General features: G+C 73.2%; 89 protein-coding genes, 1 tRNA gene and 1 pseudogene. 50 read left to right on the forward strand and 41 right to left on the reverse strand.

Features of this window, described 5'->3' with window-relative positions; all coding sequences use genetic code 11:
- Positions 1-43: 43 nt before the first annotated feature.
- Together ACFC09_RS29585 and ACFC09_RS29590 are read right to left on the reverse strand one after the other, a co-directional pair.
- Positions 44-1300: an MFS transporter gene (locus ACFC09_RS29585; protein ID WP_376533393.1), complete on the reverse strand. Its 1257-nt coding sequence runs from the start codon at positions 1298-1300 to the stop codon at positions 44-46.
- A 198-nt stretch (positions 1301-1498) separates the two neighbouring features.
- Positions 1499-2500 carry a MerR family transcriptional regulator gene (locus ACFC09_RS29590; protein WP_376533394.1) on the reverse strand — a complete coding sequence of 334 codons (1002 nt, stop codon included), beginning with the start codon at positions 2498-2500 and terminating at the stop codon, positions 1499-1501.
- A gap of 99 nt (positions 2501-2599) precedes the next feature.
- Between ACFC09_RS29590 and ACFC09_RS29595 the strand changes: the two genes are divergently transcribed.
- A complete protein-coding gene (locus tag ACFC09_RS29595) occupies positions 2600-4117 on the forward strand; it encodes an alpha/beta fold hydrolase (RefSeq protein ID WP_376533395.1) in 1518 nt (505 codons plus the stop codon).
- Between the two features lie 211 nt (positions 4118-4328).
- Here ACFC09_RS29595 and ACFC09_RS29600 read toward each other — a convergent pair whose 3' ends face one another.
- A complete protein-coding gene (locus ACFC09_RS29600; protein WP_376533396.1) occupies positions 4329-5300 on the reverse strand; it encodes an alpha/beta hydrolase fold domain-containing protein in 972 nt (323 codons plus the stop codon).
- 378 nt (positions 5301-5678) lie between these two features.
- On the opposite strand from ACFC09_RS29600, the gene ACFC09_RS29605 reads away from it, so the two are divergent.
- The 4 genes from ACFC09_RS29605 to ACFC09_RS29620 all read left to right on the forward strand — a co-directional run bounded on the left by ACFC09_RS29605 (position 5679) and on the right by ACFC09_RS29620 (position 11827).
- Positions 5679-6614: an NAD(P)H-binding protein gene (locus ACFC09_RS29605; protein WP_376533397.1), complete on the forward strand. Its 936-nt coding sequence runs from the start codon at positions 5679-5681 to the stop codon at positions 6612-6614.
- Positions 6615-6881: 267 nt separating this feature from the next.
- On the forward strand, positions 6882-8699 hold the full coding sequence (locus ACFC09_RS29610; protein WP_376533398.1) for a PQQ-binding-like beta-propeller repeat protein: 1818 nt from the start codon (positions 6882-6884) through the stop codon (positions 8697-8699).
- A gap of 39 nt (positions 8700-8738) precedes the next feature.
- Positions 8739-10991 carry a WD40 repeat domain-containing protein gene (locus tag ACFC09_RS29615; RefSeq protein ID WP_376533399.1) on the forward strand — a complete coding sequence of 751 codons (2253 nt, stop codon included), beginning with the start codon at positions 8739-8741 and terminating at the stop codon, positions 10989-10991.
- 257 nt (positions 10992-11248) lie between these two features.
- A complete protein-coding gene (locus ACFC09_RS29620) occupies positions 11249-11827 on the forward strand; it encodes a type 1 glutamine amidotransferase domain-containing protein (RefSeq protein ID WP_376533400.1) in 579 nt (192 codons plus the stop codon).
- Between the two features lie 148 nt (positions 11828-11975).
- On the opposite strand, the gene ACFC09_RS29625 is transcribed toward ACFC09_RS29620, so the two are convergent.
- Positions 11976-13016 carry a helix-turn-helix transcriptional regulator gene (locus ACFC09_RS29625; protein ID WP_376533401.1) on the reverse strand — a complete coding sequence of 347 codons (1041 nt, stop codon included), beginning with the start codon at positions 13014-13016 and terminating at the stop codon, positions 11976-11978.
- A gap of 101 nt (positions 13017-13117) precedes the next feature.
- Here ACFC09_RS29625 and ACFC09_RS29630 point away from each other — a divergent pair, with 101 nt between their 5' ends.
- The 6 genes from ACFC09_RS29630 to ACFC09_RS29655 all read left to right on the forward strand — a co-directional run bounded on the left by ACFC09_RS29630 (position 13118) and on the right by ACFC09_RS29655 (position 20343).
- Entirely contained in the window at positions 13118-13696 is a 579-nt protein-coding gene (locus tag ACFC09_RS29630) for a DinB family protein (RefSeq protein WP_376533402.1), read from the forward strand.
- A 331-nt stretch (positions 13697-14027) separates the two neighbouring features.
- Positions 14028-15122: a winged helix DNA-binding domain-containing protein gene (locus ACFC09_RS29635; protein ID WP_376533403.1), complete on the forward strand. Its 1095-nt coding sequence runs from the start codon at positions 14028-14030 to the stop codon at positions 15120-15122.
- A 561-nt stretch (positions 15123-15683) separates the two neighbouring features.
- Entirely contained in the window at positions 15684-15926 is a 243-nt protein-coding gene (locus ACFC09_RS29640; protein ID WP_376533404.1) for a hypothetical protein, read from the forward strand.
- The gene (locus ACFC09_RS29645) at positions 15923-16828 is read left to right on the forward strand and encodes a hypothetical protein (RefSeq protein ID WP_376533405.1); all 906 of its coding nucleotides are present in this window, start codon (positions 15923-15925) and stop codon (positions 16826-16828) included. The genes ACFC09_RS29640 and ACFC09_RS29645 overlap by 4 nt, the downstream gene beginning before the upstream one ends.
- A gap of 238 nt (positions 16829-17066) precedes the next feature.
- Positions 17067-19358 (forward strand): FxSxx-COOH system tetratricopeptide repeat protein, encoded by a 2292-nt coding sequence (gene fxsT / locus ACFC09_RS29650; protein ID WP_376533406.1) that lies wholly within the window; start codon positions 17067-17069, stop codon positions 19356-19358.
- A gap of 235 nt (positions 19359-19593) precedes the next feature.
- Positions 19594-20343, forward strand: a complete 750-nt coding sequence (locus ACFC09_RS29655) for an SDR family oxidoreductase (protein WP_376533407.1) — start codon at positions 19594-19596, stop codon at positions 20341-20343.
- A gap of 43 nt (positions 20344-20386) precedes the next feature.
- Here the strand turns inward: ACFC09_RS29655 and cpt are convergent, their stop codons facing one another.
- From cpt to ACFC09_RS29670, 3 genes are all read right to left on the reverse strand, one after another.
- A complete protein-coding gene (gene cpt / locus ACFC09_RS29660) occupies positions 20387-20920 on the reverse strand; it encodes a chloramphenicol phosphotransferase CPT (RefSeq protein ID WP_376533408.1) in 534 nt (177 codons plus the stop codon).
- 80 nt (positions 20921-21000) lie between these two features.
- Positions 21001-21882 (reverse strand): NAD(P)H-binding protein, encoded by an 882-nt coding sequence (locus ACFC09_RS29665; RefSeq protein WP_376533409.1) that lies wholly within the window; start codon positions 21880-21882, stop codon positions 21001-21003.
- Positions 21879-22304: a nuclear transport factor 2 family protein gene (locus ACFC09_RS29670; protein WP_376533410.1), complete on the reverse strand. Its 426-nt coding sequence runs from the start codon at positions 22302-22304 to the stop codon at positions 21879-21881. The genes ACFC09_RS29665 and ACFC09_RS29670 overlap by 4 nt, the downstream gene beginning before the upstream one ends.
- 86 nt (positions 22305-22390) lie before the next feature.
- Here ACFC09_RS29670 and ACFC09_RS29675 point away from each other — a divergent pair, with 86 nt between their 5' ends.
- On the forward strand, positions 22391-22969 hold the full coding sequence (locus ACFC09_RS29675) for a TetR/AcrR family transcriptional regulator (RefSeq protein ID WP_376533411.1): 579 nt from the start codon (positions 22391-22393) through the stop codon (positions 22967-22969).
- A 51-nt stretch (positions 22970-23020) separates the two neighbouring features.
- Here ACFC09_RS29675 and ACFC09_RS29680 read toward each other — a convergent pair whose 3' ends face one another.
- The 10 genes from ACFC09_RS29680 to ACFC09_RS29725 form a co-directional block, all read right to left on the reverse strand.
- Positions 23021-23461 carry a cupin domain-containing protein gene (locus ACFC09_RS29680; RefSeq protein WP_376533412.1) on the reverse strand — a complete coding sequence of 147 codons (441 nt, stop codon included), beginning with the start codon at positions 23459-23461 and terminating at the stop codon, positions 23021-23023.
- The gene (locus ACFC09_RS29685) at positions 23458-24330 is read right to left on the reverse strand and encodes a cysteine hydrolase family protein (RefSeq protein ID WP_376533413.1); all 873 of its coding nucleotides are present in this window, start codon (positions 24328-24330) and stop codon (positions 23458-23460) included. Before ACFC09_RS29685 ends, ACFC09_RS29680 begins: the two co-directional genes overlap by 4 nt.
- Positions 24327-25976: an amidase gene (locus ACFC09_RS29690; RefSeq protein WP_376533414.1), complete on the reverse strand. Its 1650-nt coding sequence runs from the start codon at positions 25974-25976 to the stop codon at positions 24327-24329. The genes ACFC09_RS29685 and ACFC09_RS29690 overlap by 4 nt, the downstream gene beginning before the upstream one ends.
- A complete protein-coding gene (locus tag ACFC09_RS29695) occupies positions 25970-27046 on the reverse strand; it encodes an acetamidase/formamidase family protein (RefSeq protein ID WP_376533415.1) in 1077 nt (358 codons plus the stop codon). Before ACFC09_RS29695 ends, ACFC09_RS29690 begins: the two co-directional genes overlap by 7 nt.
- Positions 27043-28503 carry an amidohydrolase family protein gene (locus ACFC09_RS29700; protein WP_376533416.1) on the reverse strand — a complete coding sequence of 487 codons (1461 nt, stop codon included), beginning with the start codon at positions 28501-28503 and terminating at the stop codon, positions 27043-27045. Before ACFC09_RS29700 ends, ACFC09_RS29695 begins: the two co-directional genes overlap by 4 nt.
- Positions 28504-28595: 92 nt before the next feature.
- Positions 28596-29420 carry a creatininase family protein gene (locus ACFC09_RS29705; protein WP_376533417.1) on the reverse strand — a complete coding sequence of 275 codons (825 nt, stop codon included), beginning with the start codon at positions 29418-29420 and terminating at the stop codon, positions 28596-28598.
- Between the two features lie 37 nt (positions 29421-29457).
- A complete protein-coding gene (locus tag ACFC09_RS29710; protein ID WP_376533418.1) occupies positions 29458-30315 on the reverse strand; it encodes an ABC transporter permease in 858 nt (285 codons plus the stop codon).
- Positions 30312-31085: an ABC transporter ATP-binding protein gene (locus tag ACFC09_RS29715; protein ID WP_376533419.1), complete on the reverse strand. Its 774-nt coding sequence runs from the start codon at positions 31083-31085 to the stop codon at positions 30312-30314. Before ACFC09_RS29715 ends, ACFC09_RS29710 begins: the two co-directional genes overlap by 4 nt.
- 42 nt (positions 31086-31127) lie before the next feature.
- The gene (locus ACFC09_RS29720; RefSeq protein WP_376533420.1) at positions 31128-32186 is read right to left on the reverse strand and encodes an ABC transporter substrate-binding protein; all 1059 of its coding nucleotides are present in this window, start codon (positions 32184-32186) and stop codon (positions 31128-31130) included.
- A 74-nt stretch (positions 32187-32260) separates the two neighbouring features.
- Entirely contained in the window at positions 32261-32962 is a 702-nt protein-coding gene (locus tag ACFC09_RS29725; RefSeq protein ID WP_376533421.1) for a FadR/GntR family transcriptional regulator, read from the reverse strand.
- 304 nt (positions 32963-33266) lie between these two features.
- Here ACFC09_RS29725 and ACFC09_RS29730 point away from each other — a divergent pair, with 304 nt between their 5' ends.
- The 3 genes from ACFC09_RS29730 to ACFC09_RS29740 all read left to right on the forward strand — a co-directional run bounded on the left by ACFC09_RS29730 (position 33267) and on the right by ACFC09_RS29740 (position 35427).
- Complete coding sequence (locus ACFC09_RS29730) at positions 33267-34172, forward strand: sigma-70 family RNA polymerase sigma factor (RefSeq protein ID WP_376533422.1); 906 nt, start codon at positions 33267-33269, stop codon at positions 34170-34172.
- Between the two features lie 117 nt (positions 34173-34289).
- On the forward strand, positions 34290-34760 hold the full coding sequence (locus ACFC09_RS29735; protein WP_376533423.1) for a carboxymuconolactone decarboxylase family protein: 471 nt from the start codon (positions 34290-34292) through the stop codon (positions 34758-34760).
- Positions 34761-35079: 319 nt separating this feature from the next.
- On the forward strand, positions 35080-35427 hold the full coding sequence (locus tag ACFC09_RS29740; protein ID WP_376533424.1) for a DUF190 domain-containing protein: 348 nt from the start codon (positions 35080-35082) through the stop codon (positions 35425-35427).
- Positions 35428-35493: 66 nt separating this feature from the next.
- Here the strand turns inward: ACFC09_RS29740 and ACFC09_RS29745 are convergent, their stop codons facing one another.
- Positions 35494-35847 (reverse strand): DUF190 domain-containing protein, encoded by a 354-nt coding sequence (locus tag ACFC09_RS29745; RefSeq protein WP_376533477.1) that lies wholly within the window; start codon positions 35845-35847, stop codon positions 35494-35496.
- A gap of 356 nt (positions 35848-36203) precedes the next feature.
- On the opposite strand from ACFC09_RS29745, the gene ACFC09_RS29750 reads away from it, so the two are divergent.
- Positions 36204-36929: a class I SAM-dependent methyltransferase gene (locus ACFC09_RS29750; protein WP_376533425.1), complete on the forward strand. Its 726-nt coding sequence runs from the start codon at positions 36204-36206 to the stop codon at positions 36927-36929.
- Between the two features lie 192 nt (positions 36930-37121).
- Here ACFC09_RS29750 and ACFC09_RS29755 read toward each other — a convergent pair whose 3' ends face one another.
- The 4 genes from ACFC09_RS29755 to ACFC09_RS29770 form a co-directional block, all read right to left on the reverse strand.
- Positions 37122-37580, reverse strand: coding sequence for a hypothetical protein (locus ACFC09_RS29755; protein WP_376533426.1), 459 nt, complete (start codon positions 37578-37580; stop codon positions 37122-37124).
- A gap of 248 nt (positions 37581-37828) precedes the next feature.
- Entirely contained in the window at positions 37829-38593 is a 765-nt protein-coding gene (locus ACFC09_RS29760; protein ID WP_376533427.1) for a hypothetical protein, read from the reverse strand.
- Positions 38580-40172, reverse strand: coding sequence for a substrate-binding domain-containing protein (locus tag ACFC09_RS29765; RefSeq protein ID WP_376533428.1), 1593 nt, complete (start codon positions 40170-40172; stop codon positions 38580-38582). Before ACFC09_RS29765 ends, ACFC09_RS29760 begins: the two co-directional genes overlap by 14 nt.
- A 25-nt stretch (positions 40173-40197) precedes the next feature.
- Positions 40198-41466: a hypothetical protein gene (locus tag ACFC09_RS29770; RefSeq protein WP_376533429.1), complete on the reverse strand. Its 1269-nt coding sequence runs from the start codon at positions 41464-41466 to the stop codon at positions 40198-40200.
- A gap of 416 nt (positions 41467-41882) precedes the next feature.
- Between ACFC09_RS29770 and ACFC09_RS29775 the strand changes: the two genes are divergently transcribed.
- The 4 genes from ACFC09_RS29775 (at position 41883) to ACFC09_RS29790 (ending at position 47254) form a co-directional block, all read left to right on the forward strand.
- Positions 41883-42647, forward strand: a complete 765-nt coding sequence (locus ACFC09_RS29775; RefSeq protein ID WP_376533430.1) for a TetR/AcrR family transcriptional regulator — start codon at positions 41883-41885, stop codon at positions 42645-42647.
- On the forward strand, positions 42634-45108 hold the full coding sequence (locus tag ACFC09_RS29780; RefSeq protein WP_376533431.1) for a SpoIIE family protein phosphatase: 2475 nt from the start codon (positions 42634-42636) through the stop codon (positions 45106-45108). The genes ACFC09_RS29775 and ACFC09_RS29780 overlap by 14 nt, the downstream gene beginning before the upstream one ends.
- Positions 45109-45598: 490 nt before the next feature.
- Positions 45599-46405, forward strand: a complete 807-nt coding sequence (locus ACFC09_RS29785) for an SDR family NAD(P)-dependent oxidoreductase (protein WP_376533432.1) — start codon at positions 45599-45601, stop codon at positions 46403-46405.
- A gap of 36 nt (positions 46406-46441) precedes the next feature.
- Complete coding sequence (locus ACFC09_RS29790; RefSeq protein WP_376533433.1) at positions 46442-47254, forward strand: polysaccharide deacetylase family protein; 813 nt, start codon at positions 46442-46444, stop codon at positions 47252-47254.
- A 36-nt stretch (positions 47255-47290) separates the two neighbouring features.
- Here the strand turns inward: ACFC09_RS29790 and ACFC09_RS29795 are convergent, their stop codons facing one another.
- Positions 47291-48379, reverse strand: a complete 1089-nt coding sequence (locus ACFC09_RS29795; protein ID WP_376533478.1) for a galactosyldiacylglycerol synthase — start codon at positions 48377-48379, stop codon at positions 47291-47293.
- Positions 48380-48768: 389 nt separating this feature from the next.
- Between ACFC09_RS29795 and ACFC09_RS29800 the strand changes: the two genes are divergently transcribed.
- From ACFC09_RS29800 to ACFC09_RS29815, 4 genes are all read left to right on the forward strand, one after another.
- Positions 48769-49680 carry a DMT family transporter gene (locus ACFC09_RS29800; protein ID WP_376533434.1) on the forward strand — a complete coding sequence of 304 codons (912 nt, stop codon included), beginning with the start codon at positions 48769-48771 and terminating at the stop codon, positions 49678-49680.
- Positions 49681-50073: 393 nt separating this feature from the next.
- Complete coding sequence (locus ACFC09_RS29805) at positions 50074-51180, forward strand: Dyp-type peroxidase (RefSeq protein WP_376533435.1); 1107 nt, start codon at positions 50074-50076, stop codon at positions 51178-51180.
- 19 nt (positions 51181-51199) lie between these two features.
- A complete protein-coding gene (locus ACFC09_RS29810) occupies positions 51200-52006 on the forward strand; it encodes a family 1 encapsulin nanocompartment shell protein (protein ID WP_376533436.1) in 807 nt (268 codons plus the stop codon).
- Between the two features lie 25 nt (positions 52007-52031).
- On the forward strand, positions 52032-52982 hold the full coding sequence (locus ACFC09_RS29815; RefSeq protein WP_376533437.1) for a hypothetical protein: 951 nt from the start codon (positions 52032-52034) through the stop codon (positions 52980-52982).
- A 155-nt stretch (positions 52983-53137) separates the two neighbouring features.
- Here ACFC09_RS29815 and ACFC09_RS29820 read toward each other — a convergent pair whose 3' ends face one another.
- Positions 53138-53875: a DUF1275 family protein gene (locus ACFC09_RS29820; RefSeq protein ID WP_376533438.1), complete on the reverse strand. Its 738-nt coding sequence runs from the start codon at positions 53873-53875 to the stop codon at positions 53138-53140.
- A gap of 179 nt (positions 53876-54054) precedes the next feature.
- Between ACFC09_RS29820 and ACFC09_RS29825 the strand changes: the two genes are divergently transcribed.
- On the forward strand, positions 54055-54309 hold the full coding sequence (locus tag ACFC09_RS29825) for a DUF2180 family protein (protein WP_376533439.1): 255 nt from the start codon (positions 54055-54057) through the stop codon (positions 54307-54309).
- A 172-nt stretch (positions 54310-54481) separates the two neighbouring features.
- Positions 54482-54772 carry a hypothetical protein gene (locus ACFC09_RS29830; protein ID WP_376533440.1) on the forward strand — a complete coding sequence of 97 codons (291 nt, stop codon included), beginning with the start codon at positions 54482-54484 and terminating at the stop codon, positions 54770-54772.
- Positions 54773-54867: 95 nt separating this feature from the next.
- Here ACFC09_RS29830 and ACFC09_RS29835 read toward each other — a convergent pair whose 3' ends face one another.
- A complete protein-coding gene (locus ACFC09_RS29835; RefSeq protein WP_376533441.1) occupies positions 54868-55833 on the reverse strand; it encodes an NAD(P)H-dependent flavin oxidoreductase in 966 nt (321 codons plus the stop codon).
- Between the two features lie 278 nt (positions 55834-56111).
- On the opposite strand from ACFC09_RS29835, the gene ACFC09_RS29840 reads away from it, so the two are divergent.
- From ACFC09_RS29840 to ACFC09_RS29900, 13 genes are all read left to right on the forward strand, one after another.
- Positions 56112-56843 (forward strand): SDR family oxidoreductase, encoded by a 732-nt coding sequence (locus ACFC09_RS29840; RefSeq protein WP_376533442.1) that lies wholly within the window; start codon positions 56112-56114, stop codon positions 56841-56843.
- A gap of 486 nt (positions 56844-57329) precedes the next feature.
- On the forward strand, positions 57330-59495 hold the full coding sequence (locus ACFC09_RS29845; protein ID WP_376533443.1) for a glycoside hydrolase family 27 protein: 2166 nt from the start codon (positions 57330-57332) through the stop codon (positions 59493-59495).
- 117 nt (positions 59496-59612) lie between these two features.
- The gene (locus ACFC09_RS29850; protein ID WP_376533444.1) at positions 59613-60902 is read left to right on the forward strand and encodes an ABC transporter substrate-binding protein; all 1290 of its coding nucleotides are present in this window, start codon (positions 59613-59615) and stop codon (positions 60900-60902) included.
- 1 nt (position 60903) lies between these two features.
- Positions 60904-61842 (forward strand): carbohydrate ABC transporter permease, encoded by a 939-nt coding sequence (locus ACFC09_RS29855; RefSeq protein WP_376533445.1) that lies wholly within the window; start codon positions 60904-60906, stop codon positions 61840-61842.
- Positions 61842-62690, forward strand: a complete 849-nt coding sequence (locus ACFC09_RS29860; protein WP_376533446.1) for a carbohydrate ABC transporter permease — start codon at positions 61842-61844, stop codon at positions 62688-62690. The genes ACFC09_RS29855 and ACFC09_RS29860 overlap by 1 nt, the downstream gene beginning before the upstream one ends.
- Positions 62687-64786, forward strand: a complete 2100-nt coding sequence (locus ACFC09_RS29865) for an alpha-galactosidase (RefSeq protein WP_376533447.1) — start codon at positions 62687-62689, stop codon at positions 64784-64786. The genes ACFC09_RS29860 and ACFC09_RS29865 overlap by 4 nt, the downstream gene beginning before the upstream one ends.
- Before the next feature lie 77 nt (positions 64787-64863).
- Positions 64864-65637, forward strand: coding sequence for an SDR family NAD(P)-dependent oxidoreductase (locus ACFC09_RS29870; protein WP_376533448.1), 774 nt, complete (start codon positions 64864-64866; stop codon positions 65635-65637).
- Positions 65638-65677: 40 nt separating this feature from the next.
- Complete coding sequence (locus ACFC09_RS29875; protein WP_376533449.1) at positions 65678-66415, forward strand: FadR/GntR family transcriptional regulator; 738 nt, start codon at positions 65678-65680, stop codon at positions 66413-66415.
- Positions 66412-67557: a galactonate dehydratase gene (dgoD, locus tag ACFC09_RS29880; RefSeq protein ID WP_376533450.1), complete on the forward strand. Its 1146-nt coding sequence runs from the start codon at positions 66412-66414 to the stop codon at positions 67555-67557. Before ACFC09_RS29875 ends, dgoD begins: the two co-directional genes overlap by 4 nt.
- On the forward strand, positions 67554-68372 hold the full coding sequence (locus ACFC09_RS29885; RefSeq protein ID WP_376533479.1) for a hypothetical protein: 819 nt from the start codon (positions 67554-67556) through the stop codon (positions 68370-68372). The genes dgoD and ACFC09_RS29885 overlap by 4 nt, the downstream gene beginning before the upstream one ends.
- A gap of 59 nt (positions 68373-68431) precedes the next feature.
- Complete coding sequence (locus tag ACFC09_RS29890; protein WP_376533451.1) at positions 68432-69064, forward strand: bifunctional 4-hydroxy-2-oxoglutarate aldolase/2-dehydro-3-deoxy-phosphogluconate aldolase; 633 nt, start codon at positions 68432-68434, stop codon at positions 69062-69064.
- On the forward strand, positions 69061-69960 hold the full coding sequence (locus tag ACFC09_RS29895; protein ID WP_376533452.1) for an SMP-30/gluconolactonase/LRE family protein: 900 nt from the start codon (positions 69061-69063) through the stop codon (positions 69958-69960). The genes ACFC09_RS29890 and ACFC09_RS29895 overlap by 4 nt, the downstream gene beginning before the upstream one ends.
- On the forward strand, positions 69957-70976 hold the full coding sequence (locus ACFC09_RS29900) for a sugar kinase (protein WP_376533453.1): 1020 nt from the start codon (positions 69957-69959) through the stop codon (positions 70974-70976). The genes ACFC09_RS29895 and ACFC09_RS29900 overlap by 4 nt, the downstream gene beginning before the upstream one ends.
- A 508-nt stretch (positions 70977-71484) precedes the next feature.
- On the opposite strand, the gene ACFC09_RS29905 is transcribed toward ACFC09_RS29900, so the two are convergent.
- From ACFC09_RS29905 to ACFC09_RS29915, 3 genes are all read right to left on the reverse strand, one after another.
- A complete protein-coding gene (locus tag ACFC09_RS29905; protein WP_376533454.1) occupies positions 71485-73242 on the reverse strand; it encodes a glycosyl hydrolase family 28-related protein in 1758 nt (585 codons plus the stop codon).
- 779 nt (positions 73243-74021) lie between these two features.
- Entirely contained in the window at positions 74022-74201 is a 180-nt protein-coding gene (locus ACFC09_RS29910; protein WP_376533455.1) for a hypothetical protein, read from the reverse strand.
- A 363-nt stretch (positions 74202-74564) separates the two neighbouring features.
- Positions 74565-74867 (reverse strand): hypothetical protein, encoded by a 303-nt coding sequence (locus ACFC09_RS29915; protein ID WP_376533456.1) that lies wholly within the window; start codon positions 74865-74867, stop codon positions 74565-74567.
- Positions 74868-75319: 452 nt separating this feature from the next.
- Between ACFC09_RS29915 and ACFC09_RS29920 the strand changes: the two genes are divergently transcribed.
- Positions 75320-75613, forward strand: coding sequence for a hypothetical protein (locus ACFC09_RS29920; RefSeq protein WP_376533457.1), 294 nt, complete (start codon positions 75320-75322; stop codon positions 75611-75613).
- Between the two features lie 14 nt (positions 75614-75627).
- Here the strand turns inward: ACFC09_RS29920 and ACFC09_RS29925 are convergent, their stop codons facing one another.
- Positions 75628-75963: a DUF6343 family protein gene (locus tag ACFC09_RS29925; protein ID WP_376533458.1), complete on the reverse strand. Its 336-nt coding sequence runs from the start codon at positions 75961-75963 to the stop codon at positions 75628-75630.
- Positions 75964-76395: 432 nt separating this feature from the next.
- Between ACFC09_RS29925 and selA the strand changes: the two genes are divergently transcribed.
- Both selA and ACFC09_RS29935 read left to right on the forward strand, forming a co-directional pair.
- Positions 76396-77724 (forward strand): L-seryl-tRNA(Sec) selenium transferase, encoded by a 1329-nt coding sequence (gene selA / locus ACFC09_RS29930; RefSeq protein ID WP_376533480.1) that lies wholly within the window; start codon positions 76396-76398, stop codon positions 77722-77724.
- 73 nt (positions 77725-77797) lie between these two features.
- Positions 77798-79477: pseudogene (locus ACFC09_RS29935) on the forward strand (SelB C-terminal domain-containing protein); the annotation flags it as partial.
- Positions 79478-79511: 34 nt separating this feature from the next.
- Here the strand turns inward: ACFC09_RS29935 and ACFC09_RS29940 are convergent.
- Positions 79512-79605 (reverse strand) — tRNA-Sec (locus ACFC09_RS29940).
- A gap of 34 nt (positions 79606-79639) precedes the next feature.
- Here ACFC09_RS29940 and selD point away from each other — a divergent pair.
- Entirely contained in the window at positions 79640-80665 is a 1026-nt protein-coding gene (gene selD, locus ACFC09_RS29945; RefSeq protein WP_376533459.1) for a selenide, water dikinase SelD, read from the forward strand.
- Positions 80666-80830: 165 nt separating this feature from the next.
- On the opposite strand, the gene ACFC09_RS29950 is transcribed toward selD, so the two are convergent.
- The 10 genes from ACFC09_RS29950 to ACFC09_RS29995 all read right to left on the reverse strand — a co-directional run bounded on the left by ACFC09_RS29950 (position 80831) and on the right by ACFC09_RS29995 (position 92105).
- On the reverse strand, positions 80831-81343 hold the full coding sequence (locus ACFC09_RS29950; protein ID WP_376533460.1) for a DUF1707 domain-containing protein: 513 nt from the start codon (positions 81341-81343) through the stop codon (positions 80831-80833).
- A gap of 238 nt (positions 81344-81581) precedes the next feature.
- Positions 81582-82586: a hypothetical protein gene (locus ACFC09_RS29955; RefSeq protein ID WP_376533461.1), complete on the reverse strand. Its 1005-nt coding sequence runs from the start codon at positions 82584-82586 to the stop codon at positions 81582-81584.
- 30 nt (positions 82587-82616) lie between these two features.
- Positions 82617-83903 carry a TRAP transporter large permease subunit gene (locus tag ACFC09_RS29960; RefSeq protein ID WP_376533462.1) on the reverse strand — a complete coding sequence of 429 codons (1287 nt, stop codon included), beginning with the start codon at positions 83901-83903 and terminating at the stop codon, positions 82617-82619.
- A gap of 3 nt (positions 83904-83906) precedes the next feature.
- A complete protein-coding gene (locus ACFC09_RS29965) occupies positions 83907-84455 on the reverse strand; it encodes a hypothetical protein (protein WP_376533463.1) in 549 nt (182 codons plus the stop codon).
- Positions 84452-86584, reverse strand: a complete 2133-nt coding sequence (locus tag ACFC09_RS29970) for a hydantoinase/oxoprolinase family protein (RefSeq protein ID WP_376533464.1) — start codon at positions 86582-86584, stop codon at positions 84452-84454. Before ACFC09_RS29970 ends, ACFC09_RS29965 begins: the two co-directional genes overlap by 4 nt.
- Positions 86585-86687: 103 nt before the next feature.
- Complete coding sequence (locus ACFC09_RS29975; protein WP_376533481.1) at positions 86688-88286, reverse strand: FAD-dependent oxidoreductase; 1599 nt, start codon at positions 88284-88286, stop codon at positions 86688-86690.
- 77 nt (positions 88287-88363) lie between these two features.
- A complete protein-coding gene (locus ACFC09_RS29980; protein WP_376533465.1) occupies positions 88364-89458 on the reverse strand; it encodes a LacI family DNA-binding transcriptional regulator in 1095 nt (364 codons plus the stop codon).
- A 369-nt stretch (positions 89459-89827) separates the two neighbouring features.
- Positions 89828-90397 (reverse strand): TetR family transcriptional regulator C-terminal domain-containing protein, encoded by a 570-nt coding sequence (locus ACFC09_RS29985; protein ID WP_376533466.1) that lies wholly within the window; start codon positions 90395-90397, stop codon positions 89828-89830.
- A gap of 173 nt (positions 90398-90570) precedes the next feature.
- Positions 90571-91290 (reverse strand): hypothetical protein, encoded by a 720-nt coding sequence (locus ACFC09_RS29990; protein WP_376533467.1) that lies wholly within the window; start codon positions 91288-91290, stop codon positions 90571-90573.
- Complete coding sequence (locus ACFC09_RS29995; protein ID WP_376533468.1) at positions 91287-92105, reverse strand: alpha/beta fold hydrolase; 819 nt, start codon at positions 92103-92105, stop codon at positions 91287-91289. The genes ACFC09_RS29990 and ACFC09_RS29995 overlap by 4 nt, the downstream gene beginning before the upstream one ends.
- A gap of 391 nt (positions 92106-92496) precedes the next feature.
- Here ACFC09_RS29995 and fdh point away from each other — a divergent pair, with 391 nt between their 5' ends.
- The 6 genes from fdh to ACFC09_RS30025 all read left to right on the forward strand — a co-directional run bounded on the left by fdh (position 92497) and on the right by ACFC09_RS30025 (position 100646).
- The gene (gene fdh, locus ACFC09_RS30000; protein ID WP_376533469.1) at positions 92497-95796 is read left to right on the forward strand and encodes a formate dehydrogenase; all 3300 of its coding nucleotides are present in this window, start codon (positions 92497-92499) and stop codon (positions 95794-95796) included.
- A complete protein-coding gene (locus tag ACFC09_RS30005) occupies positions 95793-96815 on the forward strand; it encodes a 4Fe-4S dicluster domain-containing protein (protein ID WP_376533470.1) in 1023 nt (340 codons plus the stop codon). Before fdh ends, ACFC09_RS30005 begins: the two co-directional genes overlap by 4 nt.
- Positions 96812-97837, forward strand: a complete 1026-nt coding sequence (gene nrfD / locus ACFC09_RS30010) for an NrfD/PsrC family molybdoenzyme membrane anchor subunit (RefSeq protein WP_376533471.1) — start codon at positions 96812-96814, stop codon at positions 97835-97837. Before ACFC09_RS30005 ends, nrfD begins: the two co-directional genes overlap by 4 nt.
- A gap of 185 nt (positions 97838-98022) precedes the next feature.
- Positions 98023-99261 carry a PepSY-associated TM helix domain-containing protein gene (locus ACFC09_RS30015; protein ID WP_376533472.1) on the forward strand — a complete coding sequence of 413 codons (1239 nt, stop codon included), beginning with the start codon at positions 98023-98025 and terminating at the stop codon, positions 99259-99261.
- A gap of 139 nt (positions 99262-99400) precedes the next feature.
- A complete protein-coding gene (locus tag ACFC09_RS30020; RefSeq protein WP_376533473.1) occupies positions 99401-99916 on the forward strand; it encodes a DUF5134 domain-containing protein in 516 nt (171 codons plus the stop codon).
- Positions 99917-100043: 127 nt separating this feature from the next.
- On the forward strand, positions 100044-100646 hold the full coding sequence (locus ACFC09_RS30025) for a nitroreductase family protein (protein WP_376533474.1): 603 nt from the start codon (positions 100044-100046) through the stop codon (positions 100644-100646).
- A 108-nt stretch (positions 100647-100754) separates the two neighbouring features.
- On the opposite strand, the gene ACFC09_RS30030 is transcribed toward ACFC09_RS30025, so the two are convergent.
- A complete protein-coding gene (locus ACFC09_RS30030; RefSeq protein WP_376533475.1) occupies positions 100755-101747 on the reverse strand; it encodes a helix-turn-helix domain-containing protein in 993 nt (330 codons plus the stop codon).
- Positions 101748-101928: 181 nt separating this feature from the next.
- Between ACFC09_RS30030 and ACFC09_RS30035 the strand changes: the two genes are divergently transcribed.
- Positions 101929-106110 carry a hypothetical protein gene (locus ACFC09_RS30035; RefSeq protein WP_376533476.1) on the forward strand — a complete coding sequence of 1394 codons (4182 nt, stop codon included), beginning with the start codon at positions 101929-101931 and terminating at the stop codon, positions 106108-106110.
- Positions 106111-106244 lie beyond the last annotated feature (134 nt).

Consider the following 106244-nt stretch of genomic DNA (forward strand, 5'->3'; position numbering starts at 1 on the left):
GGGTTCACCCCGGCGGGCGCCGGTCCGCTGCGGCCCGGCCGCCTCACGCGGGCTGCGGCGACCGCCCGGCCGGGCGGCGTTCGCTGAACCAGTACAGGAGCGCCAGGACCGGCAGCGCCGCGCCGAACGCACTCACCGCGCCCCATCCTTCGGCGTGGTAGGCGATCGAGCCGAGCTGGGACCCGAGGGCGCCACCGAGGAAGAAGGTGGCGATGAAGACCGAGTTGAGGCGGGCCCGAGCGTGCGGGTCGAGCTGGTAGATGGTGTGCTGGCCGAGGATCATCGTGCTCTGCACGGCCATGTCGAGGAGCACCGCCGCCAGGGCGACGAACCAGATGCTGTGCTGCCCGAACCCCGCGACGGCGAAGGCCCCCGCGGCGAGGAGGAACGCGCCGCCGGTCAGCGGCCGGGCCAGCCCGCGGTCCGCCCAGCGCCCCGCGAGCGGGGCTATGCCCGCGCCGGCCGCGCCGACCAGCGCGAAGATGCCGACGCCGACGTCGGAGTAGTCGAAGGGCGCACTGGTGAGGACGAAGGACACCGTGGTCCAGAAGGCGCTGAACGCACCGAACATCGCCGCCTGGTACAGGCCGCGGCGCCGCAGCGCGGGGTGGGCGCGCACCAGGGAGGCGGTGGAGCGCAGCACCTGACGGTAGGGCGCCGAGATGGTGGGCGCCTGCGCGGGCAGCGCCACGCGCAGCGCCACCGCCAGCACCGCCATCAGAACCGCGGAACCGAGGTAGACGACGCGCCAGCCGGCCACGCCGGAGACCAGGCTGCTCAGCGTCCGGGACAGCAGGATGCCGGTGAGCAGACCGCTCATCACCCGGCCCACGACCCGGCCGCGCATGTGGTCGGGGGCCAGGCTCGCGGCGAACGGGACCAGGATCTGGGCGACGACGGACGTGGCGCCGCTGACCAGCGAGGCGACCAGCAGCATGGGGAAGCCGGTCGCGAGGCCCGCGGCCACGAGGGCGGCGGTGGTCACCACGAGCAGCACGGTGATCAGGTTGCGCTTCTCCAGCCGGTCGCCGAGCGGGACCAGGAACAGCATGCCGATGACATAGCCGATCTGGGTGAGGGTGATCAGCAGGCCCGCGGTGTCCGAACTGACGCCGAACACGCCGCGCAGCGACGAGAGCAGAGGCTGGGCGTAGTAGAGGTTGGCGACGGTCATGCCGGTGGAGACAGCGAGCAGGGCGACCAGCCAGCCGGGTACGCCGGAGGCGGCGGGAGCGCCGGGGGCGCCCGGAGTACCGGTGGGCGGGCGACGGGGAGTGCTCAGATCGGGTGGAGTGGACACAATGCCTTCCTCGGGGCGAGCCGGGGTCTGGGGGCGAGCAGCTTCGTCGATGCCCACAGCTTCACCAGCGCGTGACGGTGCTCTTTGCTTCCCCGTCCACGGCGATGAATTTGGATGACAGTCATCTCGTTCGGAGATTGCCGCGCGCGGGTGTCGCCGGACGCCTGCCGAGGGGCGCCCGGGGCGGAGCGGCGGGGGTCAGAGCCTCGTCGCGTTCTGCGCGGTCAGCGCCGCGAGCAGCCAGTCGTGCGCGGACCCGGGAGTCGGCTCCGGCCGGTGGCCCGGCGGGGTGAGCACCACGGCCGTCAGCTCCCAGTACCGGTCGATCCTCGGATCGGCCGCGAGCCGGCCCGCCAGCAGCCGACGGAAGTCAGGGGTGTCCCGGCGGCCGTAGGGACCCGTGTACGCGGCCACGAAACCGTCCAGTGCCTCGCCGGGACGCGGCGGCCGGCCCCGGCGCAGCTGCGCGCCCGCCAGCTCGTACGCCTCGGCCAGTCCGGCGTAGAGCCCGGCCAGCGCGCCGACGCTCGCGGACGTGTGCGCGGCGGGCCGAAACCGTTCGGTGCCGGTGCAGGGACCCGTCGTCAGGGCGTTCAGCCGGGCGAAGGCGAGGACCTGCTCCGGCGCGGGGTCCTCGGGCGGCGGCGGAACGGCCACGTCCAGGAACGCCGCGACCGACCGGGCCGGCATCCGCGCCGGCAGCCAGGCACGCCAGAACCGCACCATGGAGGCCGTGCTCGGCGGCACGGCCAGCGCACCGACCAGTCGCAGCCGCTCGGCCCGCACCCCGCGCGGCGACTCCTGCACCAGCCGCAGCGCCGCCTCCCGCCAGCGCAGGGCCGTCAGCTGGGAGCCGAGGTCGCGCAGCCGCCCGGCGACGGCGCTCTCCAGCGCGCCGCCCCCGCCGTCTCCCCCACCGGCCCCGTGCGTCCCGCCGACCCCGTCCACCTCATCCGTACCGTCGCGCGCGCACTCCTCGTCGAGGATGCGGCGGATCTGGGGGAGCGGCAGATCGAGGGTGCGCAGGGCGCGGATCAGCCGCAGCCGCTCCAGCGCACCCGGGCCGTAACGGCGGTGCCCGCCGGTGCTGCGGGCGGTCTCCGGCAGCAGGCCGCGGTCGGAGTAGAAGCGGACGGTCTTGACGGTGACGCCCGCGTGCCCGGCCAGTTCGCCGATGCTCCACAGGCCGTCGTACGACATGACAGTTGAATCTCCCTCCGGGGGAGTTCCTACGGTACCGGCGAGCGCGGGCCGGGTTACCGGGCCGGTCCGTGACGATCGCGTGCCGAGGAGAGGTTCATGACCGTATTCATCCTGGTGCCAGGTGTGTTCACCGGCGCACATGTGTGGGCGGAGACAGCCGCGCGACTGGCCGCGGCGGGCGCCGAGGCACACCCGCTCACCCTCACCGGGCCGGAGACCGCGGGTGGCGGCGCGGGCTCCCGTGCCGACCTGGAGACACATGTCGCGGACGTGGTCGCCGCGATCGACGCGGTGGACCCCGCGGCCGGCCAGGAGATCGTGCTGGTCGGCCACGACTACGGCGTCCATCCGGCGCTGGGCGCCGCCGACCTGCGAGCGCAGCGCGTCGCCCGGATCGTGTGCGTGGACGCGGCACCGCCGCGGGACGGCGTTCCGGCCCTGGCCGCGGTACCCGACCAGGAACTGCGGGCACGGCTGGCCGGCGGCGCGGCGGAGGAGGCCGACGCGGTGCCGGCCCCCGCGTCCCCCGCCGAGTGGCAGCGCTTCGGCAGCACCGCCGGGATCCCCGACGCCGCGCTGGCACGGCTCACCGCCCGAGCCGTGCCGCAGCCGCCGGGCACCCTGCTCCAGCCGCTGCGGCTGACCGGCGCGGCGGCCGCGGTGCCCACCACCGGGGTGCTGTGCACCGGGAACGGCGCCGGCATCGAACTGGTCCAGAGACTGGTGGACTTCGGTGACCCCGCCCTGGCCGCGCTCGTGGACCCTCGGGTGACCTTCTTCGAACTGGACACCGGGCACTGGCCGATGCTGTCCCGCCCCGCCGAGCTGGCCGAGGTGCTGCTTGGGGCCGCGGCGGGCGAGGGGCACCGGCTGACGCCCGCCGGCGCCGCACAACAACCCGCGCATCTACGGCCGTTCCTGCTGGAGGTGCCCGAACTCCCGCGGGAGCGCTCGCAGAACGTCGACCTGTACCTGCCGGACGCTCCCGGCCCACGGCCGGCGGTGGTCTTCGTGCACGGCGGCCCGCTGCCCGCCGGGGCCCGGCCCACCCCCAGGGACTGGCCGGTCCTCGTCGGCTACGCCCGCTGTGCCGCGGGGCAGGGCGCGATGGGCGTGACCCTCGACCACCGGCTGCACGACGTCGCCGACTACGAGCGCGCCGCCGCGGACGTGGCTGCCGCGGTGGAGCGGGTACGGGCCGATCCGCGGGTGGCCGCGGACCGGGTCGCGCTGTGGTTCTTCTCCGGCGGCGGACTGCTCATGGCGGACTGGCTGCGCACGTCCCCGGCATGGCTGCGCTGTGTTGCGGCCTGCTATCCGGTCCTGGCGCCGCTGCCGAACTGGGGGCTGCCCGGCCGCCGGTTCCGGCCGGCGGACGCGGTGGCGCACGCGGGCGCGCCGCCCGTCGTGCTCGTCCGGGCGGGCCGGGAGGCGCCCGAGATCGCCGTCACCGTCGAGGAGTTCCTGACCGCGGTCGGGCGGCACGGCGCGGACGTCGAGGTCGTCGACGTGCCGCACGGACGGCACGGTTTCGAGACCGTCGACGTGACCGAGGAGTCACGCGAGGCCGTCCGCCGGGCGATGCGCTCGGTGCTGGCCCGGCTGACGGCCTGAGCCCGCCGTCTCCCGGGCGGGGGCCAGACGGCCGGGCCGCTGTCTCCTTCGCTGTCGGGAGGGATCGCGGTGCCCTCCGCCCCCCGCAGGGGCCGTCGTTCCCTCCCGAGGACCGGCCGGGGCCGTCGGTTCGTCCGGCCGGCGTGGCCGCGCGCCCGGCGGCCCCGCGCGCCCGGCGGCCCCGGCCGGTCGTCGGCCGCCATCCACCTCGTCAACTGCCGTGCAGGGCCTCACGGAGGGTGCGCACGGCCAGGTGGCGGGTCACCCGCGCGGCATGGGTGTCGCGCAGACTGTCCAGCATCATGAAGTCGTGGACCATGCCGCCCACCCGGACCGCGGTGACGTCCACGCCCGCCTCGCGCAGCCGGCTCGCGAACTTCTCGCCCTCGTCCCGCAGGACGTCCGCCTCGTCGGTGATGACGAGAGTGGTGGGCAGGCCCCTGAGCTGGTCGAGCCCGGCCCTCAGCGGCGCCGCGTGCGGCTCGGTCCGCTGGTCGGGCGCGGAGTACTGGTCCCAGAACCACATCATGCCGTCGCGCGTGAGGTAGTAGCCCTCCGCGAACTGCCGGTAGGACGGGGTGTCGAAATCGGCGTCGGTGACCGGGTAGAGCAGGACCTGCGCCTTGATGTCGAGGTCGCCGCGCTCCTTGTTCATCAGCGTGAAGACCGCCGACATGCAGGCTCCGACGGAGTCGCCGGCCACCGCCACCCGGTCGGCGTCGAGGCTGTGTTCGGATCCGTGCTTGGCGAGCCACTGGCCGACCGCGTAGATCTGCTCGACCTGGGTGGGGTACTTCGCCTCGGGGGCGCGGTCGTAGACGGGGAAGACGCCCGCCGCCCCGGCCCCGACGGTGAGTTCCCGGAAGAGGCGGTCGTGCGTCAGGTCGTCGCCGAACACCCAGCCGGCGCCGTGGACGAAGAAGACCACGGGCAGCGGGCCGGTGGCCTCCCTGGGCCGGATGATCCGGGTGCGTACCCGTCCCCACCTGCCCGCGTCGACGGTCACCCACTCCTCGTCGACCTCCGGACGCCTGACGCCCTCGCCGCTCTGCAACCCCTGGAGGAGGTCCCGCCCCTTCTCCGGCGGCACCTCGTGGAGACGGGGGTGCGGGTCGGTGGCCTCGGCCAGAGCCCGCGCGGCGGGTTCGAGGTACGGAGTGATGGGCGGGCGGATGTCGGACATGATGCCTCCGGTTCGGGCCGGTCCCGGCTGGTACGTATGCCTGCTGCTGGTACGCGTGCCTGCTGGGCCTGTCGCCCCGAGCGCGCTGGCTCCACTCAAGGCGCAGCCGCCGGAGGCGGCAACCGGGTGGCCGCCCGCGCCCCGGCCGTCCCGGGAGGGGCGTCCGCCATCCGGGTGAGGCGTCCCCAGCGGCCTGCCCGGCGGTGCGACGGCCGGACTTCGCCGACTGCACCGGCCCTGGGCGGGGTGCCGCGTCCCGCGAGGACACCGCGGGCCGACCTGCCCGTCACGGACCGGCGTCCTAGATTGGGGAACGGAGTCCCACGACCACTCGGCGCCCCGGCCGGAAGCCCCCGGGGCCGGAAGGAGACCCGGCCGATGGCTGCGGACAGTCTCGTTCTCATCGCCCACGCCGGTGACGTGGGCCGCAGAGCACTCGAACAGCTCCGCGCGCTCGACGTGCCAGTACGCGTGCTGGTCCACCACGACGACGACCGCGCGGCGCCGCTGCGCGCGCTCGGCGCGGAGGTGGTCGTCGGCGATCTGACCCGGCCCGAGACCGTCGCGCCCGCGCTGGACGGCGCCGCGCGGATGTACTTCGCGATGCCCGTGTCGCCGGACCACCTCCTCGCGGCGACCGTGGTGGCCACCGTCGCACGTGAACACGGCCGCCTGGACTGCCTGGTCGACATGTCGCAGATGACGGTGTCCCAGATGACCGCCACCAGCACCGGTGAGTCGGACCAGCAGCGGCTGCACTGGCTCGCGGAACAGGTGTTCAACTGGTCGGGCCTGCCGGTGGTGCACATCAGGCCGACGGCGTTCCTCGACAATCCGCTGTTCACGACGCTCGCGGCACGCTCGATCCGGGAGCGCGGCACGATCGAGCTGCCCTTCGGCACCGGCCGCACCTCACCGATCGCGACGGACGACGTGGCGCGGGTGGTCGCCACCGTGCTGCACGACCCGGCCCCGCATGTCGGGCACGTCTACGAACTGACCGGGCCGCGCACCCTCGACATGACGCAGATGGCGGAGGAGTTCTCCCGGGCGCTGGGCCGTCCGGTCTCCTACGTGGACGTGCCGCTCGACCGGTGGCGGGCACAGGTGCTCGCCGAGGCGGGCCTGCCGCCGCACACCGAGCAGCACATCGCCACCATGGCCCGGCTGCACCGGGAGAACCGCTACGACCGGGCCTGCGACGACGTCGCACGCGTCACGGGCGTACCCGCCGAGACCGTCGAGGAGTTCGTGGCCGCGCGCAAGGACTTCTACCTGGGGGCCGGTCCCGCCGACCGGGACGGACAGCCGTAGCGCGCCGGGACGGACAGCCACAGCGCGCCGCCGCGCCGGGACGGCCGTCCCGGACCCGTCTCCCACCGGACCGTCAACCGGTCCTGGACGAAGCGGTGTTGAGCGACCCGCCCAGGACCCGACCCCGTCCCACCGCGTCGGCGGCCACCGCGCAGGAGACCGGACCCGGGAACCGGAACATGAACATCCCTCGTGATACACAGTGGCATTCCGCAGGCACAGCGGCCTGCCGACGAGGCAGGGTTCACGGGGCGGACAGGGGTGGGTATGGCGGGGCGGACGGACTTGCGCCGGCAGGCCGAGAGCAGACGGCAGTGGGCGCAGCGGCAGGGCTGGACGTACGAGGACGAGCGGCCCGCGCTGCTGGAACGCTGGCGGGACGCGGTCATCGGCGCGGCCACGGGCGAGTGGGCGGCCAGGTTCGCGGTCAGCGGGCCGCTGGAGGGGCGCAAGGTCACCGTCTTCGACTGTGTGAACAGCGCCCCCGCGCGCGGCTGGCCGCGGCAGCCGCGGTACGGCGTGCAGACCGTGATCCTGGTGGAGCTGTCCGCGGCGCTGCCGCTGACCGCCGTCTCCAAGCACGGGCTGGCCGTCGACACCATGGTCCCGTTGCTGAAACAAGTGGTCCGCGACCGACCCGACCGCCACCTCCACGAGATCGGCGATCCGGCCTACGACCAGGTCCACGTCGTGGAGACCGCGGACCCGACGGCCGCCGAACGGCTGCTGACACCCGCCGTACGGGAGTTCGCGGACGACCGGGCCTGGCTCGCGTGGCGGGTGGACGGCGAGCACCTGTGCCATGCGCGGCCGCCCGAAACGGATCCGCTCACCCACGACGACGCGGCCCTGCTGGAGGAACTGCGGTCACTGATCCGGCTGGCGGACCTCGTCGATCCGCGCCCGGAGGACGAGGCCCACCCCGGCACCCCGGCACCGGCCGTCCGCAGGCCCGCCGTGCCGCCGCCCCGGGACACACCCGCCACCGCGCCCGCCCCCGCCGCCATGTACCGCGGCGACGCGGCGCACAGCGGAGTCTTCCCCGCCGGCCGGCCGCCGGCCGGCTTCGAGGCATGGAGCGTCACCCTGGGCGGGCCCGTCATCGCCGAACCCGTCGTCAGCGCCGGCACCGTCCTGGTCAACTGCACCGACGGCGACTGCTACGCACTGGACGCGATCACGGGGGAGCCGCGCTGGCGGTTCGCGGCCCGCAGCAGGCTCACCGGCAGCCCGGCCGTCGCGGGCGGGCAGGTGTTCGTCGTCGGGAGCGACGGCGTCCTGCACGCCCTCGGCGTGCACGACGGGCAGGAACGCTGGCAGCGGACGGTCGGGCGCTCGGCCGCGCCGGTGCCCGACGGCGGCCTGGTGTACGTCGTCCACAACCCGGCCCGTGCGCTGCGCGACGCGAGCGGGCTGCGGGCGCTGGACGCCGCGACGGGCGAGCCGCGCTGGGAGTCACCGCTGCCCGAAGGATCGGCGTCCGGCCCCGCGGTGGCCGACGGACGGGTCCATGTGCACGGCGCGACGGGGGCGTTGAGCGCCTTCGACGCGAGAAGCGGACAGCGGCTGTGGCACCACCCCGGCCGCGACACCCAGCTGACGTGCTGCACCCCGAGCGTCGTCGACGGCACGCTGTACGTCGGCACCGGACGGGCCGAACTCCACGCCTACGACGCGGCCACCGGCGAGCACCGCTGGGGCAGTCAGGCGGCCGGGGTGATCGACGCCACCCCGGCCGTCTCCGGCGGCCTGGTCCTCGTCGGCGACAGCCACGGCGGCGCCTATGCCTGCCGGGCCGACTCCGGCCACCCGGTGTGGCAACTGCCCAGCGGCTACGGCGCGTCGTCGGTCACGATCAGCGGCGGTTCGGCCTGGCTCGTCACCGCCAAGGCGGGGCGGCGGCTGGTCAAGGTGGCGCTGGCCGACGGCGCGGTCCGGTGGCGGCACGCGCTGGACGACAGCGGAACGAGCCCGGCGTTCGCCGACGGCATCGTCTACGTCGGCACCGGCAAGGGCACCGTACTGGCACTGGCCGCCGACACGGGCCGCGGCCCCCGCCGCGGTCACCGGCGCCTGCCGCGCTGACGGTCACCCGACAGATCCACTGAGGAAGGCGAGACACGGGTGACTGTGCCCGAAACCTCTTGGGCGGATGCGGCGTTCCTCGCCGGAGCGCCACCGGACCAGGTGCTGCGCGCGCTGCCCGCCGTCGGCGCGACCGCGCGGGAACGGCGGATCGCGGCGGTCTACCGCTCCTCGATGCACCTGCTGCGGCACGCGGAGCCCGGCGCGCGGGCCCGGCTGCTCGCCCTGGAGGCGACCCGCTTCGGCCTGCCCGCCCTGGCCGCCGCCTTCGCGGACCTCGCGGCGGCGGACGGGCCGCCGCCGCGGTGGCCGGAACCGTGGCGGGTCGCCTGGGCCACCGGCCGGGAGGCGGACGAGCGGCTGCTGAGGGTGCGCGACCGCGACGGCCTCCGCCCGGTGCTCGGCGAAGTCGACGGACGCGTCGTGGCCGTCGACACCGACGGGTACGGCGGCGTCCGGGTCGAGGACGTCCTGAGCGGTGAGCGGACGGCCGGGTTCGCCGCCGGTTCCCGTGCCCGGGTGGTGACGGTGCTCGACGCGGCCGGCACCCCGCTCGTCCTCACCGGCCACGAACGGCACGGCCCCGACGGGCTGCCCGACGCCGGCCGTCACGGCGACACCGTGCGGGCCTGGGACCTGCGCACCGGCGAGCGGGCCGGTGAGCCCCTGGTGGTCGGCCGGGGCCGGATCGTCGCGGCGGCGAGCGCCGAGGTGGACGGCCGTACGGTCGTGGTCACCGGCGGCTGGGACGGCCTGGTGCGGTCCTGGGACCTGGCCACCGGGCGGGAGGAGGCCGAGGCGGCGGGTGGCCACACCGGCTGGGTGGTCTCCGTGGCGACCGCCGTGGTGCGGGGCCGGCCGATCGCTGTCACCGCGGGCCGGGACGACTGCGCGGTGCTGGTCCGCGATCTGCTGACCGCCCGGCAGCTCGGCGCCCCGCTCGCCGGGCACACCGCCCCCGTCACCGCGGTGGCCACGGTGACCGCGGACGACGGGCGCGCGCTCGCCGTCACCGCCGGCCAGGACGGCACCGCGCGGGTGTGGGACCTGACCACGGGCCGGCCGTACGGCGCGGCCCTGGCCGGACACGGCGGCCGGGTCGACGCGGTGGCGGCGACGCGGACCGCCGGGGGCATCCAGGTGGTCACCGGCGGCCGCGACCGCACCGTCCGGGTGTGGGATCCGGCCACCGGACGGCAACTCGGCGACCCGTTCACCGGCCACCACCAGCCGGTGGAGCAGGTGGCCGTGACGGCCGACGCCGGCCGGCCGGTCCTCGTGGCACGGGCCTTCGACGGTCTGGTCCGCAGCTGGGAGCGGACCGCACACCGCCGGGACGGGGACGCGCCGGCCGACCACGGCGGGACGCTGACGGCGCTCGCCACGGCCGTCCCGGGCGGACACCGGCTGGCCGTCGGCGGCATGCTCGACGGCACCGTCCGGGTCTGGGACGTGGCCGCCGGTCCGCGGACCGCCCGCACGCTGACCCGGCACGACGGCACGGTGCACGCCGTGACCACCGCCGTCGTGGCCGGTCGCACCCTGGTCCTCAGCCTGGGTGAGGACGGGCTCGTCCGGATCAGCGACCCGGCGACGGGCCGGGAGTCCGCCCCGCCGCTGGTGTGCCCCGCGGCCTGGCCGAGGGCGCTCGGGACGGCCCGGACGGCGGACGGGGTCCGGGTCCTGGTGGGCGGACGGGACGGGACCGTACGGATCTGGGACCTGGACTCGGGGGAGGCCGACGGCCCGCCGCTCACGGGGGCCGCGCCGGTGCAGGCGGTCACCGGCGCCCTGGTCGACGGGCGCACGGTCCTGGTCACCGGCCACAGCGACCGCACCGTACGCCGCTGGGACCTGGTGAACCGCCGTCCGCTCGGCCTACCCCTGACCGGCCACCGGCGCGGCGTGGACGGCGCCGTGACGACGGTGGTCGACGGCCGCCCCGTCGCCGTCACCCGCGCCGCCTTCGACCCGGCGCTCCACGTCTGGGACCTCGCCACCGGCCACCCGCTCGGCGGCGCCCTGCGCGGCCACCGCCGCCATGTCACCGCGCTCACGGTCACCACCCGTGCCGGGCGCCCCCTGGCCGTCAGCGCCGGCGAGGGCACCGTACGCACCTGGGACCTGGCCGCCCGGTGCGAGGCCGGCCCGCCGATGCCCTTCCCGTACGACGTGCGCTCCCTCGCCCCGTTCCCCGACGGGGACCTCCTGGTGGGCTTCGGTGACGAACTCGCCCTGCTCACTCCTGGCGGGCAGCCCGCCCCCGCGGAGGACCCGGCCGCTCCCGCCTGACCCGTCCGTGCCCCGGCCCGGGGCCCGGACGGATCAGGCGGCCCACGAGGGGGCCCGGCAGTTTTCTGCCGCCGTGCGCGCATGTTTCGTGCCAAGCGGGATACCCCGCACAGAGCCGGGCCCGAGGCCGCGGTGAAGGGGTGCCCGAAACGGGTGCCGAGCGGTCGTCGACGCGTCGGCGGTCCACGCCGCGATCGACAGCGGTGGCGGCGGGGCGCCCTTCGCGGGCCGCCATGCCGTTCTGCAAGGAGCCGAACATGACCGACGAACTCCGCGGCCACAAGGTCGCCATTCTCGCCACCGACGGGGTCGAACGCGTGGAACTCGAACAGCCCCGCGGGGCACTGCACGGCGTCGGGGCCGAGACCGAACTGATCTCCCTGCACGACGGCGAGATCAGCGCGCGGCAGATGGACATCGACCCCGCCGGTACGTTCACGGTCGACCGGAAGGTCGCCGACGCCGCCGTCGCCGACTACGACGCGCTCGTTCTCCCCGGCGGCACCATGAATCCGGACCAACTGCGCATGGACCCCGACGCGGTCGCGTTCGTCAAGGAGTTCATGGAGAGCGGCAAACCGGTCGCCACGATCTGCCACGGCCCCTGGACCCTGGTCGAGGCGGACGTGCTGCGCGGCAGGCGTCTCACCTCCTGGCCGAGCATCCGCACCGACCTGCGCAACGCCGGCGCGCAGGTCGTCGACGAGGAGGTCGTCGTGGACGGGCGGCTCATCTCCAGCCGCTGCCCCGGGGACCTGCCCGCCTTCTGCAACACGGTCATCGACGAACTGGCGAAGGCCACCCGGCCGGCCTGGGACCCGACGGTGGAACGCTGACCGCGCCCGCCTCCCGGCAGGCACACCGCCGTGACGGCGCGCAATCGCATGTCCGGGGGAGCGGTGTCCCGCCGGACCCGGGCGTCGTCGTCCGGCCATGCCGCCCAGGGCCGTCCGTGCCCGCGTCGCCGTTCCGGTCCGGCCGCGGTCACCGGCCCGGCGGCGGGGCGGTGGGCTCGGCGGGCATCCGGGCCGCGGCGTCGGCGTAGCGGCGGGCCAGCAACGCGAAGGCGTCACGCAGTTCGGGCGGTCCGACGACCTGGAGATCGGCGTCGAACTTGCCGAGGGCTGCGGCCAGCGAGGGCCACGACCAGGCGCCGAGGAGCAGTCGGCAACGGCCGGGGCCGAGTTCCTCGACGACGCCGTCATGGGCGTACGCGGACACCGCGGAGGCGGGCAGGTCGAGTATCACCTCGCCCCGGCACGGCAGGTGACCGGCGTCGCCGAGGCCCTGGAACTTCGCGGTCACGTAGGCGGTCACGTCCCCGCCGGGCAGTTCGCGCGGGCTGAAGCGGGGCCCCGTGGGGGTGCGCGGGGCGATCCGGTCGACCCGGAAGGTACGCCAGTCGTCCCGGCCGAGGTCCCACGCGACCAGGTACCAGCGCCCGCCCCAGGTGACGAGATGGTGCGGCTCCACCCGGCGCGGCGGCGCCGCGCCGGACCCCGCGCCGGACCCCGCAGCGGCGCCCGTCGGCAGGGTGACGGGGGAGTAGTCGAAGCGCAGCACCTCGCGGGTCCGTACCGCGGTGCCGAGCGCCACCAGCACCTGGGGGTCGGCCTGGGGATTCGGCCGGGCTCCCGCACGCTCGACGGCGGTCACCTCAAGGGCGTCGACGCGATGGCGCAACCGGGCCGGCATGACCTGCCGTACGGTGGTCAGCGCCCGCGCCGCGGCCTCCTCGATGCCCGCGCCGGTGGCCGCGGCGGCCCGCAGCGCGACGGCGAGGGCGACCGCCTGGTCGTCGTCGAACAGCAGCGGCGGCAATTGGGTGCCCGCACCGAGCCGGTACCCCCCGTCGGGGCCTTTGACGGCCACGATCGGATAGCCCAGTTCCCGCAGCCGGTCGACGTCGCGGCGCACGGTGCGCGCGCTGACGTCCAGCCGCTCGGCCAGCAGGTGCCCCGGCCAGTCCCGGCGGGCCTGGAGCAGCGAGAGCAGGGACAGCAGGCGCGCTGAGGTTTTCGGCATGGCACCCATACTGCCCCGAGTAGCGGCCACACCCTGACCGCTACCGCTGCGATCGTGGTCGGTGCCGGACCAATGAGAGCGAACAGAAGGATCCGATCACCGTGAATGCAACGACCACGACCCCCGCGACGCTCGACGGCGAACGGGCCGATCTGCTCGCCGAGCTCGCCGAGGCGCGTGCCGCCCTGACCAGGACGACGCACGGGCTGACCGACGCACAGGCCGGCGAGCGCCCGACGGTCAGCGAACTGTGCCTGGGCGGGCTGATCAAACACGTCACGTCCGTCGAGGAGGGCTGGCTGCGCTTCGCCCTGGAGGGCCCTTCGGCACTGAACTTCGACCTGCCCGACGGCGTCACCTGGGCGGACATCGCCTCCGGTACCGCCCGGGAGATCCCGAAGTGGCTGATCGACCACCAGGAGGAGTTCCGGATGCTGCCCGGAGAGACGCTCGCCGGCGTCGTCGAACGCTACGAGCGCACCGCCGCCCACAGTGACGAGGTCATCGCCGCCGTCCCCGACCTCTCGGCGACACACCCGCTGCCGGAGGCGCCCTGGAACGAGCCGGGGCGGGCGTGGAGCGTGCGCCGGGTCCTGCTGCACGTCATCGCCGAGACCACGCAGCACGCCGGACACGCGGACATCCTGCGCGAGACGCTCGACGGACAGAAGGCGACCTGACACCGGTCCCGCCGGACCGGGCCGCCGTCGCGGCCCGGTCCGGGCGGCATCGCCGCACCCCCTCGCGCGGCAGCCCCGCGCGGCAGCCCCGCGCGGCAGCGAAAGGAACAGCGTCACCGTGAGAAAAGGATCAGCGTCACTGTGAGAATGCGCGAAACAAGGCGCGAACCGGGACGGGCCGCCGTCCGGACCGGGGCCCACTGTCCGGGCCCCGCGCAGTCCGGACCGGCCGGCAGCGGGGACCGCGACCGGAACCGGGGCACCTGTCGGACCCGCCGGACGCCCCGCGCGCGGGCAGGCGGCCGGCCGCAGAACGGGCCGCGGTGACCCGATGACCGTCCTCGACTCCCGTGCGCTCAACCGCGCCACCCTCGCCCGGCAGCTTCTCCTCGAACGAGCCGACCTCCCCGTCCACGACGCCGTGGCGCACCTGTGCGGTCTGCAGGCCCAGGAGCCTCAGGAGCCGTTCGTCGGGCTCTGGTCGCGGCTGCGCGCGTTCGACCCCGCCCGCCTCAGCGACCTGCTGACCCGGCCGAGCACGGTACGGATCCACCTCATGCGGCGCACCGTCCACCTGCTCACCGCCGCCGACGCCCTGGCCTGGCGGTCCCGTCACGAGACGATGCTGCGCCAGCGGGTGCTCGGGACCTACCGCCGCGAGTTCACCGGGGTGGATCTCGACGAACTCGCCGCCGCGGGCCGGGCGGTGATGGCCGACGGCCGGCCCCGTTCGACGGCCGAGCTGGTGCGGGCGCTCGCCCAGCGCTGGCCGGAACCGGCGCCACGGGCTCTGGGCGAGATGCTGGTGGCCGCCCTCGTCCCGGTGGCGCAGCTGCCGCCGCGCGGACTGTGGCGGGCCAAGGCAGGGGTGCGCAACGTCCTGCTCTCCTCCTGGCTGGGCCGAGAGCCCGATCCGGCGGCCGAAGACGGCTTCGACCCCGTCGGCCAGACGCTGGTACGGCGCTATCTGGCGGCCTTCGGCCCCGCGGCCTCGGCCGATCTGCGTGCCTGGTGCGGGCTGGCCGGGCTGCCGGCCGCCGTCGCCGCGGTCCGCGGGGAACTGATCACCTTCCGCGACGAACGGGGCCGCGAGCTGTTCGACCTGCCCGACGCGCCCCGCCCCGACCCCGGCACGCCGGCCCCCGTCCGGTTCCTGCCCGCCTTCGACAACGCCATCCTCGGCTACCACGACCGCAGCCGGATCGTCGACGACGCCCATCGCGGTCTGTCGGTCGCGGGGGAGCGCGTGGTGCTGGTCGACGGCCGGGTCGCCGCGACCTGGAAGGCCGGCGCCGGCACCGTCTCCGTCACCCCGCTGCGCGGCCTGTCCCGCGCCGACCGTACCGCCGTCGCCGAACAGGGCCGGGAACTGGCGGCGTTCCTCTCCGACGGCGAGAGCGACCGGGTCCGGATCGCCGGGCCTTGAAGACCTGCCCGGTGTCGGACTCGTGGGAGCGGGCGAGGACGCGTCCGGTCCCGGCTCCTGGGGTGACGCGGCCCGGAGCAGCTCCGCCGACAAGCCGGTGGGCAGGTCCGGGTGCCGGCCGTCCCTCGCGTCCCGGCCCCGGCCGGGCGTCGGGCACCACACCGGGCAGCCGGGCCCGGCCCTGTCTCGCCCTAACCGGGCCGGTTCGCAGGGCAGTTGGGCGCATCGAGCGCATCCGAAAGTGAGGTCGGGGTGAGCGGCGCATCAGGGCGACGACACTCCTTCACCCATTTCCTGCACCGTTTTGTCGCCATTCATCCGTTGGGTGAGGGGTGGCGGGGGGTGGCGAATATGGCGGGTCGGTCGGGAGTGCATATGCGGGGGACGTACGCCCGGCAGACTTCCGTCACAGACGCGCCGTAGCGGCGCCGTCGCAGGCTGTTCCGCTCGGGGCGCGTTCCCGGCATCCCCGCGCGGCTCGTTCGGGGCGGAACCCGCCTGCGCACCAGCGACCCTCGTAGGGAGGCAACGCGCGCACGCCCGCCGTGCGCCGACCGCACGATGTCCACATCCTTCATCCATGAACTCGGCGCTCAGTACATGGCGTCGGTGCTGTTCGCGCTCACGATGCTCGCCACCGGCGCCGCGCGGGCGGCCTGGCGGCGCAGGAACCCCGGGCGCCGTCGGGCGCAGACGACCGCCGAACCCGCCGAGCCGCCCGTTCCCGGCGCCGCCGACGCCGTGCCGACGTCGGCTCATGAGTCCGCAACGTCGTCCGCCGGACGACGCGAGGTGTCGTCATGAAGACGACGGACGACGCGGAAGGCCCGATGGACGAACGCAAACAGCGCAACAGGGCGCGGGCCTGGGCCGTGCTCACCGAGAAGACGCCGGGCGTCCGACGCCTCCCGCGCCCCGACGGTGACTCACCGGGCCGGCTGATGGACATCGCCCGCAACTACGACCGCGTCTGCCAGCGGGCCGAGGGCGAGTTGCAGCCCGACGCCACGGAACCGGAGATCCTGGCGGCCCTGCTCGGCATCCGCATGCTCCGCGAGAAACTCGACCACGACGAACTGAAACTCACCACGCTGGCACGTACGAAGCGGATCACCTGGGCGCGCATCGCGGAGTGGCAGGAACTGAGCGGGCGTCAGGCGGCGGAACGGCGCCATCTGCAACTCGGACGCTCCTACACCCGTCCCGACGGCACGGTGCCCCCCACGCAGAGCGAGCGGGTGGAGTACGCCCGTGGCCGGCGCAGCCGCCGTGCCGAACGCCAGTGGGCCCTCAACCACGCCGTCCGGATCCGCCGGGTGGCCGCCCAACTCGCCGCCATCGAGGATCTGCAGCAACGTGTGGACGGCTCGCACGAGGCCCGGATCATGCACGCCATCCGCCATGGCGAGGCGGCACCAGAGAAGGCGCCGCGCCGGCAGCCGCTGGTGTGGCCCAAGGCGCTGCGCGAATGTGTCGACGAGGACGCACGCTTCCGCAACACGCCGCCTCCGCTGGTCGACGACGGTCTCCACGACGCGCACTGGCAGCGCCAGCAGCAGGAGGCCGACATCGTGCACCGCCTCCTGGGCCTGATCGGCTACGCCGCCAACCCCAGGAACATCGACCTGACCGACCTGCCGGATCTGGCCGACGCGATCTTCGACCTGTGCAACGACGCCCAGCAGACGGCAAAGAGCCGTCGCTGACCTGCGGCGAACGGCCGCAGCTGGGCGTCCGGCGGCGGAGGCGAGGACGCGTCCGGCGGCCGACCGCGGCTGCGGATGTGACGGTGTGCCGCGTAGGTCCGTGTGCCGCGGACGGACCGACACCGGTTCGGCGTCCGACGCCGGGCGTCCGGCATCGGGGCCGTGCCGGACGGTGCCGGAGCGCGCCGGGCCACGGGACGGGTGACGCGGAGGCGTACCGGAGGTCATCATGTGACGTATGAGCGGGGCGGCGGAAGCATCGGGGAGTCATACGGCCGCCGAGTCCTCCGGTCTTCGCTCGGTCGCCGCGTCGGGCGACGTCGGGATGGCCGTCACCGGCGACAACTCCGTCGCCGTCCACGTCGACCAGCAGGTGGTGCTGCCCCTCGATCCCGCCATCGCGGCCCCCTCGCCGCCCCACCTCGGCAATGTGCCGGCCCGGCTGGGCTTCGTGGGCCGTCACGACGAACTCGCCCTGCTGGACCGGGCGATGGAGCGCGAGCGGGGCGTTGTCATCCGGGCGCTCCACGGCCTGGGCGGCATCGGCAAATCGGCGCTGGCCGCGCACTGGGCGCACCGGCGGGCCGATCGGTTCAACCCGGTCTGGTGGATAGGCGCCGAGACCCGGGCCGACGTGGACGCGGGCCTCGCCTCTCTCGCCACCGCGCTGCAACCGGGTCTCGCGGGTTTCCTGTCGCAGGAGGCCCTGTGCGAGCGCGCGGTGCAGTGGCTGGCCTCGCACGACGGCTGGCTGGTGGTGCTCGACAGCGTGTCCGACCCGGCGGACGTCACCTGGCTGCTGGACCGCACCTCCTCAGGGCGTTTCGTCATCACCAGCCGCCGCGCGACCGGATGGCACGGCGTCGCCGAGCCCCTGGCCCTCGACGTCCTGGAACCCGCCGACGCCGTCGCCCTGTTCACCCGTATCGCCACCCGGCGGGAGGGCTCCGGCGCAACGCCTGACGGCGCCGCCGCCCTCTGCGAGGAACTCGGACACCTGCCGCTCGCCGTCGAACAGGCCGCCGCCTACTGCGTGGAGACCGGCACGACCCCGGCCGAATACCTCGACCTGCTGGCCGGGTACCCCGCCGAGATGTACGACGACTCGGGCGAGGGCGGTGACAGCAGCAGGACCGTGGCCCGTATCTGGCGCGTGACGCTGGACCGGATCGCCGACGACGCGCACGCCGGCACGATGCTGCGCGTGCTCGCCTGGTACGCCCCCGACGGTGTGCCGTTCTCCCTGCTGGACGCTCTCGGCCCGCCGCCCGCCGTGCGGCGCGCCCGCGGCCGGCTCGCCGCGCACAGCATGGTCGGCCTCGACGCGGCGGCCCGGACCGTGTCCGTGCACCGCCTGGTGCAGGCCGTCGCCCGGACCGCCGACCGCCGGGATCCGCATCGCGACGCCGCGGCGATCGAGGAAGCCAGGCAGATCGCCGTGGGACATCTGGTGCGGGCCGTGCCGCAGGCGTGGGCCGACCCGGCCTGCTGGCCCGCCTGGCGGGAACTGCTCCCGCACATCGACGCGTTGGCCGAGCACGCCCCGCCGGAGACGGACACGGTGTGGTCGGCGTGGCTGTTCGGCATGGCCGGGCGGTTCCTGCTCGGCCAGGGAGCCGCGGGGCGCGCCGTCGAACGGCTCGCCCGCGTGCTCGCCGCGAAACGCCGACTGCTGGGCGAGGACCATCCGGACACCCTGCGGACCAGGTACGAACTGGCGGGCGCGCACCGGGAGACGGGCGACACGGCGCAGGCCGTGGCGCAGGCACTGGAGACGCTCGACCGCTGCCTGCGGGCCCTCGGCGACGAGCACATCGAGACGTACAGCGCCTGGAGCGTGCTCGCGCACGCCTACCGGGTGGCAGGCAACGCGCGCCAGGCGATCCTGGCGTACCAGGCGGCACTCGACGCGCGCGAGCGCGCACTGGGCGAGGACCACCAGGTGACGCTGAGCGCGCGCAACGACCTCGCGGACGCCTACCGGGTGCTGGGCGACCTGGACCACGCGTTCCCGCTGTGCGAGCGCACGCTGGAACGCTGTCGCCGCTCGCTGGGCGAGGACCATCCGGAAACCCTCCGCGCCTGGCACAACCTCGCCTCCGCCTGCCGCGCGGACCAGCAGTTCAGGCGGGCGGTGGAACTGTGTGAACGGACCCTGGACCAGTGTCGTGCGTCCCTGGGCGACGACCACCCCAGCACCTTGTGGGCGCAGAACGTCCTGGCCGGCGCGTACCGCGCCGCAGGTGACGCGGAACGCGCGGTCGCGCTCTGCCTGCGTACGCTCGGCGCCCGGGAACGCATCCTCGGACCGGACCATCCGGACACCCTCGTCTCCCGCAGCAATCTGGCCGCGGCCTACGAATCGTCCGGCGAGACGGACCGCGCGGTGGAACTCTTCGCCGGTGTACTGGCGGACCGCACCCGGATCCTCGGCACCGACCACCCGGACACGGCCAGATCACGCACGAACCTCGACTCGGCGAGGCGGCGCCCGCACGGTACGACGGGACAGACGGCGGAACCCGCCTGATCCCACGCCCCGGCCCACGGGTTGATGTGCGGGGCTGCGAGGGTGGCGGCCTGGACGGTGCGGCGGCGGCTGAGCGGCGGCGAAACCGTCTTGTCGCCCTGATCGGCGGGTGGCGTGAGGCCGTCGAGGCGAAGGGGGGATATCGCCCCGGAATACCGCTTCGGGTGCTGGTGCTGCACAGGTATCAGGAGATCCCAGATGTAATGAACTTGATTACCGCAAGGAAGTGGCCATCATGGGACAACTCGATGAGAAAGTGACCCTGGTGACCGGTGGGTCGACCGGTATCGGGCTGGCCATCGCCCGTCGGTTCGCCGCCGAGGGAGCCACCGTCTATCTGACCGGTCGGCGCAAGATCGAACTGGACGCGGCCGTGGAGGCCGTAGGTGAACGGGCCGTCGGAGTCCAGAGCGATGTGTCGCATCTCGACGATCTTGATCACCTCTTCGGGATGATCAAGGAGCACAGCGGACGGCTGGACGTCGTCGTGGCCAATGCCGGCTCCGCGGAAACCGCCCGGCTGGGTGAGATCACCGAGGAGCAGTACGACAGGACCTTCGGGGTCAATGTGAAGGGCGCGCTCTTCACCGTCCAGAAGGCACTGCCTCTGCTGGCCGACGGCGCGTCGGTGATCGTACTGTCCTCCACCAACGCCTCGATGGGGCTTGAGGGCATGGGCGTCTACAGCGCCACCAAGGCGGCCGACCGCAATCTCGCCCGCACCTGGGCCGCCGAACTGGCAGGCCGCGGCATCCGGGTCAACGCCATCAGTCCCGGCCCGATCGAGACCCCCGGCCTCCGCCAGGCAGGGTCCCCGGTGGAGGGCGAACCGAACATCGCTGACGCCTTCCTGCCGCGGATCCCCCTCGGCCGGATCGGCCGCGCCGACGAGGTCGCGGCGGCAGCCGTGTTCCTCGCCTCCGACGAAAGCTCGTTCACGACAGGGGCCGAACTCTTCGTCGACGGCGGCCTCGCCCAGGTCTGAACACCAGGTCCGCGGGTCCGCACACCGCCGCCCGGCCCGCCGGTCACCCGATGTGCGCGGCGATGGTCCGCGCGCACTCCATCGACTCGGTGTGCGTGGTGTCCACCTCAAGGTTGTAGACCACGCCCCGGTGGACCGGTTCAGCCTGGGACACGGCCATCCCGATGATCCGGTCGCCGCGTGCGACCTCGCGCCCCGCGGCGACCGCGCCGTCGCACCGGACGCCGACCCACAGCACCCGCAGCTCTCCCAGGGCCTGCTGCCAGCGCCGCTGGGAGTCGGCGCCGCCGAGGAAGACCTCGTCGACGACGACCCGCGCGCCCGCGCGGGCCATCGCGACGACCCCCTCGATCCACGCCGCTTCCAGGGCGCGGAACTCCGGCCCGACGCTCACCTCTCCGTCCGGGGCGAACCCGATTCCGCCGTCCGACGCCTGCATGGACGCCGGCATCGCGTCGACCAGGGTGTCCGTCCCGAGGGCCAGCCACGGGCCCGGCAGGACCGCCTGGAGACACCGGACGATTCCGGATTTCCCCGAGCTGGAACCACCGTTGAGAATGATCACCTGAGTCGTCACCGCGCCACCGTAGAGGCATCGGGGCACCGCCGGAAACGGATTTCCGTGTCAGACCCGCTCGCGGCGGCAGGCGTCGGTGCTCAGGCGGTCGGCGTCCCACCGGAGGGTCCGGAACCGGCCCGCAGGCCCTGTTCCTGTTCGAGGTGCGTGCGGAAGCTGCGGGCGGGACGTCCGGTGACGCGCCGCACGGTGTCGGTGACGCGGTCCTCGGAACCTTCGGCGATGGCCAGGTCCATGTCCGCCAGCAGGACGGCGAAGTCCATCGGCACGTGCGCCGCCAGACGGTCGCGCATCCGGTCGTGGGACAGCCGGCGGTGGACCACCCGCCGCCCGGTGACCTCGGTGAGGGCCGCGGCGATGTCGTCGTGGCTGAGGGCCTGCGGACCGGTGAGGACGAGGTCGGTGCCGGGGACGTGCTCGTCGGTCAGGGCGTGGGCGGCGACCGCCGCGATGTCCTCGGCGTCGACGAAGCCGACACGGCCGTCCCCGGTGGCGGTCCAGATGGTGCCGTCCGCCCGGATGCTCAGCGCATGGGCGTGGCTGCCGGTGAAGTTCTGCATGAACCAGGAGGGCCGCAGCACCGCCCACTCGTCGAAGAGTCCCGGCAGGGCCTGGTGGACCAGGCCCACCGCCGGGCCGCCCGCGGGGACGGCCGAGGCGCTGAGGAGCACCGCACGGCGCACCCCGGCGGCCCGCGCCCGCCGGAGGAACGGCAGCATCACGGCCGCCGGGTCGGCGTCCCCGAGGGGAGGTACGAGGTAGACGCGGTCGGTTCCGTCCAGGGCGGCGGCGTGGGTGGCGGGCTCGTACCAGTCGAAGCGGACCGGTTCCGCGCCGGGGACCGGGCTCGCGCGTCGGCTCGCGGCCCTGACCCGGTGACCGGCCGCCGTCAGCCGCGCGGCGGTGCGGCCTCCCGTGGTGCCGGTGGCGCCGATGACCAAGGTGGTGCCGGTGGCCGTCATCGGCTGCTCCCGGTGAAGTCGACGCCCGGTTCGAGGACGGTGAGCGGGTTCCAGTAGTCGCGGTACGACGTGAAGCGTCCGTCCCGGACGGTGACGACCGCGATGTAGGTCATGTCGTACGGGCGGCCCGACTCCACCAGGAGGCCGGTGCCGCGCATCTCGGCCACGATGGTGTCCGGCTCGGTGGTCCGGTGGATCCGCAGCTCGGGGAAGTCGTGCAGATCGATGTGGTCGGGGTAGTGGCGCATGTACGCGGCCACGGCCTCCTTGCCCTCCAGCCGGGCCGGCCAGCCCGCGGGGGCGAAGGGGAACTCCATCACGCCGTCGTCGGCCCACAGGCCGACCCATGCGGGGACGTCCTTGTCCAGCAGCAGCTGAAGGCTGTGGCGGTACAGATCCGCCGGGGAGGTCGATGCGGACATGGGTGTGCTTCCTCTCGTAGAATCCGGACCCTGGGTCCGATTCGACGATACGGACCACGGGTCCGCTTTGCAAATGGAGGAACCGGGTGCCTGAACGCAAGCCCCGCAAGGACGCCGCCCGCAACCGTGAGGCCGTCCTCGCGGCAGCCGATGCCCTCTTCGCCCGCTCCGGGAGCCCCGAAGACGTCACGATGGCCGACATCGCGGCCTCGGCCGGCGTCGGCAAGGGGACTCTCTTCCGCGCGTTCGGCGACCGCACCGGGCTGCTCCGCGCGCTGTACGAGGCGCGGCTCACGCCGGTGCGGGAGGCCGTGGAGTCGGGGCCGCCCCCGCTCGGGCCCGCGACCCCGCCGGCCGAGCGCGTACCCGCCCTGCTCGACGCGCTCCTGTGCTTCAAACTCGACAACCGCCCCCTCGCGCTCGCCCTGGAGGAGAGCGGGACCGGCAGCCCGTACCAGGCGGAACACTACGAGTGGTGGCACGGCCTCCTGCGATCCGTGCTGGAACAGATCCCCGGCCTCGCCCACGGCGACTTCACCGCCCACGCGCTGCTCGCCGCCACCCGCGCCGACCTCGTCGAGCACCTCGCCGGGAAGGGAGGGGTGCCGCGTGACAGACTGCGGGCCCAACTGGCGCATTTCAGCAACGGCGTCCTCGGCGTCTGAGTCCGGTGCCGGGCAGACCGGGCACGACGGGAGTCCGGCGGCGCAGTGTGCTCAGCCGCGGCGCAGCACGGACTGGTCCGTGCCGTCCCAGCCGGTCGGCGTCCCCGCCGCCACCAGAGCGGCGAAGCCGCCCGGCAGCGCGCCGCCGTCCTCCGCCATGACCGTGACGGTGTACAGGCGCTCGGTGGCCGAGGTGTTCTCGATGCGGTGCACCGAGCCCGGAGGCAGGACGAGGACGTCTCCGGGACCGATCGGTACGGAGTGCTCGTCGCTGTGCGCGAGGCCGTGACCGCCGAGGACCACGAAGATCTCCGTCGAACCGGGGTGGGAGTTGTCCGGCTGGGCGCCGCCGGGCTCCCACACCTCGTAGAACACGCTCGTCGGCGAGCCGTCCGCCGGGCCGGCCAGACAGGCGAGCCGGACGGTGTCCTTTGGTGAGATGAGGCGCGGGACGACGTCGTCGAGACGGCGCAGGACGGGCGGGGTGCTCACGGAGTGTCCTCCTGGGGGGCGGAAAGGGCCTCGACCAGGTCGGGGGTCGACGTGGTGAAACCGAAACACTGACGGGTGTTGTAGACGGTGGCGTCGTGGCAGTACGCGGGCGAGGTGGTGGCGGACGCGTCGGTCAGCAGGACGACGTCGTAGCCGAGGCAGGCGGCGTCGACGAGGGTGGCGTAGACGCACTGATCGGAGTTGACTCCCGCGAACACCAGCGTGTCGACGCGCAGATTGCGCAGGATGCTGTCCAGCGGGGTGTCCCAGAAGCCGCTCATCCGGTACTTGTCCACACGGATGTCGCCGGGCTCCGCCACCAGCCCGTCCACCAGGTCGGCGCCCCAACTGCCCTCGGTCAGCACCCGGGAGCCGGTTGCGGATCGCCGGGAGCCGATGCCGGCGCCGATGCCCGTCGGGTCGTAGACGTGCGCCACACCGGGCGGGATGTTCGCCTGGTCCCGGCGGTTGCCCCAGTTCAGCCATACCACCGGTACGTCGGCGGCGCGGGCCGCGGCCACGGCCCGCGCGCTGAGTTCGACCGCGGGCCGAAGGACCGACACGTCCACACCGACACCGGCCAGCCAGCCGCCGGGCGAGCAGAAGTCGTTCTGGAGATCCACCGCGATCAGCGCCGTGCGCGACGGATCGAAGACGACCGGTGAGGGTTCGGCCCGCAGCGTCGCCGTCCGGACCGGCTGCGCCGGCCGGTGCAGATCGACCAGCGTGCCGGTGAACCGCCAGCGGTTGCGGTGCCGCAGCGGCGCGTACCGGCCGGCCGCTTCGGGTGCGTCGGGCGCGGCGCTCGCACCGGATCCGCCCGGCCCGGCCGCCGGGCCGGTGCCGCCTGGCGTGACATGGGCGCTCATCCGGACGTCTCCAGGCCGGCGGCGAGGGCGAGCAGACCGAGGTCGGTGCCGGGCGCGCCGAGCAGGCACAGCCCGACCGGCAGCCCCTCGGCGGAGCGCAGCAGGGGCAGGGACACCGCCGGCGCCCCGGCCAGCCCGGCGAGGCACGTCATCCGCAGGATCGCCGCCCGTTCGGCCTCGATCCGCCGCGGGTCCTCGGTCCGCGACGGCGCGGGGCCGGGCGCGGTCGGAAGGGCCAGGACGGCGCCGGACAGCCACTCGCCGAGCCGTGCGGCAGCCCCGGCCGCCACCGACCGGGCCCGCGCCGCCTCGTCCTCGCCCACCTGGGACGCCTGGGCGAACCGGCCGGCCACGTCGGGCCCCAACGCGCCGGGGTGGGCGGTCAGCCAGTCGCCGTGGGCCTGCCACGCCTGTCGGGCCTGCACCGTACGGAACGCCTTGAACCAGTCCTCCAGGAGTTCACGCGGCAGGTCGACGTCCCGCACCGGCGGGAGCAGGCCCGCGGCGGCGGCCCGCTCGACGGTCGCGGAGAACGCCTCGGCCACCTGGGGCGCGGCCAGGGCCTCCACGGTCGGCAGCCGGACGGTGCGTTCGGCGGGCGCCCCGCCACCACAACCGCCGAGCAGCACCCGCGCCACCGCCATCGAGGTGGGCACGTCCCGGGTGAGCCAGCCGACGGCGTCGAAGGACCGGGCGAGCGGCAGCAGGCCGTCGGTGCCGATCGCACCGTGCGTGCTGCGCAGCCCCACCAGGCCCTGGTAGGAGGCGGGCACGCGGATCGATCCCGCGGTGTCGGTGCCGAGTCCCACGGCGGCCTGTCCCAGTGCCACCGCGCTGGCGGCCCCGCTGGTCGAGCCGCCGCTGACGCGGTCGGGCGCGGCCGGGTTCGGTGGCGTCCCGTAGTGGGCGTTGGCCCCCGCCAGGCTGTAGGCGAACTCGTCCGTGCGGGCGATGCCGACGATGTGCGCGCCCGCGTCGAGCAGCGCCGTCGGCGCCGGCGCCGTGCGGGTCTGCGGGCGCTGCTCGGCCAGCCAGGCCGCGACCCCGGCCCCGATGGGCTGCCCGGCCACCGCGAACAGGTCCTTGACCGCGATGCCGAGGCCGTCCAGCGGGCCCGGGGACGTCGCGGCGACCAGCGGATCGCCCACGACTCGCCAGATCGACCGGTCGAAGGCGACGGAGGTGGCCGGCGTCCCGGCGGGGGAGGGCGACGCCTCGGCGGGGGGAGGCGATGCCCCGGCGCCGGAGGGCGGCACGGGCAGGGTGACGTGTGCGGCCGACACCCGCCAGCCACCCGGTGCGGTGCGCTGCCACACCTGTGTCTGCAACCCGTCCGCCTGCCTGTCCCGGGTGCGTGCCACCAGCAGGGCCGCGTCACCGCCCAGCGGTCGTACGTGCAGTTCGACGACCCGGCGGGTGGGCACGCGGCCCCGGGCGGCCCGGAATCCGGAGATGGCCTCGTGCCCGACGAGCACCCCCCGGCCGTCCCCGCGCAGCGTGTGCGGGCCGGGCATGAACAACGCGTCGAGCGTGGACCGGTCGTCGGCCAGCAGCGCCCGGTCGTAGCGCCAGAACGCGTCCAGCAGACCGGTCGGCGTGCCCTCCGGGGCGATCACCGTGCAGTCCTGGTGGTCCGAGGTCACCATGCCGCTCCTTCCACGAGGCCGAAATCGGAGAGTCTGATCCGAGCGTGAACGCCCTTGACCTCGTCGACGACCTGGGAGATGTCGAAGTCGGTCGCGGCGCTGAGATAGGCGTAGGCCAGCTCGGGGTCCATCCCGAAGGACGCCTTGAGCAGAGCCAGGGCGTTGTCGGCGCACTTGGCGACGGCCTGGTCGAGGTCGACGTCCAGGCCGGTCGGCACCAGGTGCTCCGCGGTCCGTACCACCGGGCCGCGGGCGTCGCCGAACAGCTCCGCGGCCCGCGCGCGGGGCACCAGATCGACGGTCAACGAGGCGCGCAGCGGCGCCTCCAGGGCTGTCAGCGCGATCTCCCCGTTGCCCTGCGCGAAGTGCGGGTCGCCCACGTAGAAGCCCGCACCCGGTGTCTGGACCGGCAGGTAGAGGGTGCTGCCCTCGCGCAGGAGGGAGATGTCGAGGTTGCCGCCGTGCTCGCCGGGAGGGGTGGAGTGCAGCCGGGCGGAGCCGGGCGTCGCCACCCCCATCACCCCGAGGAACGGCGCGAGGGGGAAGCGCACCACCCGCTCCGTTGCGGTGGCCGTCAGCGGTAGCGTGGCGCGGGCGACGGAGTGGTCCGGGCCCGTGCCGAGCACTTCGCAGAAGACGCTGGCCGCAGCGGCACCGACCGGGAAGCGGCCGGGGAGCAGCCCTCTGCCGTGCCGGCTGGAGATCACTCCGTAGTTGGTGCGCGGCACCAGCTCGTCCACCCGCACCGCGAGGTAGTCGCCGACGGCCGCGCCCCGCACCTCCACGGGGCCGGTGACGATGTGCGGCCCGTCGGCCGGGGTGTGCAGCCCGTCCTTCGCGATGGCGACGGCGTCCGGCAGGACGTCCCCGGGCGCGACTCCGTACCCGCCGAAGAACGCCACCGGGTCGCGGCCCTGGTCCTCCAGGACGCCTTCGTGGCTGACCGTGTCGACGCTGAACTGCTCGCCCGGTTCCACCGAGAGAACCGGTGCGTCCTCGGCGCAGGGCAGCCGGCCCCACAGGGTCGTCGACACGGTGGCGGGCAGGTGCCGGCGGGTGCGGGTGGTCATCGGCTCTCCAGGTTCAGGGGGGTGTGCCCGTCCGCCGCGGCGGGGACGGTGCGCGGGACCGGCAGGCCGCGGCTGCGTGCCGCGGCCGCGATCCGGGCGTGCAACTGCGGGGTGACCGCCTGCGCGTGGGGGTGCGAGGAGTGCCCCTCGGCACTGACGCGCCGCCCGCCGACATAGACCTCCTTGAGGTTGCGCGGCCCGCAGGCGAGGACGTAGGTGGCGTGGGCGTCCCACACCGGACCGGTGTCCGGCCGCGCCGGGTCGACGACGAGGAAGTCGGCGAACTTGCCGACCTCCAGACTGCCGACCCGGTCGGCGACGCCCAGCACCTCGGCCGAGCCGAGGGTGTGCATGCGCAGCACCTCCCGCGGCATCATCACGGACGCCTGTGTGTACCGCGCCCGCAGCGCGTACATGCCGATCCGCATGTTCTGGAACGGGTCCGACACGTCCGTGCAGGACTGGTCGTCCAGGCCCATGCCGACCCGGATGCCCCGCGCGCGGTAGCGGGCGACATCGGCCACGCCCGATCCGAGGCGCCCGTTGGACGTGGGCTGCCAGACCACCGCGCAGCCGGTCTCCGCCACGCTGTCGACCATCTCGTCGGTGGGGTGCACGAAGTGCCCGAAGATCATCCGGGGCCCCAAGGCACCGGCCCGGCGGTACCAGTCGTACTTCCCCTGCTGCGCGGCGAGGTTGTCGGCGCTCTCCACGAAGTGCGCCTGGTTGATGATCCCGTGCCGGTCCATCACCTCGGCCTCCAGCTCCGCCGTGCCGGGGGCGCCGGCCCACTGCACCGACCCGTACACCGAGACGCCCAGGTGCGCGTGGGCCGGTGTCCGCTCCCGTACCGCCGCGGCCATCCGGTCGAAGTTGTCCAGGGCCTCGGTCCGGCCGAACGCCTCGTCGTCCAGGCGGACGGCCGTCAGCACACGCAGGCCCGAGTCGGCCGCCGCGTCGAACTGCCGGGTCAGGAACTCCTCGGAGCGCACCTCGGCCGCCTCATCGCGGCCGGTCCGCTCGTCGTAGAGCCACAGCACGCGGTTCTGGGTGAAATTGAAGGCCGAGGTGATTCCGTTGCCGAGGAAGTCCAGGCAGCCGTGCAGGGTGAACCAGTACAGGTCCTCGGCGCCGGCGCCGAGCAGGACCTGGTTGTTGGCGCGCACCCACGGATACAGCGTCTCGCCCGCGGCCAGGCCGCGCAGGCCGGTGGTGTGGAGGTGACTGTGCGCGGAGACGAAGCCGGGCGCGACGATCCGTCCCCGGGCATCGAGCACCCGGGCGCCGAGTACCGGGGGTTCTCCGGGGCCGATGCCGGTGATCCGGCCGTCGGCGCCGACGTTCATCCAGCCGTCGAACGGCTCCTGCCCGTCGGCCAGGGTGAGGAACAGCGCGTTCCGCACGGTCAGGGCGGCGTCGGTGTCCGCGGCCGTCGCCCAGCCGGAGGAGCGCGCCACCGGCACCGTGCCGTGGGACCGTGCCGTCGGCGCCGTGCCGCGTGACGCTGCCGTGCCGCGTGGCGCTGCCGGGCCGCGTGGTTGCGCCGCCGTCACCGTGCCGCGCCTTCCCGGCGGCGGACCGGGGGAAACGGGGGAAAGGAGAACGCCCGCACCTCGGTGAGCGCCTCGGCGAGCCGGGCGGTCCAGTCCGCCACCAGCCGCTCGCCGGTCCCGGCCGAGGCGCCGGCCGGATCGCCGACCACCCCGGACGCCGAGACGTCGTCGATCAGCCAGGCGGTGGGCACCACCCCCTCCAACGTCAGATGCCGCCGCGCGCGGTACAGCTCGCCCAGTTCCAGCCCGTCCGCCACGGCTTCGTCCAGGCGCACCAGATGCGGCGCGAGGGCCAGCATCAGCGACGTCTCGACGAACCCGCCGTGGATCCCGAACGGGTCCGGGTCGGTGACCCCGTCCGGCAGCGGGAACCTGGCGGGCATGACGGAGAACACCTGAAGGCCGTACGCGTGGCGGATGTCGCGGGCGACCACGTCCAGGAGGCTCGGCTGACCGCCGTGCCCGTTGACGAACACCAGCTTGCGCACCCCGCTGGCGGCGAGTGACGCCCCGAGGTCCATGCACACCGCCTGAAGGGTCGCGGTCGACAGCGCGATCGTGCCGGCCCGGCCGAGGTGCTCGGTGGACTTGCCGTAGGACAGGGTCGGCAGCACCCACACGCCGGCCCCGGCACCGAGGCCGCGCACGGCCCCGCGGGCGAAGCACTCGGCGATCAGCGCGTCCGTCACCAGCGGCAGATGCGGTCCGTGCTGCTCCACGGCGCCGATCGGCTGGACGGCGACCGCGCTGTCCCCGGCGAGGTCCGCGATGTCCTCGGTGGTCTGCTCGGCCCACAGGAAGCCTTGTTGTGCGGTGGTCATCTTCTCTCCAGATCCAGGTCCAGGACGCCGACGGCGGTCATTCCTCGGTCGGCAGCGCCGACTCGTGCCACTGGCCGAGCAGCCGCCGCTCGACCAGTACCACCACGGCGAACAGCAGCAGGGAAACGATGCTGGCGGCGATCACCGCGAGGAACAGTTCGGGTGTGCGCAGTTGCACAGCGCTCTCCGTGATCACGTAGCCCAGTCCGCCGGCCCCGCCGCCCACCCCGGCGACGAACTCGCCGACGATCGCCCCGATCACCGAGGCGCCGGCCGCCACCCGCAGACCGGTCAGGACGGACGGCAGCGCTCCGGGCAGCCGCAGGCACAGCAGCCGCACGCGGGGCGACGCACCGGCCATGGTGTAGAGCTGCACCAGGTTGCGGTCGGTGGACTTCAGGCCCTGGAGCGTGTTGGCGGCCACAGGAAACAGCGCGATCATGGCGGCCACCAGTGTGTTCGTCGCCATGCCGGGGCCGAGCCAGACCACGAACAAGGGCGCGACGGCCACGATCGGGATGGTCTGCAACAGGATCAGGTACGGATACAGGCTGCGCTCCATGAGCTGCCAGCGGGCCATCAGCAGCGCGAACAGCACACCAGCTCCGGCGGCGATGGCGAAGCCGGCCAGGGATTCGCGCAGGGTCACCCAGGTGGGCTGTCCGAGCGTGCCGGACTCGTCGGCGAGGGTGCGCACCATGGTCGCCGGCGACGGAACCATGTAGCCGGGTATGCCGAAGAGGGTGATGACCAGCTGCCACCCGGCCACGCCGACCGCGAAGGCCCCGAGCGGTGGCAGCACGACGCTCGGACGCAGCGTCCGGCGTCGGCGGACAGTCCCGCCCGGCGCCCGGGTCGACACCTCAGGACTCTCGGTCACCTGTGTCGTGGTCAAATCCCGCCACCTCCCAGCATCGTCGAGATGTCGGCGCGCAGGTGTGCCAGCGCCGCGTCGTCACGTTCTGCGGACGGCTGTGCTGCGGGCGGGCTCGGCGAGCGCAGCAGCCGTACCAGATGCCCCGGGCCGGTCCCCAGGACGGCGATCTGATGTCCGAGCCTGACCGCCTCGGCGATCGAGTGGGTGACGAACATGACCGTCACTCGGCGGTTGCGCCAGAGGTTGATCAGCTCGGTGCCCATCTTCTCCCGGTTGAACTCGTCCAGGGCGGCGAACGGCTCGTCCATCAGCAGCAGTTCGGGCTCGCTCGTCAGCGACCGGGCGAGCGAGGTCCGCATCCGCATCCCGCCGGACAGCTCCCGCGGATACGACTTCTCGAAGCCCGCCAGGCCCACCAGCTCGATGGCTTTCCGCGCCCGCTCCCGTCGCTCCTGCCGGGCAACCCCCTGCAACTTGGCGACCAGTTCGACATTGGCCCTGATCGACCGCCAGGCCAGCAGCGTCGGGTCCTGGAACACGTACGACATCCGCTCGGTGCGGCGGACCACCGTGCCGTGGGTCGGAGTGGTCAGGCCGGCGGCCATCCGCAGCAGGGTGGTCTTGCCGCACCCGGACGGTCCGACCAGGACCGTGATCTCCGCCCGCGGCAGCCGGAGTTCGATCGGCGCGAGGGCCCGGAATCCGCTGCTGTACACCTTGTCCGCGCCGTCGAACGAGACCAGCGGATCGACGTCGACCACCGGACGGTCGACTGGGATTGTGCTCATGACGTCACTCCTTCCGAGGTGCCATCGGGTCGGCCCGGCAGGTCAGTAGGAGCCGGACGGGGCGGCCGGCAGGGAGGCGGGCGCGGGCACCTTGGGCAGCAGCGAGGCGTCGTACAGGTCCTTGGTGTCCGGGGTGCTCTTGAGCCGGCCGAGCCGGCGCATCTGGTCGACGAAGGTGGCCCAGCGCTGTTCGGTCATGGCGCCGAGCCGCTGCTTGCCCTCGTCGGCGACCACGTACGCGCGCTGCTTGTCCCAGGCGTACCAGACGCTCTGCGAGGTCTGCTGCCCGTTCGCCTTCAGGATCGCGGTGTTGGCCTTCTTGGCCACCGCCACGTCGCCCATGTAGTCCTTCCAGCCCCGCATGCTCGCGGCCAGGAAGTCGGTCAGCTCCTTGCGGTGACTCTTCAGATAGGACTCGGAGGTGAAGAAGACATCGTTGTAGGGGTTGAACCCGGAGGCCGAGAACGGCACGAAGTTCACCTTCACACCGGCTCGCTGGGCCTGGTACGCCTCGTTGGTGGGCCATCCCTGCTGCACCAGCCCGTCATCCTTGAGGAAGGTGGCGATGGAACCCTGGTACGTCTGTGTCCTGAAGCCGATACCGGTCGTCTTCCGCACCCACTCCGGGCCGAGCTGCCCCGTCTGCACCACCCAGGTCTTGTCGCGCATTCCGGCGAACGAGGTGATGCCGGTGTCGGCGTGCACCATCACGCCCACCGGGTTGTCCTGGTAGAGCGCCCCGATCGCCACGACGGGAATGCCCTGCTCGCGGGCCTGGACGAGGCCGGCGGCATCGGTGAAGCCGACCTGGGCCCGGCCGGCCGCGACCAGTTGGGTGGCCGACACCTGGGGGCCGCCGGACTGCAGGGTGACGTCGAGGCCGCGGTTCTTGTAGAGCCCTTCCGACTGCGCCGCGAAGAACCCGCCGCCCTCGGGGTCGGCGTACCAGGGCAGGACGACCTTGAAGCCGGTCCCCTGGCCGGCGGCGGAGACCGCGCCGCCGCCGCTGCCGCAGGCCGACGCGGTGAGGACGACGAGCGCGACGGCGGCGCCGGCCGTGGCCGCCCGGGGCGGGCGGCGGAGGGTGAACTGAGGACGCATGGAGTTCTCTCTTCGCGGATCGATCAGGCAGGGAGCCGGTCTGCGTGCGGGGAGCCGGTCAGGACGTGGGGTGTTCAGAACGAGGGGTATTCGTCCCTCGTCAGGTTCGCGACGTCGGCGAGATGGGCGAGCATCGCGTCCCGGGCCGCGGCGCCGTCGCCGTCCCGGACCGCGGTGAAGATGAGCACGTGGCCGTTGTGCGAGGACCTGCGGGCCTCGGCGGTCGTGTGGGAGAAGGCGCGGACCGACGAGGTCCAGGTGTTGGCCAACGAGTTCAGCGCCACCATCAGCGGGTTCTGCGAGGCCTGCGCGAGCAGCATGTGGAAGCTGATGTCGGCCTTGATCGACTCGTCCGGCGGAACGTCCCGGCTGGTCTGCTCCAGCACCTGCTCAAGGGCGTACAGCGTGGCCCTGGTCGCGCGTTCGGCGGCCAGCTGGGCGAACTTCGGCTCGATCGTCTCGCGCAGCTCCGCCACGTCGCGCAGGGTGCGGTCGGACTCCGACATCTCCTCGTACAGCGACTGGGCGTGCGACGGCGCCTCCAGCACCACGGTGCCCCGGCCCGGCTTGCGCTCGACGACCCGCTTGGCCTCCAGCTCGTGCATCGCCTCACGGAGCGAGCCCCGGGACACCTTGAGCGCCTGGGCCAGCTCGCGCTCCGGCGGAAGCTTCGTCCCCGGCGCCAGGGACCCCCTGCTGATCAGCATCTCGATGTGCGCCACGATCTCCGTGCTCACGCTCATCGACCGGCGTACGAACGCATCGAACGCGTCCACTGGACACCCCCTGCCGTTGGCCGGTTGGTCCGACCATCTGAAGATGGAGGGGAGCTTAGGCATGGACCAGAACCGGCCAACAAGCCCTCACGGGGTTTGGGAACACAGCATTTACGCAGGTCACCCGGTTGTAACACGGCTGGGTGCCCGATGCGTGGATCCGTAACACGGTGAGGGCCGCCGCACCGGACGCGGCTCACCGCCGTACGTCCGGCTGTACGTCCGGCTGTGCGTCCGACGGTTACCTCGGTCCCTCCGGGCTCGTCGTGACCCATGACGGAATTCCTTCGAGGAAGGCGACGACATGTCGGGAGCAGGGCCGCAGGACGTGCTGGCCGAAGCCTTCGAGCAGCAGCGCGGGCGCCTGGTGGCGGTGGCCCACCGGATGCTCGGATCGCGGGCGGACGCCGAGGACGCGGTACAGGAGGCATGGCTGCGGCTGGCCCGCCAGGACGCGGACGCGATCGGCAACCTCACCGGCTGGCTGACCACCGTCGTCGGCCGGATCTGTATCGACGCGCTGCGCTCCCGCAAGACCCGGCCCGAGGTGTCGTACGAGGACCGGCTGCCTGAGTTCGTCCTCACCGAGGACGCCGACGCGGCACCCGTGGAGGACGCGCTGCTGGCCGAATCGGTGGGGCTGGCCCTGCTGGTGGTGCTCGACACCCTCCGCCCCACCGAGCGGCTGGCGTTCGTCCTGCACGACATGTTCGCGGTGCCGTTCGACGAGATCGGCCGGATCATCGGCAGGTCCACCGACGCAGCCAAGATGCTCACCAGCCGGGCCCGCAGGAAGGTGCGGGGCACGCCGCGCCCGGCCGACGAACGGCGGCGGCAGCGCGCCGTGGTCGACGCGTTTCTCGCCGCTGCCCGAGGCGGTGACTTCGAAGGGCTGCTGCGAGCGCTCGACCCGGAGGTGACCTGGCGTTCCCACACCGCGCGTGGCCTGGTCGTCAGGACCGGGGCGGCCGAGGTGGCCGAACGGGCCCAGCGCGGGGTGCGCGCCGCGGTGACCGCACGCTCCGTCCTGGTCGACGGCGAGCCCGGCATCGTGGTGTGGGGCCGCAACGGCAAGCTGCTGGGCGTGATGGCGTGCACCGTCGCCGCAGGCCGGATCGTCGGCATCCTGTCCGTGAGCGACCCGGAACGACTCGCGGCCATGGGCCTTCCCGCACCGGCCGACCGGGCCGCGTGCCGCCCGCGCCGCTGACCGGCCGGGCACGTCGGCACTCCCCGCGCCGCCGTCGCCGGCCGGGCCCGATGTTACGTACCGGACGGCCCCCTCGTCGAAGGAGGTGGAAGCACACCGACGGCGAAGGAGAGTTTCATGCAATCTCGGATCGACCTCCAGGGGACCGCACTGGCACCGAAGTTCGGCAGACACCTCGTCTCCGCGGACCGGGTCCTGGACGAGTCGGGAGTACCGGCGGCGACCCGGGAGCTGGTGAAGATCCGGGCCAGCCAGCTCAACGGCTGCGCCGGCTGCCTCGACATGCACACCAAGGAGGCCGCGCTCGCGGGGGAGACGGCGGTACGGCTCAACCTGGTCGCGACCTGGCGGGAGGCGACGGTCTTCACCGACGCGGAGCGGGCCGCGCTGGAACTCACCGAGCAGGGCACGCGCCTCGCCGACGGCGGTGGGGTCACCGACGAGGCATGGTCGAACGCGGCCGAGCACTACGACGACGAACAACTCGCCGCCCTCGTCGCGCAGATCGCCGTCATCAACGCCTTCAACCGGCTGAATGTCATCACCCGACAGGTCGGGGGTGACTACCAGCCAGGGCAGTTCGGGTGACAGGAGAGCATTCCCGGCCCGGGGGAGGAGGGCGGCGGGGCCGGCCGGGCAGTGACCGCGGGGTGACCGGCGTCCGCTGTCCCGTCGTCCGCGCACCTGCTGGCACCTGCTGGCACCTGCTGGCACCGGTCGGCTCAGGGATTAGGGTTGGGATATGTCCGAAACGGCCTGATCCGGAACGCCGCCCGGCCCCGGGGCGGTGTTCTCGGCCGCCGCACGACCCTCCCGCCCGTGCGGGGGCCGCCACACCGGTCGCACCGGGTGTCGCGGAGCGGCCGGGCGGTGCGCGCCGCATCCGGGTGACGAGAGGACCGCGATCATGACACTCCAAGGAAGGGCGCTGCGCCTGACCATCGTCGTCGACGACACCGACACCTGGCACCACAAGCCCCTGTTCACGGAGATCGTGCACCGCGCCCACGCCTTCGGGATGGCCGGGGCGACGGTCTTCCGCGGCGCCGAGGGCTTCGGGGCGACATCGGTCGTGCACACGACCCGCCTGCTGTCCATGGCCGACGACCTGCCCACGGCGATCGTCATCATCGACGAGGCGGACCGCGTCCGAGCGTTCATGGCCGAGCTGGAGGACCTGCCCATCAGCGGTCTGATCACCCTGCAGGAGGTCGAGGTCGTCCACTACCAGGGCCGGGAGACCGCGGCCACGTGATCTGCGCCGGTTCCCCCGCGACACGGCGGCGAGCGACCGTCCGCCGCCGCCCCGGCACAGCCGGCGTCAGGCGCGCGCCTGCACCGGATTGCGGGACGCCCGGTGCGGCACGTCGACGTTCTCGACGATCACCAGGCCGCCCTCGATCAGCCGGCGCAGGACCGGCAGGAACTCGCGCACACGTTTCTCGTCGTCGACGATCACGATCACCAGCGGAACGTCCTGCTTGATCGACAGCAGCCGGAAGCCGTGCATCACCGATGAGGCGCCGAACCCCTCGATCCCGCGGAGGACCGTCGCGCCGGCCAGCCCCGCCTCATGGGCACGGTCCACGATCTCGGCGGACAGCGGCTTGTGGTGCCAGGTGTCGCATTCCTCGATGAAGATCGTCAACTGCAGGGCACGTTCCATGGGCATCATGGTGTCCTCCTGGTCATCGCACACCTCACCACGGCGCCCGAACAGCTGTGGCACCACCGAGGCGAGACGGGAAAGCGGTGGACCTCTCATTCCGTGGCCTCCTACTCGCGCGGGCCGACGACGGGCCAGGATCAGTTCACGAGCAGGGACTGTCGGCGGCTCTGTGTGCCGCGGTTCGGGTACGGCGAGCCCCACCGCCGTGTGACCGTCGCCGGAAACGGTGTGGCCACTACAAAACCAAGATATCGCCAATTAGTACGAAATGAAATGAAGGGAATGGGGGAGTCGAGGCAGTCACCGCGGCATCGGCGAAATCGGGTGGTCGTCCCTGCCCCTGCCGCTCTACGGTCGTGCGCATGGTCGACGACTGCTTCGGACACCCACGGCTCGCCGCGCTCTACGACCCGCTCGACCCCGACCGCAGCGATCTTCAGGCGTACGTCCGGCTGGCGGAGGAGACCGGGGCGCGCAGCGTGCTGGACATCGGCTGCGGAACAGGTGTGTTCGCCCTTCTCCTGGCTGCTCGCGGCATCGAGGTCGTCGGTGTCGACCCGGCCCTGGCCTCCCTGGACGTGGCCCGGGCCAAGCCGGGCGGCGAGCGGGTGCGCTGGATCCACGGCGATGCGACGGACCTCCCGCCGCTGCGGGTCGATCTCGCGACGATGACGGCGAACGTCGCCCAGGCCGTCGTGGATCCGCGGACCTGGCACGAGACGCTGCGGGGAGCCCACGAGGCGCTGCGGCCCGGCGGGCATCTGGTCTTCGAGACCCGCGATCCGGCCCGGCGCGCCTGGCAGGAGTGGACCCGCGAGGCGACCCGACGCGTGACGCGGATCGCGGGCGTCGGTACCGTCGAGAGCTGGATCCAGGTGACCGAGGTGAGCCCTCCGTTGGTGACCTTCCGCTCGGCGTACGGTTTCGCCGAGGACGGCCAGGTGCTGACGTCGGAGTCGACAGTGCGCTTCCGGGAACGGGAGGAGATCGAGCGGGACCTGGTCGGACACGGCTACCTGGTGGAGGAAGTGCGCGACGCGCCCGACCGGCCGGGAAAGGAATTCGTCTTCCTGGCGCGCCGTCCCTGATCCTCGGCGGTCCGGCGACACGAGCGCCGGGGCCTCGTCCCTGTGGTGCTCGACGATCCCTCGCAGGGACGCCCGGTCGGGGAAGTCAGCCTCAGTTCTCCGTGGGTCAGCCCGTACTCCGTGCGAGGGCTGACCCGACGGCCGCACCGCCGCGGCGCCTGCGGCCGTCGGCGCGGGGCGCACCGGCCGGGTTCAGCGCCTGCCGCGGTGGATCCAGTGCGCCCGGCGCTGGTACCGGGCGACGGGGGGTGGAGTGGCGGGCAGGGGTTCTTCGGGGGCGGACGCTTCGGCCGGCGGACCGGCCGACCCGGGATCCGCGGGGGCAGGGCCCGGGGGAGCGGGCGGGGGCGGGCCGTCCTGGGGCGGGTGCAGCCCTTCCGTCGAGTACCGCGTGGTGGCGATGCTGTCCACGATCTGCTGCTCGGTGAAGTTCTCCGAACCGGGCACATGGGGGACGAACCCGATGAGCACGCCGTCGCTGACGATCTCCGCGTCCAGCCCCGACGCACCGTCCACGTCCCAGAGCGCCTCGATGTCCTGGTCCAGGACGACCCTGATCCCGAACTCGTAGACACCCGCCTCCACGAGATGGGCCATCACGTTCCTGGCCCGCAACGCCGCCACCACTCGGTTCGCGCGATCCTCATCCATGGCGGTGTATCCCTTCGACTTCGGCGTCAGGCCGTGGCCGGGGGCCCGGCCGTACGGCGCGGACGGACACGTTCCCACGCTACTCCGCCCCGCCGGCGCAGGCCGGGGAGCGGAGGCGGAGGAGCGGAGGCCGGGGAGCGCGGGCCGGGGCCGGCCCGGCCGCGCACGGGCCTCGCCGTGCTGCGCGCCCGGGAGCCGGCCCCCGTGCCGGGCCTTGCTCGCCCCCGCGCCGGCGGTCACGATCTCCGCTAACGGAAGATGGCGATCGCGTCCAGGGTCACTTCCCGCTGCCCGGGGTTCCACGCGGCGGTCTTGCCGAGGGCCTGGAACTCGCCCTCGTACATCGAGTCGATCTGCAGCCCCGCGGCCGAGAGCGGCACCCGGAGGTACGAGGGCTCCGCTCCGTCGCCGTACCGGGCGCGCAGGACGTAGCCGCCGTCGGCCCCGGGGCGGGCGGTGAAGTGGCCCTGCACCGAGACGAACTCCCGGATGTCGCTGAGCGCCAGCCGGTCCGCCTCCGGCATGCGGCCACCGGCCGCGGCCAGTTCGCGCCTGAGCGCGCGGTTCAGGGCGAGCGAGCCGGAGCGCAGGTCCACGTGGACGACGGCGTCCTCGCGGTCGAGCACGGACAGCAGTACGCCGACCGTCGACAGCGGGGTGTGCCGCTGCACGAAACTCGTGAAGGTCTCCCGGCTCGTTCCCCGGTCCGCCTTCATGCCGAAGGGCGTCAGCCTGGTCCAGAGCCCGGAACTGGTCGTGACGTTGTGGGTCTCCTCGACCACCTTCTCCAGGGTCGCCGTGTAGTTGCCCAGCTCATCGAGGTTCTTGACGGACTGCTCGTGCAGATAGACGCAGATCTTCAGGCCCGGGTGGACCCTGCGGGGGCGGCTGAACCTGCTGTGCGCGAGCCGCAGGAGCAGGACGCACAGGCTCAGCACGCCCGCCGCCGCCACCAGCCAGGCGACCATCCATACCCACCACACGCCCCACCAGGCGCTGTCAGTCACAGCCATGGATCTCCTTGAACGCCTCGGAAAGGGACGAGCCGTCGGCGTCCACCGTGCGCCCGCCGGTTGTGGCAGCCACCTGCCCCAGTTCCCCGGCGTCGGCCTCGCCGAGGTGCACGGGATAGGTGGGGACCCGGCGGACCTCGGGCGGCAGGGCCCGGTACCGGCGTACGAACTCGTCATAGGTGAGACCGGTGTTGTTCTCGCCGTCCGTCATCAGCACGATGGACACGTCCTGCCGTGGGGCTTCGCGCAGGGCGTCCGCGGCCGTTCGGTAGCCGTGGTCGAGCGCGGACCACACGGCGGTGGCCTCGGCGTAGTCGTCGCGGGCGATGAAGGCGTCGAGGGCACGGAGGTCCGTGGGTCCCCGCACGGTGACCGTCCGCTCGTCCAGGACGCCGCCCCCGAAACGCACCACGGTCAGGCGTTCGCCCTCGTGGAACCGGGCGAACTTGCCCGTCGGGGTGGCGTCCGCCCCGCTGAGACCGGCGAACGCGGCACGCAGCGACGCCGCCCGCGCGCCCCGCATCGAACCGGAGAAGTCCAGCAGGAAGACGACCTGATCGCCGCCCGGCCGCCCCGGGTCGCCGTAGTCGGTGAGGAGTTTCTCGATGACGGCGAGGTCGTCCGGGAAGTACAGGGCGTTGCCCAGCGGGGCGCTCAGTTCGGCCTCGCGGCGCACCGACGGACTGACCGGACGCCGGAGCGTCCGGCGCATGATCTCCTGCTGGTGGCTTTCGCCGGTCAGCCAGTCCACCACCCGGTCGTAGGCGGCCCGGCGGCCGTCGTCCAGCAGGAGGAGCGGATGGTCCGACAGGACGGTGCCGTCGGTCGGGTAGACGATCTCAAGGGGCCGGTCGAGCCGGCCGGACTTGTTCAGGGCGAGGAGTTCGGACTCGTAGGTGATCAGCGCGTCGGTCTTCCGCCCGTCCGCCACGAAGGCGTCGACCAACTCCTGTGAGGTGTCGGCGGTGAGGGTCTGCCCGGAGCGGAAGCCGCCCAGCCGGTCGCAGGAGACGTCCTCGGGACGCAGGGCGCCTCCGGTGCCCGCGGCGGCGGTGGCCACCCCGACGAGGGCGACGAGCCCGCTGCCCAAGTGCCGCGGGTCGACCATCCCGAAGTGCACCCTGCCGGTGGCGGCGGCGTCGGCGATGTCCGCCCAGGACAGCCGGCCGCCCGGCACCTGCTGCCGCAGCCGCCGGGCGACGTCGGGCGTCAGGCCGACGACCACGGGCGAGCTCATGACGGGCGTGCTCAACGGCGCGGCGGTGCTGGCCCCGCCCGCCTGCTTGAGCTTCAGCCGTAGATAGCGGTCGGAGGAGAGCCAGGCCAGGTCGTAGCCGTGGCGTCCGCCGAGGAGCAGTTCGTCGGCGTCGTTCGCGGCCCGGTAGTCGAGGTCGAGCCGTACGCCGGTGTCGCGTTCGAGTTCGCCGAGGATCGGCCGCATGTCGGAGAGTTCCGGACTGGCCAGCACCTTCAGCGTGGTCGTCTGCTGCCTGCCGCCCGAGCAGGCCGTGAGCGCGCTCCACAGGGCGACCAGGGCCAGGCACAGGGCGAGGATGCCGGCCCGTGGCCGTCTTTTCATACGAGGTCCTCGGTCGGCGGTCATGTCACGGAGGGCCCTCGGCCGTCGGCGCGGAACCGCCGGGTTCGCCGGGCCCGTCGGCCGCCGGATCGCCGGTGTCGCACTCGCCGACGATCTCGATCATGCGCTCCAGCAGGCCGAGCTCCGGCAGCACGGCTCGGGTGTCGTCGTCCGAGGTGACCGGCGCCGGAATGTCCCGGCTCTCCAGGAACTGCGTCAACTGGACGCTCGTGAACCCGCTGTCCGTGTCGCGCAGCCGGAAGCCCAGTTCCATGGCCCGCCTCTGGAGTTCCGCATCGTCGGACACGAGCTCGCCGAGCCGGTCCCCGTCGTCGCTCAGCGCGATGAGCTTGGGCTCGGTGATGAAGCGTGCGGACGGGTAGAGCAGCACGCGCTCGCCGTCCACGGTGCCCTCCTTGGCCTGGTGCTGGATCTGATGCGCCAGGAACTGGTGCTCGTAGATGACGGCGATCGGAGCGATGCTCTTGCCCTCGGGCGAGAGGTACGTCTGGTTCTTCTCGAACGACGGCATTCCCTGGGCGATCAGCACGGGTTTGATCCGCCGGGCCAGTTCGTCGGCCTCCGCCTCGGTCTTCGGGATTTCGTTGCCCTTCTCCACGAACGCGACGAGGCCCAGATAGGTGCCCGCGGAGTTGGACTCGCAGATGTCCGAGGTCTGTGCCAGCACCTTGTTCCCGTTGCTCAGCCCGTGCCGGTTCAGCCCGATGTTGTCCCACCGCATGCCCCTGCCGCCGTCGGCCTGTGCGAGGCCGACGAACCGGTCCATGTCGAGCCGGTAGTAGAGCGGCCCTTCGTCCGCCGTGCCGCCCGGCTGCGGCTCGGCGACACCGGCGGACACCAGGGTCTCGGCGTACTCCCGGTAGGTGGCGAGCACGATGGGGCTGGAGAACGGCCCGTAGGCGGTGGCCGGGTGGCCGGCCTGGGCTTGTTTTCGGGTGATCAGGTCCGCGGCGGGCTGCCCGGAGGGGAAGACGACGTCGTAGCCCGCGTAGCTCGGGGTGGCGATCCCGCGCGATCCCATGCGGGTGATGTGCATACGGAAGCCGTGCCGGAGCAGCAGCCGTTCGACCTCGGGATCCTCGAAGAACTCGGATTTGGAGGCCATCTTCGCCTCGATCGTCACGATCCGCCGGAACGGCAGCGCCGCGTGCCCGGCTGCCAGCACCCCGACGAAACAGGAGGTGAAGAGGACCGCCAGGGCGATCGACAGGGCGAGCGGCAGCGGCCGGCGCAGCGGCGCCGGCCAGGATCGCTTCGGTCTTCGGACCGTCAACTTGGCTTCTGCTAAGCCGGGTTCATCGGCTCGGTTCGTGTTCATCGACACCAGCACCCCCGTGATGGAGGTTGGATCGTCGACCAACGGAACGGCGTTCGAATGGCTGGCCGGTGAATCCTCGGGAGCCGAGGCGCCAACAGGCGGCGCGGAAACCCCGTCCGCACCGGGGTCGCGGGACTGCTCCTGGCGCGGGCGCGCACCCGGCGGCATGCGCCGCTGCGACCGTGTGACGCGCTGCGGCGGCGCACCCTCCGAAGCCGGTCACACGCAGTCACCGCGTGCCGGTCTCCCGAGCGGTTTCCGCGCCGCCCGGAGGCCCGTCAGGGCCGTCGCTCCGCTCCTCAACGGGTACATTCCGTGGCCTGATCGTATCAATGGGATATAAAGATTGATAACGGCAGTAATATGGCGAGATGCGGAATCGGGCTGTGCGAACGAGGGAGCGGATTCTCTGCGCCGCGGCGGACCTGCTGACCCGTGAGGGCCGTACGGCGGTCTCCACGCGGGCGGTGAGTGCTGCTGCCGGGGTGCAGCCACCGACGCTCTACCGCCTGTTCGGCGACAAGGAAGGACTGCTCGACGCGCTCGCCGCCTTCGGGTTCCAGCAGTACCTCGCCGAGAAGCAGACCCTGGAGGAGACCGACGACACCATCGCCGACCTGCGCCGCTGCTGGGACCAGCACGTGGACTTCGGCCTCTCCCGGCCGGGCTTCTACGTGCTGATGTACGGCGAGGGACGCTACCGGGGAGACATCCCGGCGGGCCTGGAGACCATCGCCATCCTGCGGCGGAACCTCGCCCGGGTGGCGGCCGCCGGCTGGCTCCGCGTGAGCGTGGAACGCGCGACCCAGCTCATGCACACCAACAGCCTCGGAGTCGTGCTGTCCCTCATCTCGACCCCTCCGCCCGAGCGGGACCTCGAACTGCCGGCGGTCGCTCGTGAATGCCTGCTGGGAACGATCACGGGCGTGGGCGACCGCGACCCCCGGGCGCCGAAGGACGTCGCGAGCCGCGCCGTCGCCCTGCGTGAGGCCCTGCGGGACAACGGCACCATGGCCATGACACGGTCCGAGGGTGCGCTGCTGGCCGACTGGCTCGATCGCATCGCCGACGCGGGCCACTCGGCCCCGGCTGTCCCGGCGTCCGGCAGAAGGGACGGCCGCGGTGCCCACCGGTGAGGACATGATGCCGATCGCCACTCGGGCAGCGGAGCAGGGAGCGGGGCAGTCAGCCGGGCAGACGACGGGCGCCGCCATAGCGGTGGTCGACGAGAAGGGAACCCTGGTCGGCTGGACGCAGGCCGCCGAGCGGCTCACCGGTTTCTCCGCCGCCGAGGTGGTCGGCCGCGCCGCCGCGGACCTGCTGGCGGCGACCGAGGACAGCGTGAAGGCGTGGGCCTTCGCGGAGCGCTGCCGGGCCGAGGGAGGCTGGTACGGCCTGGTCGGGCTGCGCGACCGCGCCGGCGCCCGACTGGACGTGAACCTGAATGCCGCTCCGCTGGCAGGGCGGGACGGCAGGTCCCGCTGGCTTCTGTCCGCGACCCGGATCCCCGCCGTCGGCTCGGCGCCGGTGAACCGTCTCGGACTGGATTCGATCCTGTCCCGTGCGCCGGTCGGCATCGCCGTCCGTGATCTCGAACTGCGCTGCACCTGGGTGAACGACGCCCTGGCCCTCCAGGACGGCATCACCCGCGAACAGCGGCTGGGCCGGCGCCTCACGGAGGTGCTGCCGGGCGGCGAGTCCGAGGCGGTCGAGACGGTGATGCGGCAGGTCCTCAAGAGCGGCATGCCGCGGGTCGACCACGCCTACCGGCTCGTCGTGGCGAACGACTCGCGCCGCGAGCACGAGTTCTCGACCTCGTTCTTCCGCCTCGACGACGCGGACGGCGACACCGTGGGCCTGTGCGCCATGATCGTGGACGTGACGGACCGCCACCGGGCGCGGGAGCGGCTGGCCACCCTCAGCGAGGCCAGCACGCGGATCGGCACCACCCTGGACGTGATGCGCACCGGCCAGGAACTCGCCGACTTCGCCGTGCCGCGCTTCGCGGACTACGTCACCGTAGACCTGGTGGAGTCGGTGCCACTGGGCGAGGAACTGCTCGCCCGGCTCGGCGCGATGGGCGGGCGAATACCGGCCTTCCGGCGGGCGGGCCTGGCGTCGATCCACAAAGGGATCCCGGAGTCCCTGTGGCCACGCGGGGAGCCAGTCCTCGTCCCCGCCTTCTCGCCCTTCACCGATGTCCTGACCTCCGGCAGGTCCCACCTGGAGCCGGTGCTGGACACCTCTCCCGGCACCTGGCTCGACCAGGACCCGGAGCGGGCGGCGAAGATCCGCATGCACGGCATGCACTCGCTGATGATCGTGCCGATCCACGCGCGCGGGGAGGTGCTGGGCGTGGCCGTCTTCGTCCGCACCGACGATCCGGCGCCGTTCGAAGCGGACGATCTGCTGTTCGCCGAGGAGATCGTCAACCGCGCCGCACTCTCGCTGGACAACGCCCGCCGCTACGTCCGTGAGCGCGCCGCGGCCTTCGCGCTGCAACGCAATCTGCTGCCGCGCCGCCTGAACGGCGGACCCGCGGTCGAGGTGGCGTCCCGCTATCTGCCCGCGGACACCGAGGACGGTGTCGGAGGCGACTGGTTCGACGTCATCCCGCTGTCCGGCGCCCGGGTGGCCCTGGTCGTGGGCGACGTGGTCGGGCACGGCATCAACGCCGCGGCCACCATGGGCAGGCTCCGCACGGCGGTGCACACCCTCGCGAACATGGACCTGCCTCCGGACGAGCTGCTGGCCCAGCTCGACGACACGATCACCCGCCTCACCGAGGAGGACCTGGACGCCCTGGGCCGGCCCGTCGCGGTCGAGGGCGCGACCTGCCTGTACGCCGTCTACGACCCGGTCACCCGGCGCTGCACGATGGCGCGGGCCGGGCACCCACCGCCCGCGATCATCTCGCCCGAGGGCGAGGTCACCTTCCCCGACCTCCCGTCCGGCCTGCCGCTCGGCGTCGACCGGGCCTCCTTCGAGGCCGTGGAGCTGGAACTGCCCGAGGGCTGTGTGCTCGCCTTCTACACCGACGGGCTGATCGAGCGGCGGGACGCGGACATCGACGTCGGGATGCGCCGCCTCGGTGCCGTCCTGGCACAGCCGGGCCTGGCGCTGGAGGAGCTCTCCACGGCCGTGGTCGGCACCCTGTCGTCCCGGGCGCCGTCCGACGACGCGACGCTGCTTCTCGCGCGGACCCGCGCGCTCAGCACCGACCAGGTCGCCTCCTGGGAGCTGTCGCGCGACCCGGCCGTGGTCGGCCATGCCCGAGCACTGGCCGTCGGCCGGTTGACCGAGTGGGGGCTGGACCATCTGGCGCCCACCACGGAACTGATCGTCAGCGAACTGGTGACCAATGCGATCCGGTACGGTACGGGCCCCATCACCCTGCGTCTGATCCGGCACCACGTGCTGGTCTGCGAGGTCTCCGACGCCAACGACTCCGTCCCACGGCTGCGGCACGCCCGGGCCACCGACGAGGGCGGCCGGGGCCTGTTCCTCGTCTCACAGCTGTCCCACCGACGAGGCACCCGCTACACGACCGGCGGCAAGATCGTCTGGGCCGAGCAGGAACTGAGCCCGGAGATCTAGGAACTCGCGTCGGTGCGGGACCCGCGGGACGGCCGACGGGGTGACGTGCCGATGCCCGGTGCAGCGGGCCGCAGGCGTGCACCGGCGGGTCCGTCAGCGGATGCTCATGGTCCTGCTCACCCATTGCGCCAGGGCGAGCCGGCGGGCCAGGGCCGTCGGGCGCGCGGGCACCGCGTCGCTTCGGGCGACGGACGAGCGGACGCGTACGGTGCGTACCCTCCTTCCCCGGGTGATCTCCGGGTTCGGCCCGCGTGGGCCGCCGTCTCTGAGCAGGCGCAGGGACGGGGCGGCCCGGCGGCGAGACGGTCGTGCTCGGCTCGGCAGAGCACCCGGCGGGTTTGAAAATCGCGAGCTTCGGCTACCCCTCGAACGTCGCTGCCTTCAGCGACGACACGGATGCGCGAGGCGCGGCGGGGCACGGAAGGCGCGCTCGCGGGAGGCCGCGGACTCCGCTGCCGCGCCGGGGTCCACCACTCAAAAGGAGGTCAGCTTGGGACGCGCGACGGCGGATCCGTACCCGGCCCCGACCACCCTCGCGCCGGGCACCTTACCCACGACGGGCCTGGCGCTCGTGACGGGCGCCTCATCCGGGATCGGCGCGGCCGTCGCCCGCGCACTGGCCGCGGAAGGGTGGGAACTGCTGGTCTCCGGGCGGGACCGCGACCGGTTGGACGTGGTGGCGCGTGAGACGTCCGCCGTCGCCATTCCCTGCGATCTGGCCGCCGCCGACGGCGTCCGGCACCTGGCCCACCGGGCCCTCGGACAGGCGCAGGGCATCGATCTGCTCGTCGCGGCCGCGGGCGTGGGCTGGGCCGGTCCGTTCACCTCCATGCCCGCCGACGAGGTGGACCGGGTGCTCACGGTGGACCTGGTGTCGGTGGTGCACCTGGTCCGGCAGATCCTGCCCCACATGGTGGCGCGCCGGCAGGGCCGGCTGGTGCTGATCGGCTCCGTCGCGGGGTGCGTCGGGGTACGGGAGGAAGCGGTGTACTCCGCGGCCAAAGCGGGCCTCGGCGCCTTCGTCGAGGCGTTGCGGTACGAACTGCACGGCACCGGCGTGCGCTCCACCTACGTCGTTCCGGGCGTGGTCGACACCCCCTTCTTCACCCGCAGAGGGGTGCCCTACGCACGTACCCGGCCGCGTCCCGTCCCGCCCGAACGGGTGGCCGCCGCGATCGTCGAGGCCGTACGCCACGACCAGCACGAGGTGTTCGTGCCCGGCTGGCTCCGCGTTCCCGCCGTGGTGCGCGCCCTGGCGCCCACCACGTACCGGCGGCTGGCGGCCCGGTTCGGCTGAACGGGGCGAGCGCCACCCGGACGGGAAGGAGACGACGTGCCGCGGCACCATGCGAGCGGAGACCGGCTGCGCACCGCGGCGGTCGCCGCCGTCCCCGCGCTCGTCGCCGCCGCCCACCTCGGGCCCGCCGGAACCTGGCTCGCCGGTCCGCGGCGCGCCCTGCTGCCGGCCCTGGCGGGCATCGGCACCCCGCACCACGTGGCGCTCACCTTCGACGACGGACCCGACCCCCGCTCCACCCCCGCCTTCTTGGCCGTACTCGACGAACTGGCGGTCCGCGCCACGTTCTTCGTGGTGGGCGAGCAGCTGCTCGCCCACCGGAGGCTGGGCCACGACATCGTCCGGCGCGGCCACGAACTCGGGGTCCACGGCTGGACGCACGACCGTCCCTGGTGGCCCGCTCCGCGGCGCGAGGCCCGGCGGGTGGCACGAGCCGCGCACGCGGTGGCGGAGGTGTCCGGAACCGCACCCACGTGGTACCGGCCCCCGTACGGCATCCTGACCGGCGACCGGCTGCTGGCCGCGCGCCGTGCCGGACTGCGCCCGGTCCTGTGGACGGCCTGGGGCCGGGACTGGACGGCGCACGCCACCGCGGAGTCCGTCGCCGCGACCGTACTGACCGACCTGCGGGGCGGTGGCACGGTGCTGCTGCACGACACCGACCGGCACGCGGTACCGGGGTGCTGGCGGGCGGCGCTGGCCGCGTTGCCCGGCCTGGTGGCCGCGTGCCGGGCCGCCGGCCTGTCCGTCGGGCCACTCGCCGAGCACGGCCTGACGGACCGGCGACGCACCCCCCACGCCGGGCCGGCGGGCGCCACCGGCAGCCGCGCCGCCCCGACGGGCCGGTGATCCGGTGGCCCGGGGGACCGGTGGGCGGCCACGCCCCTACCGCCGGGTACCGCCCGCGGACGGCCTTGTCCCCCGTCCGGCGGCCAGTCGCTCCAGCGGCTCGACGACATCACCCCGGAAGAGGCCGCGGCCCGCACGGCGCAGGCGGTCGGCCGCCGCGCCTCCCGACGTGAGACGGTCCAGCGACGCCACCAACTGCCATGAGTCGCCCGCGTACTCGGTCAGCCCGAGCGCCGCCATCCGCCGTACGCCCTCCACGCCGTGCCCCGGGATCGGCCGGTACCCGATGACCGGGACACCGACCGCGAGCGCTTCGAGCGCCGTCTGCCCCGCGGCGTTGTCGACCACGGCGCAACAGGCCGCGATCAGGCCCGGCATGTCGTCCACCCAGCCCATGGCGGCCGTGCCCGGCACCTTCGACAGCGCACGGCGCAGACGCTCGTTCCGCCCGCACAGGACGAGGGGCAGATAACCCGCGCCGGACAGCAGCCGGGCCGTCGCGGCGAGCCGGCTTCCGACCCCCCACGCACCCGCGGACAGCAGCACGGGCCGCCGCCGGCCGCCGTCCGTGAGCCGGCGCCGCCACGACGGTTCGCCCGCCGGGTGCGGACGAAAGCCGTCCGGCAGCAGCGGACCGCACGCGACGGCGGGCCGTCCCAGGCGCCGCCGCACGTCCTGAGCGATCTCCTCGGTGAGACAGAGATGCAGGTCGTTGCCCCGGTGCAGCCACTGCCGGTGGACGGCGAAGTCGGTGATCAGCACCGCGCCGGGCACCGCGAGCCGCCCACGGGCCCGCATCCGGCCCGTCAGCTGGGCGGCGAGATGGAAGACCCCGACGACCGCGTCGACCCGCCCACCCGCCACCTCCGCGTTCAGCCGCTCCTCGGCGAGCACCGCGAGGGGCGCGCTGCCCGGCCGCGGGCCGCCGCCGGCGCGGAAGAAGGCCGCGTAGATACCCGCGTACACCACGGGGGCGTGCCGGATCGCCGAGCGGTAGAAGCCGCGCAGCCCGGCCCCGACACCGGCGGGCAGCAGACCCAGCACGTCCGCGTGGAAGGTCTCGTGCCCGGCCGCGCGCAGCCGCCGGGCCAGCTCGGCGGCCACCGCGTCGTGCCCCGCCCCCATGCTCGCGCTGACCACCAGCAGGCGGCTCACGGCCGACGCCGCGCTCGCCCGGCGGCGCCACGGCGCCCGGACCCGGCGGCACGCGGGATCCGGTGGAGAGGGATCCGGTGGGGAGGGATCCGGTGGAGAGCGGAGAGACACGGACACGTATGCGGGCACGGACGCGTAAGCGGCATGGTCACCTCGTATCGCACGGTGAGCAACAGGTATCCGCAGCACCGGCCGCCAAACGGGCGTCGGCCGGTATCCACCCGTCGTGCGTAGCCGGATCGGGAAGGTTTAGCCATGTGTACGGCGGTTACCACTTTTCTCGTTCGGCGGCCTCCGCCCGCCCACCGGCTGTGCGGTGGCCGCTCGCCGGGCCGTCCCGCGAACGACAGGCTTTCCGCATGAACGTGCTCACGGTCGTCACGGCCCTGCTCTCCGCGTTGTTCAACGCGGCGACGTCCGTCCTCCAGCGCAGGGCCGCGGTCCAGCCGTCCGCGGTCCCCGGCCGCGGGCCCAGAGCGGCGCTGGCCCGGCTCGGGGGACTGCTGAGCCAGCCGTACTGGTGGGCCGGGGCGAGCGCCATGGTGCTCTCCGCCCTCTTCCAGGTCATCGCTCTGGACGCGGGACAACTGGCGCTGGTGCAGCCCCTTCTGACCAGCGAACTGCTGTTCACCCTGCTCATCGGCGCGGTGGTGTTCCGGCACTGGCCCGGTGCCAGGACCTGGCGGCCCTTCGTGATGCTCGCCGGCGGGCTGGCACTCTTCCTGCTCAGCGCGTCCCCTTCACACGGCGGGGACCAGGCGGGCGACTGGCGTTGGCTGGTGGTCGGCGGCGGACTGGCCTGCTGCGTCACCGCCCTGCTGGCGGCCGCCGTGCGGGTGCGCGGCCCGTTGCAGGCCGCCACGCTCGGCATCGCGACCGCCGCCTGCTTCGCCGTCACGGCCGCGCTCATCAAAGAGGTGACCGGGCGTTTCCCGTACGGGCCCGGCGCGGTCCTCACCACCTGGCACACCTATGCGGGCGCCGCCACCGGAGTGTTGAGCGTCCTGCTGCTCCAGTGGACGTTGCGGGCCGGCACGCTGGCCGTCTCGCAGCCGGCCATGACCCTGGGGGACGCCCTGATCAGCGTCACCCTCGGCGGCCTGCTGTTCGGCGAGACCATCGCGCTGGGCTGGCGCCTGCTGCCCGAAGCCGTGGGCATCGGACTGATGGCGGCAGGCATCGTCGGCCTGACCCGGTCGCCCGTGGTGGGCGGTGCCGGGAGCTGGGACGAGGTGACGCCCGAATCCCCCGGGGTCCGCCGCGACACCTGACCTCGACCGGGTCGAAGTGCCGTACCCGGGCCGGGCACCGGCCGGCCCGGTGCCGCGGCCCGGTCGGCGTCTTCCGCGGCGCCCCCTCGGCGGCTGCGCCGAACCGGCGGTGTCCCCCGGGGCGCGGTGGCGAGTGCCGAGGTTGCGCCATACGGTGAATGAGGAAGTGACCCGCAGACACCCGTTGGGTGGGTGACGGCGTGCGAACGCGGGCCGCCGCGGGGCGAAGGGGCCCGCCGCGGTCGCTGGCGCAGGACAGGGCCCACCGCGGGGCAAGGCCGCAGGACGTGGGTCATCCGGACCGGTCCCCCCGCCGACGCACGAGCTGACTCCCCGTTTACGAGCACCGCCTCCCCCTCCGTCCGTCCGTGACCGTCAGGAAAAGGGGCGTCCATGTGCGCACTCTCCCGGGACCCGGTGCCCCAGTCGGTGCTCTCCCCGCTGACGAGCGCGGCGATCTTCCTGGTGGTGACCGTCGACGAGGGCGGCGAGCCGGTCGTACGGGAGACGCTGTCGGACGTGAACGGACTACAGCGGGCGGTCGGCTTCCGGGCGGCGCGGCAGGGCAGGCTGAGCGTGGTCGTGGGCATCGGCTCGGACGCGTGGGACCGCCTGTTCGCCGGTCCGCGGCCGGCCCAACTCCACGCCTTCCGTGAGCTGGCCGGTCCCCGGCACCGAGCGGTCTCGACACCGGGCGACCTGTTGTTCCACATCCGCGCGACCCGGCTCGACCTGTGCTTCGCGCTGGCCGCCGAGATCATGGACCGGCTGCGCGGGGTCGTCACCACACGGGACGAGGTGCACGGGTTCAAGTACTTCGACGTGCGTGATCTGCTCGGGTTCGTGGACGGCACGGAGAACCCGACGGGCCCCGCGGCCGAGGCGGCTGTCCTGATCGAGGACGAGGACCCGCGGTTTCGCGGCGGCAGCTATGTGATCGTGCAGAAGTACCTGCACGATCTGCGGGCGTGGAACGCCCTGCCGGTCGAGGCCCAGGAACTGGCGATCGGACGCAGGAAGCTGTCCGACGTCGAACTGGACGACGCCGTCAAACCGGCCGACTCCCACGTGGCGTTGACCACCATCGAGGACCCGGACGGGACGAAGCACGAGATCGTGCGCGACAACATGCCCTTCGGAACCGTGGGGGAGGGCGAGTTCGGCACCTACTTCATCGGCTACGCCCGTACCCCGTCCGTGACGGAGCGGATGCTGGAGCGCATGTTCCTGGGCGCACCGCCGGCCACCCACGACCGGATCCTTGACTTCTCCACCGCGGTGACCGGATCGCTGTTCCACGTTCCCACCAGCGACTTTCTCGACAACCTCCCCGATCCGCCGGCCGCGGGGGAGAGCGAGGAGTCCGACGGGGCCGACGAGACCGAGACCGACACCGGGGCCGGGACCGAGGCCGCCGCGTCCCCGGCCCCGGCCGTACCGGTGGCATCCTCCTCGGCGGGCGCGGACGGTTCCCTCGGCATCGGCGACCTGAGTCCGTGACAGGAGGCGAGCACCCACGATGGACAATCTGCACCGTGAACTGGCACCCATCTCCGCCGCCGCGTGGGCCGACCTGGAGGAAGAGGCACGCCGCACCTTCAAACGGCACGTCGCGGCCCGTCGGATCGTCGACGTGCCCGAGCCGGGCGGTACGGAACTGGCGGGTGTGGGCAGTGGCCATCTGCGGGACGCCGCGGCGCCGGCCGAAGGGGTGACGGCCCGCATCCGCCGGTTCCAGCCCCTGGTGGAGCTGCGGGTGCCCTTCACCGTCGACCGGCAGCAGGTCGACGACGTCGCACGTGGCGCCAAGGACGCGGACTGGCAGCCGGTCAAGGACGCCGCCAGGCGACTCGCCTTCGCCGAGGACCGCGCGGTGTTCGAGGGCTACGCCGCGGCGGACATCGCCGGCCTGCGCGAGAGTTCCTCCCACTCCGCCCTGACGCTGCCGGCCGACGTGATCGCGTACCCCGACGTCGTCAGCAAGGCGGTCACCGTGCTGCGGCTCGCCGGCGTCGGCGGCCCCTACGCGCTGGCGCTGAGCGCCGAGGCGTACACCGCTGTCAGCGAGACCTCCGACCACGGCTACCCGATCATCGAGCACATCGCCCGGGTGCTGGACGGCGACATCGTGTGGGCGCCCGCCATCGACGGTGCCTTCCTGGTGTCCAGACGCGGTGGGGACTTCGAACTGCGCATCGGACAGGACGTGTCCGTGGGCTACCTGTCGCACGACGACACGAGTGTGCGCCTGTACTTCCAGGAGTCGCTGACGTTCCTCGCGTACACCAGCGAAGCCGTCGTGCCCGTGCAGGTGGAGACCGCCTGATCCGGCGGACGTTGGAGGAAGAGACATGAAGGTCGCCATTGCGGGTGTGGGCGCGGTCGGCTCGGCCACGGCCCTCTCCCTCGTCGAACGCGGCGGAACCTGCCGGGAGATCGTGCTGCTCGACCGGGACAGACCCCGCGCCGACGGCGTCGCCACCGACCTGCGCTACGCCGCCCCGCTGTCACCGACGGTCGACGTGCGCTCCGGAGACTACGACGACCTGGCCGACGCCGCGGTCGTCGTGATCGCCGCCGGTGTCAACGAGAAGGCGGGCGGCGCCACCGACCGGTCCGACCCCAAGGGCCGCCTGCGGCTGCTGGAGACCAATGCCAGGATCTTCGCCGACATCGTCCCCCAGGTGGTCGCGGTCGTGCCCCAGGCGGTGATCATGGTGGTCACCGACCCGCCCGATCCGCTGGCCGACCTCACCCGGTATCTCGCCGGGCACGACCGGGTGTTCTCGACCGGCACCCTCATCGACAGCCTGCGGTTCCGCGTGCAGCTCGCCGACCGCCTCCGCGTCCGGCCCCGTGACGTGCAGGCCCTGGTGGTGGGGGAACACGGCACTTCCGAGGTGCTGCTGTGGTCCTCGGCGACCGTCGGCGGCATTCCCGTCACCGGCCTGCTGGCCCAGGACGGCCGGTCCGTCGACGACCTGCGCCGGGAGATCGAACGGGACATCCGTTACGCCAACATCACCATCATCGAGGGCACCGGTGCGAGCCAGTACGGGATCGGAGCCGTCTCCGCCCGGCTCGTCGAGGCGGTCCTGCGCGACGAGCGCGCGGTGCTGCCGGTCGCCGCGTACTCCGCCGCGCACCGGGTCACCCTCTCCCTGTCGAGCGTTCTCGGCGCGGGCGGGGTCCAGCAGATGCACGAGCCCACCATGACGTCGCAGGAGCGCGAGGCCCTGGACGAGAGCGTCCACGTCCTGCGCGAAGCCGCCGAACGGGCTCTCGCCGTCGGGGCCGCCTGAACCGCGTCGCGCCCGCGCCCGCGTGCGAGGGGGCCTGCGTAGCCGACGTGCGCGTCGGCGACCGTCGAGGCGACCGCGGGCAGGCCCAGGCCCCTCGAACCGGTGGCGGTGCCGCCCGCGAACCCGGGGCGGCGTGCGGACGCGCCCCCGGGCGGTCACGCCGTCGGCCGAACGCCCCCGGGACGCAGTCGGACCAGCGGCAGACAGGCCATCACAATGGCGCACACGACCAGCGCGACGGGCAGCACGGCCGCCCACGCCGGAGCCGCCCGCAGGAGCGCCATGCACGCGGCCGCGCCCGCGACGAGGGCTCCGAGCCGGGCCGGCACCCACCGCCGCGAACGGGTCGTGCCCAGCCCTTTGACGATGTACGTGGCCAGGGTGCCGGTCAGGTACGTGGTGGGGGCCGCCGCCCGGCCGGCCGCCACCATCGCCGCCGCCTGGACTCCCATGGCCAGTGCGGCACCGAACTGAAGGACGTGCCGCGTCGTGCCGGCCGGCGCGCCGCCGACCGCGGCCCAGACTCCCGCGATCGCGGCCAGCAGAACGGCCTCCCCGACCAGGCAGAGCATCACCCGCGCCGACCAGTGCGCGACCACCCCCGTCGACCGCCTGGTGGGCCAGGCGACCACCGCGGCGCCCACGCCGAACCCCACCAGCGCCAGCACCGCCGCGGTCACACCCGTGTCCTGCCCCCGGCCGGCCGCCATGCCGAGCAGGGCGAGATTGCTCGTCATGACGCCGGCGAAGACATGGTCCAGGGCGGTGAAGGAGATGGTCTCCACCGCCCCGGAGGCCGCCACCAAGAGGACCACGGCGAGCCGCAGAACCAGCTCCGGCTCGGCCTGATGCGCCGGGCCCGGTGGGACTTCTCCTCCGCGTTCGTCACTCACGGTGTTGGATGGTAACGCCAGGAGTGATCACCGCGTCCGAGGCCGGACGGTGCCGGGCCGATGTCCTTGCCGACCGCCGGATGGGTCGATCCGCCTGAGTGCGCGGTGCCCACGGAGGGCGGGAACCGCGAGGACCGTGAGCACTACCTTGGATCCTACTTGTATCTAAGATGGACTCAATGTGCATTGCACTGAGATTCCAGTGGGAAGGTGAGTGTTCCGTGTACTGCTTCGACTGTGTTCAGGAGGGTCGGCTGGAGCCTGCGGTGGCGGTCTGCGTGGACTGCGGCGCTGCCGCGTGCGGGGACCACGTCAAGCGGGTCGCGGCGTCGCTGCAACGCGTCGTCGGCATGGGAGGATCCAGCAGCTATGACACCCGTCGCCTCCAGTGTGGGGCGTGCTGGGCGGCCCGGCACGGGGTCGCCGCCGCCTGACCCTTGCCCGGTCCTTCGCAAGGCGCGGGCGTCAGGGATGGCCTGAGGGCCGTCAGGGGCTGGCGCCGCTCCCTGGCCGACGATCGCGGCTTCCTGTCCGGCGTGTGCGGCTTGCGCTGCCGGGCCGGCCTGCGCCCTGCTGGCCGAGCTGACCGGCGTACTGGCGGGCGCTGTGCTGCCCGAGCTGACCGGCGTACTGGCGGGCGCCGTGCTGACCGGGGCCGGCACCGGTCTGCTCACGCCCCTCGGCTTCGCCGCCCTGGCCTCCACGACGCCGGCGGAACGCCTCGGCCGGACCATGGGCGCCGCCGAACTCGGCCGTGAACTCGGCGACGCGGGCGGTCCGTTGCTCGTCGCGGGCATCGCCGCGCTCACCACCATCACGTTCGGCTACGCGGCACTGGCCGTCCTGCTCGCCGCAGGCCCCGCCCTCGCACTCCTGCGTCACCGCATCCGCAAGTGACGACAGAGGGCGCGGGTGCTCCCGTCCCGCTCAAGAACGCCACGAGCACCACGCCCTTCCGCCGTCATCACCGGCGGGACCTCGGACGACTGCGGTCAGCGCCGCCCGGCCCGGGTCAGCGCCTCCTCGGCCCCGGCGGCCAGGGTGCCGACCAGATCGGCCGCGGACGGCAGGTCGTCGATGAGGTCGACGCCCTCGCCGGCCCACCGGGGCAAGGCCGGGATACGGCCTCCTGCCACGGCGTCCCGATAGGCGTCCCGGGCCTGCGGGGCCGCCGCGAGTTCGTCCTCCCGGCCCCGCCACGCGTCGAGGAAGGGGTGGCCGAGGGTACGAGCGGTGTACCGGGCCGGCCAGCGTGAGCCGCGGGCGATGTCCAGCACTCTGTTGCGTTCGGTGTCCTCCCCGTGGCCCGCCACGATCGCCCGGGCGGTGGCGGGGTCGACCAGGGCTTCGGCCGTGGCCTGGAAGCGGGTGCCGAGCAGCGCTCCGGCAGCCCCGAGCGCCAGGGCCGCCGCCACACCGCGGCCGTCGGCGATCCCGCCGGCCGCCAGCACCGGCACCGGCGCCGCGAGGTCCGCCACGACGGGCACGAACGGCAGCGTGGACCGCCCGCGCCGGGCGCCGTGCCCGCCTGCCTCGGTGCCCTGTGCCACGATCACATCGGCGCCCAGGTCCACCGCCCGCCGGGCCTCCTCCAGGTCGGTGACCTGAATGATCAGCGCCGGGCCCGCGTCCCGGACGCGCTTCGCGAACGGACCGGGATCGCCGAAGGACAGCATCACCGCCGCCGGTTCGTGCTCCAGCGCCCGGGCAATCGCGTCGGCGTCGATCGCCCAGGTCTGAAAGCCGATGCCCCAGGGCTTCTGGGCGCCCTCAGCGGCCAGCACGGGCAGTTCGCGGGCCAGCCAGTCCCGGTCCCCGTTCCCGCTGCCCAGCAGCCCGAGACCGCCGCCGCGCGAGACCGCCGCGGTCAGTGCGCCGCCGGCCGACCCGCCCATCGGGGCCAGGGCGATCGGATGCTCCACACCGAACAGTTCGGTGAACGACGTCGACAAACCCATGGTCGCGATCCTCTCGTGAAAACCCTGCGGCCCCGCCCGCGGGAGCCGTACCCACCCGGCCGCGAGATCGACCGCCGGATCGCCGGCGCACAGGTCACCGGAGCCGGTCAGGGCCGAGGGCGTTCCGTGGTGGGCAGGACGTCCGCCGGCTGCGGGCCGCCCCGGCGCGCGGCGCCGTCGCGGCTGCCCGGGGGCGTGCCGGCGTGCGTGCCGTGCGGCGACGGCGCAGTCTGGACGCAGGACCGCATGACCCGTCGGCGTGCGACTGGAGACACCTCATGAAGCTCGCAGTGATCGGTGGTACCGGCCTGATCGGCTCGCAGGTCGTGCAGAAGCTGGCCGCGGCGGGACACGAGGCCGAACCGTACTCCAAGTCCACGGGGGTCGACGTGCTCACCGGCCGGGGTCTGGCGGAGGCGGTGGCGGGAGCCGACACCGTCGTCAATCTGACGAATTCCCCGACCTTCGACGACGCCTCCCTGCCGTTCTTCCGGACCTCGATGGACAACCTCCTGACCGCGGCGCAGAAGGGCGAGGTCGGGCACCTCGTCATCCTGTCGATCGTGGGTGCGGAGCGGGTGCCCGACGCCGCCTACTACCGGGCCAAGGTCCTCCAGGAGAACACCCTCAAGGCCGGACCGATCCCTTACTCGATCGTCCGTGCCACCCAGTTCATGGAGTTCGTCGACGCGGTCATGTCGTGGACCACCGAGGGCGACATCGTCCGGCTGCCGACCACCGCGCTCCAGCCGATCGCCGCCGCGGACGTCTCCGACGCCGTCGCCGAAGTCGCCGCCGGCACCCCGTTGAACGGCACCCTCGACATCGCCGGACCGGAGGTCTTCCCCCTCGACGACCTCGGTCGCATCACCCTCCACGCCCGCCCCGACGGGCGCACGGTCGTCACCGACGACACCGCCGGATTCTTCGCCTCCGTCCACGGCGACGCCCTCACCGCCAAGGGCGATGTCCGCCTCGCGCCCACCCACTACCGCGACTGGCTCTCCTGACTCCTGGACCGTTGCGGGCCCCTGTTCCCGGCGCCGCCCCGCTCCACTACGCGACAGCGGCCCGACACCACACCCGTACGCGAAACCGCCGAGGCGTAGCGGCGCACGGCAAAGGGCACACCGCCTGCTGACGCGAACCCGGCCCGCAGGCCCGGAGCACGCCCGGTCCGGGGCACACGCCCGGTCCGCAGCGGCGCCGACGCCGGTCTGTCGGCCGCGAGTTCACCCGGCGGAGGACGCCGAGGCGACCACCGGATCCACCGGGGGTGACCGCGAACGCACCCGGCTCCGGCGGCCCCGCCGAACACTGCGGCCACGGAACGGCATGTGTCAAGACATCCGACCGGCCCCGCCGCTCGTTCTCCTAAATTAGTAATAAATATTGACAGGGTATCGGCCTCGGTCCACAGTCTTCGCCGTGACGCGCAGGCCCCGTCCCGGTGCGGCCCGCGTCTCTTCCTCCTGCTTCCGACCTGGGAGAGGCATGTGACTTCCCACCCGCCCGCACACCGACCCCGACACCACCGGATCCCCCGGGCCGCCCTCGCGGCGGGGATCGCGGTGGTCCTGGCCGCCACCGTGACGCCCTCCGCCGGTGCCCACCCGGCCGACGCGCCCACGACCGTGGACCAGGGCGCACCCGACTACTACGACAGCGGTCTCGCGCCCACGCCCTACATGGGCTGGAACACCTATTACGGACTGGGCGCGCCCACCGAGAAGGAGGTGCGTGCCGTCGCCGACACGCTGGTCAGCAGCGGTCTGCGGGACAGCGGCTACGACATCGTGTGGCTGGACGGCGGCTGGCAGGCCGACAACCCCCGCGACGCACAGGGCCGGTTGGCCGCCCACCCGGAGCGCTTCCCGTCCGGCATCCCCGCCCTCGTCTCCTACCTGCACAAGCGCGGACTGCGGGCGGGCATCTACACCGACGCGGGCACCTACGACGGCGGCCGGAGCTGCGGCCTGGGCAGCCGGGGCCACTACGCGCAGGACGCGCGGCAGTTCGCCGAGTGGAAGGTCGACGCCATCAAGGTCGACTTCCTGTGCGGCATCGGCGAGAAACTCGATCCGGGGCCCGCCTTCAAGGAGTTCAGCGACGCGGTCGCCAAGTCGGGCCGCCGGATGCTGCTGAACCTGTGCAACCCGCTGACCGACGACTGGGGCCTGCCGCACACACCCGAACAGGACGCGCACAACACCTACGGCTACGCGCCGACGATCGCGGATTCCTGGCGTACCGGCACCGACATCGCCTGGGGAACCCCGAGCCCGGGTCAGTGGCCCAACATCCTGCGCAACATGGACGCCAACGCCTGGCACCCCGAGGCGCAGGGGCCCGGCCACTACAACGACCCCGACTACCTCATCCCGACGCGCCGCATGGCCGACGGGAACCCGGAGCTGACGGAGGAGGAGTCCACCACCCAGTTCGTGATGTGGGCCGAGATGGGCTCCCCGCTGGTGCTCGGGTCCGACCCGCGCACCCTCTCGGCGTCGATGATCGACATCCTGCGCAACCCGGAGATCATCGCCGTCGACCAGGACCCGCTCGGCACCCAGGGCGTGCGGGTGGCCACCGACGCGACCGGCGATGTCTACAGCAAGGTCCTGGCGGGCCACGGCCGGCGTGCGGTCGTCCTGCTCAACCGCTCCGACCAGCCGGCCGAGCGCACGGTCCGGTTCGCCGACGCGGCGCTCGGCGGCCCGGTGACCGTCCGCGACCTGCGCGCCCGAGCCGACCGTGGCACGCACAGCGGGTCCTACACCGTGCGGGTGCCCGCACACGGCACCGCCTTCCTCGAACTCACCGGCAAGGACGCCCTGCCCGGCACCCAACTGGGCGTACGGACCACCGCGAGTCCGGCCGTGGTGCGCGGCGGCGACATCCTGAGCACGTTCCTGCGCGGCCTGCGCGGCACGCTCCAGGAGCACACGGCCGCGGCCGACGGCACCGCCCGGCCTGCCGTCCGGGATCTCGGCGGCCCGGTGGCCGGAGGGATCCTGGGCCAGCCCGCCGCCTACGCCTCCCCGGGCGGCCGCGTCGACGTCTTCGTACGCGGCGCCGACTCCCGGGTGTACCGGCGGGCGCTCGCCGACGGGCGCTGGGGCCGGTGGGAGAGCCTGGGCGGCCGGGTGACCGACGCGCCGACGGTGGCCTTCACGGACCCGGCGCACTGGACGCTGTTCGCGCGCGGGGCCGACGGGCGGATCATGCGGCGCGGCCCGTCCTCCGACTGGTCCTCGCTGGGGTCGCCGGGCGACCGGCCGACCTACGGCAGGCCGTCCGCGGTCGTCGACGCCGAGGGGCGCGTCCACGTGGCCGTGCGGACCGCCGCGGACGACGTGTGGACCCGCTCCCGCGCGGCGTCGGGCCAGTGGTCGGCGTGGACGTCGCTCGGCGGGACGGTCAGCGGCAGCCCGACCCTCGTCACCGCGGGGGACGCCGTGCTGCTGTACGCGCGGGCCGGGGACCACACCCTCTGGCAGCAGCGGTACGTCTCCGGTGCCTGGCAGGGCTGGACCAAGCGCGAGGAGTTCCCGAGCGCGGCCTTCGACGGCGCGCTCGGAGCGGTCGAGGGGCAGGGCGGCACGGTCGACGCCGTCTACCGCGGGATCGACGGCTTCGTGTACCGCACCGAGTTCAAATAAATTAGTAATTAATCTTGACGTGGTGTGAGTGCCACGCGAACCTGGATCCACCGCGAGCGGGGCCGCCCATGCCTCGGCCGCCGCCGCCCCGCCGGGTGGATCCGCAGGGAGCCCTCCATGACGAACCTTCAGCCCAGCCGACGGCGGTTCCTCGCCGGACTCGGTGCCGCCGGGACCGCGGCACTGCTCAGCGGCTGTGTCACCGCCACCTCCACCGCCAAGTCCTCCTCCAAGGGGGCGGTGACCCTTCAGTCCAACCTCTCCGCCCCGCAGGCGAAGGCAGCGATGGAGGACCTGGCCGCCGCCTACGCCAAGAAGGGATCCGGGCAGGTCAGCCTCAACACCGTCGCCGCCGAGACCTTCCGGACCCAGCTGCCGACCTACCTCACCTCCGCCAACCCGCCCGACGTCTACACCTGGTACCCCGGTTCGGTGGCGGACGCCTACGCCAAGAAGAACCTGCTGCTCGACCTCGACGACGTCTGGAACTCCTCACCCGACCTCAAGCGCTACTCCAAGGCCCAGAACACGCTCTGCACCGCGAGTTCCGGCAAGAAGGTCTTCGTACCCGCCACCTACTACTGGTGGGGCATGTTCTACCGGAAGTCGAACTTCGCGAAATGGGGCGTGCGCGAGCCCAAGAGCTGGGACGACTTCCTCGCCCTGTGCGACACGCTCAAGTCCAAGGGCGTCGCCCCGATCGGTCTTGGCGCCGGCGGCAACACCACGTGGGTCGCGTCCGCCTGGTTCGACTACCTGAACATCCGCATCAACGGCGCCGACTACCACCGCCAACTGCTCGCCGGCCGACGCCGCTTCGACGACCCCGAAGTGCGCAAGGTCTTCGACCGCTGGCAGGAGGCACTGCCGTACTTCGACCCCGACGGCACCGCCCTCGCCTTCCAGGACGCCACGACCGCCCTGCTCAACGGCCGCACCGGCATGATGCTCATCGGGACCTTCTTCGCCGACGCGGCGCCCAAGGACGCCCTCGACGACATCGACTTCTTCCGCTTCCCGGTCATCGACCCCAAGGTGCCGCTCGCCGAGGAGGCCCCCACCGACGGCTACTTCGCCGGCGCCCGCACCGGACGGCACGACCAGGTGGCCGACTTCCTGCGCTACCTCGCCACCGCCGAGGCGCAGGAGATCTACATCAAGGGCTCCTCGGGCACCGTCCTGCCCTGCCACCCCGACGCCAAGGACGCCGGCACCCCCCTCGTCCGCAAGGGCCGCGCACACGTCGAACAGGCCGCCGAGATCACCCAGTTCTTCAACCGCGACTCCAGCGACGCCCTCCAGCCCACCGCGGACACCGCGCTGGGCAAGTTCCTCGCCAAGCCCAAGAGCGTCGGCAGCATCCTCACCGACTGGCAGCGCGACGCCCAGAAGATCTGGAGCGCCTGACATGTCCGTCCTGACCGCGGCCGACCGCACGGCCCCGGCCACCGCCCCGGCCCGCGGCAGGCGCCCGCGCAGGACCGTCCGGCGGACGCCGCCCCTGGTGCTCGCGTTCGTCCTCGTGCCGCTGCTCGCCGAGGCCGTGTGGGTGTTCTGGCCCGCACTCCAGGGCTTCTACCTCGCCCTCACCTCGTGGGACGGCGTGTCACCGGCCAAGTTCGTCGGCCTTGGCAACTTCCGCGAGATGGCGCACGACACGGTCTTCCGCACCGCGGCCGTCGACACGGTGCTGTGGCTGGTGCTGTTCGGCGGGCTGTCCGCGCTGCTCGGCCTGGGCGCCGCGCTGCTGCTGCAACAGGAGCGCCGCGGCGTCGGCTTTTACCGCGCCGCCCTGTTCCTGCCCGTCGTCTTCTCCCTGGTCGCCACCGCCCTCGTCTGGCAGGCCATCTACCAGCCCGACGGCGTCCTCAACCAGGTGCTGGAGGGCGTCGGACTCGGCAGCCTGCGCCATGCCTGGCTCGCCGACCAGGACACCGCCCTGTACGCGGTGATCGTGCCCGCGCTGTGGCGGCAGATCGGCTACGTGATGGTGCTGTACGTCGCCGGCCTCAAGGGCATCGACCCCGCCCTGTACGAGGCAGCCAAGGTCGACGGCACCGGACGCGTGCAGCGGTTCCGGCACGTGACGCTCCCTCAACTGCGCGGCGTCAACGCCGTCGTGCTGTCCGTCATCGTCATCGACTCGCTGCGCTCGTTCGACGTCGTCTGGTCCCTCACCCGCGGCGGCCCCTACCACTCGTCCGAACTGCTGAGCACCTACATGTACTCCACCGCCTTCCAGTCCCTGCGGCTGGGCTACGGCTCCGCACTGGCCGTCGTCATCTTCGTGCTGGCGTTCGGCGTCATCTGCTCCTACCTCGTCCGCGCGTTCCGGGAGGCCGACTGATGTCCGCCACCACCACGGCCGTGCGCCGCAAACGCGCCGCCACCGCCGGATTCCACCTGGGCGCGGGCGCCCTGGCCGTCCTGTGGCTGCTGCCCATCGTCCTGGTCCTGGTGACCAGCCTGCGCTCCTTCGACGACATCGCCGCCCACGGCCTGGGCAGCCTGCCGCACTCCTTCACCCTCGACGCCTTCCGGCAGGCATGGGTCGACGGCGGCCAGCAGCGCGCCCTCATCAACAGCCTGCTCGTCACCGTCCCCTGCGTACTGGTGACCCTGGCGCTGGCCGCCATGGCCGCGTTCGCCCTCAGCCGCTACACCATGCCCCTGCGCCGCACCCTGCTCCTGGTCATGCTCGGCGGCAACCTGCTGCCCCCGCAGATCCTGCTCATCCCGGTGTCCAAGATGAGCGAACTCCTCGGCATCCACGACACCCTGCCCGCGCTCATCGGCGTGCAGATCGGCTTCGGCGTCGGCTTCTACGTCTTCGTCCTGTACGGCTTCATGCGGGCCATCCCCGTCGAGATCCAGCAGGCCGCCGTCGTCGACGGCGCCGGCCCGTGGCAGATCTTCTGGCGGATCATCCTCCCGCTCGCCCGGCCCGCGCTGGCCGCGCTCGGCGCGCTGTCCTTCACCTGGATCTTCAACGACCTGCTGTGGGCGATCACGGTGCTGCGCAGCGACACCAAGATGCCGATCACCGCGGCCCTCATCGGACTCCAGGGACAGTTCGTGTCCATGTGGAACGTCGTCGCGGCCGGATCCGTCATCGCCGCCGCACCGACCGTGGCCGTCTTCCTGCGCTTCCAACGCCACTTCGTGGCCGGCCTCAACCTCGGAGCAGTCAAGTGACGTCGCACCAGCGCTGGACCCTGCGCACCGACAACACCAGCTACACCGTCCGCCTCTCCCCGGACGGCCCCTGGGCCGAACTGGCGGCCTGGGGCCCGCACGGCGTGGAGAGCGGACCGTCGGCGCTGGAGTGGTCGCGGCGCACCCACTTCATCACACCCGCCGACGCCGCGCCCGCCGAGTACCTGCCGTACGGCCTGCGCCCCTTCACCGGCGCCGACCTCGTGGCCTACCGGCCCGGCCACGACCGCGGCCTGTGGTGGAGCTTCACCGGCGCCGAGGAGACCGCGGGCGGCCTGCGCCTGGCCTTCACCGACGACCTCACCGGCCTGCGCACCGTCCTGTGCTACGCCACCGTGCCCGGCACCGACGTCATCCACCGCTGGACCGAGCTGACCTGCACCGGCGATACGGAACTGCGCCTGGAGCGGCTGGATTCGGGCGCCGTGAACATCCCCGTCACCACCGGCGCGCGGCTGACCTGCCTGACCGGACAGTGGTCGCAGGAGTTCCAGCACACCCAGCTGGAACTGACCCGCGGGACCTTCACCATGGGCAGCAGCCAGGGCGTGCCCGGACACGCCTACGCGCCCTGGCTGGCCGTCCAGGACGCGGCCGCACCGCAGGACGCACCCGCCCCGGCGTACGGCGTGGCCCTGGAGTGGCCCGGGAACTGGCACATCACCGCCGAGGCCGAACCCGGCGGAACCCTGCGGGTGCGTGCGGGCCGCACACCGCACGAGGGCGCCGTGCTCCTGGCCCCCGGCCGGACCCTCACCACCCCTCGCCTGGCCTGCGCGTTCAGCCCGGACGGACTGGACGGCCTGTCCCGCGTCTGGCACCGCTACGAACGGCACCTCGCCGGTGACCGGCTGCACCGCACCCGCAAGGTCCTCTACAACTCCTGGGAGGCCACCGGCTTCGCCGTCGACGCGGCACAGCAACGGGAACTCGCCGAGGCCGCCGCGGACATCGGCGCCGAACTGTTCGTCGTCGACGACGGCTGGTTCACCGGCCGCGCCGACGACACCGGCGGACTGGGCGACTGGTACCCGGACCCCGCGGCGTTCCCCCAGGGTTTCGGCCGGTTCGTCGAGGACGTCCGCGCGCTCGGCCTGGACTTCGGCCTCTGGATCGAGCCGGAAGCGGTCAGCCCCGGCAGCCGCCTGCACGCCGAACACCCCGAGTGGATCTACCGCGTCGAGGGCCGCCCCGTCCGCCTGGTCCGCAACCAGCTCCTGCTGGACCTCGGTCGCGGCGACGTCCAGGACTTCGTGATCGGCACCTTCGACCGGCTGCTCACCGAGTACCCCGTCGACTACCTGAAGTGGGACATGAACCGGCCGCCCACCGAGCGCGGCCGGCCGGACGCCGGACCCGCCGACCGGCTCGACCTCGACGCCCAGCACGTCCACGGCTATCTGCGGGTCCTCGACCACCTGCGCACCGCCCACCCGGACGTCACCGTCGAGGGCTGCGCCGGCGGCGGCGGACGCATCGACCACCTGACACTCGCCCGCACCGACGTCGTATGGCCCAGCGACAACACCGCCCCCCTGGACCGGCTCGCCGTCCAGTACGGCTTCCTGCACGCCCACGCGCCCCACCGGATGAGTTCCTGGGTCACCGACGCGCCAGGTGTGTTCGACACGCGTCCGCGCTCCCTGGCCTTCCGCTTCGTCCTCGCCATGTGCGGGGTCCTCGGCATCGGCGCCGACCTGCGCGCCTGGTCCGCGCGGGAGCGGGCCGAGGCCGCCGGATGGATCGAGCGCTACAAGGCCGTGCGGGACGTCGTCCACCACGGCGCGGCCCGCCTCCTGGGCACCCCCCGCGACGCCACCTGCGGAATCCAGTACGACGCGCAGGACGGACACCGCACCGTCGTCGCCGCGTTCGGCACCGGCCCGCTGAACGGCGCACCCCTGCTGCCGGGCCGGGCCGCCCGGCTGCGGCTGCGCGGACTGGACCCGGCCGGCACCTACCGGGACGCCGAGTCGGCCACCGTCTACAGCGGCGCCCATCTGCTGCACTACGGACTGCCCTTCGCGTGGCGCGCCGACCACGATGCCCAGTTGGTGGTACTGACCCGGCAATAGCCCCCGGTCCGCATATGTTCGCAGGGCACACTGCGCCCCAGCCGCCGGACATCCCACCGAAGGAGCCGAACACCACGATGGATCAGCCCGCAGGACGGTACGGTGCACGCTTCACCGGCCGCACCGCCGTAGTGACCGGAGCCGCCTCCGGCATCGGAGCGGCCACCGCCGAACGCCTCGCGCGGGAGGGAGCCGCCGTGGTGCTCGCCGACATCGCGGACGCACCGGGCACGGCCCTGGCCGAACGGATCACCGCCGACGGCGGCCGGGCCCGCTACGTGCACGCCGACGTCGCCGCCGAGGACGACTGGTCGCGGATCGTCACCGCCGCCCACGCCTACGGCCCCGTCGACGTGCTGGTCAGCAACGCCTACACCGTCGACGTCGCCCCGGCGCACCAACTGTCCCCCCGGTCCTGGCAGCGGCAGCTCGACGTCAACCTCACCGGCAGCTTCCTCGGCTTCAAGGCCGTACTGCCGGACCTGCGCGCCCGCGGCGGGGCCGTGGCGCTCACCTCGTCCGTGCACGCCCACAAGGGCATCCCCGGCCACCCCGCCTACGCCGCCGCCAAGGGCGGCCTGCTGTCCCTGTGCGGTCAACTCGCCGTCGAGTACGGCCCCGAGGTACGCGTCAACGCCGTCCTGCCCGGACCGATCATGACCGCCGCCTGGGACCGGGTGCCGCCCGCCGACCGGGAACGCAGCGTCGCCGAGACCGCCGCCCGCCGCTTCGGCACCCCCGACGAAGTGGCCGCCGCGATCGCGTTCCTCTGCGCCGGCGAAGCCTCCTACATCACCGGGGCGAGTCTCCTGGTGGACGGCGGCTGGAGTGTCGTGAAGGCATCCGCGTGACCGCCGCCGAACCACCGTCCGACCAGAAAGGCTGTACGACATGACGCCCTACGCCCGCCGCGGTGTGCACGGCCAGACCGTCGAGGCCCTCGCGCGCCGCATCCTGGGCGGCGAGATCCCCGAAGGAGCCACCCTCGACCTGGTGGCGCTGCAGAGCGAACTCGACGTCAGCCTCACCGCGCTGCGCGAGTCGCTGAAGGTGCTGGCCGCCAAGGGCATGGTCGACGCCCGGCAGAAGCGCGGCACCTTCGTCCGGGCCCGCGCGGACTGGAACCTGCTCGACGCCGACGTACTGCGCTGGCAGTTCGAGGGCGGCCGTGCCACCGGGACCGACCGGTCGCTGCTGCGCAACCTCGCCGAGGTCCGCGCCATCGTCGAACCGGCCGCCGTACGGCTCGCCGCGCAGCGCCGCAGCGACGCCGACCTGGCGGCCCTGGACAGCGCCCTGGACGCCATGGGACGGCACGACGCGGACCCCGCGCACGCCGTCGAGGCCGACCTCGCCTTCCACCGCGCCCTGCTGGCCGCCACCCACAACGAACTGCTCGAACGCATGGAGATGGTGCTGGAGTCGGGTCTCGCGCACCGCGACCGCATCGTGCACAGCTCCCCGCACAGCGAGGACCCCGTCCCCGCCCACCGCGCGGTATTGGACGCCGTACGCGACGGCGACCCGCAGGCCGCCGAGGCGGCCATGCGCGCGCTGCTCGCCCAGGCCGGCCGCGACCTCGACCGGATCGACGGCCCCGACGACACGAAAGGCAGCGGCGGCAAGTGAAGATCGCTCGCATCGAAACCTTCCTCGTCCCACCGCGCTGGCTGTTCTGCCGCGTGGAGACCGACGACGGAACGGTCGGCTGGGGGGAACCGGTCGTCGAGGGCCGCGCCGAGATCGTGCGCGCCGCCGTCGACGTCCTCGCCGAATACCTCGTGGGCCGGGACCCGCTGCGCATCCAGGACCACTGGCAGGTGCTCACCAAAGGCGGCTTCTACCGGGGCGGCCCCGTCCTGTCCAGCGCCGTCGCCGGCCTCGACCAGGCCCTGTGGGACATCGCGGGCAAGACCTACGGCGCGCCGGTGCACGCCCTGCTGGGCGGCCCCGTACGCGACCGGGTCCGGGTCTACGCCTGGGTCGGCGGCGACGAACCCGCCCAACTCACCGAGCAGATCACGGCCCAGGTGGAGGCGGGCTTCACCGCGGTGAAGATGAACGGCGCCGGAGCCACCTCGCCCGTGGCCACCGCCGCGGAGACCGCGGCCGTCGTCGACCGGGTGGCCGCAGCCCGCGAGGTCCTCGGCCCCGACCGGGACGTGGCCGTCGACTTCCACGGCCGGTTCACCGCCGCCAGCGCCCGCCGCGTCCTGGCCGAACTCGCCCCGCTGCACCCGCTGTTCGTGGAGGAACCCGTCGTCCCCGAGCTGAACCACCTGCTGCCCGGACTGGTCGCGGCCGGCCCCGTACCCCTCGCCACCGGTGAACGCCTCTACTCCCGCAGCGAGTTCCTGCCCGCCCTGACCGCAGGCGTCGCGGTCGTCCAGCCCGACCTGTCGCACGCCGGCGGCATCTCCGAGGTGCAGCGCATCGCCTCGCTCGCCGAGACCTACGGCGCACTGCTCGCCCCGCACTGCCCGCTCGGCCCGATCGCCCTGGCCGCCAGCCTCCAGATCGCCTTCGCCACGCCGAACTTCCTGATCCAGGAACAGAGCCGCGGCATCCACTACAACAAGGACGCCGACCTGCTGTCCTACCTCCTCGACCCGGAGCCGTTCCGCTTCGTCGCCGGACACGCCCGACGCGGCGACGCACCCGGGCTCGGCATCACCGTCGACGAGGCCGCGGTACGCGCCGCCGACCGCCGGGGCCACACCTGGCGCAACCCGGTGTGGCGGCACGCCGACGGATCCTTCGCGGAGTGGTGACCGTGCCGTGGGACGTCGTCACCGACCCGGCCCACGGCGGCCGCTGGACATCGCTGCGGCACCGCGGACGCGAATGGCTGTGGCGGCGTGAGCACACCGGACGCCACGGCGTGGCACCCGGCGACGCCTTCGTGGACGCGGGCGGCCTCGAAGAGTGCGTACCGACCGTCCGCGGCACCCCCGACCACGGCGACGCCTGGTCCCGCCCGTGGACCCGTGTCGCGGGCAGGGACAGCGTCCGCTGCGACCGGTTCGCCCTCGGGCGCACGCTCCGCGCCACCGCCGACGGTGTCGAGGCCGACTACGTGCTGACGGCCGAGCCCGGCTACCGCTTCCTGTGGGCCGCGCACGCGCTGCTCGACCTCTCCGAGCGGGCCGCCCTGAAGGCACCCGACGGGGCGCGCACGCGTCTGTTCCCGGAGGCGGCCCGTCTGCTGGGCCGTCCCTGGCCGGTCGGCGCACCGTGGGTGGAGGGCTCCTGGCCGACACCCCTGGGGCTGCGCCTCGACCGGTTCGGGGCGGACGACGGCACCGCCGTCGGGGCCGTCGTGGCGGGCGGCCGCTGCTGTGTGCACGACGGCCCGGACCGACTCGCCTTCGCGGTCGAGGCCGACGGACAACCGCTGTCCATCGCCGTGTGGCGCAATCTCGGCGGCTACCCCGACGGCCGCCCCTACCGCAGCATCGGCGTCGAACCCATGCTCGGCCGCGTCTTCGACCTCGGCGAGGCGGGCCCCGAGGACGCCGCCCGCGTCCCGGCGTCGGGTGAGGTCCGCTGGCGGCTCACCCTGAGCGCGGAGTGCCGTTGTCCCTGAGCGGCCCGGCAGTCCCCACCGCCCGCCCCACCGCACCGATGTGGAAGGAACCCCAGTTCGTGGACCTACTGGCCGCCCTGGCCGCCCGTCGCCTGCTCGCCATCGTGCGCGGAGGCGACCCGGACGCCGCCCTGCGCACCGTACTCACCCTGGCCGAGGAGGGCATCGACCTCATCGAGATATCGCTGAGCGGCGCCGACGCGCTCACCGTCATCACCCGGGCCCGGCAGGAACTCGGACCCGACCGGCCCCTGGGCGCCGGCACCGTGCTGACCGCCGCCGACGCGCGGGCCGCGCACCGTGCGGGCGCCACCTTCGCGGTCACCCCCGGCCTCGGCGAGGGCGTCGACACGGCGCACCGCCTCGGACTGCCGGTCCTGGCCGGCGTGCTGACCCCGACCGAGATCATCGCCGCCCAGGCCGGTGGTGCGGCCGCCCTCAAGCTGTTCCCGGCCGCGGAGACCGGGGGAGTGGCGTATCTGAAGGCGCTGCGCGGACCGTTCCCGCGTACGCCGTTCGTCCCGGTCGGCGGCGTCGACGTCGCCTCCGCCCGCGCCTACCTGGCCGCCGGGGCGACGGCCGTCGGAGTCGGCTCGCCCCTGGTCGGCGACGCCGCCGACGGCGGCAGCCGCACCGCGCTGCGCGAGCGCGCCCGCGCCTTCCGGGCCGCCGTACCGGAGGCCACCCGATGACCCGGGAACTCGTCCCCGCCCGACCCGACCGCCTGGAACTCGGCGAGGGTATCCGCTGGGCCGACGGCCGCGTCGTGCTCGTCGACATCCTCACCGGCCGCCTGCTGACCGCCCCGGAGGACCCGGCCGCCCCGTTGCGGCTGCTCGCCGAACTGCCCGTCCCGCTGGGCGCGGTGGCCCCCGTCGCCGGCCGCCCCGATACCTGGATCGCCGCCGCCGGTACCGGCATCTGCCTGCTCGGCCCCGACGGCTCCACCACCTGGCTGGCACGACCGGAGGACCGCCCGGGGCCGCGCATGCGCATGAACGACGCCGTGGCCGACCCCGCGGGCCGCTTCTGGGCGGGCAGCATGGCGTACGGCGGGGACGAGGGGGCCGGATCCCTCTACCGCGTCGACCACGACGGCACGGTCGTCCGGGTCCTCGACGGCATCACCGTGCCCAACGGGCCCGCCTTCACCGCCGACGGCCGCAGCATGTACCTGGCCGACAGCGCCCGCGGGGTCGTCCGGCGCTACCCCGTCGACGCCGCGACCGCCCGGCTCGGCACACCCGAGGTCTTCGTCACCCTTGAGGACGGCAGCCCCGACGGCATGGCGGTCGACGCCGAAGGCGGCCTGTGGTGCGCCGTCTGGGGCTCCGGAACCGTGCGCCGCCACCTGCCGGACGGCACCCTCGACCGGGTGCTGCGGCTGCCGGCCGCCCAGCCCGCCGGGGTGTGCCTGGCGGACGGCGTCCTCCACCTCACCACGGCCCGCACTGGACTCGCCTCGCCCGGCCCCTACGACGGCGCGGTGTTCTCGGTGCCGGTCGAGGTGCCGGGCACGCCGACCCCCTCCTTCCGGCTCGATGCCGCGGCGCGGCCGTCGGCGCGGACGGCGGGGGAGCGCGCATGAGGGCCTGGCGCCCGGTCGCGGGGCGGGTCGTCTGCGTCGGCGAGACCATGGCGGCCCTGTCCCCGGACCCGCCCCGCCCGCTCGCGGACGCCGACCGGCTTCGCCTGTCCGTCGCGGGAGCCGAGTCGAACGTGGCCATGTACCTCGCGGACCACGGCATCCCGGTCAGTTGGCTGTCGGCGCTCGGCGCCGATCCCCTGGGGGACAAGGTCCGCGCCGCGGTGGCCGCGGCCGGGGTGGACGTCACCCACGTACGCACCGACCCGGACCGCCCCACCGGCCTCCTCGTCAAGGACCCCGGTCCCACCGGCACCCGTGTCCGCTACTACCGGTCCGGTTCGGCGGCCTCGGCCCTGGGGCCCGGCCTGCTCGACCGCGAACCCGTGCGCGGCGCCGCCCTCCTGCACTTCACCGGCATCACCCCCGCCCTCTCCTCGTCCTGCCGCGACCTGGTGACCCGGGCACTGGCCGGTCCCGGTGCCGCACGGCCCCACGCGGTCAGCTTCGACGTCAACCACCGTGCCGCCCTGTGGCCGGACGGCACCGCCCCGGACGTGCTGCGCACACTTGCCGACCGGGCGGACATCGTCTTCGTGGGTCTCGACGAGGCGCAGGACATCTGGGGCGCCGGGCTGACCCTCCCGGACCTGCGCCGTCTGCTGCCCGGTCCGCGGATCCTCGTCGTGAAGGACGGCGCCCGTGCCGCGACGGCCGTCAGCCGCGGCGGCACGTGCACGGTCCCGGCGCTGCGCACCAGGGTGGTGGAGCCCGTCGGCGCGGGCGACGCGTTCGCGGCGGGTTTCCTGGCGGGCCTGCTCCGTGGCGGGTCGACGACGTACGCCCTCCGGCTGGGCCACATCACCGCGGTCTCCGCGCTCCAAGTGACGGGGGATCACGGCCCGCTGCCGGACCGCGAGCACATCGAGCGGCTCCTCGGCCTCACACCACGGGACTGGGAGCGGTACGAGGACGGGTCCGCCCCGCCCCCGTCGCCGCTGCCGGGCGCCGCTCGGTGAGGTGCTGCCGCAACCGGCCGAACTCCTCTCCTCAAGCACGGCGATCACCGCTCGCCCTGTTCCTCGCCGTCTGAGAGTCTTCAGCGGGCCTGCCGCCTGTACCCGCTCACAGCGAACGAAGGACTGACGCCAATGACCCCGGCGCGCTCCGGCGACCGCCGTAGGCACTGAGCTGTCCGCTCTGCGCTCGGCGGGCCGACGATCCGGTGTCCGAGGACACTGACGCATTCCTTCCACCCATCGCGGCCAAGGCATCGCCGGTTCGGTCACCGCGGCGCTGACCGACGTCATGCTCGCCCGAGGAGCACGGTCGGTCTGGCTGGAGTACTCGGGCGAGGGGTCCCCCGCCGGGTGTACGAGCGCGTCGGCCACCGGACCCGGGGCACCCGCCTGTACCTGACGCTCGAAGAACGACCCGCGCACCAGGACCGCGGTCGGGTCCGTCCCCCGGATGCTCCAGGGGGCGGACCCGACCGCGAGTCGAACCACCGGCGGGCCGGGGGCTCTCTCAGCTGGTGATGCGGAACGTGGACGGTGAGTCGTTCTGGGTCGCGACCTGGCCCGGGAGGAGGTTGTGCACCGTGTTGCCGGTGAACGCCCCGGTGCCGGTGACCCCCGGGGCGATCCAGATGCCCTGCTTCGCCGGATTGTCGATCGTGTTGTTCTTCAGCGTCGCGTTGACGTGCGACTTGTCGATGTAGAGGCCCGCACGCAGGGCGCCCCGCATGACGTTGTCCGTCAGGGTGACGTTCGTGTACGCGTCCGGGTACAGGGAGGTACTGGACGGGGAACTGATCCGCACGCCGTGCCGGACGCCGTTCCAGCCGCCACCGCCGAGCAGGACGTTCCCGCTGACCGTGGCCGACTCCAGGGGGTGCCCGGTGTCGCCGAACACACCGATGTCCAGGGCGCTGTTGGACGACACGCTGTTCACCAGGTTGTTCTTCATCTCGACGTCCTTGCCGCCGGCGATGCGCAGGCCATTGGCCCACCAGGGTGCGACCGCGGTGTTGTTGAGGATCTTCGCACCGCTCACCTGGCCATTGGTGCCGGCGGCCCCGGAGTCCGAGTAGGTCGCGAAGGAATCGTCACCGGTGCCGCGGGCGAAGTTGTTCTGCACCGTGATGTCGAGGCCGAGCTTGTCCGGGTTCTTGGCATTGCCGTTGTTGATGTTGAACCCGTCGCCGTAGCTGTCCGCGGACCGGCTGTTGCGGACGACGCCGTTGCTGCCCGACAGCCAGTTGGCGTCGGTGTGACGCGTCCAGATCCGGTCGATCAGCCAGCCGCCGGCGCCACTGGCGTTGATGCCGTAGTCCGAGCCGCCGGCACCACCCACGCCGCGCCAGGCGGCGTTGGAGTCGATCTGGACGTCGGTCAGCGTGGTGCCCGAGCCCACCAGGATCTGCGAACGCCAGGAAGTGGCCGGGATGGGCACCTTCCGGTAGAGGGTGGTGTACCACATGCCTGCGCCGTTCACGGTCACACCGGTGAAGTCCAGCGGCTTGGACACCAGACTGTTCGTCAGGTACTTGCCCGGTGGGATCCACACCGACTTGCCCTGCTGCCGGGCGGCGTCCACCGTGCTCTGGATGGCGACGGTCGAATCCTTCGCGAAGGCCGGATCCGCTCCGTAGCTGACGACCGAGAGGGAATTGGCCGGCTGGGTCCGCGCGGCCCCGACCTTCTCCAGGTCGACGGAGTCGACGTCGTAGACGGCGGCCGTGTTGGCGGAGTCCTTCTTGAGCGTGATCGTGCTGCCCGCGGGGACGGGACTGCCGGTGACCCAGACGGGGAACTCGTTGTAGAAGTGGTAGGGCGACCCGCCCGCGTTGGGGTCGTCGGGGTTGGTCGTGGCGTCGCGGTAGTTCCACTCCTGCTGGGAGCTGAGCGTGATCGCCTGGCGGAACCTGCCGTTCACGTACAGGTTCAGGGACGCCGTGATGCCGCCGCCCTGCGGCGCGTCCGGTATCGAGGCGCGCACCACGAGGGTGTTGGCATCCTTGCCGGTGTTGTTCCGCAGCGTCACCGCGTCGCCGGTGTTCTTGAGTTCGACGAGAGCGTAGCCCGAAGCCTCGGTCTCCAGGGTGGCGGCGGTCGGGGCCGGGTCGCCCGGCCTGACGGCGCGGACCCGGGCGCCGCCGCCGAGGGTCCCGGATTCCGCCTCGACCGTCGCGAAGGGAGTCCTGGCACCAGCCGCGGCGATCCTCTTGGCGCCGGTCCCTGCCTTGACGGCCGCGTGGCCCTCGGTGGCGGGAACAACGGCCAAAGTGGCGGCGACAAGTGATGCGACGCCATATGTCCGGACTGTGGGTCGCCGGAGTCTTCGGAGCATGTGTCACCTCTTGATGGGGTTGACGACGACGCGGCCCGACGCGTCAAAGTGCGGGCGCCGTTACCTCGATGGCGTGCGCATGCCAAGGAGCACGGCAATGGTTTCTGACTGTCATGTGACAAGACGACGGGGACAGATCAGGGGGAAGTCGGCTCAGCGGGGCCGCGCTTCACTTCCTGCCGTGCTGGTGTCCGTGACACGTCTGGGCGTCTCACGGTCATCTGCCGCCCGCGCGGAGCCGGCTCGACACCCTGCCTCGGCATGATCGACATCATCCCTCCTCGGCCCGGCACCTGGCCGACGTGCGGTCGGATCGACAACCGTCCGCTCGCTCCGCTGATCGCGTTCGGGAGTCTACCGACGGTGTGCAGATTATTCCATCGCCTGGATTAACCGACTTCGACGCCATGCGAGCGGGGTCTGTCGGGGCTTGCTCGGATTCACCTGGCATGTGGCCGTTTTCGCTGGTGGGAAGCAGTGTGGGGGAGGGGGCGGACCGGTGGCCCGTCGTGCCGCTCGACGGTGACCGTCCGTCCGGCACATAAAGCGTCGTCAAAGCCTGCGAATCGTGATCAATGGGCAAGGGGCAGCGCCTTTTTGACTACCCCTTGGTCTTCTGGGTGCCATGATGCTCCATCGGATGGATGAACTCGTGGCCGACGGACGCGGACCGGGGCGCGACCCCGGGGGCGTGCATGCCATCGGGCGTGCGATCAGCGGGCAGGTACGGACGCGCTGTCACCTTCGGCGGCGGCCAGGGCGAGCCGGAACCGGCCTTCGTCAGCGCTGCCGGACGACGCGGTGAGGACCAGGATCTTGAGTTCGGCATCGCCGTAGGCCGGCACGTCGCAGTCCACTTCCACGACGTACTGGTCAACAACGCCGGCGCGCACGGCCGCACGGCGATCCCAGCGGCCTGACCGGCGCGGACGCCCTCGATGTCTTCGCCGTCAACCTCTTCGGCGTGATCCGGACGACCCCTTCCTGCCGCTGCCGCTGCCGCTGCCGCTGCCGCTGCCGCGCCGGTCGCCGGACCCGCGCGTCACCAACGTCAGCAGCGGTTTGGGGTCGCTCTCCCTCACCCACGACCCGACGCGGATCGAGTCCTCGGTGCTCGCGCCTGTCTGCACCGCGTCCAAGGCGGCCCTGACGATGCTCACCACCCAGTACGGCCAAGGCGCTCGGCGACATCAGCGTCAATGCGGCCGACCCCGGTTACACGGCGACCGATCTCAACGGCCACAGCGGCCCGCAGATCAGAAGTGCGAGCAGATCCACGTGATCTGGTCCGCGATCCAGCGGCTGCGCGCCTCGTCCACCTGCCCGTGGCGATCGGTCAGGCGGACGATCGCGACCCCGCCGTTCCGGTCCACCTGCCGGCAGATCTCCGCCAGTTGCCGGGACACACCGGAGTGGTCGGAATCGGCGGTGGACCCGGAACTGCCGCCGGACGTCGCCGTCGCCGCCGAGGCGACACCTCCGGAGGCGAGGACCGCGGTCACCGTGACGGCCACGGAGGCGAGCGCGAGGGCGGTACGGCGGGCGATGGTGCTGGTCATGGAGTTTCCTTCGTGCTGGTCCCCGGCCGGTACCGGGGTCTTTGTCGGGTGTTCGAGCGGGCGGACGGGGCCGGGCCGGGACGTGCGGACGTCCTCGGGCCCTGCGGCCGCCTCGGCGACGCGATCCCCCGAGGGGCCGCCGGGCCGTGTCCCCGGTCCGCCGGGGCTCCCGCGGCGCGGGCTCCTGCCGACGGCGACGACCGAGCCCCGCCGCGCGGGAGCCCCGCCGCACGCGGCCCGGCATCGTGGATCTCTGTGCGGTTGTCGGTGATGGCGTCGGCATCACCGACTCAGTCCAACGACTCCCCGGCACTCTCGCAACCGGAGCCCGCCCCTCGGCCCGTGCCCGCCGCCCGCATCCGTGTGCGTGCTCCCCGCATGTGTCCGCGTGCAGCGGGAACTCGGAGGGCGCCATTCACGGCACTGGACAACCTCCTGAGGAGATGAATCGGATGCTGTTCCTCGCGCTGCTGCTCCTCGTGGCGACAGGCGCCTTCACCGTCCTGGCCATCATCGGCAACCTGTCGGGTGGTCCGGAGTACGCCGTGTCGGTGCTCGGCCACCACATCGCCACCCTCGGCCCGGTCGGCATCTTCTGCTCCGGCCTCGCACTGGCGCTGCTGTTCTGCGCGCTGCTCGCCACTGTGATCGGCGGGGCCTCGCACCACCGTCGCAGGACCACACGTCCGCACCGGGCACGCCGCACCACGGTCGGCCCGATGGCGGGACCCGACGCACGGGCCTGAGCCCGGACGTCTCTTCAGGAGCCCGCGCCCCGCTCGCGGCGGAGCCGGCGGATCACGACCAGGAGGTCCAGGGCGGCCAGCAGGACGAGGGCCGCGAAGACGGCGGCGAGCGTCACCAGTACACCGCCGCCCGGGATGTCACCGGGGCCGGAGTCGGCCGCCCAGAGGGCGAAGAGGGCCGCCGCCGCCACGAAGACCGGTAGGAAGATCCCGCTCAGCAGCAGCCGCAGTCGCAGCGCGCTCCGCGCGGTGACGGGCTCGGTGCCGGTGCGTGGCATGCGGCGGCCGGTCGTGCCGGACCGCGGGCGTGGGGCCGTCGGCCCGGGGCGCGCGGAAGGTTCGGGACTCATGGCTGGTCCTCTCAAGTGGTCCGGGTCGGTCTCTCCGGTTCGGGTCGGTCTCTCCGGTTCGGTTCGGCCTTCCCGACCCGTTCCGGTACGGTCACCGGCTCCACGGCGACCGGGGCGTCGGACGTCACTTCGCGTATCGGTCCGGTCACCGTCGGGCAGGCGGGCGGATCGGGCGCGCGGGGTGCCTACCGGCCGCGTAGCCCGGACCGTCGGGACGAAACTCACTTTCAAGGCTCGCCCTGCAATGCGGGAGCGGTGCGGGTCCGGTCCCGCGACTGCCTCGTTCCGGCGTGTCGAGTGGCCTGTCCGAACCATGGGGAGACGATGGATATAGCGGATATGTCGGATATCCGAAGGTGGGTGGAGAGGCAGGGCCGGGTGGAGCCGCAGGTCGCATCGGAGCAACTGGGGGCGGGACGGACCGCAGCGGCCGTGCCCGTGCCCGAAGGGGCGCACGACGGCCCGGACAGGGACGTACGGCGCCGGATTCCCCGAACCGACGTCCTGCTGCGGGAGCCGCGGCTGAGCGAGGCGGCGGCCCGGCTGGGAGCCTCGGTCGTCAAGGCCGCGATCCGTCAGGCGCAGGAGAGCGCGCGCACCGGACGCATCCCGCCCGAGCGGACCGGCGACGAGGCCGTCGCCCTCCTGCCCCGGACGGCGGGCGGACTGCACGCGGTGATCAACGCCACCGGGGTCGTGCTGCACACGAATCTCGGCCGGGCGGCGCTGTCCGCGGCGGCCCGGCGAGCCGTGCAGGACGCCGCCGGCCCCACCGACGTCGAGCTGGACCTGGCCACCGGCGTACGGGCCCGGCGCGGGCGTACGGCGCTGCGCGCGCTGTGCGACCGGGTGCCGTCCGCCGAGGCCGCGCACGTCGTCAACAACGGTGCCGCCGCGCTGGTCCTGGCCGCCACCGCGCTCGCCGCGGGCAAGGACATCGTCATCAGCCGGGGGGAGATGGTGGAGATCGGGGACGGTTTCCGGCTGCCCGACCTCCTCGTGTCCACCGGAGCCCGGCTGCGTGAGGTCGGCACCACCAACCGCACCTCGGCCGCCGACTACGCCGAAGCGATCGGACCCGGGACCGGATTCGTGCTGAAGGTGCACCCCTCCAACTTCCGCATCACCGGTTTCACCCGCGGCGCCGACGCCTGCGAACTGACCGGGCTCGGCGTCCCGGTGGTCGTCGACATCGGCTCCGGGCTGCCCGCCCCCCATCCCGCGCTGCCCGCGGAACCCGACGCCGAGACGCAGTTGCGGGCCGGTGCCTCGCTGGTGACCGCCAGCGGGGACAAGCTGCTCGGCGGACCGCAGTGCGGGCTCCTCCTGGGCGAGGAGAAGCTCGTCCGTACCCTGTCCCGGCATCCGCTGGCCCGCGCCCTGCGCGTGGACAAGCTCACGCTGGCCGCCCTGGAGGCCACCCTCACCGGACCGCCCACCCCGACCGCCGAGGCACTGTCCGCGGACCCCGCCGCTCTCCGGTCCCGCGCCGACCGGCTCGCCGCCGCCCTGAGCGCGCACGGCATCGACGTCCGGGCTGTGGAGAGCGCCGCCCGGGTCGGCGGCGGCGGTGCGCCCGGAGTGAGTCTGCCCAGCGCCGCACTGTCGCTGCCGGAGCCGTTCGCCGCCGCGCTGCGCGCCGGGCGCGTGCCCGTCGTCGGACGCCTGGAGGCCGGGCGCTGCCTGCTGGATCTGCGGGCGGTGCCGGCCGCGGACGACGAACGGCTGGCCGAGGCGGTCCGGTCGGCGGCGGGAGGGTAGCGGCATGCAGGTCCTGGCCACCGCCGGCCACGTCGACCACGGGAAGTCCGCCCTGGTGCGGGCGCTGACCGGGATGGAACCCGACCGCTTCGAGGAGGAGCGGCGCCGGGGCCTGACCCTCGATCTCGGGTTCGTGTGGACCCGGCTCGGCGCGGGCGGGGAGCAGATCGCCTTCGTGGACGTGCCCGGTCACGAGAAGTTCGTCCCGACCATGCTCGCCGGGGCCGGTCCGGTGCCCGCGGTGCTGTTCGTCGTGGCCGCCGACCAGGGCTGGCAGCCGCAGTCCGAGGAACACCTGGCGATCCTCGACGCGCTCGGGGTCCGGCACGCCGTCCTCGCCGTGACCCGCAGCGACCTCGCCGACCCCGAACCGGCCCGCGCGGCCGCGCTGGAGCGCATGGCGGCCACCTCGCTGGGCGCCGTACCGTCCGTCGCGGTCAGCTCGGTGACCGGGACCGGGCTGACGGAACTGCGCGAGGCACTGGCCCGGCTTGCCGCCGCACTGCCGGTCCCGCCCGCCGACGCCGACGTGCGGCTGTGGCTGGACCGGGCCTTCACGGTGCGCGGGCACGGCACCGTGGTGACCGGCACGCTCGGCGCCGGCACCCTCCGGGTGGGCGACCGCCTGGAGACGGGCGACGGGACGGCCACGCTCCGGGTCCGCGGCCTGCAGACCCTCCAGGAGGAACACCCCGCCGTCAGCGCAGTGGCGCGCGTCGCGGTCAACGTGCACGGCGCCGCGGCCGGCCGGCTGCGGCGCGGACAGGTGCTGCTGACACCGGGGCGCTGGCTGCTCACCACCGCCGCCGACGTCCGGGTGGCCGGCGAACCGGTCGACGACCTGCCCCGGACGGTCACCCTGCACATCGGCACCGCGGCCGTCCCGGTCACCGTCCGCCCCCTCGGCCCGGACACCGCCCGGCTGAGCCTGGACCGCGGACTGCCGCTGCGCGTCGGCGACCGCGCGGTGCTCCGCGAACCCGGCGGGCACCGGGCACCGAGCGGCGTGACCGTCCTGGACGTCCGTCCGCCCCCGCTGACCCGGCGGGGCGCGGGCCGGGACCGAGCCCGGGAACTGGCCGCCATGACCGGCGGTCCGGACGGCCCCGCGGAGCTGCGGCGCCGCAGGCTGATCCGCCGTTCGGACCTGCTCGCCATGGGAGTGCCCGCCCCGTTCCCACCGGTCGCCGGTGACTGGCTCGCCGACCCGGCGCACTGGGCGGGGCTGCGGGAACGCCTGGCCGCCGAGGTGGACCGGTACGCGCAACGGCACCCGCTGGAACCGGGCCTGCCCACGGAGGCGGCCCGGCACCTGCTCGGCCTGCCCGACCGGCCGCTGGTGGACGCGCTGGCCGAGGCACCCGGCGACCCGCGGCTCACCTGCCGCCAGGGCAGGCTGTACGGCTCCGACGACCTCCGGCCCACGCTGCCGCCCGAGCTTCGGGAAGCCGTCGACGCCGTGGCGCGGGAACTCGCGGCGGCGCCGTTTTGCGCGCCGGAGGCCGACCGCCTCACCGAACTGGGCCTCACCCGCAGGACGGTGGCCGCCGCGGTCGCGGCGGGCGCGCTGCTGCGGGTCGCCGACGGCATCGTGCTGCTGCCCGGAACGGACGAACGGGCCGCCGCCGTGCTCGCCCGGCTGCCCCAGCCGTTCACGTTGAGCGAGGCCCGGCAGGCACTGGAGACCACCCGCCGGGTCGCCGTGCCGCTGCTGGAGCACCTGGACGCCCGGGGGTACACGGAGCGCGTGGACGACCAGCGGCGGCGCTGCCGTGGCGGCACCGAAAGCGGAGGCGGACGGGAATCGAACCCGCCTGCCCGAGATCCTCGGGCACCTCGGTTTTGAAGACCGGGAGGGCCACCAGGCACCCACACGCCTCCATCCATCGCCAGGCTACTCGCGCAGGAGACCGACATGACCACGACGCGCCAAGCCCCCGTACGCCTCACACAGTTCGCCCATGGCGGCGGCTGCGCCTGCAAGATCCCGCCCGGCGAACTGGAGGCCGTGCTCGGCGGCCTCACCGCACCCCGGCCCGCCGCGGCCGACCTGCCGCTCCTGGTCGGGCTGGACACCGGCGACGACGCCGCCGTCGTCGCCCTGCCCGCGCGGGGCGACACCCCCGCGCAGGCCGTGGTGTCCACCGCCGACTTCTTCACCCCGGTCGTCGACGACCCCTACGACTGGGGACGCATCGCCGCGGCCAACGCCCTGTCCGACGTGTACGCGATGGGTGGCCGGCCCGTCGTCGCCGTCAACCTCCTGGCCTGGCCGCGCGACGTGCTGCCGTTCGAGCTGGCCCGTGAGGTGTTGCGCGGTGGACTGCACGTCGCGGCCGAGGCCGGCTGCCACGTGGGCGGCGGCCACAGCGTCGACGATCCCGAACCCAAGTACGGCATGGCCGTCACCGGGCTGGCCGACCCGAGCCGGCTGCTGCGCAATGACACCGGCCGTCCCGGCATGCCGCTGTCGCTGACCAAACCCCTCGGCCTCGGCGTGCTCAACAACCGTCACAAGGCCACCGGCGAGCGGTTCGAGCAGGCGATCGCCACGATGACGGCCCTCAACCGGGACGCCTGCGCCGCGGCCCTGGCGGCCGGCGCGACCTGCGCCACCGACGTCACCGGGTTCGGCCTGCTGGGCCACTTGCACAAGCTGGCCAGGGCCTCGCAGGTGACCGCGGTGATCGACACGGCCGCCGTGCCCTACCTCGACGGGGCACGCGAGGCCGTACGGGACGGGTACGTCAGCGGCGGTACCCGGCGCAACCTGGACTGGGTGGCGCCGTTCACCGACTTCGGTACGGCGGACACCGACACGTGTCTGCTGCTGGCCGACGCCCAGACCTCCGGCGGGCTCCTGGTCGCCGGGGAGGTGCCGGGGGCCCCGGTGATCGGCGAACTCGTCCCCCGCGGACCCAGCTCCCTCGTACTGCGGTGAACCCGGGGACGTCGGATCCACAGCGTGCGCGGGCGCGCTCGCCGGCCACGGCCGCGTCTTCGGGTGTGCCCCTCGGCCACGGCCGGGTGCCATGGGCGTGACGCTCGGCCGCGGCCGTACGGGGCGATGCCGCCCGCCCCGCGTAGGCCGGTCCGCGCGGGGCCCTCAACGCCGTGCGTGGCGGATCTTCAACCGGCCGAACCCCATGGCGCCGGAGATCCGTATCCTCGGCCCGCCGGGTCCGGACGGCGGCCGGGGTTTGTAGCGGAGGTCCTTCCACCCGGTGCGCAGGTCCTCGACGTCGACGACCGCGTCACGAGGGACCGTGATCCTGGCCCGGCCCGTGCCGAGCTGCAATTCGAGGTCGACCACCGGATGCTCGAAGACCGCCCGGGAAAGGTCCAGGCGCACGTTTCCGTACGCGGACTCGACCTTGAGGGTCCGGGGCACCCGCCATGCGCCGCGACGGTGGATGCGTCCACTGTGGGCGGCGATCGTGGACGTGCGTTCCGCTTCCTGCTCCGGCAGCGAGTCCAGGGCCGACGCCAGGTCGCCGCGGGTCGTGGCGGCGAGCGTCCGGTGCAGGCGGTCGTCCATCTCCTCGTGTGAGATGTGCCCGTCGGCATACGCCTCCTGCACACGCTGCACGGCCGTGTCGCGCTCGTCTTCACTGATCATGGGCGGCGGGCCTTCCGGCAGGGAGTCACTGCTCCACTTTAGTGCGCTGTCCCGGGCGTGTACGGGCCCAGGGCTGTCCGGGCGCCGCTCGTCGGCGTCCGAGGCCCGGGTGACGGCCGGCGAGGTGGCGTGGGACAGCAGGGCACCGAGGGCGCCCAGCACGTCAGGTGAACGACGCGGGGGTGGCCGCCGGAGCCCCGGCGGCCGCCCCCGCGTCGTTGCCAGACGGGTGCGTGCGTTATCCCCGGGCCACCGCGATCGAGCCCGCGAGGCGTTCGCCCGCCTCGTACACCATGTACGGCACCCCGCCGTCCGTACCGAACGTCGGCGACGCCGACCGCCCGTTCTCCGGCGCCCCGGAGCGCGAGTCGTAGAAGACGCCCAGGTGCCTGCGGAGCGAGAAGTCCGCGCCCACCTCGGTGATCATGAGGTCGCCGCCGCTCTCCTTGTCCTTGTTGTAGACGACGTACGCGGACCCGTTCCGGGTCAGCAGATGGGGACCGCCGATGTTCACCGCGCCGACGTCCGAGTGACGCACCAGCGGTGTCTGGTCGAAGGTCCAGTTCCGGCCGTCGGCCGACCAACCCCAGCAGATGTCACGGTGGTTGGTGGTGTTGTTCAGCATGAACATCATCACGTAGTGCGCGCCACGGGCCGGCAGGTCATGGCGGAAGACCCGGGCGTACGAGGTCTCGGTGCTGCCCGACGGCATCATCGACGTCGACAGGACCACCTTGTCGTACGTGAAGTGCACACCGTCCGTCGAACGGGCCAGCCGCGTCGTCGTGTTCTCGCCGTGGAAGTACAGCCAGAACTCCTTCGCGTCCGCGTTCCACAGCACGTGCGGCGACGACACATGGCTGACCGAGTAGTGCGGGTCCCACTTGTTGGAGACGATCGGGTTCGCCGGGTACTCCGTGAACGGGCCCTCCATCGAGTCCCCGTACGCCAGGCAGATGCCGCCCGGCGCGTCGTGCGGCGCGTAGTACAGGTAGTAACGGCCCAGCGGCGACGCCAGCTTGTCGTACACGCCGCGCACGGTCGGGAAGATGATCTCGCCCGTCGGGTTGTACTTGAGCTGCGCGGGCGACAGCAGCGTACGGACGTAGGTGTAGTCGGGGAACCCGCCGGGCGCGGCGGACGCCGACTGCGCCGACACGCCGCCGAGGGCGAGTGCGGCGCCGGTGACGGCGGTGGTGCGCAGGAACATACGACGGTCGAGGCCGGACTGCGGCTCGTGCATGATCGGCTCCTGGGATCGGATGATGTCGTGTCAGAGGTAGGTGGCGGCGGTGACACACAGGCCGCCGAACGCCACGGCCCACACATAGGGCAACGTCCTGACCATCACCTGCTGCGGTGAGACGCCCGCGTACTGCGCGCTCCACACCGTCTGGGTACTGGTCGGGTCGGCGACGCCGAAGACCTGGTTGTACGAGGTGGCCATGCCGAGGACGGCGACGGCCGGGTAGATGCCGGTGGCGACGAGGACGCCCGCGATGCCGGCGCCGAGCCCGTACACGTTCAGCGGGCCGCGGTACAGGCACAGCGGCACCAGGATCGTGAAGACCAGCACGAACAGCACGGCGTTGTGCGGACTGACCGCCTTGACCAGCGGTTGCAGCGCGTCGACCGCGCCCGGCAGCTTCACCGCGGCGAGCAGGACGCCGATCGCGACGAAGAGGGTGATCGGCGGCGCCGCCACCTCGAAGCCGCCGTACAGGGTGCGCAGCAGACGCCGGTTCATCTCGCGCGGCCGGGTCGTCGTCACCAGCGCGTACAGCACGCCCGCCAGCAGCGAGGGGATGATGGCCAGGTCGAAGCCCAGGGCGAGGACCAGCGGCACCACCGGGGTCAGCAGCGCGTACCACGGGGCGTCGCCGAGCAACTGCCGGCGACTGCGCGAAGCCGGCTTCTCCTGCACCGACCTGAGCGACCAGGTGTGCTCCACGCCGCGCCGCCGCGACTCGATCAGCACGTAGGCGACCGCCGCCACCAGCGCGAACGGGAACAGCTTCAGCATGAAGCCGCGCACCGTGTCCACCGGCAGCTCCAGCGCCGTGGAGAAGAACTGCCACACCGGCAGTTCGAACGGCATGCCCGCGGCGATGCCCATCAGGATGGTGCCCGCGGCGGTCACCTTCGGGATGCCCACCGCGATCATCGCCGGAATGCCGATCAGTCCGGCGAGCATCGCCGCGGGCGCCGACCCGGACACGGTGCCGACCAGAGCGGACACCGCGAGCACACCGAGCGCCACGACCACCGGCCGGTCACCGCCGAATTCGACGATCTTGCGGACCAGGGTGCCCGCGATGCCGGTCTCCTCCAGGAGCTTGCCGAGCCACGAACCCAGCAGGATCGCGATCATCGTGGCGGCGAGCGCCGGCGCGCCCTCCTGGAACACCGTGTCCAGCACGCTGTTCTTGCCGGTCAGGGGTGCCCCCGCGAGGAAGGCGATCACCACGGCGAGCAGCACCAGCGCGAACGCGGTCGGCAGTTTGCGGCTGAGCATGGCGGCGACTCCGGCCGCCATGACGAGCAGAATGACGACACCCATCGATCATTTCTCTCTTTCGCAATACGCGGCGGCCAGCGCCTCCGTGAGCAGCAAAGGGCTGCGGCCCAGGCCACAGGCGGCACGGGCGTAGGCGTGCGCGGCGAGTTCGTCCGCGCCCGCGACATGCGCGTACAGACGGCGCCGCCCGAGCCGCAGCGCCGTGTGCCCGAGCGCCCGCTTGAACTCGGTCCGCACCTCGGCGTGGTGGAGCCAGGCATGCGCCTGCTCATGGGCGAGGGCGGCGGCCCGCACCGATCCCTCGGGGAACCAGTGCCGCCAGCCGCGCTCGGCGACGAGCCGTTCGGCGCGGTCGACCGTGTCGACGTACACCTCGACCACCGGCGGCCGCGACCGGTACCGGGCCAGCAGCCCGGCGGCCAGCCCACCGGTCCGCTCGACCACCCGCACCGGCGCCGGGTCCGGGGTCATGCGCCGCCCGAACTCCTCGGCTGCCAGCGCCCATTGACGCAGCAGCAGCGGATCACGGCCCTCGTGGGTGGGGGTGCCCGCGAGCAGCCGCACCGCCAGGTCCAGGTCGTGGCCGCCGCTCATGTGCGGGACTCCACGACCGCGACCACCGGTTCCTCCGCCGCGCGCGCCCGCAACTCGCTGCGGGCGAGCGCCAGCAGGGCGTCCGGTTCGAGGACGCCGGACAGGTCCGCGATCCGGCCGCCCACCAGGAGCCGCACGGCCGGTGCCCGCACCCCGCCGTCGCCGTACGAGGTGGCGTCCCGCACCAGCGACGCCAGCGCCTCACCGGCGCCGCCCACCGTCGTGGTCGCCACCCGCGCGTCGGACACCCCGAGCCGTACCACACCGTCCGCGTCGACCACCCGCACCGGCTGCCGGTCCGCACGGAACCTGCGGCGCACCTCGGTGCCGTACACCGTGTACGCGTCCGTGCCCGCCAGCACCTTCACCCGTTCCTGCGCGGCCTTCAGGCTGGTGGCGGCCGCGCGCAGCCGTTCCGTGCCGTCCGCGCGGTGCGCCCGGTCCTGGGTGCGCAGCTCGGTCGCGCCCGTGGCGACCGCGCGCACCGTGTTGGTCTGCGGGTCGACCGTCACCTCCACCTCCACGCCGTCCGCGGCCGCGCCCTGCGCGACGACCGCGCGCTCGGCCTCGGCGCGCACCGCGAGGATCTGCTCCTGGGAGGCGCCGGGAATGATCCGCTCGACCTGTTCCCGGACCAGCGCGAGGGCCACTCCGATCGGACTGATCACCTCGCTGTGCCGGGCGATGCGCCCTTCGAGCCCGGTGTCCGCGGCCAGGTGCGGGGTCACCGCCGCAGCGCCGCCGCCCCCGCCGACCAGGACGGCCGCCTCCCGGTCCAGCCGGTAGTCCCGGATCATCGCGTCCACCACCGACCTGACCTGCGCGGTCCCCGCGTCGAGCACGGCCCGCGCCGCGCCCGCCACGTCCGTGCCCAACACCGCGGCCAGCGGCGCCAGCGCGGCCCGTGCCACCTCCTGGTCGCAGCGCGCGAAGTCGCCCTCGGGGACCCGGCCGAGCGCGTTCGCCGCGCACGTCATCGTCACGGCGAAACGGCCGCCCGCCGCGTCGAGGACGAGATGGTCGTCGGGGTCGCCGTCCATCGGCCGCACCGTGGCGATCCGCGCGTCGCGCAGGTCGTCGAGCGAGGCGAAACAGGCGTACGGCAGCCCCGCGATGTGCGCGCTGCGCGGCCCGACACCGACCACCCGGTTCCCCGAGATCCGCACCATGGACCCGCCGCCGACACCGACCGTCCGCACGTCCAGCGCGTTCAGGTACGACGTTTTGCCGAGGATCGTCGCGTGCCGCACCGCCACCTTGCCGCGCCGCACCACGCTGATGTCCGTCGACGTGCCGCCCGTCTCCAGGAACACGCCCTCGCTGATCCGTTCCTGCATGAGCGCGCCCGCCACCCCCGCGGCCGGGCCCGAGAGCACCGTCAGCAGCGGGCGGCGGCGCATCTCGTCGAGCGACATGACGCCGCCGTCACAGCGCATCACCATCAGCGGAGCCGTCACACCGGCCTTGGTGATGGACGCGTCGACCAGATCGGCGGTGGCGAGCATCCGGGGCAGGATCGCCGCGTTCACCACCGCCGTCCGGGTCCGCTTGTGCAGCCCGTAGAGCGAGGTGATCTCGTGGGCCGCCGCGAGCGGCAGCCCCGAGGAGCGGGCCACGTCGAGGACGGCCTGCTCGCCCTCCGGCCGGTCCACCCCGAACGGCTCGGTGGCGACCAGGACCTGGGCTCCCTGGTCGCGCACCCGGTCCACGGCCGTGCGCACCGCGTCGGCGTCGAACGGGTCGGCCACATGCTCGTAGGCCAGCGGAAGCCGCTTGCCCGGGGCGAGTTCGAGCCTGCCGAAGGCGGCGAGCCGGCGGGTGACGACCGCGCCCGGCCCGCTGCCGATCCCGATCAGTCCGACCTTCGCCACATCGCCCTCCAGCAGGGCGTTCGTGGCCTGGGTCGTGCCGTGCGCCAGGAAGGTGACGTCGGACGGGGTCCGGTCCACCTGTGCCAGGAGCCGTTCGAGCGCCTGGACGATCCCGTGCGCGACACCGTTCTCATGGTGATGGCTGGTGGGCACCTTCACCTGGCCCACCAGAGTGAGCGTCGCGGCGTCGACCGCCACGGCGTCGGTGAACGTGCCGCCCACGTCGATGCCGACGCGGATGCGACGATCAGCGGTCATGTCAGGGCACCTCCTTGTGCTTGACGTGCGTATGACGTGCGTATGACGTGTGTATGACGTGCGTACGTTGCTGACTGGGCGGGGGAGGGGAGCGCGGTCGGCGTCAGTAGCCGCGGACGTCGGGCCAGTGCCGCTGCACGCCCGCCCGGTCCAGGACCCGCCCGAACTCCTCGAACCGTTTGTCCTCGGCCTGCACCTGCCGCGGCTCGACGTCCTCGGCGAGACAGTGGGCGGCGAGCGCGCCCGCCACCTCACCGACGTTCCACTCGACGGGGTGCAGCCGGTAGCAGCCGTTGGTGATGTGGGTGGTGCCGATGCTCTTGCCGGCCGGCAGCAGGTTGCGCACCCGGCGCGGCACCAGCGCCCCGAGGGGGATCTCGAACGGCACCGAGCCGATGTCGATGTACGTGTCGCCTCCCGTGGAGGGGTGCAGATCGATCCGGTAGCCGCCGACGCCGACCGAGTCGCGGTAGTGGGTCGTGCCGTACGGGCCGACCACGTCGATGGCGACGTCCTGTTCGACGACCGTCGTCACCGCCTTGATCCGCCGCGACTCGCGCACGTAGGCCGCCTTGGCGAGCCCGTCCGCGGTGCCGGTGACGTCCGGACGGATCCGCAGCCCCGGGAAACCGGTGCCGCCGTCGGCGCGCGGCGCCTCCGTCTGGAGCCAGTACAGGACCGAGAGGGACAACTGCCGTGCCTCGCGCAGCGCGTCGGCCTCCTGGCCGATGTAGGGCTTGAGCCAGTAGTCGTTGAGCGGCCAGTTGACGAGGGTGATGTCCGAGTCGAAGGCGCCCGGCCGGTGCAGCCCGCGGGCCAGGATCCGCCTGAACCCCCACAGTTCCTTGTCGCCGGCGTCCGCGCTCTGGTCGGCGCTGACCGCCAGCGGGTCGAGGTCCGGGTTGGGGACGAAGGTGCGGGGGACCGGTTCGAGCGTGCGCGGGTCCGGCGCCTCGAACCCGAGCAGCGGGCCCGGCCAGAAATCGGGCCGGTAGCTCCGCCAGAAGTCGTAGTCCTCGGGCCGGTCGACCGTGTGGTCCTGGCCCTCGTGGTGCGAGAGCGCGAAGCACACCGTGATGCCCTGCTGGTTGTCCGGCTGCGCCGTCGACGGAGCGTGCGGCTCCCCGAACTCGTCCTGCGCCTCGGCCCCGCTCGCGTGCTCCACACCGGCGAGCGCGAGCAGTTCACCGGTCTCGGTGGCGTCGATGACGTACCGGGCGGAGACGGTGGTCAGCGTGCCGTCGCGCAGGTCCCGTACCGTGACGGCGCCGACGGCGTCGCCGTCCGTCTCGGCGGAGACGGCCCGGTGCTCGGTCAGGACGGTCAGCAGACCGGACGCCCGGTGCGGGGCGAGCATCCCCTCCAGCACGGCGAGCGCGACGCGCGGTTCGTGGCACAGCTTGCTCACCCGTCCCGCGCCCGGGTTGAGGTCCGGTATGCCGAGCGCTTCGGAGCGCAGCGGGTACCACTGGCGGTAGTACGCCCGGATGCCCTCGCGCAGGGCCCGGTAGGTCGCCGTCGTGCCGAACTGCTCCACCCAGGGGTGCTCGTCCGGCGGCACGGCCTGCGCCGTGAGCTGGCCGCCGATCCAGTCGGTCTCCTCGGTCAGTACGACCCGCCGGCCCGCCCGGCAGGCGGCGAGCGCGGCGGCGACCCCGCCGAGGCCGCCACCGACGATCAGGATGTCCGGTTCGTCCATCACACTGTTCCTCGTACTCATCACGTGAACTGCCTTGCTCGTTCGGGGAGCCGGCGCGCAGCGGGCGCCGAGTCCGGTGTTCATACGGGGCCCGCCGTCGCGCCGGTGCGGAACTCGCAGGGCACCAGGGGCTCCTGGGCCTCGTCGCCGGCGACCAGCGCGGCCAGCAGCCGTACCGCCGCGGCGCCGAGCCGCTGCCGGGGGATGTCGAACCCCATCGGCACGGGCTGGGCGGCGAGGTCCGCGGGCGGGCTGCCGAGCAGCCCGAGCGAGACGTCGGCCGGGCAGGCGAGCCCGGCCTCCCGGACGGCCGCGCTCAGCGCCCGCCATGCCGCCCCGGTGTCCGTCTCCTCGGCCACGAACGCGGTCACCCCGTCGGCGACCAGGGCGCGCACCCGCTCCGCCGTCATCTCGCGTTCCGGATCGGTGCAGCGGAGCACCGCGTCCGGACCGTCCGCGATGCCCGCCGCGGCGAGTCCGGACAGGAAACCCTGCTGCCGGTCCGTGGAGGCCGGGGCGTCGTCGTCCTCGCGCACCAGCACGATCCGCCGGTGCCCCAGTGCGGCGAGATGCGCCACGACGTCGCGGCTGGCGCTGACGTAGTCGGCACCGACCCAGGCCAGTCCCTCCAACTCCTCGCGACGGCCCAGGTGCACCACCGGGAACCCGTCGGCGACCAGCCGCTTCAGCTCGGCCCGCGGGACGTGCCGTCCGAGGAAGAGGCAGCCGTCGGCCAGCCGCACCCGGCTCAGCGCGTCCGGCCCCGCGGCGCCCGCGCCTCCGCGACTGGATCCGGTGAACAGCACCAGGTCGTAGCCCCGGGCGGCGGCCTCCTGCTCCACGCCCACCAGGAACGGGTAGTACGAGTGCTGCACGTCCGTCGGGAACGTCGCGGTGAAGCTGAAGACGCCGAGCAGGTTGTTGCGGGCCGCGGCGAGCCTGCGGGCCGCCGGGTCGGGCACGTAACCGAGGCTGCGCGCCGCGTCGAGGACACGTTTGCGGGTCTCCTCGGAGATCGTGGCCGCCTTGCCGTCGGCGCGCTCCGACAGGACCAGCGACACCGTCGCCTGGGACACCCCGGCGAGCCGGGCCACCTCGGCCTGCCGCGGCCGTGACGTACGGCCCGCGGGTGCCGGGTTCCGTCCCGGCTTGGCCCGCTTCCTCGGTTGCTCCACGCCTTGCGCTCCCTCGCTCACCGCTCTGGTAATGCGCATTACTAATGCGCATTACTGCACTGTGGGGGTGATGCCGCTGTCGTGTCAAGACTTGTGCCGAGGGAGATGTGCCGGCCGCCTCGGGCCCCGCTCGCCCTCCTGCGACACCCGGGCACCGCGTTCAGGCGGCTGCGCTCCCGGCTCGGTGGCGGTGGCCGGCATGCCCCTCACGGGCGTCCCGGCGTCGTACCGGATGCGCCTGCGCGGCAGGGGTTCGGCAGGTTCTGGCGGAGAGCTGTCGTGGGGGTGGGGGCTCAGGGCTGAGCCCGCGCGAGGCGCCGCCCGCCTCCTGGCGAAGAGGCGGGCCGGGGACGGAATTCCGGGGTCGGGTCAGGCGGCCAGCGAATCCAGTACGACGAAGAAATCGTCCAGCGGCGCGCCGCTGCGAGCGACCTTAGCCCGCATCGCCGCCCCTTCCCAGGCGCTCACCAGGAAGCGCGCCAGCACGGCGCTGTCCACCTCGCTCGCCAGTGCCCCGGCCGCTCGGGCTTCGTCCAGCGCCGAGGCGAGAAGCGACTCCCAGCGCCCGAGCCGGTCACCCACTTCCTCCCGCATCACCGGGCTGTGCGTGGACAGTTCCGATCCGAAGTTCCCGAACATGCAGCCCCGGGCGTACGCGAACCGTGCCAAGTCACGTGCCAGGTAGGTGAAGTGCGCGCGCATGCGCTCGACGGGCGGGACCGACCTGTCGGCGAGCATCGCCAGCTCGCGGGTGTCGGCATAGCGGCGCATCACTTCGAGGGCCATGGACTCCTTGCTGTCGAAGTGGTTGTAGAAAGAACCCTTCGGCGTGCCGGCGGCATCGGTGATGTCCTTGATGCCGGTGCCGTTGAACCCGTGTTCGTGGAAGCGATCAGAAGCGGCGTCTATCAGATGTTCGCGCATGCTGGGCCTGGGCATGTACCGCACTCCTCCGTAGCCTGCTCGCCAATGTGGTCGGTCGTCTTTGTCCTGTCAAGTCGGGCGGCGTTACATCGTTCCAGGTCAAGCGGTTCCGCCGGGTGCGGGTCCGCTGGATGAGGGGCGGGGAAGGGAGTCGGTGAGCCGCTCGTCCCGGTCGGCCGGCGGGTCGTTCAGGAGAACCGGATGTCGCTGAGGTCGATGGAGACCATGACGGGGTCCGGGATCGCCCGCAGGTCGTCGTCGCGGCGGTACGCCCGGCGCCGGGTCGGCAGTCGGATGCCGTCGGCCTCGACGATGTCGTGGACGTACTGTGCGGCGGCGAAACCGCCGGCGATGTCGACGTGGTAGTCGTGGCGGCGCAGCAGCCGGTCCGGGCCGAAGTAGAAGTCCTGGCGGGTGCTGTGACTGGCGATTGCGGCGGGGAAGGTCGCGCGGAGTCCGGGCCACACCTGATGTCCTTCCCGCCAGGGCTCGATCTCCTCGACCTCGAAACCGGGCATCGCCAGCAGGAAGGGCGTGGTGAGGTACGTCCAGAGTGCGTATCCGTTGAAGTACGCCCGGTCCAGGGGATCCCACGGCGTCTCCAGGACGTGGTGGCGGAAGGCCCTGCGTGGCTCCATGCGCTCGGCGACGACGACGCCGTCGGCGTTCTCGACGGCGATACGGCCCGGGGTGAAGTCGGTCCGCCGGCCGGGAGCGCCGAACGGGGCCACCGAGGCGTGCTCCTCGTGCAGGCGCACGGTCATCTCGCGGGGCGTCGGATCCTGCGGAAGCCCCTTGGCGGCGAACAGTTCGCCGCCGCTGACGAGTGTCGCGCGTACGGAGCCGAGTCGGCGCCAGCGGTCCAGACCGCCGTGGGCTTCGAGGGCCTCGCGGAGCAGGCCGATCATGAGGTGGCCTGCCACCACCGGGTGACCACGTCGGCGTAGTCGCCGGCGCTTTCCTCCCAGACGAAGTGGCCCGCGTCGATGACGTCGAGCCGGCTGTGGGGCAGCCGCTGGTGCAGGTACTCGGCGTTGTCCAGCGGCACCACCGGGTCGTGGCGGCCGGCGATGATCTGGACCGGTGTCTCGATGGCGGGCAGCAGCTCACCGAGGACCGGCAACTCGGTGGGGTAGGCGCGGACGTAGGCCATCTGGTCGACGAACCGCTGACCCACGTAGGAGGCGAGATAGTCCTCGCGCACGGCCTCCGGCAGTGTGTAGCCGTGGATGGTGTCGATCGCGGCCGTCACGGCGGCCTTGGGACCCATGGCCCGGTACGGGGTCAGGTCCTCGTCGTGCACCCACTCGTTCAGGGGGCTGCCCAGTTTCAGGGGGACCGACGTGCCGCCCGTGCCCACGACCAGGCTGCGGAACCGCTCCGGATGCCGGGCCGCGGCGAACAAGGACGCGGCCGTGCCGATGTCCGGGCCCACGACGTGCGGTTTCGCCAGCTCCAGCGCATCGGCGATCCGCACGATGAAGTCGCCCATCGCCGTGGGAGACAGCAGGTCCTGCCGGAGCTCGGAGTGCCCGAACCCGGGCAGGTCCACCGCGATCAGACGCGCGTGCCCGGCCAGTTTCGACCAGGTCGCGTCATAGGAGTACAGGCTCTCCGGCCACGGGCTCAGCAGCAGGGCCGCACGGTCATGGGGCCCGTCGCTCTCGGCGTACCTGATGGACAGGCCGTCGACCATGCGGAACCGGGGCTTGATCTCACTCATGCCTTTCTCCTCTTGTTCGATTTGTTCAATGATTTGGGGTAATAAGTCACGTAAATCGATGGTGGGTGCCGTTTGACGGGCGCCTCGCTCGTTTTAAGATGACCGGTCATTTTCAACTTGTCAACCTCACCCACTGATGCGCCGTTCCCCCGGGGCAGGGCGAGCGCGGCATCCGTCCCCCGGCGTGGCGTACGTCATGGCGCGTACGTCATGGCGGGGCGCCGGAACTCGGTGCCCCGTCCCGCCGACTGCTGGGGCGGTATGCCTTCGACCGCCGCCGTACCCACCCGCGCGGAGGGCCACGTGCCGTGCCGGCCCGTGCCCGGACTTGCGGTCGGTTCCCCGGCTTGTAGCGTCGTGGGGGAGACCTTGTGCGAAGGAGCTGTGGCGCATGGGTGTGAAACGGTGGATCGACTCCTGGCCGGTGTACCGGCAGCTCACCGGCACGGACCCGCTGGGCCGGGGCAGGGCGGCCGAGTCGCCCCGCTCCGCCGGCCTCGTCGGGCACACCGAGACCGCGGACCGGATGGTGCACTCCGTGTGCCCGTACTGCGCCGTGGGCTGCGCCCAGCGCGTCTACGTGAAGGACGAGAAGGTCGTCCAGATCGAGGGCAACCCGGACAGCCCGATCTCCCGCGGCCGCCTGTGCCCCAAAGGCTCCGCCAGCAAGCAACTCGTCACGGGCCCGCAGCGCGAGCAGCACGTCCTCTACCGGCCGCCCTACGGCACCCAGTGGCAGCGGCTCGATCTGGAGACCGCCCTGGACATGGTCGTCGACCGGATGCTCGACGCCCGTCGCAAGGGCTGGCAGGACACCGACGCGGACGGCAGGAAGCTGCGGCGCACCATGGGCTTCGCCGGTCTCGGCGGGGCCACGCTGGACAACGAGGAGAACTACCTCATCAAGAAGTTGTTCACCGCCCTCGGCGCGTTGCAGATCGAGAACCAGGCCCGTATTTGACACTCCGCCACGGTTCCCGGTCTGGGAGCCTCGTTCGGACGTGGCGGTGCCACGGACTACCAGCAGGACCTGATCAACTCCGACTGCATCATCATCATGGGCTCGAACATGGCCGAGGCCCATCCGGTCGGGTTCCAGTGGGTCATGGAGGCCAAGGCACGCGGCGCCAAGGTCTTCCACATCGACCCGCGCTTCACCCGCACCAGCGCCCACGCCGACCAGCACATCACCATCAGGGCCGGGACGGACATCGCGTTCCTGGGCGGCGTGATCAACCACATCCTCACCCATGACCTGGACTTCCGTGAGTACGTGCGGGCGTACACCAACGCGCCCTTCCTGGTGAGCGAGCGGTTCCAGGACACCGAGGACCTGGACGGGCTGTTCAGTGGCTACGACCCGCACACCGCGGCGTACGACGCGTCGAGCTGGTCGTACGCGAGCGTCGCCGCGCGGCAGCGGCCGGGCCGGCAGGCCAAGGAGACCTCCGAGCCGTACCAGTACGGAGCCAAGGGCCCCTACGTCGAGGCGGCCGGCGGCGAGATCGAGGCCGACCCCACCCTGCAACACCCGCGGTGCGTGTACCAGGTGCTCAAGCGGCACTTCTCGCGCTACACGCCGGAGATGGTGGAGCGGATCTGCGGAGTGCCGCAGGAACTGTTCCTGGACGTGTGCCGGGCCTGGACGGAGCACTCCGGCCGGGAGCGGACCACCGCCCTGGTGTACAGCGTCGGCTGGACCCAGCACTCCGTGGGCGCCCAGTACATCCGGACCGGGTCGATCATCCAGCTCCTGCTGGGCAACATCGGCCGTCCGGGCGGCGGGATCTTCGCGCTGCGCGGCCACGCCAGCATCCAGGGCTCCACCGACATTCCCACGCTGTTCAACCTGCTGCCGGGCTACCTGCCCATGCCGACCGTCGAGCACGAGAACCTGGCCGCTTACCTGGACACCGTCCGCGGGCCGCGCGAGAAGGGCTTCTGGGGCGACGCCGAGGCGTACATGGTCTCCCTGCTCAAGGAGTACTTCGGCGACGCCGCGACGGCGGAGAACGACTACTGCTTCGGCCACCTGCCCCGGATCAACGGCGACCACGGCACCTACCGCACCGTGATGGACATGGTCGACGGGAAGGTCTTCGGCTACCTCCTGCTCGGCCAGAACCCCGCGGTCGGCTCCGCCCACGGCCGGTTGCAGCGCCTCGGCATGGCCAACCTCGACTGGCTGGTCGTCCGCGACCTCACCATGATCGAGAGCGCGACCTTCTGGAAGGACGCGCCGGAGATCGAGACCGGTGAGATCGTCACCGAACGCTGCCGCACGGAGGTGTTCTTCTTCCCCGCCGCGTCGCACGTGGAGAAGTCCGGCACCTTCACCCAGACACAGCGCATGCTCCAGTGGCGGGACCAGGCCGTGCAGCCCTCCGGGGACCAGAGGTCCGAGCTGTGGTTCTTCCACCAGCTCGGCGTGCGGCTGAAGGAGCGGCTCGCCGGCTCCACCGACGAACGCGACCGCCCGGTCCTCGACCTGGCCTGGGACTACGAGACCGAGGGCGACGAGCCCTCCTCCTCGGACGTACTGCGCCACGTCAACGGCATCGACCTGCGCACCGGCCGTACCGTCGACAGCTACCTCGACCTCAAGGCCGACGGCAGCACGGCCTGCGGCTGCTGGATCTACAGCGGGGTCTACGCCGGTGAGACCAACCAGGCCCGCCGCCGCACCTCCCGCTTCGAGACCGGACCGTACGACGCGGAGTGGGGCTGGACCTGGCCGCTCAACCGCCGTGTGCTGTACAACCGCGCCTCCGCCGACCCGGACGGACGGCCCTGGAGCGAGCGGAAGAAACTGGTCTGGTGGGACGAGGAGGCCGGCGAGTGGACCGGCCACGACACCCCGGACTTCCAGCGGACCAAACCGCCGCACTACCGGCCGCCGGACGGGGCGACGGGCCCGGACGCGCTGGGCGGCAGCGACGCGTTCATCATGATGCGCGACGGCAAGGCATGGCTGTACGCCCCGGCCGGACTCGCCGACGGGCCGCTGCCCACGCACTACGAGCCGCACGAGTCGCCCATGCGCAACCTCCTCTACGGCCAGCAGGGCAACCCGGTGCGCAAGGTCTACGGGCGTCCCGACAACCCGTCCAACCCGGCGCCGCCGGAGGCACACGCCCAGGTGTTCCCCTATGTGTTCACCGCCGCCCGGCTGACCGAGCACCACACGGCCGGCGCCATGAGCCGGCAACTGCCGTACCTGGCGGAACTCCAGCCCGAGCTGTTCGTCGAGGTGTCGCCCGAACTGGCGCGGGAGCGCGGCCTGCACCACCTCGACTGGGCCCATGTCGTCACCAGCCGGACGGCCGTCGACGCGCGCGTCGTCATCACCGACCGCATGGCGCCGCTGCGCGTCGACGGCCGGGTGGTCCACCAGGTCTGGATGCCCTACCACTGGGGCGCGGCGGGCCTCACCAAGGGTGATGTGGTCAACGACCTGATCGGCGTGGTGGCCGACCCGAACGTGTTCATCCAGGAGAGCAAGGTGCTGACCTGCGACGTGCGGCCCGGCCGGCGTCCGCGGGGGCCGGCCCTGCTCGAATACGTGCAGGACTACCGCCGGCGGGCCGGCATCACCGTGGAGACCGGCACCCGCATAGCGACGGCCGGCGGCCACGCCGAGCGCGCCCACACCGAACCGGACGATCCCGATCTGCCGCAGGAGTCGTCATGACGTCTCAGAACAGCTTCTACGGGCCGCTGGCGGACCCCGCCGGGAACGCCGGGCACTCCTCGGACCACCCGCCGCGGATGGGCTTCTTCACGGACACCTCCGTGTGCATCGGCTGCAAGGCGTGCGAGGTGGCCTGCAAGGAGTGGAACGGCGTCCCGGAGGACGGCATCGACCTGCTGGGCATGTCCTTCGACAACACCGGCATGCTGGGCGCCAGTTCGTGGCGGCACGTCGCCTTCATCGAGCAGGAGCGCCCGCTCGGCCGGCAGGACGCGGGCCTCGCCGATCTGCCTGTCGGCCCGTCCAGCACCGAGGGCACGGCCGAGGTCGTGGCCGATGCCCTGGAGGACACCGAGCGCGGCGGCGCCGACCTCGGCACCGCCCCGGTGGACCTGGGCTTCCCCTCGTTCGACCTGCCCGGCACCGGGACGGGCGCGGAGACCCGCACCGAGTTCCGCTGGCTGATGTCCTCCGACGTGTGCAAGCACTGCACCCACGCCGGGTGCCTCGACGTGTGCCCCACCGGTGCCCTGTTCCGCACGGAGTTCGGCTCCGTGGTGGTGCAGCCCGACATCTGCAACGGCTGCGGCTACTGCGTGTCCGGCTGCCCCTACGGTGTCATCGACCGACGGCCCGACGACGGCCGGGCCTGGAAGTGCACCCTGTGCTACGACCGGCTGCGCGGCGGAATGGAACCGGCCTGCGCCCAGGCGTGCCCGACCGACTCCATCCAGTTCGGCCCGCTCGACGAACTGCGCGAGCGCGCCGACCGGCGGCTGGCCGCCCTGCACGAGGCCGGGGTGCCCGAGGCCCAGCTCTACGGCCGTGACCCCGACGACGGCGTCGGCGGCGACGGCGCGTTCTTCCTGCTGCTGGACGATCCCGAGGTGTACGGGCTGCCACCGGACCCGATCGTGCCGACCCGCGACCTGATGTCGATGTGGAAGCACGTGGGGGTGGCGGCCACGGCGCTGCTGGCCGCCTCGGCCGCGGCCTTCCTGCGCGGGGGGCGGCGATGAGCGGGGACGACGCGATCCGGCCCGACGGGCAGCACCGCGGCGGCCGGGGCCGGGACGACGACGGGAGCCGGGAGCGGTCCATGGTGCCGCGGGCGGAGTTCCGCTCCTACTACGGCCGTCCGGTGCTCAAGCCGACGGTGTGGGAGTGGAAGATCCCCGCGTACCTCTTCACCGGCGGCCTGTCGGCCGGTGCCGCGCTGCTCGCGGCCGGCGCGGACCTGACGGGACGCCCGGAACTGAGGCGGGCCGGCCGCGTGGGCGGTTTCGCCGCGCTCGTGGTCAGCATGTACCTGCTGGTGGCGGACCTCGGCCGGCCCGAGCGCTTCCACCACATGCTGAGGGTCGCCAAGCCGAGTTCGCCCATGTCCGTCGGCACCTGGATCCTCGTCGCCTACGGCCCTGGCAGCGGGCTGGCGGCCACGGCCGAGTTGCTGCCCGCCGGTCTGCGCGGCACGCTGCCCGGTCGGCTGCTGCGCCGAGCAGCCCGCCCGGCCGGCCTCTCCGCGGCCCTGTTCGCCCCCGGAGTCGCCTCGTACACGGCGGCCCTGCTCTCGCAGACCGCGGTGCCCGCCTGGCACGAGGCCCACCGCGAGCTGCCGTTCGTGTTCACCGGCTCGGCGGCGGCCAGCGCCGCCGGCCTCGGCATGGTGCTCGCTCCGGTGGCGGAGGCGGGCCCGGCCCGGCGGCTCGGCGCGGTGGGCGCCGCGGCCGAGATCGTCGCGTCCCGGCTCATCGACCGGCGTCCGGGCTTCGTGACCCGGGCGTACACCACCGGCCGGCCGCACCGCCTGCGCAAAGCCTCCGAGTGCCTGACCCTGGCGGGAGCGGTCACCGCGCTCACCCTGGCCCGCCGCAGCCGCGCGGCCGCCGCCGCGGGCGGACTCGCCCTGATGGCGGGCAGCGTCCTGCAACGCTTCGGCACCTTCGAGGCGGGCGTGACGTCGGCGAAGGACCCCGCCTACGTGGTGAAGCCGCAACGTGAACGCCTCGGCGCCCGGCGCCGGGACCAGGAAGGCGAGTGACCTCGTCCGGCCGGCGACCTCGTCCGGCCCGGCGACCTCATCCGGCCCGGCGACCTCATCCGGCCCAGTGACCTCGTCCGGCCCGTGCTCGGCCGACGGGTGTCGGTGAGGACGTCCGAGACGCAGGCGACGACCCCCACGACGGACGCCGCTCTTTCCGGCGAACCGCAGCCGACCGCGCCGCCGTGGCGGAGGCCGACGGGACGCCGCAACTGGAGGCCGCCCTCTACCGGTACGAGTTGAAGGTGACACCCCGGGGCGAGGCCGACCCGCTCGCCCGGCAGGTGGCCGCGGCCCGGCAGGCGGTGACGGGCGGCACCCTGGTGTCGGTCACGCCCGCGCCCGGCCCCACCGACTCGACACGCGTCGTCTTCGGCAAGCCCGGTCTGCCCGAGGGATACGTGCTCACCGCGTTCGTCGACCCCTACGACCACAAGGTGCTCGGCACCCTGGAGACGTACGGCCAATGGCTGCCCGTGCGCGCCTGGCTCGACAGCCTCCACCGGACCCTGAACCTGGGCGAACTCGGCCGTAACTACAGTGAACTGGCCGCCAGTTGGCTGTGGGTCGAGGTGCTCGACGGGCTCGCCCTGTGGGCCGGCACCCCACGCAACCGGCGGCGGCTCGGCCACCTGCTGCTGCCACGCCGCGGCAGCAAGGGGCGGCGGCGCACACTGACCTGGCACGGGGCGGTCGGTCTGTGGGTGTCGCTCGGACTGCTCGGCCTGTCCGCGACCGGCCTGACCTGGTCCGCGCACGCGGGCACCGGCATCGGCAGACTCAAGGACGAGCCGGGCGGCGGGACCCCGGCGGTCTCCACGGCCCTTCCCGCCGCTGACGGCGGGGCCGCGGTCCGTGGCGGGAGGGCGGACGTGGGCATCGACGCGGTGGCGGCCGCCGCCCACGACGCCGGTCTGCGCGGAGCGCTCGTCATCACTCCGCCCGCCGGGGCGGGAGCCGCGTACGTCGTGCAGGAGAAGACCCGGTCCTGGCCCGAACGGCAGGACTCGGTCGCGGTCGACCCGGCCACGGGGAAGGTCACGGCGCCCCAGCGCTTCGACGACTACCCCCTGCTTGCCAAGCTGACCCGCTGGGGCATCGACGCGCACATGGGTCTGCTGTTCGGCCTCGCCAACCAGATCGCGCCGGCGCTTCTCGCGCTCGGCCTGATCGCGATGATCCTCTGGGGGTATCGCATGTGGTGGCTGCGCCGGCCCACCCGGACCGGCGGTCTCGCCCTCGGGCGTCCGCCCGCGTGCGGTGCCTGGCGCCGGCTGCCCGGTCGGGTCCTGGCGCCGGCCGTGCTGGTGGCCGCCGTCCTCGGTTACCTCCTGCCCCTGTTCGGGCTGCCCCTGCTGGTGTTCCTGGGCGCCGGCCTGACGGTGGGCGCCGTGCGGCGACGCCGGGCAGGGGTGGTGTCATGATCGCCGCGGGCGGACTGCGCTGGATCCTCCCCCTGGTGTTCGCCGTACCCGTCGTCCGCGGGGCGTGGTCGGCGCTGCGGCCGGGAACGGCCGCCGCCGAACGGGTCGACCACACCCTGCACGCGGCGAGGGCGCCCTCATGGCCGCGATGGCCTGGCCGTGGGGCATGAACCTGTCGGCCGCGCCGCAGGTCGTGCTCTTCTCGGCGGGCGCGCTGTGGTTCCTGGCCGCCGCGCCGTTCCGGGCCGGTGACCGGGCCCGGCACCGCGCGGCACTCGCCGCCTGCCCGCACGCCCTGATGATGGGGGCGATGGCCTGGATGGTGGCGGCGATGGACTCCTCCGGCGCGATGGCCGGCCACTCGGGATCCGGCGGCATGCCGGGGATGGACATGTCCGGCGGCACGGGGATCGCCGCCATGAGCCTTGTGGGGAACGGACCGAGGAAGGCGGCGGGGCTGCTCGCCGTCGCCCTGGCGGCGGTCGGTCTGACCTGGCTGGCCCGCGCCTTCGACCGGGCACGTGCCCTGCCGCCCCCTGCCGGGCCCGCGGGCCGGTCCGGACCGGCGGGCGCGGACACCGTCGGTGTGCCGGCTGCCGCCTGCCATGCCGCGATGGTGCTGGGCATAGCGGTGATGTTCGCCCTGCTCGTGTGAGGCCGGCCAGGGGACGAGGACCCGACGCACAGCCGGTACGCCACGCGCACGGACGTGCGCTCCGGCCGCACGGAGGTCGCCGCAGTCCCCGTGGCCCCAGCGGGCGTTCGTGGCAGGATCTGCCCCCATGGAATTCTCCGAGGTGATCCGACGCCGGCGCATGGTCCGCCACTATTCCGACAAGCCGCTCGCCCCCGAGGTCGTCGAACGGGTCCTCGCCGCCGCGCTGCGAGCGCCGTCGGCCGGCTTCTCGCAGGGCTGGGCGTTCCTCGCCCTGACCGAGCCCGCCGACCGCGCCCGCTTCTGGCCGTTCGTGCCCACCCGCGTGGAACAGACACCGACCATGCAGGACGCACCGCTGGTGGTCGTGCCCCTCGCCCACAAGGCGGCCTATCTCGAACGCTACGCCGAGCAGGACAAGGGCTGGGAGGACCGCGCCGAGTCCCGCTGGCCCGCGCCGTACTGGCACATCGACACCGGGATGGCCGCGCTCCTGATGCTGCTGACGGCGGTCGACGAGGGTCTGGGCGCCTGCTTCTTCGGCATCATGCCCGAGCACCTGCGGCCCTTCCGCGCCGAGTTCGGGATCCCCGACGCGTACGACCCCATCGGCGGGATCACCGTCGGCTACCGCGCCGACGACCTCCGCGCGCAGGGGCCTCGGATCCGGGAACGCCGCCGCGGCACGGGCGAGGTCGTCCACCGCGGGCACTGGGGCCGACACACCTGAGCCCGCTCCCGCGCACGCCGGCCCGGCCCGTCCGGGCCGCACCCGCTTCCGCCGCGGCCGGCCGGGCGCTCCCGTCCGCGCCTCCCGTCCGCGCCTCCCGTCCGGGCGTCACAGCCAGCCGCGGCGGGCCGCGGTCAGACCGGCCTGGAACCGGGTGTCCGCGCCCAACTGGCTCATCAGGCGGTGGATACGCCGCTGGGTGGTGCGCTCGCTCCAACCCTGGGCACGGGCGATGGCGGCGTCCGTGAGACCGGCCGCCAGCAGCGACAGCAGCGACCGGGTCACCTCGTCGGGTTCGTCGGCGCCGTCGTCGTAGTTCCCCGGGGCGGCTGCGCCGTCCGCCAGGGGCAGCGGGACACCGCGTTCCCACTCCACCTCGAACAGCCTCTCCAGGGCGGTCAGCAGGGGGGAGCGCTGCACCAGATATGCGGCGGACTGGCCCCCCGGCGCGGAACTGAACGGGACGATCGCGGCCCGGCTGTCGCAGATCACCATCTTCAGCGGCAACTCGCTGCGGACGCGGGCCTGTTCCCCGGCCCTGACACTGGCCAGGATGTCCCCGGCGAGCCGGCCCGGCCAGGCGATCGCGGCCCGGTCGTAGACCACCCGGTGGGAGATGCCCTGCCGTTGCTGCTGGAGCTGGTCGGCGAGGTTGCTCCCGGGCCGGTCGACGTACGGGGGCCGGTCGAACGCGCGTACCTGCCGCTGTGCCTGAGTGGTCAGCCGCTGCACCGCGTCGCTGACGTCCGTGCGGTCGGTGAGGAGTTCCACCCCGAGGTCGGGGCGGCTGATGCGCGACGCCTCGCGGTGGTGCTCCATCAACCGGTGCACCTGTGACCGGGCTTCGTCGAGCTGCTTCTCCCGCCGGCGGATCAGACCGTTCACCGCGACATCGGGTGCCACCGCAGCGAACCGGGGCGGCCGGCCGGTCGCCCGGGTCGCCAGGCCCTCCCTGACCAGTCCGGCAAGCTGCCGCGCGGCGGCCGGGACGGACAGCTCGCAGGCGGCGGCCAACTGCGCTGCCGTGGACCCCGGAAGGCCGACCAGCGCGGTGTAGACGCGCTCTGTTTCATCTGTCAGTCCCAGCACGTTAAATGCCACGTCTTCCCACCGCCGTCCATGGCAGCCACCCGCCAGTTGGCGGAAGTCAGCCACCACTGTCACCTTGTGCCACTGCTGTTTCGATTGACATCTTCCCTGTCTTGGAAGCGGCGTGGTCCGGCAGGGCCCGGTCGACGGCGCCCCTGACCTGTACGCACTCGTCTCCCTTCGAAGGGGTGTCATGTCCCGTGCCCGTCCCAGCGGCCGGCGTCTCGCCGCGGTCGCCGCAGCCGTAGCCGCCCTGACCGTCGGCGCGTCCACCGTGTCGGCGACCGCCGCGTCCCCGGCCCCGTCCGCGGTCCCGTCCGCGCCGCGGACCGACGAACCACCACCAGCGTCGGGCAGGGCCGCGGTGGGCGGCAGCACCCTGACGAAGCCGCCCGCCCAGAAGCAGGGCGTGGTACCCGGCCAAGTACTGCTCACCCTGGACGCGGGCACCTCCGTGACCGGGCGCCCGGTCTCCGGCAGCCGCGTCGCCGCCCGTGTCCCGCAGACCAGCGACTCGAAACTCAACTCCAGGCTCAAGGCGGCGGGCGCCACGTCCCTGCACCCGCTGCTCCCCTCGGCCGGCACCGCCACCACGAACGAGCTGACGGCCGCGGCCCGCGCCGAACTCGGCGCGGCTGCCGCCGACCTGCCGCACACCTATGTGGTCACGACGCGGCAGAAGGACTCCGCCGTCGTGGCCCGCAGCCTCGCCGCGGCACCGGGAGTCGCCGACGCCGAACCCAACCGCTACGTCAACACGATGAGCACCGGTGCCCGTCCGGTGCCGTCGGCCGACCTCAAGGCCGCGAAGGCGGCCACCTCCCAGCAGGCGCCCGCAGGTTCGCCCGCGGCGTCCGGCTCCGCCACGCCGTCCGCTCCGGCCGACTCCTCCGACTCGGACGGTGTGCCCGCCAACTACGCCCTGACCGACTCCGCGCAGGCCATGCTCAACGCGGGCGGCGTCAACGCGACCGGGGCGTTCTCGCTGCTGAAGAAGAAGTACGGGCAGATACCCGGCCAGGGCGAGGTGATCACCAACGTCTCCGTCGGCGACCTGACCGACCAGTCGATGGCCGACGCCGGCGACTCCTACGTCGCGTCGTACGGCCCCACCACGGTGCTGCGGAACGGGCAGCGCTATCTGGACCTGCCGTCCATGCCGCTGATACCGGCGTACGTGGCGGCCTCGGACGGCTCGCTGTCCGGCAGCGCCTCCACCGAGCAGCAGGACCCCGTGCTCGACGAAGTCCTCCTGGACTTCAGCGTGATGGCGCCGCTGCCGCACGACCAGCAGCGCCCGGACCGCACCGGCAGCGGCTACACCGACCTGCTGGGCATCGCACCCGGCGCGGACTACCGGCTCGTCGTCCCGCAGACGCCGACGATGGACCAGATCGCCGTCGCCCTGCTGGCCGCCGCGCAGCAGAAACCGCGGCCCTCCGTCATCACCGCCAGCCTCGGCTACGGCACCGACTCGATCGGCTTCCCCGGCCGCTACCTGGAGGACGACCCGTACATCCGGTCGATCATCACGTCGATCGTGCACAAGTACCACATCGTCGTGTCGATCTCCTCCAACGACGGCACCCGCCTCTACACCCCGACCTCCGTCGGCCCCGACGGCGGCAGCACGCCCACCGAGGTCACCGAGAACGGCTCGGCCGCCACGTCCATCGACGACGACGCCGAGTCGACCACCCCCACCGTGGTGCCGGACTCCGGCGCGATCGCCGTGGGCGGCACCACCCTCGACGACACCCTCGCCGCGCCCGCCGGCTCCGCCCATTCCGCCGGGGCCACCGTCGCGGAGACCCGGATCAGCGGATCCGGCACGTTCTCGTCGGGCTTCGGCAGCCGCGTCGACCTGTCGGCGCCCAGCGACGGCATCGTCGCCTTCCAGCACACCACGGGCCAGGGCCCGCAGGCCGTCACCCCCGTGCTCAACGGCGGCACCTCGGCGTCCGCCCCCGAGGTGGCCGCGGCCGCCGCGGTCGTCCTTCAGGCCGGGCGGCTCGCGGGTCACGACCTGACGCCCGCGCAGGTGCGCTCGCTGCTGGAGGAGACCGGCAGGGCCGTGCCGACGCCACCCCAGATCGACCGACCGCTGCACGTCGGCCCGCAGATCGACGTCACCGCCGCGGCCGAGGCCGCGCTCGGCGACACCGGGTCACCCTCCCTCGTCCGCCTGTCGATGGCGCACCGCGTCACCCGAGGGGCCCTCGGCGGCTCGTTCCTGGAGGCCACCGACCCGGACCGCATCGACCTCGGTGACAGCGCCTCGGGCGGCACCGGGGAGGGACTGGTCGGACCCGTCACCTTCGCCGGCGACGTCACCGGCTTGCCGAAGAACGCGAAGGCCCAGTACACCCTCACCGTCGCAGACACCGTCTTCCGCTCCGGCACCCCCACGATCCGGGTCACCCCGAAGCAACTGCTCGACGCGGCCGGCCTGCCGGTGGTCTCCACCACGGACCGCACCCTCAAGGTCACCTACCGGGTGCTGACGGACGGCAGGGTACGGGCCGAGGCCCAGCGCACGATCGCCGTGGGGCCCAGCGACGGTACGTACGTCGAGGCCACCGCACCGACCGCCCCGGCCGTGGCCAGGACCGGCAAGGACGTCACTGTCTCCTACGACATCTCCGGCGTCACCCGGACCGGCGACCCGCAGTTGGTGGTGTCCACCGTCGACCACTGGAACCCCGTCCTCGGACAGATCTTCACCGCGGGCTGGCACCAGGCACTGACCGCGAAGCAGGGCACGATCACCGTCCCCGCCGACGCCTTCGCCGGGGGCGGCGGGCTCTACGGCATCGGCATCGCACAGTCGGGCTACGGCGGTGACCCGACCAAGGTGGTCTACGGGGAGTTCGCCCCGATCCGCATCGACGGCGGCTCGGCCGCCGACCGGCCCGCCGCGCCCGTCATGGCCGGCACCGACCGTGTGGCCGGCCACTTCGCCGAAGTGACCCGCGGCGCACCCGAGTTCGGCCTGACGTACGACGTCACCGGCATCCCGGGGGCGAAGTCGGCGGTCGCGGAGTTCTCGGCGCCCGGTCCGACGCTCTACAACTCGCTCAACACGTTCACCAACGCCAACGGCACGACCTATGACGACGACGGCGTGAACACCCCGTCCACCGCCCGCGCCGCCCTGTCCGGCAAGAAGGGCACCGAGTGGCTCGACGCCCTCACCCTGGGACTTGCCACGTCGGCCTCCTACGGGGTGCGGATCCTCGCCCTCGACGGCTCGGGCCGTGTCGTCGGCCAGGCGTCACCGGTCTCGACCCTCCAGGTCGACGACGGGCTCGCCCCGGACGGCAGCACCGTGCTGAGCTTCGCCGCCGCGGGCGACGACTCCATCGCGGCGCTGCGCACGGCGGCCGGCGGCACCGAGGTACGGCACTACTCGACGAAGACCGGCGTCTACGGGGCGGTGCTCGCCTCGGACCCGGGCACCGGATCCGACTACGAGGTACTGGGCGGCGACCCCGGCTCCCACCGCGTGCTGCTCGTGCACCGGACCACCTCGGGCGGCGACGTGCGGGTGGAGACCTGGAACACGGCGACCGACTCCCTGGCCGGCCGGTTCACGCTGCCCACGGCGGACTACACGTTCGTCACCGGGCAGGTCGACGCAGGCCACGACCGCGCCGCGCTGCTGCTGCGGTCGGCCACGGACAAGACCGACATCGTGCGGAGCGTCGACCTGGCCGACGGCAGCGCCGGAGAGCCCCTCAAGGCCGACCCGGACGGAGTGCAGCCCGGCACGTACTCCCTGATGACGATCGACCGGTCCAGCGGCGAGTTGTTCCTCGCCAAGCAGGCCACACCGTTCCTGTGCCTCGGCGGGGTGACGGTCGCGCGGGTGGACCTGGACCACGGGACGGTCTCCGCCGGCGGGTCGTTGCCCGGGTGCGGTCACGGCCTGGCCGCGGACGGGGCGGGCACGCTGTACGACATCACCGCCACCGCGATCAGCACCAAGATCGCCCCCACCGGCGTGATCAGCTCGATGAACCAGGCGGACGGCAGCCAGGGCGACCCGGTGACGCTGCGCAAGGCCAGCCCGAGCGCACTCGCGGTCGACGGGACCAACAAGCTCGCCGTGGTCTCGTTCACCCGGCCCGAAGGGACCGTGTACTTCGGCTCGCAGGCGGGATTCGTGGCGGACAACAACGCCACCGGCCAGTTGCAGATCGTCGATCTGGCCGCGGGGAAGACCAGCGCCGTCCTGAACGGGTACACCGTCACGAGCCACGGAGGTCCGCTCCTGTACGGCGGCCAGGCGGCGTCCCTGCAACTGGACCCGGCGACCCGTACCGGCTGGACGTACGGACCCTACGACGAGCAGATCCGGCAGTTCTCCTACTGAGGAACCGCCTCCTCTCTCCTGCCGAGGTACCGGTTCCTCCCTCCTGCCGAGGCACCGCCTCGTCCCCGAACCTCCTGCCGGGCGTCCGCCACCCGTGGCGCCCGGCAGGGGACACCACCGCCCCCGCGGCGACC

Origin of the sequence: Streptomyces sp. NPDC056161 (assembly GCF_042268025.1) — a bacterium.
Classification (GTDB): Bacteria; Actinomycetota; Actinomycetes; order Streptomycetales; family Streptomycetaceae; genus Streptomyces.

Coding starts and splice junctions, on each gene's coding strand:
- ACFC09_RS29805 (WP_376533435.1), top strand. CDS start 50,074: ATGTGCGCACTCTCCCGGGACCCGGTGCCCCAGTCGGTGCTCTCCCCG.
- ACFC09_RS29920 (WP_376533457.1), top strand. CDS start 75,320: ATGCTGTTCCTCGCGCTGCTGCTCCTCGTGGCGACAGGCGCCTTCACC.
- ACFC09_RS29810 (WP_376533436.1), top strand. CDS start 51,200: ATGGACAATCTGCACCGTGAACTGGCACCCATCTCCGCCGCCGCGTGG.
- ACFC09_RS29640 (WP_376533404.1), top strand. CDS start 15,684: ATGTCCACATCCTTCATCCATGAACTCGGCGCTCAGTACATGGCGTCG.
- ACFC09_RS29750 (WP_376533425.1), top strand. CDS start 36,204: ATGGTCGACGACTGCTTCGGACACCCACGGCTCGCCGCGCTCTACGAC.
- ACFC09_RS30005 (WP_376533470.1), top strand. CDS start 95,793: ATGACGTCTCAGAACAGCTTCTACGGGCCGCTGGCGGACCCCGCCGGG.
- ACFC09_RS29955 (WP_376533461.1), bottom strand. CDS start 82,586: ATGCACGAGCCGCAGTCCGGCCTCGACCGTCGTATGTTCCTGCGCACC.
- ACFC09_RS29730 (WP_376533422.1), top strand. CDS start 33,267: ATGTCGGGAGCAGGGCCGCAGGACGTGCTGGCCGAAGCCTTCGAGCAG.
- ACFC09_RS29815 (WP_376533437.1), top strand. CDS start 52,032: ATGAAGGTCGCCATTGCGGGTGTGGGCGCGGTCGGCTCGGCCACGGCC.
- ACFC09_RS29990 (WP_376533467.1), bottom strand. CDS start 91,290: ATGATCGGCCTGCTCCGCGAGGCCCTCGAAGCCCACGGCGGTCTGGAC.
- ACFC09_RS29715 (WP_376533419.1), bottom strand. CDS start 31,085: ATGAGCACAATCCCAGTCGACCGTCCGGTGGTCGACGTCGATCCGCTG.
- nrfD (WP_376533471.1), top strand. CDS start 96,812: ATGAGCGGGGACGACGCGATCCGGCCCGACGGGCAGCACCGCGGCGGC.
- ACFC09_RS29925 (WP_376533458.1), bottom strand. CDS start 75,963: ATGAGTCCCGAACCTTCCGCGCGCCCCGGGCCGACGGCCCCACGCCCG.
- ACFC09_RS29825 (WP_376533439.1), top strand. CDS start 54,055: ATGTGCATTGCACTGAGATTCCAGTGGGAAGGTGAGTGTTCCGTGTAC.
- ACFC09_RS29745 (WP_376533477.1), bottom strand. CDS start 35,847: ATGATGCCCATGGAACGTGCCCTGCAGTTGACGATCTTCATCGAGGAA.
- ACFC09_RS29695 (WP_376533415.1), bottom strand. CDS start 27,046: ATGACCACCCGCACCCGCCGGCACCTGCCCGCCACCGTGTCGACGACC.
- ACFC09_RS29900 (WP_376533453.1), top strand. CDS start 69,957: ATGAGGGCCTGGCGCCCGGTCGCGGGGCGGGTCGTCTGCGTCGGCGAG.
- ACFC09_RS29965 (WP_376533463.1), bottom strand. CDS start 84,455: ATGAGCGGCGGCCACGACCTGGACCTGGCGGTGCGGCTGCTCGCGGGC.
- ACFC09_RS29620 (WP_376533400.1), top strand. CDS start 11,249: ATGACCGACGAACTCCGCGGCCACAAGGTCGCCATTCTCGCCACCGAC.
- ACFC09_RS30035 (WP_376533476.1), top strand. CDS start 101,929: ATGTCCCGTGCCCGTCCCAGCGGCCGGCGTCTCGCCGCGGTCGCCGCA.
- ACFC09_RS29685 (WP_376533413.1), bottom strand. CDS start 24,330: ATGAGCGCCCATGTCACGCCAGGCGGCACCGGCCCGGCGGCCGGGCCG.
- ACFC09_RS29800 (WP_376533434.1), top strand. CDS start 48,769: ATGAACGTGCTCACGGTCGTCACGGCCCTGCTCTCCGCGTTGTTCAAC.
- ACFC09_RS29895 (WP_376533452.1), top strand. CDS start 69,061: ATGACCCGGGAACTCGTCCCCGCCCGACCCGACCGCCTGGAACTCGGC.
- ACFC09_RS29590 (WP_376533394.1), bottom strand. CDS start 2,500: ATGTCGTACGACGGCCTGTGGAGCATCGGCGAACTGGCCGGGCACGCG.
- ACFC09_RS29670 (WP_376533410.1), bottom strand. CDS start 22,304: ATGTCCGCATCGACCTCCCCGGCGGATCTGTACCGCCACAGCCTTCAG.
- ACFC09_RS29840 (WP_376533442.1), top strand. CDS start 56,112: ATGAAGCTCGCAGTGATCGGTGGTACCGGCCTGATCGGCTCGCAGGTC.
- ACFC09_RS29690 (WP_376533414.1), bottom strand. CDS start 25,976: ATGGTGACCTCGGACCACCAGGACTGCACGGTGATCGCCCCGGAGGGC.
- ACFC09_RS29635 (WP_376533403.1), top strand. CDS start 14,028: ATGACCGTCCTCGACTCCCGTGCGCTCAACCGCGCCACCCTCGCCCGG.
- ACFC09_RS29760 (WP_376533427.1), bottom strand. CDS start 38,593: ATGGCTGTGACTGACAGCGCCTGGTGGGGCGTGTGGTGGGTATGGATG.
- ACFC09_RS29655 (WP_376533407.1), top strand. CDS start 19,594: ATGGGACAACTCGATGAGAAAGTGACCCTGGTGACCGGTGGGTCGACC.
- ACFC09_RS29765 (WP_376533428.1), bottom strand. CDS start 40,172: ATGAAAAGACGGCCACGGGCCGGCATCCTCGCCCTGTGCCTGGCCCTG.
- ACFC09_RS29595 (WP_376533395.1), top strand. CDS start 2,600: ATGACCGTATTCATCCTGGTGCCAGGTGTGTTCACCGGCGCACATGTG.
- ACFC09_RS29970 (WP_376533464.1), bottom strand. CDS start 86,584: ATGACCGCTGATCGTCGCATCCGCGTCGGCATCGACGTGGGCGGCACG.
- ACFC09_RS29705 (WP_376533417.1), bottom strand. CDS start 29,420: ATGACCACCGCACAACAAGGCTTCCTGTGGGCCGAGCAGACCACCGAG.
- ACFC09_RS29870 (WP_376533448.1), top strand. CDS start 64,864: ATGGATCAGCCCGCAGGACGGTACGGTGCACGCTTCACCGGCCGCACC.
- ACFC09_RS29850 (WP_376533444.1), top strand. CDS start 59,613: ATGACGAACCTTCAGCCCAGCCGACGGCGGTTCCTCGCCGGACTCGGT.
- ACFC09_RS29755 (WP_376533426.1), bottom strand. CDS start 37,580: ATGGATGAGGATCGCGCGAACCGAGTGGTGGCGGCGTTGCGGGCCAGG.
- ACFC09_RS29735 (WP_376533423.1), top strand. CDS start 34,290: ATGCAATCTCGGATCGACCTCCAGGGGACCGCACTGGCACCGAAGTTC.
- ACFC09_RS30020 (WP_376533473.1), top strand. CDS start 99,401: ATGGCCGCGATGGCCTGGCCGTGGGGCATGAACCTGTCGGCCGCGCCG.
- ACFC09_RS29740 (WP_376533424.1), top strand. CDS start 35,080: ATGACACTCCAAGGAAGGGCGCTGCGCCTGACCATCGTCGTCGACGAC.
- ACFC09_RS29645 (WP_376533405.1), top strand. CDS start 15,923: ATGAAGACGACGGACGACGCGGAAGGCCCGATGGACGAACGCAAACAG.
- ACFC09_RS29960 (WP_376533462.1), bottom strand. CDS start 83,903: ATGGGTGTCGTCATTCTGCTCGTCATGGCGGCCGGAGTCGCCGCCATG.
- ACFC09_RS29795 (WP_376533478.1), bottom strand. CDS start 48,379: ATGGGGGCGGGGCACGACGCGGTGGCCGCCGAGCTGGCCCGGCGGCTG.
- ACFC09_RS29915 (WP_376533456.1), bottom strand. CDS start 74,867: ATGACCAGCACCATCGCCCGCCGTACCGCCCTCGCGCTCGCCTCCGTG.
- ACFC09_RS29625 (WP_376533401.1), bottom strand. CDS start 13,016: ATGCCGAAAACCTCAGCGCGCCTGCTGTCCCTGCTCTCGCTGCTCCAG.
- ACFC09_RS29720 (WP_376533420.1), bottom strand. CDS start 32,186: ATGCGTCCTCAGTTCACCCTCCGCCGCCCGCCCCGGGCGGCCACGGCC.
- ACFC09_RS29855 (WP_376533445.1), top strand. CDS start 60,904: ATGTCCGTCCTGACCGCGGCCGACCGCACGGCCCCGGCCACCGCCCCG.
- ACFC09_RS29875 (WP_376533449.1), top strand. CDS start 65,678: ATGACGCCCTACGCCCGCCGCGGTGTGCACGGCCAGACCGTCGAGGCC.
- ACFC09_RS29665 (WP_376533409.1), bottom strand. CDS start 21,882: ATGACGGCCACCGGCACCACCTTGGTCATCGGCGCCACCGGCACCACG.
- ACFC09_RS29860 (WP_376533446.1), top strand. CDS start 61,842: ATGTCCGCCACCACCACGGCCGTGCGCCGCAAACGCGCCGCCACCGCC.
- ACFC09_RS29600 (WP_376533396.1), bottom strand. CDS start 5,300: ATGTCCGACATCCGCCCGCCCATCACTCCGTACCTCGAACCCGCCGCG.
- ACFC09_RS29605 (WP_376533397.1), top strand. CDS start 5,679: ATGGCTGCGGACAGTCTCGTTCTCATCGCCCACGCCGGTGACGTGGGC.
- selD (WP_376533459.1), top strand. CDS start 79,640: ATGACCACGACGCGCCAAGCCCCCGTACGCCTCACACAGTTCGCCCAT.
- ACFC09_RS29995 (WP_376533468.1), bottom strand. CDS start 92,105: ATGAGTGAGATCAAGCCCCGGTTCCGCATGGTCGACGGCCTGTCCATC.
- fxsT (WP_376533406.1), top strand. CDS start 17,067: ATGAGCGGGGCGGCGGAAGCATCGGGGAGTCATACGGCCGCCGAGTCC.
- ACFC09_RS29835 (WP_376533441.1), bottom strand. CDS start 55,833: ATGGGTTTGTCGACGTCGTTCACCGAACTGTTCGGTGTGGAGCATCCG.
- ACFC09_RS29775 (WP_376533430.1), top strand. CDS start 41,883: ATGCGGAATCGGGCTGTGCGAACGAGGGAGCGGATTCTCTGCGCCGCG.
- ACFC09_RS29610 (WP_376533398.1), top strand. CDS start 6,882: ATGGCGGGGCGGACGGACTTGCGCCGGCAGGCCGAGAGCAGACGGCAG.
- ACFC09_RS29950 (WP_376533460.1), bottom strand. CDS start 81,343: ATGATCAGTGAAGACGAGCGCGACACGGCCGTGCAGCGTGTGCAGGAG.
- ACFC09_RS29985 (WP_376533466.1), bottom strand. CDS start 90,397: ATGCCCAGGCCCAGCATGCGCGAACATCTGATAGACGCCGCTTCTGAT.
- ACFC09_RS30025 (WP_376533474.1), top strand. CDS start 100,044: ATGGAATTCTCCGAGGTGATCCGACGCCGGCGCATGGTCCGCCACTAT.